The organism is Pseudomonas sp. TE6288, assembly GCF_054062095.1.
This window is the reverse complement of record NZ_JBSSEW010000021.1, coordinates 1-92,087: the sequence shown is the minus strand read 5'-3', so window position 1 is coordinate 92,087 and position 92,087 is coordinate 1. Positions and strand designations below refer to the sequence as shown.

Below are 92,087 nucleotides of genomic sequence, written 5' to 3'. Positions count from 1 at the left end.
CTGCGATCTCTCGTAGCGGGAGGCGAATCATACAGCGTTACAACCTGCTGTCAACTGCCTTTTTCACCGCTGCCGATCAGATGACCGAAGCACTTTCGATACTACCTGAAACACTCAACTTATTGATTAACAAGAGGTTTTGCGTTTCGACTACGTCGGAAGTGGGGCGCATTATAAGGAGATCTGAAAGCCCGTCAACCTTTTATTACAGGAATATGATGCTGGACCGCAGGAAGGCTGCCAGGAGCTCCATTATTCTGAGCCTCGTTTACTGAAACCACACCCGACCTTGCCAATCCACACCCTGCTGCGCACTATATTGCGCACCCTTGCGCGCACAACAACGGACCCCAACATGAATACCCCGCACCGCAGCCTGGCCACCACGCTATTTCCCATCGGCCTGCTGCTGATCGCCATGGCTTCCATCCAGTCCGGAGCCTCGCTGGCCAAGAGCATGTTCCCTATTGTAGGAGCCCAAGGCACCACAGCGCTGCGCCTCATCTTCGCCAGCATCATCATGCTGCTTATATTGAGGCCCTGGCGCGCGCGCCTGGACGCCAGCACCCTGCGCAGCGTGATCATCTACGGCATGGCCCTGGGTGGCATGAACTTCCTCTTCTATATGTCCCTGCGCAGCGTGCCTCTCGGCATCGCCGTGGCACTCGAGTTCACCGGGCCGCTCGCGGTGGCGCTGTGGGCCTCGCGACGAGCGCTGGACTTCCTGTGGATCGCCCTGGCAGTCGCCGGGCTGTTGCTGCTGATCCCCGTAGGCCAGACCGGTGGCGGGCTCGACCCGATCGGCGCCGCTTACGCCGTAGGGGCCGGTGTGTGCTGGGCGCTGTATATCCTCTACGGGCAGAAAGCCGGTGCCGAGAACGGCATCCAGACTGCCGCACTGGGCGTAGTGATCGCTGCCTTGTTCGTCGCCCCCATCGGTATCGCCCATGCCGGCACCGCGCTGCTCACCCCTGCCCTGCTGCCCGTAGCCCTGGGCGTGGCGATCTTGTCCACGGCGCTCCCCTACAGCCTGGAAATGGTGGCCCTGACCCGCATGCCCGCACGCACCTTCGGCACCCTGATGAGCATCGAACCAGCCTTTGGCGCATTGTCCGGGTTGCTGTTCCTGGGCGAGCAGCTCACGCTCTGGCAGTGGCTGGCCATTCTCGCCATCATCACCGCCTCGGTGGGCGCTACCCTTTCCATGAAACGGGAAGTGGCGCCACCCGTGGCCGCCGACTGATTTGAGAAATATTTTCATTTAGCCAACCTGTAGCCTTGTACCGCCCGGCGTGGCTGATTAAGCTGTCACCAGATCATAATCTTGACGCTATCTACTGAGCGGTACATGGACGCCGGGGATCATCAAGGAAGAGGAAACGCGCAAACGTCAGGTCCGTTAATGTAGTCGGGCCGTATAAGGACAGGAATGAAACGTATTTTGCTCATCCTGGGCATCCTGGCCATCGCTGGATGTGCCGCGACAGCCAATACCGAGGTGAAACGAGGGAAGAAAGGCCTGCATATCAATTGCTCGGGACTCTCCTCATCGTGGGAGAAGTGCTACAGCAAGGCCGCCAGTTCCTGTAGCAGCAAGGGCTACAAGGTCATCGCCCGCTCCGGTGACTCCGACGAAGAGCCTGGCGATTACGTTTTCGGCATCAACCCTGCCGGCTACACCAGCCGCAGCATGATCGTGATTTGCAAGTAACAGATGCATGAAGGGCAGCCAAGGGCTGCCCTTTTCACGTTCAGAGGGGCGCGGTCCGCCGCTCCAGCCACGCCAGCGCTTCACCTTCCAGCAAAGGGGCAAGCCGCTCGCGCACCATCTGGTGATAGCTGTTCAACCAGGCAATATCCTCCCTGCCCAGCGCCTCGACCAACAGGCAGCGCGTGTCGATCGGGCACAGGGTCAAGGTTTCGAACTCCAGGAACTCGCCAAACTCACTGGTACCGACCTCGCGATTGACCACCAGGTTCTCGATACGCACCCCCCACTGCCCCGGCCGGTAGGTCCCAGGCTCGATCGAGCTGATCATCCCCGGCTGCATGGCTGTCTGCGGCGTGGCAGCCGCCTGGTAGGCGATCACCTGCGGGCCTTCGTGCACATTCATGAAGTAGCCGACACCGTGGCCGGTGCCATGCCCGTAATCGACCTGGTCAGCCCAGATCGGCGCTCGGGCGATGGCATCGAGCAGAGGCGAGAGGATCCCACGCGGGAACCTGGCCCTGGATAGCGCGATCATGCCCTTGAGCACCCGCGAGCAATCCGCCTTCTGTTCGCGGCTCGGCTCGCCGATCGGCACCATTCGGGTGATATCGGTGGTTCCCCCTAGATACTGCCCACCTGAGTCGATCAACAGCAGGCCATTGCCCTCGATCACGGCATGTGACTGCTCGGTGGCGCGGTAGTGCGGCATGGCGCCATTGCCGTTGTAGGCCGCAATGGTGGAAAAACTCAGCGACACGAAACCCGGACGGCGGGCACGGGCCGCGCTGAGCTGATCGTCGATAGTCAGCTCGGTAATGCGTTGCGTCCCCAAGCTCGTTTCAAGCCAGGCGAAGAACTCGCACAGCGCCGCGCCGTCCTGCTCCATGGCCTGACGGATATGGTCGAGATCCCCTTCACCCTTGCGCGACTTGCTCAAGGTCGTCGGATTGATGCCCTCGACCAGCCGAACCTGCCCATGCAGGTGATCCAGCAACCCACGGGTGACCCGCGCCGGATCCACCAGCAGGCTGGCCGTGGCCGGAATCGCCGACAACGCGTCGCCGACCGCTGCGTAGTCACGGACCTCGATACCATCGGCCGCCAATACGTCGCGCAGGTGCCCATCGACCTTGTCACGCCCGACGAACAGGTACGCCTTGTCCTGGCTGACCAACGCGAAAGAGACGAACACAGGGTTGTAGGAAACGTCGCTGCCACGCAGGTTGAACAGCCAGGCGATATCGTCGAGCGTGGCAATGAAATGCCAGTCGGCGCCTTTTTCCTGCAGGGTGCCCCGCAGCTCGGCAAGCTTTTGCGCACGATTGACGGTCGCATGGGGCGGCAGGTGCTGGTAGACCGGATTGCCCGGCAACAATGGCCGCTCGCTCCAGACCCCGGCCAGCAGATCGATGTCCGTACGCAACTTTGCGCCCCGCGCCTGCAGACGCTCGCTTAACTGGCGGGCTGCGGCCACTGCCATGACCGCACCGTCCACCGCAACGGTACCGTCGACCTCCGCACCCAACCACTCCAACGCGCCTGGCTGGCCGGGCCGCAGCTTCATCAGCTCGATGCCACTGCCGGCCAGCTCCTTGTTCGCTTGTTCCCAATAGCGACTGTCAGCCCAGAGCCCAGCGAAATCCGCCGTGACCACCAACGTGCCCACCGACCCCTCGAAGCCGGACAACCATTGCCGTCCCTGCCAATAGCCAGGCAAGTACTCGGACAAATGCGGGTCGGCCGAAGGCACCAGCAAGGCAGCCACGCCCTCCCGGGCCATGGCCTCGCGCACACGGGCAAGGCGCGCCGGTACGGGTTCGTAAAGAGGGGACTGACTGTTCATGCGCACTCCTGCGGATAGGTGTCGACGGGTCCAAGCCGTTGATAATGAAACAGCTGGCAGGCGCCCGCAATCACCACGACCGTAACAAGGCATGCATTGCCCCAAGTGCCCTGCCGACCGTCGATCCTTCCTCCTGAACTAAACAGCCTACGCGCCTTCACACCCCTTACACACCCTGCGAACGCGAGGTTGGCCATGCCCCACTCCCGCGCACCGAAAACCGCGGTCGTGCTCCTCGACACCCGGGCGCATACGCCGGACCATGAGCAGGCGACGCACCTGAAAATCGCCCAGTACCTGGCACACCTGCTGGGCATCGATCGGGTCGAGTCAGCGCCCGTGCCCAGCGCCGATGCCCGCTGTTACTACGTGCCGAGCGACACCCTGGTCGACCCGACGCGCCAGATGGCACTCGGCATCCATGGCGAAGAGGACCTATTCGGCGGTGCGGTCAGCCATCCACACATGGCCACCAAGGCGATTTCCCATCCACTGCCAGCCGATGCCAGCTTTCCACCCGGCTGGACGGATGCCTTCGCCCAACTGGCCAGCGACGCCCTGCTGCGCGGCTACACGGTGTTCTCCAAGGCAGACGCGCGCCGCGCCGCCGAGCTGCTGCTGCGCGACGGCCCGGTGCGTGTCAAGCCGGTACTGGCTTGTGCAGGCAGAGGCCAGCAGGTGATCAACGATTCCCAGGCCCTGGAACCGCTACTGCAGGCAATGGACGACGAGGCCCTGGGGCTGTGGGGCCTGGTGCTGGAAGAGGACCTGGACGCGGTCGAGACCTTCAGCGTCGGCCAGGTGCGCGTGGCCGGGCTCACCCTCAGTTACCACGGCACCCAGCACTTAACCCGCGACCACGCAGGAACCGAGGTCTACGGCGGCTCCGACCTGGTGGTGGTGCGGGGCGACTACCTGCAACTGCTGCAACTGCCGCTGGACGATCATCTGCGCCTGGCCATCAATCAGGCCATGGCCTACGAACAGGCCGCCGAACGCTACTTCCCTGGCTTCATCGCTTCGCGCCGCAACTACGACATCGCCCGGGGCAACGACCGCCAAGGCCACCTGCGCAGCGGCGTGCTCGAACAGTCGTGGCGCATCGGGGGCGCCAGCCCGGCCGAGGTCCTGGCGTTGACGGCCTTCGCCGAGGATCCGGCCCTGCAGCGGCTATGCGCATCGACCCATGAGGTGTTCGGCCAGGCGCGACTGCCCGCCGACGCCACGCTGTTCTATCAGGGGTATGACAGTGAACTTGGACAACTCAGCAAATATGCACGGATACGCGACCATGACCATCGAGAGTGAAACCGTGGAACTGCAAGTCGAAGGGGAAAGCATTGCCGGCACCCTGGTCAGCCCCGGCAGCCGCATGCCAGGGATTCTCTTCGTCCATGGCTGGGGCGGCAGCCAGCAGCGCGACCTGGCCCGTGCCCGGCAGATCACCGGGCTAGGCTGCGTCTGCATGACCTTCGACCTGCGCGGCCATGAAAAGACCGAAAGCCAGCGCCTGAGCGTCACCCGCGAGCAGAACCTCGCCGACCTGCTGGCCGCCTACGACCGGCTCGCCAGCCACCCTTCGGTGAACCCCGCCGCCATTGCCGTAATCGGCAGTAGCTACGGTGGCTACCTGGCCACCTTGCTTACCCCGCGCCGGCCGGTTAAATGGCTGGCGCTCAGGGTGCCCGCCCTCTACTGGGACGACGAATGGGACGCGCCCAAGCAGGCCCTCGACCGCCAGCGCCTCAACGCCTACCGCCAGCGTAGCCTTGGCCCGGCCGACAACCGCGCCCTGGCAGCCTGCGCCGAGTTTGGCGGCGATGTACTGCTGGTGGAGTCCGAGCAGGACGACTACGTACCTCACAGCACGTTGATGAGTTACCGCTCGGCGTTCGTCAGTGCCCATTCGATGACCCACCGCCTGGTAGACGGCGCCGACCATGCCCTGTCCAGCGAAGAAAGCCAGAAGGCCTACAGCGCGATACTCACGTCCTGGATCGGCGAGATGGTCATTGGTGCCCGCCTGGACCGCTACCCGCACTATGCGCCCTGGTATGCCTGAGTGCAGCCCAACTGGCAGTGCAGGCCACCATCGGCGCCGCGCACAAGGCTGCGCAGGGTCTGGTAGGCGGCGAAATTCACCCCCCGCGCCTGATGCTCGCCCAGCAGGTCGAGGAACGGCTCCTCGATGAAGCTTCCCGCGGCTGCCGCCCACGCCTGGCGCGATTGCCAGCGCAGGAGCTGAAGCACCCGCCGGCCGTCGTCACTAACCTGGATGCTGACGCTCAGCAAGCCGTCGCAGCGTTGCGCCAGGTGCTCGCTGCGCACCACCAGCGCCTCGGCCAGCGCATCCTGGCGCAGCGGTGGCACGTCGTACTCGATCATCTGGGTGAACCACAGGGAATGGGTGTTGGCCGTCATGTTGCTTCTCCTCGTTTCGGGCTCTTGCAGCAGATGGTCGTGGAGGGTAAAACCTCCAGCTAACTCAAGGTCAAGGATTTTGTTGACGATGAAACCCCCTTCCTCCCAGGAACGCCTGCTCAGCGTCGGCCAGCTGGCCGCCCGTAGCGGCGTGGCTGTGACCGCCCTGCACTTCTACGAGACCAAGGGCCTGATCCACAGCACCCGCAACGCCGGCAATCAGCGGCGCTACCCACGGGCCGTGCTGCGCCGAGTGGCGGTAATCAAGATGGCCCAGCGCCTGGGCATCCCCCTGGCCGACATCGCCAACGCCCTGGATACCCTGCCCTGCGACCACACGCCCACCGCCGACGACTGGCAGCGCCTCTCGGCACGCTGGCGCGACGACCTGAGCCGGCGTATCGACGAGCTGGTGATGTTGCGCGACCAGCTCGATGGCTGCATCGGCTGTGGCTGCATGTCGCTGAAAGAGTGCCCGCTGCGCAACCACCATGATCGCCTGGCCGATGAAGGCCCCGGCCCCCACCCACCGAGCCAGGATTGAGGATCAGGCGCTGAAGACCGATGACCGCGTTGGCGTTCGCCTATGCCGATGTCTTCAGCACCCGCTCTACCCCTCAGATCACCACATTACGCACGAAACGCACCGCCTCCTCGCCATCATTGCGATAGGCGTAGCGGCAATCGCTGGGAAAGACGAAGAACTCGCCCTTGCCCAACTGCCGCTCGCCGCCTTCGATGATCAGCGTCAGGCGGCCTTCGGTCACATAGATCTGCTCGCTCCAGCCGGCGGCATCTGCCTCGCTGGCGTAGCACTCGCCAGGGGCGAGGGTCCATTCCCACAGCTCGACCTCGCGCCGGGCCGGGCTGCTGCCCAGCAGCACGGCCCGGCTGGCAGGGTGCACGCCGGCCCAGGCCAACTCGTCGATACGGCTGGGGTCGCGGCGATCGGGCGCCTGGATCAGGGTGCTGAACGCTACCCCAAGCGCTTCGGCGATCAGGTCCAGGGTGGTGAGGCTGACATTCTTCTCGCCGGCCTCGATGGCCACCAACATGCGCCGGCTGACCCCGGAGCGTTCGGCCAGGGCGGCCTGGCTCAGGCCGGCGTCACCGCGCAGGCGGCGAACATTCTGGCTGACATGCTGCAGCACCGAAGCCCGGTGCTCGGAATCTTTGTGCACTATATTGCTCACTGGTAGGGGGTGCGCAGTATACTGCCCACTTTGCGGCGAATTGTGCGCCGCCCCTTCCGAGTGCGCAAGACCATGAGCCAGGCCTCCCCCAGCAAGCCCGCCGTCACCTTCCGCCTGAGCAAGGCCGAACTGGTGCTGGTGTTCATCACCATGCTCTGGGGCGGCACCTTCCTTATCGTGCACAACGTCATGAGCGTCAGTGGCCCGATGTTCTTCGTCGGCCTGCGCTTCGCTGCCGCCGCGCTGTTCGTCGGCCTGGTGTCGGCCCGCTCGCTGGCGGGGTTGACCGCCACCGAACTCAAGGCCGGGGTGCTGATCGGCGTGTCGATCATGCTCGGCTACGGCTTGCAGACCATGGGCCTGCAGACCATCAGCAGCAGCCAGTCGGCATTCATCACCGCGCTCTATGTGCCCTTCGTGCCCTTGCTGCAATGGCTGGTGCTGGGCCGCCGTCCAGGCCTGATGCCGAGCCTGGGCATCGGCCTGGCCTTCGCCGGGCTGATGCTGCTGGCTGGCCCCGACGGCGGCGCGCTGCACTTCAGCGAAGGCGAGCTGGTGACGCTGGTCAGCGCCGTGGCAATCGCCGGCGAGATCATCCTGATCAGCCGCTACGCGGGCAAGGTGGATGTGCGTCGGGTCACCGTGGTGCAGTTGGCCACCGCCTCGGCGCTGTCGTTCCTGATGATCGTGCCGACCCAGGAGCAGCTCCCCGACTTCTCCTGGCTGCTGCTGGCCAGCGCGGTGGGCCTGGGCGCCATGAGCGCGGTGATCCAGGTGGCGATGAACTGGGCGCAGAAGTCGGTCTCGCCGACCCGCGCCACGCTGATCTATGCCGGCGAGCCGGTGTGGGCCGGCATCGTCGGGCGCGTTGCCGGCGAGCGGCTGCCCGGCGTGGCGTTGATCGGCGGGGTGCTGATCGTGCTGGCGGTGGTGGTAAGCGAGCTGAAGATTCGTCGCCAGGATGAGGCAGAGGCATTGCCGGACGATGACGCGCGTCAGCGCGAGACGGGATTGTAGCCCTCCTGCACATCCTCGGGGCTGCAAAGCAGCCCCACGGCTACGCGCTCACCCGCTATGCTTTGTAAAAAACTGTTATAAAAAAACAGCTTGTCACAGCACATTTGTACGATCCTGCAACTGCTTGCGTGTTGGTGATCATCCCCCCGGCACGTATGATCCTTGGCAAACTTCTCAGAACAGAACGCTATGTCATTGATTGTGCTATTGCTTCTGCCCTTCGTGGGCAGTTGCCTGGCGGCTGTCCTGCCGCACAACGCACGCAACGCCGAGTCCATTCTCGCCGGGCTCGTGGCCCTGGTCGGTACCGTCCAGGTGGCGTTGCTGTACCCACAGGTGGCCGATGGCGGGGTGATTCGCGAGGAATTCCTGTGGCTGCCCAGCCTGGGCCTGAACCTGGTCCTGCGCATGGACGGTTTTGCCTGGCTGTTCAGCCTGCTGGTGCTGGGCATCGGCAGCCTGGTGGCGTTGTACGCGCGCTACTACATGTCGCCGCAGGACCCGGTGCCGCGATTCTTCGCCTTCTTCCTGGCATTCATGGGCGCCATGCTCGGCCTGGTGATTTCCGGCAACCTGCTCCAGCTGGTGTTCTTCTGGGAGCTGACCAGCTTGTTCTCGTTCCTGCTGATCGGCTACTGGCACCACCGCGCCGACGCCCGCCGCGGCGCCTACATGGCATTGATGGTGACGGGGGCCGGCGGTTTGTGCCTGCTGGTCGGGGCCTTGCTGCTCGGCCATGTGGTCGGCAGCTATGACCTGGACAAGGTCCTGGCTGCCGGCGACATCATCCGCCAGCATGCGCTGTACCCGGTGCTGCTGCCCCTCATCCTGATCGGCGCCCTGACCAAGAGCGCGCAATTCCCCTTCCAGTTCTGGCTGCCCCATGCCATGGCGGCGCCCACTCCCGTATCGGCTTACCTGCACTCGGCGACCATGGTCAAGGCCGGGGTGTTTCTGCTCGCCCGCCTGTGGCCGGTGTTGTCGGGCAGCGAGGAGTGGTTCTGGATCGTCGGCGGCGCCGGTGCCGCCACCCTGCTGCTCGGCGCCTTCGCGGCGATGTTCCAGAACGACCTCAAAGGCCTGCTGGCCTACTCGACCATCAGCCACCTGGGCCTGATCACCCTGCTGCTGGGCCTGAACAGTCCGCTGGCCGCCGTCGCCGCGGTGTTCCATATTCTCAACCACGCCACCTTCAAGGCCTCGCTGTTCATGGCCGCGGGGATCATCGACCACGAAAGCGGCACCCGCGACATCCGCCGCCTCAGCGGGCTGTTCCGCCTGATACCGTTCACCGCCACCCTGGCCATGGTCGCCAGCGCCTCGATGGCCGGGGTGCCGCTGATGAACGGCTTCCTGTCCAAGGAGATGTTCTTCGCCGAGACCGTGTTCATCACCTCGACCGCCTGGGTCGAGGCCGCCCTGCCAGTGATCGCCACCCTCGCCGGGACCTTCAGCGTGGCCTATGCGCTGCGCTTCACCGTCGACGTGTTCTTCGGGCCCGCGGCCGACGATCTGCCACACACGCCCCACGAGCCTCCCCGCTGGATGCGCGCACCGGTCGAACTACTGGTGCTCACGTGCCTGGTGGTCGGTATCTTCCCGGCCCAATCGGTCGGCCCGCTGCTGGCCGCCGCCGCCCTGCCGGTGGTGGGCGGCACCCTGCCGGAGTACAGCCTGGCCATCTGGCATGGCTGGAACGCGCCGTTGATCATGAGCCTGATCGCCATGAGCGGCGGCATCATCCTCTATCTGCTGCTGCGCAAGCAGCTGCAGCGCGGTCGCTTCCCCCACCCGCCGCTGATCGAGCGCTTCAATGGCAAGCGCCTGTTCGAGCATGGCCTGGTGCGGTTGATGCTGCTGGCCCGGCACATCGAGCGCCTGTTGACTACCCGCCGCCTGCAGACGCAGTTGTTCATGCTGGTGCTGGCGGCCTTCATCGCCGGCCTGACACCACTGCTGTACAGCGGCCTGAGCTGGGGCGACCGACCGAAGATCCCCGGCTCCGGGGTGTTCGTCGCGCTGTGGCTGATCGCCATCGCCTGCGCCATCGGCGCCGCCTACCAGGCCAAATACCACCGTCTCGCGGCGCTGATCATGGTCGGCGTCTGCGGCCTGATGACCTGCATCACCTTCGTCTGGTTCTCCGCGCCCGACCTGGCCCTGACCCAGCTGGCGGTCGAAGTGGTGACAACCGTGCTGATCCTCCTCGGCCTGCGCTGGCTGCCCCGGCGTATCGAAGGTGTCTCGCCGCTGCCCGGCAGCCAGGACCGCGCCCGTCTGCGCCGCTTGCGCGACCTGCTGCTGGCGGTGCTGGTCGGCGGCGGCATGGCCTTGCTGTCCTACGCCATGCTCACCCGCCCGACGCCCAACGACATTTCCTCGTTCTTCCTTAGCCGCGCCCTGCCAGAGGGCGGGGGCACCAACGTGGTCAATGTGATGCTGGTAGACTTCCGTGGCTTCGATACCCTCGGTGAAGTCACCGTGCTGGTGGCCGTGGCGCTGACCGTGTTCGCCCTGCTGCGCCGTTTCCGCCCGCCCAAGGAGAGCATGCAGTTGCCGGCTCAGCAGCGGCAGCTGGCACCGGACGTGGTCACCGACCTGGTCAACCCGCGCCACGCCACCGACACCGCGTTGGGCTTCATGATGGTGCCGGCCGCTCTGGTGCGCCTGCTGCTGCCGATCGCCCTGCTGGTGTCAATGTACCTGTTCATGCGTGGCCACAATCAGCCCGGCGGCGGTTTCGTCGCGGGCCTGGTGATGTCGGTGGCATTCATCCTGCAGTACATGGTCGCCGGTACCCAATGGGTCGAGGCGCAGATGAGCCTGCGCCCGCTGCGCTGGATGGGCACCGGCCTGCTCTGCGCCACCCTTACCGGCGCCGGCGCGATGCTGCTCGGCTACCCGTTCCTCACCACCCACACCGCCCACCTGCACCTGCCGCTGCTGGGTGACGTGCATGTGGCCAGCGCGCTGTTCTTCGACATCGGCGTGTATACCGTGGTGGTCGGCTCGACCCTGCTGATCCTCACCGCGCTGGCCCACCAGTCGGTGCGTGCCTACCGCCCCGCCAAGTCCAGCCAAGCAGGAGCCGCCTGATGGAAGAAGTCATAGCAGTCGCCATCGGTGTCCTCGCCGCCTCGGGGGTCTGGCTGATCCTGCGCCCGCGTACCTACCAGGTGATCATGGGCCTGTGCCTGCTGTCCTACGGCGTCAACCTGTTCATCTTCAGCATGGGCAGCCTGTTCATCGGCAAGGAGCCTATCATCAAGGACGGCGTGCCCCACGATTTGCTGCACTACACCGACCCGCTGCCCCAGGCGCTGGTGCTGACGGCCATTGTCATCAGCTTCGCCATGACCGCGTTGTTCCTGGTGGTGCTGCTGGCTTCACGCGGCCTGACCGGCACCGACCACGTCGATGGCCGGGAGCGTGACGAATGAGCGGGATGAACCAACTGATCATTGCGCCGATCCTGCTGCCGCTGCTCACCGCGGCGCTGATGCTGCTGATTGGTGAGAAGCACCGCTGGCTGAAGGCGCGCCTGAACCTGTTGTCCACCGCCCTCGGCCTGGGCATCGCCGTGACCCTGCTGATGTGGGTGCGCACCCAAGGCCAGGCCGAGTCCATCGGCGTCTACCTGCCAGGTAACTGGCCGGCGCCGTTCGGCATCGCCCTGGTGCTCGACCACCTGTCGGCGCTGCTGCTGACGCTGACAGGTATAATCGGCCTGAGCGCCCTGCTGTTCGCCCGGGCCCGCTGGGACGGTGCCGGTGCCAGCTTCCACGCGCTGTTCCAGATCCAGCTGATGGGTCTGTACGGCGCCTTCCTCACGGCCGACCTGTTCAACCTGTTCGTGTTCTTCGAGGTGCTGCTGGCGGCCTCGTACGGCCTGCTGCTGCATGGCTCGGGGCGGGCACGGGTCAAGGCCGGGCTGCACTACATCGCCATCAACCTGTTCGCCTCGTCGCTGTTTCTGGTGGGCGCGGCCATGCTCTACGGCGTGACCGGCACCCTGAACATGGCCGACCTGGCATTGAAAGTGCCGCTGGTGCCGGAAGCCGATCGCGGCCTGCTGCATGCCGGCGCGGCGATCCTGGCGGTCGCCTTCCTGGCCAAGGCCGGGGTCTGGCCGTTGAACTTCTGGCTGGTACCGGCGTATTCGTCGGCCAGTGCGCCGGTAGCCGCGCTGTTCGCGATCATGACCAAGGTCGGGTTGTACGCCATCCTGCGCCTGTGGATGCTGCTGTTCTCCGGCCAGGCCGGCGCCTCGGCGTTCTTCGGCGGGGACTGGCTGGTGTATGGCGGCCTGGCGACCCTTGCCGTGGCGGCCGTGTCGATCCTCGCCGCGCAGCGCCTGGAGCGCCTGGCAGCGCTGAGCATCCTGGTGTCCGCCGGCACACTGCTGGCCGCCGTCGGTTTCGGCCAGCCGATCCTGACCGGCGCCGCGCTGTTCTACCTGGCCAGCTCCACCCTGGCCCTGTGCGCGCTGTTCCTGCTGGCCGAGCTGGTGGAGCGTTCGCGCTCGGCCAACGAGGCGCCGCTGGAGGATGAAGAAGGCGCAATGCCCTCGCCTCTGGAGTCCCTGCACCCGCCCAAGGGCATCAACCTGGACGACGAGCAGCAGGTGGTGATCGGCCAGATCATTCCCTGGACCATGGCCTTCCTGGGCCTTGCCTTCATCGCCTGCGCCCTGCTGATCATCGGCATGCCTCCCCTATCGGGCTTCATCGGCAAGCTCAACCTGATCAGCGCGCTGTTCAACCCGCAAGGCATGGGCGTCAGCCCGGAGCAGCCGCTGGGCGTCGCGGGCTGGACCCTGGTCACCCTGTTGGTGCTGTCCGGCATGGCCTCGCTGATCGCCTTCGGCCGGGTGGGCATCCAGCGCTTCTGGAAGCCTGAGGAACGCCCCTCGCCGGTGCTGCGTCGCTATGAATGCGTGCCTATCGTCATTCTCCTGGGCCTGTGCATCTTCCTCAGCCTCAAGGCTGAGCCGCTGCTGCGCTACACCCAGGACACCGCCGCGAGCCTGAGCACGCCGGAGGCCTACGTCAAGGCGGTGATGGCCACCCGGCCACTGCCTGGCCCGACCACCCTTAGCGTGGAGGCGCAGCCATGAGCCGACTGTTTCCCGCACCACTGCTGTCCGTCGCACTGTTGGCACTGTGGCTGCTGCTCAACCTCTCGGTCAGCCCGGGCAACCTGCTGCTAGGTGCCGCGCTGGGGATCCTCGCACCTATCCTGATGGCGCCGTTGCGCCCGCAGCACGCCCATGTGCGCCGCCCTTGGGCAATCGCCAAGCTGGTTGGCCGAGTGGGCCTCGACGTGATCCATTCCAACCTGTTGGTGGCTCGTGGCGTGCTGCGCGTCGGCAGCACGCCGCCTCGCTCGGCATTCGTGCATATTCCGCTGGACCTGCGCGACGCCCACGGTCTGGCGGCACTGTCGATGATAACCACCGTGGTGCCGGGAACCATCTGGTCGGAACTGGCCCTGGATCGCAGCGTACTGTTGTTGCACGTGTTCGATCTTGAAGAGGAAGCGGCCTTCATCGAGCACTTCAAGCACACCTATGAACGTCCGCTGATGGAGATCTTCGAATGAGCGGCCTGCTTGCCTATGCCGTCCTCACCAGCCTGTTCATCTTCGCCATTGCCATGGCCCTGGCACTGATCCGGGTGTTCCGCGGCCCGTCCGCCCAGGACCGCGTACTGGCACTGGACTACCTGTACATCCTGGGCATGCTGATGATGCTGGTGTTGGGCATTCGCTACGCCAGTGACACCTACTTCGAGGGCGCGCTGCTGATCGCCCTGTTCGGCTTCGTCGGCTCGTTCGCCCTGGCCAAGTTCCTGCTGCGTGGCGAGGTGATCGAATGAACGAAGCTATCGAACTGCCGTTCTGGCTGGAACTGCTGGTGTCCACGCTGCTGCTGCTGGGCAGCCTGTTCGCCCTGATCGGCGCCATCGGGCTGGTCCGTCTGCAGGACTTTTTCCAGCGCATGCACCCGCCCGCGCTGGCCTCGACCATCGGCGCATGGTGCGTGGCGTTGGCCTCGATGCTGTACTTCTCGGTGCTCAAGCAGAGCCCGGTGCTGCATGCGTGGCTGATCCCGATCCTGCTGTCGATCACCGTGCCGGTGACCACGCTGCTGTTGGCCAGGGCCGCGCTGTTTCGCAAACGCACCTCGGGTGAAAACGTACCTGAGGAAGTCAGCAGCGGGCGCGATCGCGGCAACTGAGCCTCATGCCTGGCTCAAGCGCTGCAACTCGCGGCGTACCATGGCGGCAAAAGGCGGCGGGCTCATCCGATAGAGCTCGCCGGCGACCCAGGCCAGCCAGCCGCCGTGCAGCGCCTCTCGGCGCGCAAGCAGGCGCTCGGCCTCCTCCACCGCACGGGCCTGGTGCAGGCGGTGAAAGTCGGCCCGCGAGCCCGCGGTGGGCTCGTCGATCATTCGCTGGCCTTGAAGGTGGTCAACTCGCCCTTGCGCCATTTGGCGACCTTGCCGGTCACCGCCTTGAGCAGTTTGCCCAGGCCTTCCTGCACCTGTTGCTGGGCAGCGAACACCAGCATCACGCCATGCCCGTCGCGGAACACGATACCGTCGCCTTCCGGTACCGAGACGAAGGCGTAGTCGCCCTGGCCATAGACGTTCAGCTTGATCTCGCGAAAGCGCAATTCCAGCTTGCCGCCTTCGCGGCTGGGCAAGACCGCGGCGCGGAAGTGGTCACCCACCTTCAATTCGAGGCGCTGCTTGTCGTCGACCACCATGGCTTCTTCGGTGTCGATTTCGGCCATGTACAGGCCTTCCGGGTTTTGCTCGGTGACATAGATGAAACGCCCGTGGAACAGCTTGACCAGCTGTGCGCGCAAGTCGCCCAGGGCGAACAACGCATGGGTATCCAGTGTACTGACTGCCAATGAAGGGCTCCTCACATCGATTGCAACGGCCACGCCACGGACACAAGTTGCGTCAGGTGACAGGCACTTTTTAGTCAAGGTCCGCAGGACCGTGGAAACAAGCGACAAAGCGTCCACGCGCAACGGCGCAAGGGCAACCAGGAAGCAGTTCACCCAGCCACCGCCCGGCGATGCGAAGTAAGCTTCGGCTCGATTCCGCAAAGGGAAACGTAATGTCCGACAGCACAAATGCCGGAAAGGATGCGACAAGCAGCACCAGTTCTTTCGCCAGAAAGGAATGCTGGCCTTCAGTCGCGCATTACAGGAGAGCGAATATGCACGAAAACACTGAAACCCGTCGAGAGGCACGTAACATTTCCGGCCATGATATGCCTCGCTATATCGTCATTCCCGCCGGTGTCGCCTTCTACCACATCGCCGAACGCGATACGGGCCGGGTCAGGGGTTTTCGCCAGTGCCACGAGCAGGCTTGCGCACTGGCCCGACAATTCGAGCGCTGAACGCCTCAGGCCGCGTTGCAGCTGTCCAGCAGGGCCAGCCAGGCATCCCGGCATTCCAAGGCTTCGGCGCGGCTGGCGAATGCTGTGCCGCGACGCTCGCCATCGACCAGTACCACCCAACACACACGGTTGCCCAGGGCCTGCATTGAGCGCGGCACGCCAGTCCCGATCATGACGGCGACATCGACTTGGCTATTCATCATTCCCTCCGGAATTTAATTAGCAACCTAACGATACGCGCATGATACGGCCTGCCCTGCCTGGGAAAAAGCGCCGCCAGGTACAGCTGTATTGCAATTCGGGCAACAAATCCGCTCAATCCAATTGCGCGGACCTGGCCTTCGACACGGGCTGCCAGTCCCCTAATCTGTGCAAGCTGCACACCGGTTTGTTCACCCCGGTACCCAGCTCATCGGCCACCGCGAAGCGACGTCCGTGCTCGCCGGCACGTGGCGCCTCGATGGCGACAGCCATGCTTGATGCAAGGCAAGAAAACACGAAGGCCCCAGGGATCGCTCCGCGGGGCCTTGCACAAGGCGTTGGATCAGATCTGCCGCTGGTGGCGGTCGAGCTGTTCGTGACGCTCCTGGGCTTCGATGCAGTACTTGGTGGTCGGGCTGATCAGCAGGCGCTTCAGGCCGATCGGCTCGCCGCTGTCGTCGCACCAGCCGAAGCTTTCGTCGGTGATGCGGTCCAGCGCCATCTCCAGTTGCGGCAGCAGACGCTGGTCGCGGTCGATGGCATTGACCAACCAGGTGCGTTCTTCCTCGACCGACGCCACGTCAGCGGGATCCGACGGGGTATCCAGGCTTTCGATGGCGGTGCGGCTGAGTTCGATGCGCTCGTGCGTTTCGACTTTCATCGCTTGCAGCAGCTTGGTGAAGAACGCGAGCTGTTCGGCATTCATGTAGTCATCGGCCGACATGGCCAGCAACTGTTCCTTGGTCATCGATTTCTCTATGAAAAAATGTGCATTTGGGCGATTCGGGTGCTGCCTGCGATGCTTCGCCGGCAGCGGAATTCTTCAAGCGCCAACCGGCACTCTTTTACAGGGGGCGGCAGTCTAAGGCGCCAAGCGACGGTGGGCAACAGAAATGACGGCGAATTGGCCGAATCAGCAAGGAATCCGCCAACTGGCTACTTACATTTCTGACGTTGCGCGCCTCATAAAGCATGGGCCGACGATATGTCGGCCCCACCATTTGGCCGGCCAAACCCTGGCAAGCGCTCTTCTTGATGCCTGACGTTTTGCCTTGCCGGCCCATGGCCAGCCACGGAGAACTCGGCACGAGCCCCCAGAAGCAATCCGGGCGATACCCAAGTATCACCTGGGCGTGGTGTATCTACCGTCTCATCAGGCTTCAGAACACCGGAGTCTCACACAATGAACCTGCAGCAACAACTTCTCGAATTCAGCGATCTGGATTGCGCCGTCGCCAAGCGATTCCAAGGCCGCCCCATGCTGGGTGATATCGCCAGCACCATGCTTAGTGAGCAATGGCAACAACGTCGGATTGGCTTGTCCCACGACCCCCTGACGCTGCACTTGATCAGCCGCCGCCCTGGCGGTTCGGGTGCCTGGATTCGCCCGCTGGCGTTCGCGCTGACCGAACGATTCTGTGGGCGCGCCACCCTCAACTTGACGCAGGGCGAAGACTTCATCAGCAGCCATGCCGTGGACAACCCAACGTGGGCCTTGGACATCGACTTGCATGCCGTCGAGCTGCTGATCAACGAATGCGGCCCCCTGTTGCTTGAGCGCTACCGTGAAGAGCTGGTGGAGTTTTGGGGTAATTTCGATAGCGGCGGACAAACACCGTGGCAATGGTATGCCGACCACCTGCAGAAACAGTTTGAGAAGACTGTTGCTTGCAATATCCAAGACAACAGACTGAGCGCTCTGGAGGCCGCCAACGTAAACCAGCTACTCTCAAAAACGGCGCGTCCCGCGCCTACTATGGCGGGGACTTCGGTCGCACTCTTGAGCACCGACTTCTCCTCCATCAGCAAGATCGATGTTGACCTGGGCAGCGCCCTGCTCATCGAGCGCACCAGCACAACGGGCTCAAGTACCCTGCTGTATACGCTGGTCGGCAAATTGCTGGTGTTCCCTTCTCGCCCGACCATGCTGGCGATATTCAACAGACTCTGGCCTGACAATGACACGACAGCCCCACACAAGGTGCACATTGTGCCGCTGGCAGAGGCCCCCTTCGAGGCCCAGGCACTGGAACTGCTCCAACAGCAGCTGCGCGTCGCCGACGTGGTTTCCCGTAAGTACCATGGGGAGGCGTACGCACTGCCATTGAGCCAGGATCTCGATCGATTGACATCCCTGGTCGACCTGTGCGATCGCAAGGAGCGCGCTCAACGCCTGACCCTGAGCCAACATCTACCGGCATGGTTAAGGGACGCCAAGGTGGATGACCAGGTGCACTACGCGCAGATGCTGGTCGATGTGGCCCAGGCCTACCATGATGCCGATGGCGAGTTCTGGCTCGATGGTGTCGACACCGCACAGGCCTTTGCGAACCGCCAGCTGGCCCAGCGCTTTACCACCGACCATCCCGGTAGCGCACTGCTGCCCGAAGATGTGCGGATCATCAACCATCAGGTGACCGCGGCGGCGGCGGCTGGACAAGATGCCCTGTTTGCCTCGGGCGACACGCAAATAGTGGAGTTCAGCTTTGCCGAACTGGCAATCGGTAATCTCGGCCTGCTCAAACCCGGCCGTGTGGAACTGGCGTCGAAGACCACGGCCCCCTTGCCCGAATGGATGAATGAAAACTATCTGCGCACCCTCGTCACCGAGCTGGACATCGCCAGCGCATACCCGCGAATGTTGCGCGGCAAACTGCTGGACGACGTCGAACAGCAGCGAACCCGCCAGAAGCTGCTTGGCGATCAGCTACGCAAACAGTTGCCGGCCCTGGCACTGGAGCAGCATCTGCGCGGGATGGGTATCAGCGAAGTCTGCGTCAAAGGTGTGGCACAGATTTTCAACGCAACCGTCAGTGGTGGCGAGAATCATTGGGTGATGCGTCCACTGGGGCTGCTCAAGCAGGTCGACGCCTCTGCTGATCATCCTCTCAATGCCTGGATCATCGAGTTGGCGACACCGGATGCAAGTCCATGTCTGCTCTATCGCCCACTGCACCAGCAGCCGTTGCTGCAGTATGACGACCGCCTGGCGCTGTTTGTCGCCATGTGTACCCCTGGCGCACTGCAGGATGACATCCTGCAACGCCTGCCGGAAGCAGACCGCAAGGTCTACGCGCACGGCGGCTTCCTCGAACCTCACGTGTTCTACCCCCTGGACGACACCTTCGCGGTGCCCTTCGGTACGCCCCCACCGGCCACCCTGAGCCTCGAAGCCGCCGTCGACGATATTGGCAAAGCTATTTACCTGGCGAGCGTCCAGGAGTCTATTCAGCGGTTCCAGGCACACGCCAGCACTAGCGCCGAAACGCGCTGGAACAGCTGGAAGGAACTGGGCTGGCTGTTGTTCAATACGCTGCTACCCCTGGCTGGCAGCACACTGGGCAAGGTCGGTTGGCTCGTGCAGATGGAAGTCGCCTTGGTTCAGGCCGTCGAGTCAGTCAGTAATCGTGACCCCGAAGGCCATCGCATCGCCATGGTCAACTTGCTGCTCAACGTTGCGTTGCTACTGCTGTCCCACACCTCCTGGCAATTGAAACTGGAAGAAGGCCAGGAAGGTCCCTTGGCCCGAGAGGTACCCGACACCACATCGGCGATTCTGATTAAACCCGCACACATTGTCACCGCACCATCCGTCGATGCCGCGGACTTCAACTGGGCAAGCCCCGCCCCCACTCTGGATGCTCAGCGGCGCTCGGAACTGGAGGCCTTGCACGCCGATGTCAGCGTACAGTCCCTTGGTACGCCGATTCCATCCGGGCATCTGGCAGGCCTGTACCTGGCGCAGGATGAATGCTGGGTGCACCTGCAAGGCAAGGTGTACAAAGTCCTGCTCGACGAGTCGGGTGAAGAGCCACGCATCGTCAGCAATACCGCCGAACCGCAACTGGGGCCTTGGCTGATGCGTGACGAAGCTGGCCGCTGGCAGCTTGACTTGCGCCTGCGCCTGCGTGGCGGCATGCGCTCAGGATCGCGCATAGCCCGCCTGCGTGAGGCGAACCGCCAGGCGCTGGCCGATCTCGACCAGCAGCTCGACCGCGACCTGGCACAAGGCCTGGCGCAGCTGAAACTCATGCGGGCCGATGCGGCAAAGTTCGCTGACAGCACCTCCGACGCAGCTCTACGGGATCACCTCAAGTCCTGCCAGGACGCATCCTTGTTCTGGGAAGCCCACCTGGAGCGCCTGAACAGCCGCAACGCCCTGTCACCACGCAACGGCTTCAAGGTGGAGCGCGCCAACGCCCTGACCCAACGCGCACTTAGCGAACAGATGGTCAACCTGACCCTCAAACGCCTGTGCACGCCTCGCCGCAATCAGCTTGCCCAATTCCTCAGCAGTTACAAAGGCAGCATGACCCCCTCTGACCTGGCCATCTACAGCCGACGTCTCGCCGAGCTGTCCCCGTTGTTCGACCAGATGGTGGTCAATGCAGACGCCATGAGCGAGATCCACATGGAGCTCAAGAAACTGACCAACCGCGGTCAGGACAGCATCCAGAAGATGTTTGAAACGCTCAAGCAGACCTGGACCAGCCCAAACGCCCCGTTCACCTGCCGCTACCTGCGCCTGGAAAACCACTTCAACCAGCTATTCACTCGCCACCCGATCGACGACAGCAACCCGACCGGCAGTGCCTTCTGGCTAAGCCTGGCCAATGACAATGTGGGACGCGCGATCAGCCAGCACAGGCAGTTGGCGGCGCTGGACCAACCGAACGCCGAACTGGCCACGCGTCTGCTCAAGGGCATCGACGAATGGCTGAACGATGCCAAACGACAGCTGGCCAACTTCAAGGAACGCTCGCAGGACAACGACGCCCCCGCGTTACTCGAACAAATCGAGAAGGACGTGGCCTACCTACAGGAAAAAGTCCGTGTCGAGCTAGCCGAATACCCCGACTACCCTCCCTCCATCACTGTTGCGCAACTGCGCAAGCACATACCCGGCCTGATCGAGACTGAAGACCACGGGCTGATGCTCGGCGTCCCCCGCGAAGACGATGACACAATTATCGATGTCGCCGGCCCCGATCCGGACAGTCCTCCCGTCGCCTATCGCAGGGAGAACGAAGCCGGTATCGAGATCGCTTCCGCCAGTTTACCGCCCCCCCCCTCCAAGGCAGGACTGAAAAGCCTGCTCAAGGAAAGTGGCAAACTGATGACCCGTGCACGCGCCGAGCTGGAGCAAGTTCAACGCGCAAAATCCTCCAGATATCTACCCAACGAAATATATGACTTGCTGATATCGCAGAAGAAACGGCTGATGGAGCAGTCGAATGCCATCGAAAAGCACTTGACCGATGACAACCAGACCGACGAGGCCGCCGCGGACCAGGACGCGGCACGTATCACCAAGGCGCTGAACGACTTGAGCCTGACTCTGGAGCGCCAGGCGGACGAACTACGAACCCAGGCGGCATTACGGCAGAACCCCGAGATGGTGTGGGTGCAGCATCTGATCGACAACGGCAAAGTGACCGTCCATGCACTTGGCACGCGCAAGCTGCTGGCCAAAGTAAAGGGGCGTGCGGCCGATTATCTTGACGAGTATGTGATCCGCTACCAACAGCAGCCGCAGTGGTACGCCCACTTCCATTACGCGGCGCTCGACACCGACAAGTCCCAGTTCCTCGCTGGCCACCTGAAAACCGCCGCGCAACGCCAACTGGCAGGGAGTACCGCGATCGACCCGACTACCGGCAACCCGATAGCGATCCACCGTGGGTCCATCTCCAGCGCCGCAGCGGCCAAGTACTTCTTCTCGCTATGAGTCGGCAAGGCCGCTGCAGCTCAAGGACCCGCGCTCAACGGTCGTTGAACTGCGCTTCGCGCTTCGCGATAAAGGCGGCCATGCCTTCCTTCTGATCCTCAGTGGCGAAGGCGGCGTGGAACACCCGGCGCTCGAAGCGCACGCCCTCACTCAGGGTGACTTCGAACGCCCGGTTGACGCTCTCCTTGACCATCATGCTCACCGGGATCGACTTGGCCGCAATAGCCGCTGCCACTTTCAACGCCTCCTCCACCAACTCGGCCTGCGGCACGATGCGCGCCACCAGACCGGCGCGCTCTGCTTCCTCGGCGCCCATCAGGCGCCCGGTCAGGCACAGCTCCATGGCCTTGGCCTTGCCCACCGCGCGGGTCAGGCGCTGGGTACCGCCCATGCCCGGCAACACGCCCAAGTTGATTTCCGGCTGGCCAAACTTGGCATTGTCGGCGGCGAGGATGAAGTCGCACATCATCGCCAGCTCGCAGCCGCCACCCAGGGCGAAGCCCGATACCGCGGCAATGATGGGTTTGCGCCGGTTGGCGATGCGGTCGGCGTCGCTGAACAGGTCGTCGACGTAGATCTGCGGGTATTGCAGCTCGGCCATTTCCTTGATGTCGGCGCCTGCGGCGAAGGCCTTGGCGGAGCCGGTGAGCACCACGCAGCCGATGTTCGGGTCACGCTCGAGCTGGTCCAGGGCCTGGTTGATCTCGCCGACGATCTGCGCGTTCAGCGCGTTGAGCGCCTGCGGGCGGTTGAGGGTGATCAGGCCGACCTTGCCGTGGATGTCCAACAGGATGGTTTCGAATGCCATGCAGTCTGCTCCTTCAAAGATTGCGCGCAATGACCATGCGCTGAATGTCGCTGGTGCCTTCGTAGATCTGGCAGACCCGCACGTCGCGGTAGATGCGCTCCAGCGGGAAGTCGCTCAGATAGCCATAACCGCCAAGCGTCTGCAAGGCATCCGAACAGACCTTTTCGGCCATTTCCGAGGCGAAAAGCTTGGCCATCGAGGCCTCCACCAGCGCCGGGCGCCCGGCGTCGCGCAGGGCCGCGGCGTGCAGCACCATCTGCCGGGCCACGGCGATCCTAGTCGCCATGTCGGCCAGACGGAAAGCCACCGCCTGGTGCTCGATCAATGGCTTGCCGAAAGTTTGCCGCTCATTGGCGTAGTCGCGGGCCACCTCGAAGGCGGCGCGGGCCATGCCCACCGACTGCGAGGCAATACCGATCCGCCCGCCCTCGAGGTTGGCCAGGGCGATCTTGTAACCCTGCCCTTCCTCGCCCAGGCGATTGGCCACCGGTACCCGCACGTTGTCAAAGACGATCTGGCAGGTGTCGGAGGCGTGCTGGCCGAGCTTGTCCTCGACCCGCGCCACCTGGTAACCCGGTGCATCGGTGGGCACGATGAAGGCCGTGATACCGCGTTTGCCGGCATCCGGGTCGGTGACGGCGAAGACAATCACCACCCCGGCATTCTGTCCGGAGGTGATGAACTGCTTGCTGCCATTGAGTACGTAATGGTCGCCGTCCAGGCGAGCGCGGGTCTTCAGGCTGCTGGCATCAGAGCCGGCCTGGGGCTCGGTCAGGGCGAACGCGCCGAGCATCGCGCCGCTGGCCAGCGGCGCCAGGAACTGCTGCTTCTGCGCCTCGTTGCCGAACTTTAGGATCGGCACGCAACCCACCGAATTGTGCACGCTCATGATGGTGGAGCAGGCGCCGTCACCGGCGGCGATTTCTTCCAGGGCCATGGCGTAGGCCACGTAGCCCGTGTCGCTGCCGCCGTACTGCTCTGGCACCAGCATGCCAAACAGCCCCATGCCGGCCATCTCCTCGATGGCCTCCCTGGGGAAGCGGTGATCCTTGTCCCATTGCTCGGCAAACGGCCTCAGGCGCTCCTGAGCGAAGTCACGTACCGCGTCGGCGATCTGTTGTTGCTCGTCAGTTACCAGCATGATTCACCTCAGTACAGGCATTCGACGGCCATGGCCGTCGCTTCGCCACCGCCGATGCAGATGGCCGCCACGCCACGGCGCAGGTTGTTCTGGCGCAGCGCCGACAGCAGGGTCACGAGAATGCGCGCGCCCGAGGCGCCGATCGGGTGGCCCAGGGCACAGGCGCCGCCGTGGATGTTCACTTTCTCATGGGGCAGGTCGAGATGCTTCATGGCTGCCAGGGTGACCACGGCGAAGGCCTCGTTGATCTCGAACAGGTCCACCTCGGCCAGTGTCCAGCCGGTGCGCTTGAGCAGCTTTTCGATGGCGCCGATGGGCGCGGTGGGGAACAGCGCCGGGGTGTCGGCGAAGGCCGCGTGGCCATGGATCAGCGCCAACGGCTTGAGGCCACGCTTCTCGGCCTCGGAACGGCGCATCAGCACCAGCGCCGCGGCACCGTCGGAAATGGAGCTGGAGTTGGCGGCGGTGACGGTGCCGCCTTCGCGGAAGGCCGGCTTGAGCTGAGGGATCTTGTCCAGGCGCGCCTTGGGCGGCTGCTCGTCATCCTTGATTACGCGCTTGTCCTTGCCCTCGGTGACTTCCACCGGGACGATCTCGGCAGCGAAACGGCCGCTCGTGATCGCATCCTGCGCACGGGTCAGCGAGGCGATGGCGAAGGCATCCTGGGCTTCGCGGCTGAAATCGCCTTTCTGCGCGCAGTCTTCGGCGAACGTCCCCATCAGCCGCCCTTTGTCGTAGGCGTCCTCGAGGCCGTCCATGAACATGTGGTCGATGATCTTGCCGTGGCCCATGCGGTAGCCGCCACGGGCCTTGTCCAGCAGGTATGGAGCGTTGGTCATGCTCTCCATACCACCCGCGACGATCACTTCGGCGCTGCCGGCCAGCAGTTGGTCGTGGGCCAGGATCGCCGCCTGCATGCCCGAGCCGCACATCTTGTTCAGCGTGGTGCAGGTGGTGTGCTTGCCCAGCCCGGCGCCGAGGGCCGCCTGGCGCGCCGGGGCCTGGCCCTGCCCGGCCGGCAGCACGCAGCCGAACAGCACCTCCTGGACGCTGCCGGCATCGATACCGGCGCGTTCGACAGCCGCGCGGATCGCCGCTGCGCCCAGTTGTGGTGCGGTGAGGCTCTTGAGATCGCCCTGCAGGCCCCCCATGGGCGTGCGCACGGCGCTAACGATGACAATTGGGTCGTTGACGAGGGTCATGTTCAATGCTCCTTACTTGGCAGCCATGCGCAGGGCGCCGTCAAGGCGGATTACCTCGCCGTTGAGCATGCTGTTCTCGATGATGTGGCGGGCCAGAGCTGCGTACTCCTGTGGGCGGCCCAGGCGCGGCGGGAACGGTACGCCGGCGGCCAGGGAGTCGCGAACCTCCTGGGTCATGCCGGCCATCATTGGCGTCTCGAAGATGCCAGGGGCGATGGTCATCACCCGGATCCCGAAACGCGCCAGCTCACGGGCCGCAGGGAGCGTGAGGCTGGCAATCGCGCCTTTGGATGCCGCATAGGCAGCCTGGCCAATCTGCCCGTCATAAGCGGCGATGGAGGCGGTGTTGATGATCACGCCGCGCTCCCCTCCTTCGTCAGGCTGGCCCTCGGCCATGGCTGCCGCTGCAAGGCGCAGCAAGTTGAAACTGCCGATCAGGTTGACGTTGATGACCTTGGTGAAGCTGGCCAGGCCATGCGGGCCCTGCTTGCCCAGCACCTTCTCGGCGCCGACGATACCGGCACAGTTGATCAGGCCATGAATACTGCCGAATGCACTGACAGCAGCGTCGACCGCCGCCTTTGCGGCCTGCTCGTCACTGATATCGGCAACCGCGAAACCGGCGCTGTCACCCAGTTCACGTGCCTTGGCTTCGACGGCCGCGGCATTGAGGTCGACCAGCATGACCTTGGCGCCCGCCTCGACCAGCATCTGCGCGGTGGCGGCGCCCAGCCCGGAGGCCGCGCCGCTGACGATGAAATGTTTGTGGTTGATCTGCATGTGTGGTTCCTCAGGCGCTGGCGCGTGTGGCCAGCTGCGCTTGTTGTTTGGCGATTTCCTGATTGCGCAGGATGAAACGTTGCAGCTTGCCGCTCGGCGTCTTGGGCAGCTCGCTGACGAATTCGATTTCACGCGGATAGGCGTGGGCATACAGTCGCTGGCGCACGTGCTGGCGCAAGGCATCTTCCAGCTCGGCCGTGCCTGTCACACCTTGGGCCAGGACGACGAAGGCCTTGATCAGCTCGGTGCGTTCCGGGTCGGGCTTGCCGATGACTGCCGCTTCGATCACCGTGGGGTGCTCGATCAGCGCGCTTTCCACATCAAAAGGACCGACTCGGTAACCGGAGGTGGTGATCACATCGTCGCTGCGGCCGACAAAGCTGATGCTGCCGTCGGCGTTGAGCTCGACGGTATCGCCGCTGAGGTAATACTTGCCGACGAACGATTTGGTAGGTACATCGCGATAACCGCCGAACCAGCACAAGGGTGATTGCTCACGGTCCACGGCCAGAATCCCAGGTTGTCCGACCGACAGCTCCGCGCCCTGCTCATCGAGCACGACGATACGGTGGCCTGGAATGGCGAAACCGGCAGACCCCAGGTGTACCGGGTGCTTCAAGCCATGGTGGTTACACAGCACCATCCCCAGTTCGGTCTGGCCATAGTGATCGTGGATGGTCACTCCCAGTTCGTCGGCAAACCAGCGTATGACCTCTGGATTGAGCGGCTCGCCAGCACTGCTGACAACCCGCAGGCGGCCCTGGATTGGCGCGGAAAACGCTCGGCCCGCAGCGATCAGCAGTCGATAAGCCGTTGGCGAACCGGCCAGGTTGTTGATGCCCAGTTTGTTGATGATGTGCGCGCAGCTCTCGACGCTGAACGGGCCATCGTAGAAGGTCGTGGCATGGCCCAGCGACAAGGGGCCGGTAACTGCGTAATAGAGGCCATACGCCCAACCCGGATCGGCCAGGTTCCAGAAGTTGTCTTCCGGGCGCAGGTCGATGGCATCACGCATGTAGCCCTGGAAGGCGACGATGGCGCGCAGCGGCACCTCCAGGGGTTTGGCCGGGCCGGTGGTACCCGAGGTGAACATCAGCAGGAAAGGGTCGTCACCCGTGCGCATGACAGGTTCACAGTCGCCCGCGACGCTTTCGAGGCTGGCATGGAAATCCAGTTCGCCAGCGCGTGCCTTAACGGTGATGATCTTCGGGCAATCACTCACACTATCGAGCTTGGCACGGTTCTGCTGGTCGGTCACCACCACGCGTGCTGCGGACTGCTCCAGGCGATGTTCGATGGCCTTCGGCCCGAAGGCAGTGAACAACGGCTGGTAGACCGCACCCAGGCGCCAGGTGGCGAGGATGGTCACCAGCAACTCGGGGATGCGTGGCATCAAGCCGGCGACACGGTCGCCCGCGCCCACCCCCTGGGCTTTCAGCACGTTGGCAAAGCGGGCCACCCAGGGCGCCAACTCGTCGAAGGTGTACCGCTTGCTGTCGCCATCCCGGCCTTCCCACAGCAGCGCCGGCTTGCCGCTGCCGACATGGCGGTCACAGCATTCGACGCAGGCATTGAGGGCCGTCAGTTGCCCGTGCAGTGCTGCGCGGGCAGCCTGGGCATGGTCAAACGAACGGGCGGCATCGGCGTAATCACGCATCGTCAGACTCCTGGTTGTTAGTTATTGTTGGAGTGCACCATTGGTCTGACGATGTTGTCGCTAGAGGCCCTGACGAGCAATGGCCAAAGCTGTCAATCTGGATGACCGGTTTGGTCGCCAGGTGGCAGGACTGAATCCGCGTCGGGCCTCAGCAAAGGTGTTGTCAAGAAGATGACCAGACGGTTTTTCAGGTAATCAAGCTTTTCGGCCACCTCAGCGGTTTGCTCCAGATACTGCTGGCTGGTCATCTCGGACTGCCGGTCATATAGCTGGTCCAGACTGTCCTGGGATTGCTCGAGGATGGGCGCGAACGCTTCCGCCTGTTGCGTTTCCAGCCATTGGCTCCAGAATTTCTGCTGGCTCAAGAAAGCGGCTTTTGCTTCGACGGTGGCCGCATCCCTTACAAAGACCCGTGCGGCCGCCAGGTCCGCCTCGCTGACGTTGGCTATCGCGCCAAACAACATCGAGTGCGGCTGGCTTGGCAGCTTCATCTCTTCGGCCAACGCCAAGCGAAAATAAAGGCTGACCTCGACGGCATCAAGATGCGGAGTGCTCAGCGTCTTCTCAGCGATGTACCTGCCGATATGTTCCTTCAGCAGCGTGAGGCGGAACAAACCCTGCCCCAGGTCGAGCAGTGCCTGTTGCTGCTCGGCCACTGCTGTCGAGCGCTTTGCGTTGTTCACCAATGCGAGCAGATGCAGCTCGCTGAAGCGATCGGCGACATCATCTGCACAGGTAACGTTGCCAACCGCATGGGCGTGGACGTCGTCTGCCAGCGCCGTGTCAGTATCCATGGCGTCAAGCAGCGTCCACACTCGAGCATCCAGCACACGGTGGTAGGCCTGATTGCGATAGTCGCTGCTTTGCTGCAGCCGGCGCAGGATCGTTTCCAGTTCGCGGCTTCTTGGGTCAGCGAACAATCGATCCCAGGTCGCCCCACGCGCTTGCGCCTGCTCTCCGACCACCCAGACTGCCCTGGCAGCCAGCAGCTCAGGGGCGGGTTGTGGGGCTGGCGGATGGACAGGTGCAGGGCGCGCATACAGGCGCTCCAGTTGCACCTGATCAATGGCGTTTCGACCCAGTAGAATCGAAGTACGATAGTTATACGGCATTGCCTGGATGGTGGCGGGTACGTTGACCAGGTTATTGGAACTCAGGTCGATCCAGCGCAGCAGTTGACACCGTTCCAACCCTGCAGGCCATTGCGTCAATCCGCACAGCCTCAGGCTCAAGCGCCTCAGGCCTGAAGCCCAATCGCCCAGGTACAGACTGCGAATCGACGGATTGAAACTGAGGTCCAGCTCCCGCAGGCGAGTCAGTGAACTCAGCGCCTCGGATACGCGCTCGCCGTTGCGAATACCGTTGTACGAAAGGTCCAGTCTTTCAAGAAATCGCAGGTACCGAATGCCGACCGGCAATGCTTCCAGACGGTTGCGCGCCATGCTCAGACGGCGAACATGCCCGAAGCAACTGAAGAAGGCATCTGGAACCATCTGCAGGGGCGTATTGACCATTGCCAGGGAGGTGACGTGATGGAAGTCGATCGCGTCCTCCAGTAGAGGCAGGCTGCTCACACGATGGCCGCTCAGGTCCAGAACAAAGCCGCGCACGGCATTTTCATGGACATCGACCGGTAATTGCCGGCGCCAGGCTTGTAGCAACCTTCGGCCAAGCATGCGACGCGCTGCCCGTTCTCCTCCTGACCCAGCAGAAATCCATGTTTCCAGGTAATGGTCGAGCATATGGTAGTTCTGCTCTTCCAGAATCAGCGCGGCGTAGGGGTTGGCAGCGTCCAGAATGCGAAACAGATGCTCATCGATCTGCCTGGGCGTATCACCCTGATAGAGCCTGACCAATCGCCGCCGAACCCGCCACCCAGGCCCCCGCACTTGAGATACGCTGCCGCCCAGCGAATACCCTACACGGCCGTCTCCCAAGCGCTGCCCCGGATTGAACCAGCCCTGCTGTTCCCGCCAGGCCAGTTGTTTCACCAGCTTCTGCCGACCTATGGGCAGCAGATTGACGACCTGTCGCCGTAGCTCGCCAGCCGGGTGCTCGCTGCCTAGGCCAAGGGCGGCTTTCTGCTCTGCTGTCAGTACTGTGACTAGGGCCTGGAAGAGGTCATCAGGGGCGCAGCTCTGCTCTGGCAACTCAAGGCCTTGAGCGTCATACAGCACGAACGCGCCCGCATGCCGCACCAGGGTTATCTGATCGGCTTCCGGAGCCTGCACGTTGATAACTGCCAGCCGGCGCCCCTCCGCAGAACCGAGGCGCAACTCCACGCGCCGCGAGAAAGACCAATGGCCAAGCCTCGACAACAATCCCAGCGCCAACTCATCACCGACATCACTGTAGGCGTTGCGCAGCATCACGCCCTGCACGGCTTGATTCAGCCTGGCAAGCTGAAGCAGGGAGCGCGCTCTGGTGGCGACAGGCAACGGCAGGCGCTGCAGCAACTCGACCTCTTCTCGCTCGTCGCCGCTGACCTGACAGGCCAATTCGATGGCGTAATCGGTGGGCAGGCCTGGGAAATCCCGTCGGAGTACTTGAACAACAGGATCAGAACCTGGCTCGACGGCTGTCAGGTAATCGAACAGGCCATGACGTAGCTCGATCTGTTGGTCGAGGATAGCTCCAGGTCGTTCGGCGGCCGTCAGCCCAGCTAAACCGGGGTGCTTCTCGCACCATTCAAGCAGCGCTGGGTCATCGTGCACAGACTCACCGCAGGCCAGCGACTCGAAGAAACGCTCGATCTTTTCATCGGCCTCGAAACGGCGCAGCGTATCGCGCAGGTTGGCCGGCAAAGGGCGGTTCTCCACCAGAATCCCTCGCAGTTCATCCACATCGCTGCAAGCCGCCTGCAGGACCTGCTTGGCGCGTTGCGGGTCGAGCGGACGTTGCTGTGGCCAGAGACGGCCAAGCATCTGCCGTGCATCCTTCCAGTCCATGGGCGAGTCGTCAGGTAGCAGCCACAGGCGCTCAGCGTTGTGCTGCAACACCGGCCCGTAAGCCTGTGGCCGATCCGGATGGAGCAACCGCCAGGCCCCGTTCTCACTCGGCTGATGAACCTCGTAATAATGCTCCTCAACCCTCAGCCAACGGCGGCTGCCTTGGAAATACAAGCCATCTGCGCCCAGGGTCGCGTCATCCGGCAACTCGCGCGCGTAGATACTCAGGTCGCCGTTCCACAGCCCTTGGCTGTCATCGTCCAACGCAACCACTTCCAGGCCCTCGACCAGCGCCCTGTCGACCAAACGGCCCACAGCGGCGCCTGCAACCAGACCAACAGACGTGGCGGCAACAACCTGCGCCACGTTCAGTGCATGCTGCAATGCTTCGTGATCATGCCCTTTGGCCCAATTTGTAACGCCCTCGAACACCTGGGCGCAAACATCCTTCAGCAACGCCCCCAACAGCACGGCCCCTACCACCGGAATGAAGAACCCGGCCAGCCCGATCAGCTCCCAGCCAAGCGACTTCCAATCCTCCAGGCGTTTACGGCTGGCCTCGGCATCAGCGTCTGCGGTAGGTACAAGCAGCGCTTTGGCATCCGCGCGCACGCGCTCGACCTGCTCATCCACCCAGCGTGTGAAGACTGTGCCATGACCGGTCATGCCATCTAGCTGCAGGTCAGGCGCTGCATCCATCAAGCGCAACTGCAACTGCCGGAAGAACGCGCTGCGTGCATCCAGCGCGATCAATTGCAGGAGTTCGCGCAGATAACCCTGGCGCCGTAGGTGAGAGACCATTTCAACTTGCAAGTCCTGCGTGGAGCTGTGCCAGCGCAGTGGATTGTCGGCATCGCCAGGCATGTAGGTCACGACACCTGCATTATCGCCATCGACAGTTTTCAACTGGATGATCAATGCCTCATGGACCAGCACCCCCAGCATGGACATCAGCCCTGGATACGCCGTGAGCCTGGGCTCGGTACTCGTGCCGTTCGGGCTTTCAGCGTAGTGCTCCAGTGCGGCGCTCACATCGCTGTCGATCTTGCCCTTGAGAAATGCGACATGCACGGCCAGCTTGAAGCCCGCAAGCTTGTCCGCGACCAGCAGCGCCTTGTTCTGGGTGAGATGTTGATCAAGCAGTGCCTGGTACTGCTTTCCCGCATCCAGTTGGCGGCACGTTTCGATCAATTGCGCCGTGTTGCCAATGACCTGATCATCGCCAACCTGAACAACCAAGCCACTGCCGCTCAGAGGGGTGGCACTATCGGCAAAATTCTGCGCCAGGCGCGACAGCGCTGGCTGAACTTCAAAAGAATCTTCGAAATGGGGAACCGAATGCCCCACCTCTTCACGCATCTTTCTTCGCCACTGCAAACTGGTCAGTGTTTGCCCATTCGGCAGCATGCCTGCCAGGGCTTCGGAGAATCTGCTCTCGGCGAACACATGCAGCGGTACGACTGCGTTGGTCGCGCTGGCCACGGCTATCTGGCTGGCTCTATGGCTGGCGATCAATACCCGCAACGTGTAGATGTTGGCTGCAGAGGTACCTGAGATCCATCGAGGGAGCGATTGGGTGAAAGCGGCAGCAGCCGTTTGCATATCCTTGGCAGAGACGCCGTTGCGGGTACTGGGTACAGTCGGAAATGTTCGCATGAAGAGCCCTCTGTGCTGATGAGAGGGCACAATCTTTCACTCATTGCGGCGAAGCTTCAGAGGGAAGCGAAACAGCTGCCACGGCGATTCGGGAGCTGCGGTCGCTCAGCAGTGAGCATCGCGCGCCTGGACCAGCGCACGGTAATGGCCGGGGTTGCAGCCGAACCATTTGCGAAAGGCCTTGTAAAACGAACTGCTGTCGGCAAACCCCAAACGCTCGGCGATGTCCGCCATGGCGGGTTCAGCCTCGCTGAGCCAGGCAATCGCCAATTCACGTCGCACGCTGTCTTTGAGGCCTTGGTAGGTCTGCCCCTCCTCGGCCAGGCGCCGACGCAGGGTGGAAGGCGACAGACACAGCTGCCGCGCCAGGGCGTCGGCGTCAGGCCACTGATTGGGGTGTCGATGCAACAGGTCGTTGCGTATACGCCGCCCCAGGCTGGCAGGATCGCGATACTTGACCAGAATGTTGCCGGGCGCTTCGGCCAGGAAGCGTTGCAGTTCCTGCGGCGTACGCTTGAGTGGCAGGTCAAGGCTGTCGGCGGCAATGATCATCCGCGTACGCGGCCGGTCGAATTGCAAGCTTTCCGAGAACATGACCCGGTAGTCATCGCAGAATGAAGGCTCGCCGCAGCGCAGGTCGATGGCCAGGATCGGGATGCGCCGGCCGGCCAACCAGCAGGCGACGCCGTGCACGATCATCCAGAAGGTGAAATAGGTGAAGGCTCGGCGGGACGCTTCGCGGGGTTCGTTGATGACGATTTCGGCGAGGCTCTGCTGGCGTATCAGGGTGGGATGCAGGTCCTCGAGCATCAACGAGAGAAAACCCAGCGCGACGTCCAGCCCCTCACCGAGGGTCGGCTGAGCCATGGCTGCGCGGGTCATGAAGGCCAGGCTACCGACGGGCAGGCCACGTGGGTCCATGGCAAAGAATTCATCGTTGCAGCGCCGCGCCAGCAGCCGCCAAAGCTGCGCGTAGGCATCGGCACTCACCCGCGCCTCTGGCAGCTCAAGCTGCGCCGGGTCGATACCGGCACGCCGCAGTACACCGACATCGGGTTGCCCTGCCGGGCAGGTCTGCAACAGGGCTTCGCGCACCAGCTGCATGGAAATGGTGTCCTTCTCGCTCATCGACAATCCAGTCTGCGCTGTGGTGGCCATCTTAAGCCGCCATGGAGAAAACGTCAGCCGCCAATCACTGGCCGGCGGCCAGGCCCAGGAATGCCTGGATCAGGCGCAGCTCGCGGCGGCGCTCCAGGCAACCGACCATGTGCTGGTTGACCAACCCCTGGCCGGCCAGGGGGCGGGCCACCACCCGGGGGTCATGAGCCACCTCGGTGGAGGACACCACGCCGATGCCCAGCTCCGCCGCCACCGCCTCGGTGACCGCCTCGCGGCTGTCCAGCTCCAGCAACACCCGGGGTTGCACGCCTGCGTCGGCACAGGCCTTGTCGAAGGTGCGCCGAGTGGTCGAGCTTGGCTCGCGCAGCACCATGATCTGCCTGTCCAGCACGGCCAGGGGCAAGTCGCCGTCGCTGCTCGCCCAGGCGTGCCCCACCGGCAGCAACGCGCACAGTTGCGACTCGCACAGGCCCTGCAGGTGCAGGCCCTTGCGTGGCTCGATCTCCGTCAGCACGGCCACGTCGGCATGCTCCGACAGCAGCGCGGCCAAGGTTTCCTGGGCGTTGCCCAGGCGCAGGTTGACGGTGATACCGGGGTAGCGCTCGCGCAATTGCGCCAGCATCGGCATCACCCGGTGCGGCCCGTCCGCCGCCACCTCGAGGCGCCCGGTGAGCAACTGCCGGTTGGCCTCGAGCATGGCCTGGGCCTCTTCGGCCAGGCCGAACATGGCCCGGGTGATGGCCGCCAGGCGCGTGCCCTCCTCGGTCAGCTCGACCCGCCGTGCGGTTCGCCGCAGCAACGTGATCTGGTAATGCTCCTCCAGCGCCTTTACATGCCCGGTCACCGCCGGCTGGCTGATGAACAGGCGCTCGGCGGCACGGGTGAAGCTGCCCTCGCGGGCGACGGCATCGAAGGCACGGAGCTGGAACAGGTTCATATCTATCGGCCTGACTTATGGCTGGCATATCTACAAACAATTTGATTGATGACACGGTGAATTGCAACCTAGCCCCACTAGCTTCCAGCCCACCGCAAGTGAGGAACCACGGAATGAGCAACGCCCCGATCCTGCTGACCCCCGGTCCACTGACAACCTCGATCCGCACCCGCCAGGCCATGCTCGTGGACTGGGGCTCGTGGGACCGCGACTTCAACCAACTGACCGCCAGCGTGTGCGAGCAGCTGCTGGCCATCCTCGACGGCAGCGCCAGCCATCACTGCGTGCCCCTGCAAGGCAGCGGCACCTTCGCGGTCGAGGCCGCCATCGGCACCCTGGTACCCCGGGACGGCAAGGTACTGGTGCTGATCAACGGCGCCTACGGCCAACGCCTGGCCAAGATCTGCAAGGTACTGGGCCGCGCGTACAGCACCTTCGAGACCGCCGAAGACCAGCCAACCACCGCCGCGGACGTCGACCGCCTGCTGGCCGCCGACCCCGCCGTGACCCACGTGGCACTGATCCACTGCGAGACCAGCACCGGCATCCTCAACCCGCTGCCAGAGATCGCCCAGGTGATCAAGCGTCATGGCAAACGCCTGATCATCGACGCGATGAGTTCGTTCGGCGCACTGCCAATCGACGCCCGCAAGATTCCCTTCGAAGCGCTGATCGCCGCCTCCGGCAAGTGCCTGGAAGGCGTACCCGGCATGGGCTTCGTCTTCGCTGAAAAAACCGCCCTGGCCGCCGCCGAAGGCAATGCCCACTCCCTGGCCATGGACCTGCAAGACCAGCACGCCTACATGACCAAGACCGGCCAGTGGCGCTTTACCCCGCCGACCCACGTGGTCGCCGCCCTGCACGAAGCGCTGCAGCAATACAACGAAGAGGGTGGCCTGCCCGCCCGCCACCAGCGCTACGCCGACAACTGCCAGACCCTGCTCGACGGCATGGCAAAAATCGGCCTGCAGAGTTTCCTGCCCGCCGAAATCCAGGCACCGATCATCGTCACCTTCCACGCGCCGAAAGACCCGCGTTACCAGTTCAAGGATTTCTACGAGCGCGTCAAGGCCAAGGGCTTCATCCTCTACCCCGGCAAGCTGACCCAGGTCGAGACCTTCCGCGTCGGCTGCATCGGCGTGGTCGGTGCCGAGGGCATGCTGGCCGCCGTGAACGCCGTGGCCGAAGTGCTGCGGGAAATGGAAGTACTGGACATCTGACCCTCTGCCCACCCAATTCAAGGAAAACGCGCACATGAACTACAGCAACCCCACCCAGCTGCAAGCCGCCATCCTCGACTGGGCCGGCACCGTGGTCGATTTCGGCTCGTTCGCTCCGACGCAGATCTTCGTCGAAGCCTTCGCCGAGTTCGACGTACAGGTCTCCATCGAAGAGGCCCGTGGCCCGATGGGCATGGGCAAGTGGGACCACATCCGCACCCTGTGCGACGTGCCGGAGATCGCTGAGCGCTACCGCAAGGTGTTCGGCCGCACGCCGACCGATGACGATGTGACCGCCATCTACGAGCGCTTCATGCCGCTGCAGATTGAGAAGATCGCCGTGCATTCGGCGCTGATCCCCGGCGCCCTGGATACCCTGACCGGGCTGCGCAAGGACGGCCTGAAAATCGGCTCATGCTCGGGCTACCCGAAGGTGGTGATGGACAAGGTGGTCGAGCTGGCAGCGCAGAACGGCTATGTGGCCGATCACGTGGTGGCCACCGACGAGACACCGAACGGTCGCCCGTGGCCCGCCCAGGCGCTGGCCAACGTGATTGCCCTGGGCATCGACGATGTGGCCGCCTGCGTGAAGGTCGACGACACCGTACCGGGGATTCTCGAAGGCCGCCGCGCCGGGATGTGGACCGTGGCACTGGTGTGTTCGGGCAATGCCCTGGGGCTGACCTGGGAAGGTTACCAGGCCCTGAGCGCGGAAAAGCTGGAGAGCGAGCGCAAGCGCATTCACGCGATGTTTGCAGGGTCGCGCCCGCACTACCTGATCGACACCATCAACGAGCTGCCTGAGGTAATCGCCGATATCAACCGGCGGTTGGCCACGGGGGAGATGCCGCAGGCTTGCTGATCGTCCGCGTGATGGCCATCGCCGGCAAGCCGGCTCCCACAGGAGCCGGCTTGCCGGCGATGAGGCATCTTCAGACCGCCCGGTTAAGCTTCACCCACGAGGCAAACTTGTCGATGAACCCCTGCAGGAACGGCCGGGTCTTGTCGCTCAACTTGCCACTGTCATCGAACAACGTTGCCGCCCCACCGAGGTAAGCCTCGGGCATCTGCATGCACGGCATATCGAGGAACACCAGCGACTGGCGCACCGCATGATTGGCACCAAACCCGCCGATCGCCCCCGGCGACACGCTGGCCACCGCCGCCGGCTTGCCAGCCCACACGCTCTGCCCATAGGGACGCGATCCTACATCAATGGCATTTTTCAACCCCCCCGGCACCGAACGGTTGTATTCCGGCGTGACGAACAGCACCGCGTCGCTGCGGCGGATCTCGTCGCGGAAATGTTTCCACGCCTCAGGGGCGCCCTCGGCCTCGACATCTTCGTTGTACAACGGCAGGTCGCCGATCTCGACGATTCGCAGGGCAAGGCTGGACGGCGCCAGCTCAGACAGCGCGCGGGCCACCTTGCGGTTGTAGGAGTCCTTGCGCAAGCTGCCGACGACGACCGCTACCGAATAGACCTGGCTCATGGCGTTTTGCAACCTCTGCTCTGGGAATGGGACCAGTTAGTTATAGATGACCGTTCCTCGGCTTCGCGGTTTTTTTCCATTCGGCTGAAAACTTCCCGGGCGATTCACTGGTCTATGCCTACAGACATTTCCTACACGATTCAGAGGTTTCCACCTAAATGGCAGCAGTAATGGTCGGCCAGTTCCACGCCCGCGACGCCGAAGGCCGTATCTACCCGGTCCACGAGTTCCAGGAGTCAACCCTCCAGGCCGACGGCAGCACCCTCGGCGCGCCGGTTACCAGCTATCGCCTGGCTATCGGCGACCGCGTCAATCACCTGGGCGACGACCGTTTCGAGCTGGCCCAGACCGGCGTCGAGATCATTCGCATTCCTTGACGCAGTCCACCGTATACAGCTGCCCTTCCCGCTGCAGGCCGTGCACGTCGGCGACGAAGCCTGGGAAACCCTGGTCGAAGGCCCGGGCGCAGTCCAGGTAGACCAGGATCGATCGGGTCGCCTCGGTGAAGCGCTCGCCCGGCATGATCAACGGGATTCCCGGGGGATAGGGCACCAGCATCACCGCCGCGACCCGGCCCAGCAGATGCTCGATAGGCACCGCCTCCACCTCCCCGCGCACCATCCGGTCATAGGCCCCGGCCGGAGTCATCGCCACCTCGGGCAAACGGGTGAACAGCTGCTTGAGCTGCCTGGATGTGGCATTGCCACGGTAGAAACCGTGCAGTTGCTGGCACAGGTCGCGCAGCCCCAGCCCCTGGTAGCGTGACGGCTGCTCCACCATCACGCTGGGCAGGCAGTCGGCCAGGGCGGTATTGGCGTCGTAGTGGCGCTTGAATTCCAGCAGCTCGGTGAGCAGCGTGCTCCACTTGCCCTTGGTGATCCCCATCGAGAACAGCACCAGGAAGCTGTACAGGCCGGTCTTTTCCACCACCAGCCCGCGCTCCCAGAGAAACTTGCCCACCACTGCCGCGGGAATTCCATGGCCCTCCGCTGCGCCAGCGGCGCCCGGCATCACCAGGGTGACCTTGAGCGGGTCGAGCAAGACATAGTCGTCGCCCAACCCGCCAAAGCCATGCCACTCCGCCCCCGGTTGCAGCAGCCAATCCGCCGCCTGCAGCTCACCGGCCTGCACCGTCGGCGGCTGCCAGATGCTGAACCACCAGTCATCGGCGGCGAGGTGCTCGCGCAGGTTGGCCAGCGCCCGGCGAAAGCTCAGGGCCTCGTCGAACATCTCCTGCAGCAGCGAACGCCCCGCCGGGCCTTCCATCATCGCCGAGGCCACGTCCAGCGAAGCGAGAATGCTGTATTGCGGCGAGGTGGAGATATGCATCATGAACGCTTCGTTGAAACGGTCACGGTCCAACTGGCGGCTGGCACCGTCCTGCACATGGATCATCGAGGCCTGGCTGAAGGCCGCCAGCAGCTTGTGGGTAGAATGGGTGCTGAATAGCAGCGGCCCATCGTCGGCACGCGGCGTGCCCATGGCGAAACGGCCGGCGAAGAATTCATGGAAGGCAGCGTAGGCGAACCAGGCCTCGTCGAAGTGCAGCACCTCGACGCTGGCACCCAGGGCCTGCTTGATCATCCCGGCGTGGTAGCACAAGCCGTCGTAGGTAGAGTTGGTGACCACGGCCAGCTTGATCTTCGCAGGCTTTCCCTGGGCCAGCGGGTGGGCCTGGATCTTTGCCTGGATCGACACCTGGCTGAACTCATCAAGAGGTATGGGTCCGATGATGCCCAGCTCGTTGCGTTCCGGGCACAGGTAGATAGGAATGGCGCCAGTCATGATGATCGCGTGCACCACCGACTTGTGGCAGTTGCGGTCCACGAGCACCAAGTCACCGCGCCCGACCATGGCGTGCCAGACGATCTTGTTGGCGGTGGAGGTGCCATTGATGACGAAGAAGGTATGGTCGGCGCCGAAGTTGCGTGCCGCCCGCGCCTCGGCGGCGGCCAGCGGGCCAGTGTGGTCGAGCAGCGAGCCCAGTTCCGGCACCGAGACCGACAGGTCCGAGCGCAGGGTGTTTTCACCGAAGAACTGATGGAAGGCCTGCCCCACCGGGCTCTTGCGGTAAGCCACGCCACCGCCGTGGCCCGGTGTGTGCCAGGAGTAATTGGATTGTGCGGTGTGCTGCACCAGGGCCTTGAAGAAAGGCGGCAGCAGGCCGTCGAGGTAGTTATGCGCGGCCCGCGCCACCTGGCGGGCGAGAAACGGCACGGTGTCTTCGAACAGATAGAGAATGCCGCGCAGCTGGTTCAGTTCACCCATGGCCTCGGCCGGGGCATTCTCCAGGGTGACCTGCTCGCCCAGGGCGAAGATCGGCAGGTTGGGCGCCCTCAGCCGCGCCAGGCGGATCAGCTCGGCCATGTTGTGCAGCAGCCGGCTGTTGTCGCCGACGCCCTCGGCGGCGATCAGCATGCAGGCCAGGCCATGATGAGTGGCAGCCACCAGCCGCGCTTCGGCCTGGTCGGCGGCGGCGAGGATGGCAAAGCCGTCACGCACCAGTTCATCGGCAATGCCGCGCACCCGCTCGCCAGCGACGCTGTCGGCCTTGATGGCCCGGTGGACGATGAGGATCGGGAACTGCAGGTCCTTGTACATCGGGCGGCTACCTCTGCGGGTAATTTCCCTCAGGGTAGTCGAGTGTGATGCTGTCATCGCCAGGCCGGCTCTCACAAGGTGCAACGCAGAATGCGGTCCCTGTGGGAGCTGGCTGGCCAGCGATGGGGCCGGGCCGGCCTTCGAGTCAGCTGGCCGCTGGCTCGGTCAATGCCTGCCACATCGACGGCCCACCCGCCGACTTGGCGATGGCCGCCAGCCGCTCGGCATGGGCCTCGAGCTCTTCCTCGTTGGCCATGATCACCCGCCCCGGCGCACGCCCGACGATACGGCGGATTTCACTGCCGGTGCCGCCCTGCCCATCCTCGTCGCCCGCCCCTTCGCCCGCGAGCGACAAGCTGGTCTGGCCACCGGTCATCGCCAGGTAGACGTCTGCCAGCAGTTCCGAGTCGAGCAGTGCGCCGTGCAGCTCACGGCCGGAGTTGTCGATGCCGTAGCGTTTGCACAGGGCATCGAGGCTGTTGCGCTGCCCCGGGTGGCGCGAGCGCGCCATCATCAGGGTGTCGAGGATCGGGCAATGCTGCGAGATATCGGCACGATCCTGCTGGCCGATCAGGGCGAACTCGTTGTTGATGAAGCCGACGTCGAACGCCGCGTTGTGGATGACCAGGGTGGCGCCCTGGATGAACTCGAAGAACTCCTCGGCCACATCGCCGAAACGCGGTTTGCCGACCAGGAAAGCATCGGTGATGCCGTGGACGTTTATCGCGCCCTCGTCACTCTCGCGGTCGGGCTGCAGGTAGACATGGAAGTGCCGCCCGGTCAAGCGCCGGCCCACGACCTCGACGCAACCGATCTCGATGATGCGGTGGCCTTCGGCCACCGGCATGCCGGTGGTCTCGGTGTCGAGGATGACGAACCGTTTGTCTTGCTGCTGCTCCACGCGGGGACTCCAACTGGCGGTGCTTGAATTCGGGGTGGGAGTATAACGAAATCGGGGCCGCTTTGCGGCCCATCGCGGCTGAAGCCGCTCCTACAGAAAGCGCGTGGATCGGGGTAGGAGCGGCTTCAGCCGCGATGGGCTGCACAGCAGCCCCAATCGGATCAACGCTGAGCGCGAACCTCATCAACCCCACGATTGGCCAGCTGGTCGGCGCGCTCGTTGCCCGGATGGCCGATATGCCCACGGACCCACTTCCAGGTCACCTTGTGCCGGTTGACCTGCTCATCGAGCTGCACCCACAGGTCGGCGTTCTTCACCGGCTCCTTGGCCGCGGTCTTCCAACCGCGCTTCTTCCAGTTGACCATCCACTCGTTGATGCCCTTCATGACGTACTGCGAGTCGGTGGTCAGCAGCACCTCGCACTCGCGCTTGAGCGCCTTGAGGCCCTCGATCGCCGCCATCAGCTCCATGCGGTTGTTGGTGGTCTCGCGCTCGCCGCCCCACAATTCCTTCTCGACGCCCTTGTAGACAATCAGCACACCCCAGCCGCCCGGGCCAGGGTTGCCCTTGCAGGCACCATCGGTGTAGATCTCGACGCTATCGCTCATGTACCACTCATGTTCAGTGCTTTTCGGATTCGGGATGGGTGGCGCTGCGGTTGACCTTGGCCAGCGGCAGCGGCAGCAGCTTGCCCATCGGCTCGCGGCGCTCCAGACGCAACGGCCGCAGGCCCACCACCATCTTGCGCGCCACCAGCAGGTAGACACCGCCGCCGGCAGTTTGCCAGCCCCCGGCCACGCGCTCCCAGCCAGCCAGGCGCTGTTGCCAGGCCGGCGAGGCAAGCGGCGGACGATAACACCCGAAGCGGCGTTTCTCCAGCGCGAAGCCCAGCAGGTTGAGCCAGTCGCCAACCCGCGACGGCGAGATGCAACGGGCCTTGCGCAAGGCCCCGTGGCTGAAGAAATGACGCACGCCCCAACTGCTCCAGGGGTTGATCCCGATGATCAGCAGGTGCCCCCCCGGGCGCACGGAACTGGCGGCCTCACGCAGCAGCCCGTGGGGAGACAGGCTGAAGTCCAGGCCATGCTGCAGCACCACCACATCGGCGGCGTGCTCCGACAACGGCCAGGCCTGCTCTTCGCAGACGATCTCCACCCCCGGCAGCGGCGCGCCCAGGCGCACGTTGCGCTGCACCTGCGGGGCATTGGGCGGGGGTTCTGCACAGGGGCCGTAGTGCACAAGGTAGCCACCGAAGAAGCGCCGCAGCTCTTCTTCGAGCAACTTTTCCTCTTCCTTGAGCATCAACTGCCCAAGAGGCCCATCGAACCAGTCGCGGGCCAGGCGGATCAGCTCGACCCAGTCGGGGTCGGCCTGGGCGAAGGCTTGGTCGGTCATTGCGTTCTCCCTCGAAGGTTCTCCGCTCGCGCCATCGCGGCTAAGATGCCCTCAATGTCCAGGCTTGGCGATACGGATCCGCACATGATACAGATCGATGCCCTACCCGCTTTCAACGACAACTACATCTGGTTGTTACAGGATACTGCCAATCGCCGCTGCGCAGTGGTCGACCCCGGTGACGCCGGGCCGGTGCGCGCATGGCTGGAGCAGCACCCGGACTGGGCATTGCAGGCGATCCTCGTCACCCACCACCACCATGACCACGTCGGCGGCGTCGAAGCCTTGAAACAGGCCACCGGCGCCCAGGTGTACGGCCCGGCCAGCGAAGCGATCCCGGGCCGCGATATCGCCCTGGAAGACGGCGCACGCATCGAGGTGCTGGGCCTGACCTTCGAGGTCCTGGCCATGCCCGGCCACACCCTGGGGCACATCGCCTATTACACTGCGCAATCGCCCACACCGCTACTGTTCAGTGGCGATACCCTGTTCGCCGCCGGCTGCGGCCGCTTGTTCGAAGGCACGCCCGAGCAGATGCACCATTCGCTGCAACGCCTGGCCGCCCTGCCCGCCGCGACCGAAGTGTACTGCGCCCACGAATACACCCTGAGCAACCTGCGATTCGCCCGTGCCGTGGAACCCGACAATGAACACGTTCGCCAACGGTTCGATGACGTTACCCGGTTGCGCGCCGACAATCGCATCACCTTGCCCTCCAACATTGGCCTGGAGCGCCTGACCAACCCGTTTTTGCGCACCGCTGAAACATTCGTTAAACAAAAAGCAGACGAATGGAAGGGACATTCCAACCCCAGCCAAGCCACTGTTTTTGCTGCCTTGAGGTCTTGGAAGGACGTGTTCTGATAACCCCAAGATATATCGCATCATAGGCCCGATGGTTGACCCGGCGGGGAGCGGTTTCTAGAATCGCCCAACTTTTTCGCCCGGATAACCGTCCCAGCCGATGTCTTCCCGTAGCCGCAGAACCTCTCATTCGGTCGCCCTGACGCGACTGGCCCAGATCAGTGCACTGGCGCTGGCCGCCACCCTGGTCGGCTGCCAGAGCACCCGTCAGCTCGACGAAGCCGACAGCGTTCGCGCGCACAACTACCAGGCGCGGATCAAGCACAAACCGGCGCCGCTGGTGGTCAAGCCCAAGGAGCAGGCACCGCCGCAGGACGTCTGGGAGCGCATGCGCCAGGGCTTCGCCCTGCAGGACGGCATGGACGTCAACCCGCGCATCGAACAGCAGCGCCTGTGGTTCGCCAGCAACCCGTCGTTCCTCGAGAACGCCGGCGAGCGCGGCAGCCTCTACCTGCACTACATCGTCGAGCGCCTCGAAGAACGCGACATGCCGCTGGAACTGGCCCTGCTGCCGGCCATCGAGAGCGCCTACAACCCGATGGCCTACTCCCGGGCGCATGCCGCCGGCATGTGGCAGTTCATCCCGTCCACGGGGCGCCACTTCAACCTGCGCCAGACCAACTTCTACGATGGCCGTCGCGACGTCACCGCCTCGACCAACGCCGCGCTGGATTACCTGAACCGCCTGCACGACATGTTCAACGGCGACTGGCTGCTGGCCCTGGCGGCCTACAACGCCGGTGAAGGCACCGTCAGCCGCGCCATCGAGCGCAACGAGCGCCTGGGCCTGCCGACCGACTACTGGAACCTGCCGCTGCCGCAGGAAACCCGCGACTACGTGCCCAAGCTGCTGGCCCTGTCGCAGGTGGTCAACACCCCGGCCGCCTACGGGGTCAACCTGAACCCCATTGCCAACGAGCCGTACTTCGAAGCCGTCGCCATCAACGACCGCCTCGACCTGTCCCGCGTGGCCGCCCTCGCCGACATCGACGAAGACGAACTGATCCAGCTCAACCCTGCCTTCAAGAAGCGCATGACCGTGGACGGCCCCCAACAACTGCTGGTGCCGACCGCCAAGGCGCAACTGCTCAGCGACCGCATGTCCAACCTCAAGCCCGAGGAACTGGTCAGCCTGCAACCGAACAAGGCCGTGTTCCAGGCCGCCCTGGCCGAGGCCAAGGCACCCGCGGCGCGCAGCTACCGGGTCAAGCGTGGCGACAACCTGGGCAGCATCGCCAAGGCCAACCGGGTGTCGGTCAAGCAATTGCAAAGCTGGAACCGCATCCGTGGCAACAACCTCAAGGTCGGCCAGGTCCTGGCCCTGCGTGGCGGCAGCGCGCCGAGCGCGGCAGCCAACCGCGTGGCCGACTCCAAGCAACGCTCCACCCAGTACAAGGTGCGCAAGGGCGACTCGTACTACCTGGTGGCCAAGCGTTTCAACGTCGAGATGAAGCACCTCAAGCGCTGGAACCCACGTACCGGGCATGCGCTCAAGCCAGGCCAGACCCTGACCGTCTACCTCGCGCGCTGATACCTCGATAGCGGGGCCAGCCCCCCTCCCACGCCAGTCACGATCAGCGTGGGAGCGGGCTGGCCCCACGATGCTTTGAAGGCTGAAGTAAAGCCCCGCGCCCTACCCTTTTTCCATTCCAGACAAGCTGTTACTGTACCCCGAACCAAGCCCAACGCCCTCTGGATCGGATGCCGACTTGATACGTCCCCTCCTGCTGTCACTCAGCCTGGCCTTGAGCTTCCCCGCCGTCGCGATGGTGAGCGAAAGCCACGGATACGCGCAGTTCGGCACGCTCAAGTACCCGGCCAGCTTTACCCACTTTGACTGGGTCAACCCGCAAGCCCCCAAAGGCGGCACGTTGCGGGCCATGGCCTTCGGCACCTTCGACACGCTCAACCCTTACACCTTCAAGGGCTCGAGCCCGGTCACCACGCCCAACTTCCTGCAGTACGGCATCAGCGAGCTGAACGAGCCGCTGATGGTCGGCACCGGCATGTACGACCCGTCCGGCGACGAACCCACCTCCAGCTACGGCCTGATCGCCCGCTCGGTCGAGTACAGCGAGGACCGCAGCTGGGTGGTGTTCAACCTGCGCCCCGAGGCGCGCTTCCATGATGGTGTGCCGATCACCGCGCAGGACGTGGCGTTTTCCTACCGCACGCTGCTCAAGGACGGCCACCCGATCTACCGCACCAACCTGCAGGAAGTGGCCCGGGTCGATATCCTCAACCCCCTGCGCATCCGCTTCGTGTTCAAGCGCGCCGGCAACCCGCTGCTGATCCTGCGCCTGGGCGAGATGCCAGTGCTGCCCAAGCACTACTGGGCCAAGCGCGACTTCAAGGCCACCACCTTCGAACCACCACTGGGTAGCGGCCCGTACCGCATCACCGAGGTGCAGCCGGGCCGGCGCCTGGTGTTCGAACGGGTGAAGAACTACTGGGGCAAGGACCTGGCGGTTAACCGCGGCAAGTACAACTTCAAGCGCGTCGAATACGAGTTCTACCGCGACGCCACCGTGGCCTTCGAAGCGTTCAAGGCCGGTGAATTCGACATCTACATCGAGCACCAGGCGAAGAACTGGGCCAACGGCTACAACTTCCCCGCCGTACGCCGTGGCGAGGTGATCAAGGCGCAGATTCCGCACAAGATCCCCACGCAAACCCAAGGCCTGTTCATGAACAGTCGCCGCGCCGCGTTCAGCGACCCACGGGTGCGCCAGGCGCTAGGCCTGATGCTCGACTTCGAGTGGACCAACCGCGCCCTGTTCAGCAGCGCCTACCGCCGCTCGACCAGCTATTACCCGAACAGCGACTTCACCGCCAGCGGCCTGCCCACCGGCAAGGAATGGCTGCTGCTCAAGCCATTCCGCGACCAGTTGCCGGACAAGCTGTTCACCGAGCCCTACCAGGTCAGCCACACCGACGGCAGCGGCATCAGCCGCCCCGCCCTGCGCCAGGCCCTGGCCCTGTTCGCCCAGGCCGGCTGGAAGCTCAACGGCCAGCGCCTGGTCGACAGCAAAGGCCAACCGTTCAGGCTGGAGCTGCTGCTGGTGAACCCCAACCTCGAACGCATCCTGCAACCTTATGTCGAAAATCTGGCCAGCATCGGCATCGATGCGCGCTTGCGCACCGTGGACCGCGCCCAGTACAAACAACGGCTCGACCAGTTCGATTTCGACATGATCCTGATGACCCTGAACCAGACCCTGAGCCCGGGCCTCGAGCAGTGGCTGTATTTCCACTCAAGCCAGGCCGCCACCAAGGGCAGCAAGAACTATGCTGGCGTGAAGGACCCGGTGGTCGACCACCTGCTCGACACCTTGCTCGCCGCCCGCAGCCGCGATGACCAGATTGCCGCCGCGCGCGCCCTGGACCGCGTGCTCTCATGGCAGTACTACATGATACCCAACTGGTACCTCGACAATCACCGCCTGGCCTACCGCAACCGGTTCGCCTTCGTCACCACGCCGCCCTACACCCTCGGGCTGAACAGCTGGTGGATCAAGAAGCCTTCGGAGAAAGCCAAATGACGCCGACCCTGCGCCGCCTGGCCGCCAGCCTGCTGCTGGCCTGCCTCACGCTCCCGGCCGTGGCCGCCCCGCAACACGCCCTGACCCTGTACGACGAGGCACCGAAATACCCGGCCAACTTCAAGCACTTCGAGTACGTCAACCCCGACGCACCGAAGGGCGGCACCTTTCGCCAGTCCAGCTTCGGCGGCTTCGACAGCCTCAACCCGTTCATCAACAAGGGCGTGCCCGCCGACAACGTCGGCGCCATCTACGACACCCTGATGCGCCAGAGCCTGGACGAACCCTTCACCGAGTACGGCCTGGTGGCCGGCAAGATCGAAAAGGCCCCCGACAACAGCTGGGTGCGCTTCTACCTGCGCCCCGAGGCACGCTTCCACGACGGCCACCCGATGCGCGCCGAGGACGTGGTATTCACCTTCAACGCCCTGATCAAGGACGGCGCGCCGCTGTACCGCCAGTACTACGCCGACGTCGCAGAAGTAGTCGCCCAAACCCCGCTCACGGTGCTGTTCAAGTTCAAGCACAACAACAACCGCGAGCTGCCGCTGATCCTCGGCCAGCTGCCGGTGCTGCCCAAGCACTGGTACCAAGGCCGCGACTTCGACCGCGGCAACCTGGAGATCCCGCTCGGCAGCGGCCCGTACAAGGTCGCCGAGGTGAAGGCCGGCCGCTCGATCCGCTACGAGCGGGTCAAGGACTACTGGGCCAAGGACCTGCCGATCAACCGCGGCTTCTACAATTTCGATGTGATGACCTTCGACTCCTACCGCGACAACACCGTCGCCCTCGAAGCCCTCAAGGCCGGCCAGTTCGACTACGGCCTGGAGGTGAGCGCGAAGAACTGGGCCACCGCCTACGACGTGCCCGCCGTGCGCGACGGCCGGCTGATCAAGGAAGAGCTGCCCAACGGCAACCCCGTCGGCATGCAGGGCTTCATCTTCAACCTGCGCAAGCCGATGTTCCAGGACATCCGCGTGCGCCACGCCATCAGCCTGCTGCTGGACTTCGAATGGACCAACAAGCAGCTGTTCAACGGCGCCTACACCCGCACCGGCAGCTACTTCGAGAACTCCGAAATGGCCGCCAGCGGCCTGCCCAGCCCCGCCGAGCTGAAGATCCTCGAGCCGCTGCGCGGCAAGGTGCCGGACGAGGTGTTCAACGGCGCCTTCCACAACCCGGTCACCGACGGCAGCGGCATGATCCGCGACCAGCAGCGCCAGGCCTACAAGCTGCTGCAGGAGGCCGGCTGGAAGGTCGTCGACGACAAGATGGTCGATAAAGACGGCAAGCCGATGACCATCGAGTTCCTCCTGGCCCAGACCCAGTTCGAGCGCGTGCTGCTGCCGTTCAAGCGCAACCTCGCGGACCTTGGCATCAACCTCGAGATCCGCCGCGTGGACGTGTCGCAGTACATCACCCGCCTGCGCTCGCGTGACTACGACATGATCGTCGGCGGCTTCGCACAATCCAACTCGCCCGGCAACGAGCAGCGCGAATACTGGAACAGCGCCGCCGCCGACAACCCCGGCAGCCGCAACTTCATCGGCCTGCGCGACCCTGCCATCGACCAGCTGGTGGAGCAGTTGATCAACGCCGACTCCCGGCAGAGCCTGATCGAGCACTGCCGCGCCCTGGACCGTGTACTGCAATGGGGTTACTACGTGATCCCCAACTGGCACATCAAGACCTGGCGCGTGGCCTACTGGAACCATATCGGCCACCCCGCCGTATCACCCAAGTACGACATCGGTATCGACACCTGGTGGATCAAGCCCGACGTCACGCCCGCGGTAAGCGAAGCCACCGTTCCGGATGAGGCCAACTGACATGCTGGCTTATATCCTGCGGCGCCTGCTGCTGATCATCCCCACCCTGTTCGGCATCCTCATCATCAACTTCATCATCGTCCAGGCCGCCCCCGGCGGCCCGGTGGAACAGATGATCGCCAAGCTCGAAGGCTTCGAAGGCGCCACCAGCCGCATCGCCGGCGGCGGCGCCGAAGTCTCGGTGGCCGGCTCCAACTACCGTGGCGCGCAAGGCCTGGACCCGGCCCTGATCGCCGAGATCGAGCGCATGTACGGCTTCGACAAATCCGCGCCCGAGCGGCTGTGGATCATGGTCAAGAACTACGCCCAGCTGGATTTTGGCAACAGCTTCTTCCGCGACGCCAAGGTCATCGACCTGATCGCCGAGAAGATGCCCGTGTCCATCTCGCTGGGGCTATGGAGCACACTGATCATGTACCTGGTGTCGATCCCGCTGGGGATTGCCAAGGCGGTGCGCCACGGTAGCCACTTCGACGTGTGGACCAGCTCGGCGATCATCGTCGGCTACGCCATCCCCGCGTTCCTGTTCGCCATCCTGCTGATCGTGCTGTTCGCCGGCGGCAGCTACTTCGACTGGTTCCCGTTGCGCGGGCTCACCTCCAACAACTTCGACGAGCTCAGCACCACCGGCAAGGTGCTCGACTACTTCTGGCACCTGGTGCTGCCCATCACCGCCCTGGTGATCGGCAACTTCGCCACCATGACCCTGTTGACCAAGAACAGCTTCCTCGACGAGATCAACAAGCAGTACGTGGTCACCGCCAAGGCCAAGGGCCTGAGCCGCACCCGCGTGCTCTACGGCCATGTGTTCCGCAACGCCATGCTGCTGGTGATCGCCGGCTTCCCCTCGGCGTTCATCGGCATCTTCTTCACAGGGTCCCTGCTGATCGAGGTGATCTTCAGCCTCGACGGCCTGGGCCTGATGAGTTTCGAAGCGGCGATCAACCGCGACTACCCGGTGGTGTTCGGCACCTTGTTCATCTTCACCCTGCTCGGTCTGGTGGTGAAGCTGATTGGCGACCTCACCTACACCCTGGTCGATCCGCGCATCGACTTCGCCAGCCGGGAGCACTGACATGGCCCTCTCTCCCCTCAATCGCCGGCGCTTCGAGCGCTTCAAGGCCAACCGCCGCGGCTGGTGGTCGCTGTGGATCTTCCTGGTGCTGTTCGTGCTCAGCCTGGGCGCCGAGTTCATCGCCAACGACAAGCCCATCGCCGTGCGCTACGACGGCGAATGGTACTTCCCGGCCTTCAAGCGCTACCCGGAGACCACCTTCGGCGGCGAGTTCCCGCTGGAGGCCAACTACAAGAGCCCGTACATCCGCGAGTTGCTGGCCAAGAAAGACGCCTTCGTGCTGTGGGCGCCGATCCCCTACAGCTACCAGAGCATCAACTACGACCTGAAAGTGCCCGCCCCCGCGCCGCCCTCCACCGACAACCTGCTGGGCACCGACGACCAGGGCCGCGATGTGCTGGCCCGGGTGATCTACGGCTTCCGCATCTCGGTGCTGTTCGCCCTGACGCTGACCATCGCCAGCTCGATCATCGGCGTGATCGCCGGCGCCCTGCAGGGCTTCTACGGCGGCTGGGTGGACCTGGCCGGCCAGCGCTTTTTGGAGATCTGGTCCGGCCTGCCGGTGCTGTACCTGCTGATCATCCTCGCCAGTTTCGTGCAGCCCAACTTCTGGTGGTTGCTGGGCATCATGCTGCTGTTCTCGTGGATGAGCCTGGTGGACGTGGTGCGCGCCGAGTTCCTGCGCGGGCGCAACCTGGAATACGTGCGCGCCGCCCGCGCCCTGGGCATGCGCAACGGCGCGATCATGTACCGGCATATCCTGCCCAATGCGATGATCTCGACCATGACCTTCATGCCGTTCATCCTCACCGGCGCCATCGGCACCCTCACCGCCCTGGACTTCCTCGGCTTCGGCCTGCCTGCCGGCTCCCCCTCGCTGGGCGAGCTGGTGGCCCAGGGCAAGTCCAACCTGCAAGCCCCGTGGCTGGGCATCAGCGCCTTTGCCGTGCTGGCGGTGATGCTGAGCCTGCTGGTATTCATCGGCGAATCTGCCCGCGACGCCTTCGACCCGAGGAAATGACATGAGCCAAGACACCCTGATCGAAGTCCGCGACCTGGCGGTGGAGTTCGTCACTGGCGAGCAGGTCAACCGCGTGGTCGACGGCATCAGCTTCGACATCCGCAAGGGCGAGACCCTCGCCCTGGTCGGCGAAAGCGGCTCGGGCAAGTCGGTGACCGCCCACTCGATCCTGCGCCTGCTGCCCTACCCCCTGGCGCGGCATCCTTCTGGCACCATCCATTACGAAGGCAAGGACCTGCTGCACCTGGGCGAGAAGCCCATGCAGCGCATTCGCGGCAATCGCATCGCGATGATCTTCCAGGAGCCGATGACCTCGCTGAATCCGCTGCACAGCATCGAGAAGCAGATCAACGAGATCCTCTTGCTGCACAAGGGCCTCACCGGCAAGGCCGCCACGGCGCGCACCCTGGAGCTGCTGGAGCTGGTCGGCATTCCCGAGCCGCAGAAGCGCCTGAAAGCCCTGCCCCACGAGCTGTCCGGTGGCCAGCGCCAGCGGGTGATGATCGCCATGGCCCTGGCCAACGAGCCCGAACTGCTGATTGCCGACGAGCCCACCACGGCGCTCGACGTGACCGTGCAGTTGAAGATCCTCGACCTGCTCAAGTCGTTGCAGGCGCGCCTCGGCATGGCCCTGCTGCTGATCAGCCACGACCTCAATCTGGTACGCCGCATCGCCCACCGCGTGTGCGTGATGCAGTGCGGCAAGATCGTCGAGCAGGCCGATTGCGCCACGCTGTTCAGCAAGCCGCAGCATCCGTATACGCAGATGCTGATCAACGCCGAGCCCAGTGGCGCGCCCGCAGCGAACGCCGAAGGCGCGCCGTTGCTGGAGGTGAAGGACCTGAAGGTGTGGTTCCCGATCAAGAAGGGGCTGCTGCGCCGCACCGTGGACCATGTGAAGGCCGTGGACGGGGTGAACTTCAGCCTGCCCCAAGGGCAGACGCTGGGGATCGTTGGCGAGAGTGGGTCGGGCAAGTCCACCTTGGGGCTGGCCATCTTGCGGTTGATTTCCAGCCAGGGTGGGATTCGCTTTCATGGGCAGAATCTGGAAGGGCTGAACCAGAAGGAAGTGCGGCCGCTGCGGCGGGAAATGCAGGTGGTGTTCCAGGACCCCTTCGGCAGCCTGAGCCCGCGCATGTGCGTGGCGGATATCGTTGGCGAGGGGTTACGGATTCACAAGATCGGCACGCCGGCCGAGCAGGAAGCGGCGATTATTGCGGCGTTGGAGGAAGTGGGGTTGGATCCGCGGACGCGGCATCGGTATCCCCATGAGTTTTCCGGCGGGCAGCGGCAGCGGATTGCGATTGCGCGGGCGCTGGTGTTGAAGCCAGCGCTGATTCTGCTGGATGAGCCGACCTCGGCGCTGGATCGGACGGTGCAGCGGCAGGTGGTTGAGCTGCTGCGGAATTTGCAGGTTAAGTACAACCTGACTTATCTGTTTATCAGCCATGACCTGGCGGTGGTGAAGGCGTTGAGTCATCAGTTGATGGTGATCAAGCATGGGCAGGTGGTGGAACAGGGGGATGCGGGGGTTATATTTCATGAGCCGCAGCATGGGTATACGAGGCAGTTGTTGGAGGCGGCGTTCTTGGAGGGGAATATCACTGGCTAGCATTTATCGACTAGAAAGCAGAAAAACTTCAAAAAATCCGTACAACAAACCATCTACGGGAGAGTTGATGCCCTTTATGTGGAGCGTTCAAAACCTGTAACAGCAATGCCTTGCTCACCTCATTAAGTAGTTCACGGTTCAAACAAGGAGTCATTCAGCATGCGATACAGCAGCAATGAAGAGATGGAGCGATTTGTCGCATTCAACAAGGAGCTGGAAAAACTCGCAGAAAGCGAGCCATTAAAAGAAGTCACTCGAAACTCCCCACAACCACTACAGGTAATCAGCCACCATCTGATTTTTGAGTACCTAATCGAGAGCTGGATAAACTTCAAGATCAACAATGGGAAACCCGTTTTCTCCGGAATAAGCAAAATAGGATTTCACAATAAACTCTATATCGCCAAAAACATTGGCTTACCCATCGAGATATTCCAAGCGCTTGACCTAATAAACAAGGAGCGTAATGAGTTCGCACACCAAATCTTCAAGAGAACTCTAAAGTCAAATAAAATCCAAGAAATCTCAAAGCTCTCTGACAACATCAAACCAACAGAACAAACCGTCAACCAGCTTGGCACCTATATTGACGGAAAGATAAAATATGCAAGCGAAATCAAATGTGAGAACACACTATTGAACCTTGCTTTAACCGCAACCCATGACAAAGTCAGGAATTTTGTGTTCACTGACATCTACCATGACACTTCTCACCCTGCGCCTTGACCGCCGTCACATAAGCGATCTACAGACCAACAGCCTCTGAAACTCACCATCGTGAGTAAAATCCGACTTAACCGCTTTCCTGTAGTCCATTTCCCAAATATCCTGCTACCGCCTTTTTTCCGTTGCGGTCGCCCTGGTGGGACTCTAGTCTCGGCCTATCGTTGCACATCAACGATACAGCTTTGACAGGCTGTGACGGCAAATTGCATGCAGCTCAACCTTTATGGCAGCTGTACGTGCGGGCACGCTTGCGTGCGCCGGAACTTTGCAATTTCCGCCGGTCTGTCAACCCACGTACAGCTGCCACCCTACTGTTTGACAGCAGGCAGGTGGCGGCACCACCAAAGGGAAATTGTTATGTTAAAGATCGTCCCCGATCCACCCCACAACCACCACTCCCTCGAAGACACCATCATCCAGGCCACGGAGTACGCCCTGTGCGCGCAGACCGTGGCGCATCAGGCTGTTCTGCTGCATCCCAAGTCGCCCGTGTCGATTCTAGTCATGGCCGCGATGCATGAAATGGAGGCGCTGCGGGTGCTGCTCGAATCGGCGTTGATTCAGGTGCAGATGCCGCAGGTGGAGCCTCGGACACTGCACTAGGCCGTTAGCCAGGGGTTGCCTGGGCTGGCCTCATCGCCGGCAAGCCGGCTCCCACAGGGGATCGGCGTGGCCGCGCGGCAGATGCTGTGTAGCTGATAGCGGATCTAACTGCGAGAGCTCGCCCAGGCACCGATCATTTCAGGGAGAGTGAGCCATGAGCACAGACGACACCACGCCCCACACCACCGTGGGCAAGACCCGGTTCTACCAGGGTGAAAAGCATACCGACCCGCTGTTCTGCATCGAACCCGGCATCCCTTGCCAGCACGCACGGGAACAGGCTTCGGAGTTGATGGGCTGCGTGTGCGACCTGACCATCACCGGGATCATGGAGGAGAAGCCTCAGCTGATCTGGGCATCGTATTACCTAAGCGCGCTGGCCAAGGCGCTGATGGATGATGCGGAGCTGGGGATGAAGCACTGAGGTCACAGGTGCATAGGGCCGCTTTGCGGCCCTTTCATGATACAAGGCCGCTCGACACGGATTAGGCTTTGGGGACATCAGTTCGGAATACATCCATGGAATGTCATATCCGCCGCGCTCAACGCGATGACGCACAAGCCATCAGCCGCATCGTGATCGCGGCACTGCGCGAATCCAACTCGCGGGATTACCCGACAGAGGTGATCGCCCAGGTAGAACAAAGTTTTTCACCTACGGCGGTCAGTGCCTTGCTCGATAGCCGGTTGATGTTCGTGGCGGTCAAGCAGAACGATCTGCTGGGGACGGCAAGTCTCGATGGTGATGTCGTCAGAACAGTGTTTGTCGCGCCGATCCATCATGGGGCAGGTATTGGCAGGCAACTGATAAGAGCTATCCACACAGCGGCGATCAAGGCCGGCGTCACAGCATTGCGCGTTCCTTCGTCCATCACGGCCCAAGGCTTCTACACGCGGCTGGGGTATCGGAAACTTCGTGATGAATTCCATGGTGCAGAACACACCATTGTCATGGAAAAGTCCACGCTGACCATTTCGGAAGCGGCACACGCGCTCAACGTTTCTCGCGAGTATCTGGCGAAGCAGCTCGATGAGCGGGCAATCCCTCATACCTGCACCGAAGGTGAGCAGTGTATCGCGTTCCCCGACCTGATTGCCTACAAGGTCAGGCACGACAAGATCAGCCGTGCCGCGATGGACGAACGGGCCTACTCCAGGGAGCTGACGCTGCATTTGCACCCTGAAAGAGGCCGGGACGATTGAGATCACGTGTACAAACAACAGCCTGACGCACTTTTCGAGCCGTGGCTAATATGAGCGGCGACTTCGCCTCCATCCCTCTGCTGACACCCTGTTATTTTTGCCAGTTTCCTCCAGCGCTTGGAAATATTAGCTTTAGGGTCTGAACGCAAAGCCCAGCCTGGAGCCGATGATGAGAACAACCTACCTGTCAATGTGTGACCATCAGCAATCGATCCTGAGGGGTGATGTTTCTCCGCGAAGTTATGCACCCTACGGAACCTCTCTCTCCATTAGCGGGCCGCGACTGGCGTATTGTGGGCAACATCACGAACCGCAGACAGGCGGCTACGTTTTGGGTAACGGGCATCGCCACTACAGCCCTGGCCTGCTGCGGTTCACCACCCCCGATACCTTGAGCCCGTTCGAAACGGGTGGTATCAACCCTTATGCCTATTGCAATGGCGACCCCATCAACTTCGTCGATCGGAGTGGTCAGGAAAGGAAACCTACTGTGCGAATTAGCTATACAGGCGGCAATGGCGTTTTCCACCCAAATGAAAGCTTCGTGGACAATGGCGCGAGCAAGCAGAGCAGAGAACAGGCACGTACGGCTCAGAAGGGTGTGGCCAGCCGCCTGTATGTCGCCACCGAGGTGGGAATGAGTGCCAAAAACATCAGCTACGCCAGAAAGATGCAAAAAAGTGGCGATGCTACACGTCAGGAAATTGGCGCCGGTTACTTTGCCGGGCTCATCAATGCATTGAGTGCCACATAGGAAACTACCAAGGTCTTGAGTGGGACCGATTTGTATGACGTCAGCGGTGCCGTCAAACCTCTTGATTTCCCTAGCATACCGCTTGTGGTATTCGACCTAACACTCAAGACTCTATCGTTCGGATCAAGCTTTTATGCAGCTCGCAAGCGGGTCGAGTACAACAATAGAACGCAAGCAACAACCTCGCCGGACTTAGAGATGGGAGCAAACCTTCCGCTGGCGAGTCATGGTACTCGAGCAGACTCGAACTGACGCACCCTCTTGAACGGGTCAGAAACTCACCCGTTTCTTCATGCCGAGACACGAAGCTCGCCCAGCCAGTTGGCGTCAGCCCTTGCCCAGCAAGGCCTGACGCTCCCGCCAGATCTCCTGCACGAACGGATCCGTCACCCCATACAACCCATGCCCGCGACGGATGATCAGATTGGCCGCCAGCAGGTCGTTGGCCACGGGCTGCACTTCCTCCACCCGCACTTCACGCCCAACGACCTTCGAGTACTGCGCCGCCGCCTCGGCGGAGAACACCCCGCGGGTCTCGCCGTCCACCGAGGCAATGCGGGCGAAGATGGCCTGGGCCAGCACGCCCAGCTCCTCGACCTTCATCAGCTCCAGGTCCGCCGCCGCCGAACGCAGTGTGGCGGCGATCACCGGCAGCACCACATCCGCTCCAGAAGCCAGGCTGGGCGAATGAATCAACTGGCGCAGGGCGCGGATGAACTCTTCGGGGCGGCTGCCCAGCGTCTGGAACGCCTCGGTCGCCACCGCCAGCGAAGGCAGGTTGTCGAGGCCATCGGCTGCGAGCCGTTCAAGCCAGAACGCCACATAGTCCTCGCCCAGTACCGGATAGGCCACATTGGTGGCGCCGGCGAAGGCCTGGTTGCGCCGGGCGGTCAGCTCGTTGACCATCGCCCGGTGCGAGCCGGTGCCGATGAACAGGAAATGCCCAGCAGGGGCTGGCCGTGGGTTGATCGCGTCTCGCGCGGCCTTCAGCGCCAGCATCATCTGCTGCCCGTCTTCGGTGGTGATGGCGTGCTGCACTTCGTCGACGATCAGCACCACATTGGCCTTGGCCTGGTCGACCACCTCGCCCAGGGCCTGGGCCAAGGTCACGCCGCCCGCCTCGCCCAGGGTGTCGAGGTTGAAGCCGAACTTGAACCCGGCCAGCTCCACCTCGGCGCCGCGCAGGGCCCTGAGCCGCTGCATGAACGACGAGGCCGGCGTCTGCAGCTCGCGCAGGGCCTTGCGCACGGCGGCGAGCACCAGTTGCACCGGGCTGGTCTGGGTGTCGCTCCATAGGTCGACGTAGATCACCAGCGCCCCCTTGGCTTCCAGCGCCGGGATCAGGTCGTTCCTGAGGAAGGTGGTCTTGCCGGTGCGCCGCAGGCCAGACAGGAACAACCCGGAACGCAAGCCGATATCCAGCGCGGACGGCTCGAGCAGTTGCCGGGCCATGTCGGCCGCCAGTTCAGGTCGCAGGAAGATGTCAGCCATGGGTTTATCCGCAATTATTCCATGGCAATAATTATTGGCCTGGAATAATTCAATGTAAAGCCACGGCTGAGTACATCCGTATGACGAGCACCGTGGCCAAGCCGATCAGGCACAGCACGCCCACGCCATAGCTCAGCGTCCGCCAGGGCTGGAGCCGCGCCAGGTAGGTCACCGTATGCAGCACCCGCGCCACGGTGAACACGCCACTCAGCCACGCGGTACTGGCTGCAGGCGCCTCGAGCGCAACCGCAAGCCCGGCCAAGGCTATGAACATCGGAATATTCTCCAGGTCATTGCGCCAGGCCTGCGCGGCACGCGTGACCTGCGGCAGTTCCGCGGGACAAGCCGAGCGTCTGAACACCGCCGCATCCTCGCTGTTGGTGAAGGCCAGGTAACGCAGGCGGAAGTAACCCTGGTAGCAGGAAATCGCCAGCATCTTGATGAACAACACCACCACGCAGCAGGCATAGATCGACAGGGCGACACTCATTGCCCGTGCCTCGACATGCCACCCTTGACCGCGATGTACAGCAGCGGCCCCATGCAGACGAACACCAGCGTCAGCAGCAGATAGGGCATGACGCCAAGCAACGAACCGCCGCGCTTGCGCTGGTCGCTGACCATCCAGACGCAGCCCAGCCCGGCCATCACGTACAGGTCGATAACCACCTGCGCGGTGTCCGGCCGGGACATCATCTCCAGGCCAAAGGCAATCAGTGATTGCTCCGCAATCATCATGGTCCAGCCGGTGTACAGGGCAAACAGCAGCAACAGCGGCAGCGCGATCCATTCAGCTCTCATGGTCGAATTCCATACCTGTCGATCTGGCGGGCGAAGTTGGCCTCACGCTAGTGATACAGTCGCCTGCGCCGCAATGACCTCACAGGTCATGGACGCTTCAGCCAAGGACAGCCAGAGTCGCAGCATGAGCCCTCTTCCCTTCCACACCCCGCACCCGCCCACTGCCACCGACGCGGGCGCTCATCTGCGCCGCCTGCGGCGCCAGGCCGGGCTCAGCCAGCTCGACCTGGCGTTGCTCGCCGGTGTTTCGCAACGCCACCTGAGCTGCGTGGAAACCGGCCGTGCCAAGGCCAGCCCCGGCACCTTGCATGCCCTACTCAGCGCGCTGCAGGTGCCGCTCGATCAGTGCAACGAAGTGTTCCTCGCGGCGGGCTATGCACCGCGCTACATGGCCTCTGCAGCGGGCGCCCCGGCCATGAAGATGGTGCACGACGCCGTGGAGCACATCCTGCAAGCCAACAACCCCGCCCCGGCCATCGTCATCGCCAGCAACTGGGACATCACGGCGGCCAATGCCAGTGCCGGGCTGTTGTTCGCAATGGCGGGGGTAGCGACCAGCAGCACCTCGGGCCTCAACCTGCTGGACACCCTGCTGCGCCCGGGCGGGCTGGGGGATCGTCTGGTCAATGCAGACGAGATACGGGCGATCGCCTGGCAGCGGGCGGCCAGGGAGTCGGTGAGCAACCCTGACCTGGCGAGGCTGCTGCAAGGCTTGCCCATGCCACCCGCGTTGGCGGCGGATACGCCTATTTCTCCAGTGGTGTTGACCCGGGTGCGCACTGCCGAGGGTGAAATGCGCTTTCTGTCGACCTTCACCACCTTCGGCATGCCGCAGGACATCACGGTGGCGTCGCTGCGTATCGAGCACCTGGTGCCCGCCGACAGCGAAACATGGCAAGCCATGACGGCGGCGTATCAACGAGTGATCCGCAACGCCGAAATTTGAGTGACAATCGCGGCGTCAGGACTCGATGAACCTCAATGCCAACCTTCTCGACAAGCAAGTGCTGGCGACCAGGCCGATACGCATGGAATCAAGCCTGTGCCGCCTGCCCCGCCATCGCCCCGCCCTCCAGAACCATGCCCTCGCGCATCCGCTGCGCATCCCGGCTGAAACACCTCGAAGCCGCCAGCAGGAACACCATCGTCAACATCAGCGCCACGGGGATCAAGTACATCGCATCATGCAGCCCCTGTGCCTTGAACGCCTCGCTCATCAGGCCCTCACCCGCCGCCGTCATGGCCGCCACGGCGAAGTGGTCGGACAGCCCGCCGACCACCACCGGCCCTAGCCCGCCGCCCAGCAGGTACAGCCCGGCGAAGAACAGGGCCATGGCCGTGGCCCGCAAGCGCGGTTGCACCACGTCCTGGATGGCGGTGTACACGCAGGTGTAGAAGTTGTACGAGAACAGCCAGCCAATACCAAAGACCGCCACGAACACCCCCAGCTCGATGCGCCCGGCATGCAGCGCCCAGGCGGTGCACAGGCTGGCTACCAGCATGCTCAACGCGGCAAACACCAGGCGGCCATTGGCGAAGCGCTGGTGCACCTTGTCGGCCACCCAGCCGCCGAGGGTCAGGCCCACCAGGCCGCTGAGGCCAACGATCAGCCCGGTGGCCACTGCGGCGTCGTGCAGCGTTAGCGCAAAGTAACGCTGCAGCATCGGCACCATGAACGAGTTGCAGGCATAGGTGGCGAAGTTGAAGGTCAGCCCCGCCAACACCAGCCAGGCGAAGGTGGGCACGCTGAGCACCCGGCGCAGCGGGCGGTCGAGCGGGGTCTGGGCGATAGCCACAGTCTCCGCCGCACCGCGCGCGGGTTCGCGGATCATGAAGATGAACAGCGCCAACAGCACGCCAGGCACGGCGGCAATGAAGAACGGCGCCCGCCAGCTGCCGAAGGCCTCGACCATCGCGCCGATGCTGAAAAACGCCAGCAACAGGCCCAACGGCAGGCCAAGCATGAAGATGCCCATCGCCCTTGCCCGCCGCCCGGCGGGGAACAGGTCGCCGATCAGCGAGTTGGCGGCGGGCGCGTAGCTGGCCTCGCCGATGCCCACGCCCATGCGCACCAGCAGGAAGCTCCAGAAGCTGCCGACCATGCCGTTGACCGCCGTCAGCCCGCTCCAGGCCAGCAGGCCCCAGCCCATGAGCTTGCTGCGTGAACCGGTGTCGGCGATACGTGCCAGGGGCAGGCCGGCGATGGCGTAGACCAGGGTGAAGGCGGTGCCGATGATGCCGATCTGGAAGTCGCTCAGGTGCCACTCCAGGCGGATCGGCTCGATGACGATGGCGGGGATGGTGCGGTCGAAGAAGTTGAACAGGTTGGCCAGGAACAGCAGGAACAGGATGCGCCAGGCGTTGGACGCTTGGGGGGCAGTGGGCATAGTCGGGTCCCTCGTTATTGTTGTTCGGGGCGTCCAGCACGCCTTGTGCAATCTAGTGAGGGATCCAGTAAGCGTCTGCCAACATTGATCGCGTTTATAGCGGTTGATGAGTTTTATCAGGGAGGCCACCCGGTGCTCTCAGGCCTGCACGAACTTCATCACAGCCGGGGTTCTGGAGTGCTAACGTAGGCGGCCATGTCGCCGACCTCGGCGTGCAGCGTCGTGGCCACCCTCGATACCCCATTCTGAAATTGGTAGTTCCCATGCCCGTTGCTGATTCAGCACTGATCATCTGGTCGGTCGCGGCCCTGGCCACCGCCCTGGTCATCGTTCGCCCCGGTCGCGTGCCGGAATACGTCTGGGCGCTGGGCGCCGCGGTGCTGCTGACGACCTGCGGGCTGATCCCTTGGCGCATGGCATTGTCGGCCGTGGCCAAAGGTGGCGATGTCTACATGTTCCTGGTCGGCATGATGGTGCTGGCCGAACTGGCGCGCCAGGAGGGATTGTTCGACTGGCTGGCCAGGTACGCGGTGCAGCACGCCAAGGGTTCCGGCCAGCGCCTGTTCGACCTGGTGTTCCTGGTCGGTACCCTGGTCACGGTGTTCCTGTCCAACGACGCCACCGCCGTGGTGCTGACGCCGGCCGTATACGCGGCATGCAAGGCGGCCAAGGCCGAGCCGCTGCCCTACCTGTTCATCTGCGCCTTCATCGCCAATGCCGCCAGCTTCGTGCTGCCCATCTCCAACCCGGCCAACCTGGTGGTCTTCGGCAGCCAGATGCCGCCGCTGCTGGAGTGGCTGCGCCAGTTCAGCCTGCCGTCGCTGGCGGCCATCGCCGCGACCTACCTGATGCTGCGCCTGACCATGCGCAAGCGCATCCGCCAGCCGCTGGCCGTGGCCATCGAGCTGCGCCCCTTGTCGGCCGGCGCCCGGCTTTGCGCGCTGGGCCTGATGTTCACCGGCGCCCTGCTGTTGACGGTATCGGCACTGGACGTGCCGCTGGGGCTGCCGACCTTTTGCGCAGGCATGGCCACGGTCGGGCTGATCCACCTGCGCCAGCGGCGCAGCCCGGCGCCGTTGCTGCGCCATGTGGCCTGGGGCGTGCTGCCGCTGGTCGCGGGCCTGTTCGTGCTGGTGGAGGCGGTGGCCCATACCGGCGTGATTGATCGGCTCGCGCATATGCTGGCGACCCTGGCGCAGCAGTCGCCGGGCACGGCGAGCTGGGCTGCGGGCGTGATCTCCGCGGTGGCCGGCAACCTGATGAACAACCTGCCCACCGGCCTGATCGCCGGCTCCATCGGCCAGCTGGTCGAGCTGCCCCGGCAGACCACCGCCGCCTTGCTTATCGGCGTCGACCTGGGCCCGAACCTGTCAATCACCGGCTCCCTGGCCACGCTGCTGTGGCTGGTGGCGATCCGACGCGAGGGCGAGCATGTCGGCGCGCTGAGCTTCCTGCGCCTGGGCGTGCTGGTAATGCCCCCGGCACTGGTGGCGGCACTGTTGCTGCTGGCGGTCTGAGCCCGGCCTTCAGAACACCACCGAACGCCGCTGCTCGGCCGTCGCCACCACCCTGCCGCGCTTGAGCACCATCAGCCGCGCAGGCAGGTCGAGGATCACATCGCTGACACGGTGGGTGTCCATCAGCACCAGGTCCGCGTCGTTGCCCACCGCCAGGCCATGGTGCTGCAACCCCAGGGCCTTGGCAGGGTTGCTGGTGAGCATCGGCAGCACCGTGGCCTGGTCGTCCGCCCCGCCCAGGTGGCAGGCGGGGATGGCCAGTTGCGCGATGTGCAGCAGGTCGCCGGTGCCGTAGGGGGTGAAGGCATTGCGGATGTTGTTGGTGGCCAGGCACACGTTCACCCCGCCATCGCGCAACGCCCGCACCGGCGTCAAGGTGCGGCGCACATTGTGGCTGTCGCCGCGGGCGCCCAGGTGCAGGTCGGTGGCAGGCAGGCACATCACGCTGATGCCGGCTTCGCGCAGCAGCGCGATGATGCGCGCCTGGCGCGCTGGCTCCACGGCCGCCAGGCTGGTCAGGTGGCCGACGCTGACGCGCCCTTGGTAGCCCGCGGCGAGGGTCCGGCGGGCGACGTACTCGATGGTCATGTGCTCGGCGTCGTCGGCGAAGTCCTGGTGCAGGTCGATGTCCTTGCCGTAGCGCTGGGCCAGGTCGAAGACGAAATCGATGTGCTCCAGGGGCGATACGTCGTTGTAGGGAATGCCGCCGACCACATCGGCGCCCCTCTCCATGGCCTCGACCATCATCTCTTTCATGCCGGGCAGTTTCAGGATGCCTTCCTGGGGAAACGCCACCACCTGGATATCGATAACATCACGCAAGGTTTCGCGCAGCTCCAGGACCACGTCCAGGCCGGTAAAACCCTGGGCCGGATCGAACTCGGCGTGGGCGCGCACATGGGTGGTGCCGGCCTGCACCAGGGCGCGCAACACCTGCACAGAACGCTCGCGAATATCGTCGCGGGTCAGGGTGGGCTTGAGCGCGGCGGTGACGGCGATCGCTTCCTTCAAGGTGCCGGAGCGGTTGGCCTTGCGCTGCATGACATTGGCTTTTTCCAGGTGCAGGTGGGCTTCGACGAAGCCGGGGACCAGGACATTGCCGTTGCCCTGGATTTCCTGGTTTGCCGTTGCCGTGATCGTCTGGGCGATATCAGTGATCTTGCCATTGCGCACGGCCACATCCATCAAGGGTTTTGCATCGTCGATGCGGACATTTCTGAAGATCAGGTCCATGCCGTCACTCCTGATAGGGGATCATTAGCGAGCGTGGAAATGGCCCGGCCGTCTTGCTGCGGTCGGGCCACTCCCCTAAGGGCGAATCAGAACGGTTTGGTCGGCAGGTACTTGCCATCCAGGGTGATCACCGCGCGGGAACCACCTTCCGGGTCGTCAACCTTCTTCACGTCGAGCTTGAAGTTGATGGCGCTGATGATGCCGTCGCCGAACTTCTCGTGGACCAGTGCCTTGAGGGTGGTGCCGTACACCTGCAGCATCTCGTAGAAGCGGTAGATGGTCGGGTCGGTCGGCACGCCGCCTTGGATGCTGCCGCGCAGTGGCACGGTCTGCAGCAGGGCAATGCCATCGGCGTCCAGGCCGAGCTTGTCACCCACCACCTGGGCAGCGCTGGCCGGCAGCGGGTGCTGGCCCAGCAGCGCGGCAGTGACGAAGGCTTCGGACAGCCCGGTGCCGTCGGTGATCTGGGCGAACGACAGGTCCTTGCGGGCCTTGGCCAGGAGGATGACTTCGCTCAGGGCAAGGCGGGCGTTCTGGCTGATTTGCGACTGGATCATGGTGTATCTCCTTGGGTTTGAAAGAGGTTCAGGCAACGTGCCTGGAGGGGTGGGAAACGGCGTTGACGTCAGGGTTCTGCGCCAGGGTCACGAACTGGCCGGTGCGCCCATCGAAGGCATCGATGCGGCCGCTTTCGATGTCGTAGATCCAGCCATGCAGGCGCACGCGGCCCTCTTCCAGGGCCAGGCGCACCGAGGGGTGGGTCTGGATGTTGGCCAGCTGGGCGATCACGTTCTCGCGCACCATGGCCTCGACCTTGGCTTGCGGGCTGTGATGCTGGCGCGCCTCGTTGACCACCCGGGCGGAGTCGGCATAGCGCAGCCATCCGGCCACGGCGGGCATGTGGTCCAGGCACTTGCAGGTGGCGATGGCGGTCATGGCGCCGCAGTCGGAGTGGCCGCAGATGACGATGTCGGCCACTTGCAGCGCGGCGACGGCGTACTCGACCGAGGCCGATACGCCGCCAGGCTCAGGGCCGTAGGACGGCACGATGTTGCCGGCGTTGCGGATGACGAACAGGTCACCCGGCTCGCGCTGGGTGACCAGCTCGGGCACCAGGCGGCTGTCGGAGCAGGAGATGAACAGCGCCCGTGGGCTTTGCTGGGTGGCCAGGTCCTTGAACAGCTTGACCCGCTCGGGGAAGGCGTCGCGCTGGAACTTCAGAAAACCGTCGATGATGTCTTTCATGGCTGCTTGCCTCAATGTCGCGGTGTGTTGAGGCAAAGGTTACGCAGCGCATTACATAAGATAAAAGTCTCATTTATGATGAAGCTCATCAGATTATCTTATGGAAACAGTCATGCTTGCCCGGCACCTCCAGTACTTTCTCGCAGTGGCGCAACACCACAGTTTCACCCGCGCCGCAGCGGCGCTGCATGTCTCCCAGCCGGCGCTGTCACAACAGGTCAGGCAACTGGAGGAAAGCCTTGGCGCGCAGTTGTTCGACCGTTCCGGGCGCAGCACGCGGCTGACCGATGCCGGGGATGTCTACCTGCGCTATGCCAAGCGGGCGGAACAGGAACTGCTGGAGGCCAGGCGCGCCATCCATGACGTGGGCGACCTGAGCCGAGGATCGCTGCGGGTGGCGGTAACGCCGACCTTCACCAGCTACCTGATCGGCCCGCTGGTCGAGGCCTTCCATGCGCGTTACCCCAACATCACCCTGAACCTGCGCGAAATCGCCCAAGAGCGCATGGAGGAGCTGTTGCAGGCCGATGAGCTGGATGTCGGCATCGCCTTCGATGAGGTCCACAGCCAGGACATCGACAGCCGCCCGCTGCTGGTGGAAACCCTGGCGCTGGTGGTCGGTCGCGCACATCCGCTGGCCACTGCCCGCAGCATTGGCCCGCAGGCGCTCAACGACGAGTCGCTGATATTGCTCAGCGCCGAGTTCGCCACGCGCGAGCAGATCGAGCGCTATTTCCGCCAGCACGGTATACGCCCACGGGTGCGGATGGAGGCCAACGCGATTGGCGCGGTGATCGAAGTGATACGCCGCACGACACTGTCGACCTTGCTGCCCGCCAAGCTCGCCCTGGCCCATGATGACCTGACCGCCATTGCCCTGGACCCTCTGCGCCTGCAGCGCACCGCAGTCTTGATGCAGCGCAGGGGCGCCTATCAGAGCGCGGCAGCGCGGGCTTTCATCGAAGTGGCAACGTCAGTGGCGGCACGCCTGGAAATCGGCGACAGCGCAGCCGGTATTCAGCTCAGCTGAGCGATCAACACCGCATTGGTGTAGATCAGGCTGCCATCGCTGGCCCGATGCCCGACCAGGTGGAACTGGCCACGCTCGTCGTCGCTCAGGTAGACGCGCAGGCGGCAGTCCGACAACGGGCCGTAGCCCTCGGGCAACACCAGGTTCAGGCTGTCCATGTCGACATCCACCATCGCCTCGGGCTCGTGGCTCTGTTGCAGGCGCTCCTCGGCCTGCTCCAACTTGCGGTGGTTCACACCCTGGATGTCGAAGTGGATATCGCCCACCGGGGTGGACCTGCGATCACCCTCAGCTTTGAACCAGCCTTCGATCGTCAGCGTACTCATGGCGATTCCTCATGCTGTGGAGCATTTTCGATCACTGCTGATGGGGTTGACCTTGGCGTGGCTGAGAACGTTCCAATCGGTCGCCCGACCGCTCAGGCGCCTTGCGCCAAGGCCGCCTCCATTGCCCTGGCCTGCACCCGCAGCGCCTGGCAGAACGGCTCCAGCACCACTGACGCCGGCCGCAGCTCTGGCCGGATCAGCATCACCTGGTACGGCACCGACAGGCTCAGGCGGCGGATCGCCAGCCCAGCCTGCCCCGCTTCCAGCCCGCTCAGCGGGTTGATGATCGCCACCCCCAGCCCCTGGCGGACCATGGCGCACACCGAGGCGGCGCTGGTGGTCTCGATGATCGTGCGCCGGTTCACGCCGGCCTCGCGGAAATGCCGGTCGAGTTGCTGGCGGTAGCTGTCCAGACTGGCAAGGTTGATGAAATCGACCTCATGGAAGTCCTGCAACTGGAGTACCGGCTTGGCCAGCAAGGGGTGCTGCGCGGGCAACACACAGACCATGTCGGCGTTGAACAACAGCTCGCCGACCGCACCCCGCGGCACTTGCGCGGTTTCGGTCAGGCCGAGGTCGTGCTGCTGGGCGACCAGCGACTCCTCCAACAACGGCGACTCCTGGGCGGTGATGCTCAGGCTGACCCCAGGATGATGCTGGTGAAACGCCTTGCAGGCCTTCGGCAGCAGGGTTTGCGAGAACAACGGCAGGCAGGTGACGGCCAGCCGGCCCTGCTCGAAATTGCGGATGGCCTGGGCGAAGCGGTCGATGCGCTCGAGGCCGACGAAGGCACGCTCGACTTCCTCGATCAGCAGCAAGGCCTGGGCACTGGGCACCAGGCGCCCGCCTTCGCGCTCGAACAAACTCAGGCCGGTGACCTGCTCCATGCGCGCCAGCTCGCGGCTGACCGTGGGCTGTGAGGTGAACAGCAGGCGCGCGGCGCCAGTGACACTGCCGGCGGCCATGATGGCGCGGAAAACTTCGATATGACGAATGGAAAGTCGCATGGCTGCAACAAGACCTGTGCGTAACCAGAAACCTGGAGGGGTTGCTACATATCAGATATGAATTACCTTCAGAACAATAGCTATTTTTCTGAATCACTAAAACTGCCTCACCATCGGCGTATCCAAAACAAGGAACGCCACCATGACCACCACCCTCCTGGCCGATGCCGTCCGCCAGCACGGCTCGCCGCTGTGGGCCTACGACGCCCAGACCATCCATCAACGCATCGACCAGCTCAAGCAGCACTTCGACACCGTGCGCTTCGCGCAGAAGGCCAACCCCAACCTGCACGTGCTGCGTCTGATCCGCGAACGCGGCCTGGTGCTCGACGCGGTCTCCCTGGGAGAAATGGAACGCGCCTTCGCCGCTGGCGCATCGGTGGGCGGCGAGCCGGCCGGCGTGGTGCTGACCTGCGACGTGCTGGACCAACCAACCCTGGCGCGGGTCGTGGAGACTGGCATCGAGGTCAACGCCGGCTCCATCGACATGCTCCGCCAGCTCGGCGAGCGCTCCCCCGGCCACCGGGTGTGGCTGCGCATCAACCCCGGCTTCGGTCATGGCCACAGCCGCAAGACCAACACCGGCGGCGAGAACAGCAAGCACGGCATCTGGCATGAGCAATTGCCCGAGGCCCTGGCCTGCGTGAAGCAGCACGGCCTGCACCTGGTGGGCGTGCACATGCACATCGGCTCGGGGGTGGACTACGCACATCTGGAACAGGTGGCCGGAGCCATGGTCGGGCTGATCGGCCGCCTGGGCATGGATATCGAGGCCTTCTCCATCGGTGGCGGGCTGTCCACCCCCTACCGCGACGGCGACCAACCGGTGGACCTCCAGCGCTACGCCCACACCTGGGCGGTGGCCCGCTCGGAAATCGAGGCGATGCTCGGCCACTCCGTACGCATGGAGATCGAGCCGGGGCGCTTCCTGGTGGCCGAGTCCGGCTACCTGGTGGCCGAGGTGCGCGCGGTCAAGCAGATGGGCGAGCGCCACTACATCCTGGTCGACGCCGGTTTCAACGACCTGATGCGCCCGGCGATGTACGGTGCTTATCACCGCATGAGCCTGTTCGATGCCGTGGGGCGCCCAGTCAATCGCCCCCTGCAACCGACCGTGGTGGCCGGGCCGCTGTGCGAGTCCGGTGATGTGTTCACCCAGAACGACGAGGAGTTGACGCCCCAGGACCTGCCCCAGGCCAAGGTGGGCGATCTGCTGGTGATTCACGACGCCGGGGCCTATGGCGCATCGATGTCGTCGAACTACAACAGCCGACCGTTGCTGCCGGAGTTTCTGCTCGAGCAAGGCAGGCTGCGGATGATCCGTCGACGGCAGAGCGTGCAGGAACTGCTGGCCCTGGAGTTATCCGTGTAACGCGATGGGTTTGTGGGAGCGAGCCCGCTCCCACGACGACGGGCGTCAAGCCGGCGTCACCAGACGGTACCCCACGCCCGGTTCGGTAATGATGAACCTGGGCGCCGTGGGGTCATCCCCCAGTTTCTGCCGCAGATGCCCCACCACGATGCGCAGGTAGTGGGTATCGTCGACATGGGTCGGCCCCCAGATATCCTTGAGCAGTTGCTGCTGGGTGATTACCCGCCCGGGGTGCCCGGCCAGTTGCGCCAGCAACGCGTATTCCTTGCGCGTAAGCGCCACCTCGACGCCCTCCAGGGTCACCTTGCGATAGGCAAAATCCACCACCAATGGCCCAAAGCTCGCCGCCGACGTGGCTGCCCCCACCTGGGGTGCCTGGCGCAGCAAGGCCCGCACCCGGGCAAGGAATTCCTGGATACCGAACGGCTTGGTCACGTAGTCGTTGGCCCCGCCGTCGAGGGCATCGACCTTCTGCACTTCGCTGGCACGCACCGACAGCACCATCACCGGCACCGTGCTCCATTCACGCAGCTCGCGCAGCACCTGCTGGCCGTCCATGTCCGGCAGACCGAGGTCGAGTACCACCAGGTCGGGCTTGTTCAAGGCGGCCTGGGCCAGGCCGTCGCTGCCGGTGCCGGCCTCGATCACCTTGTAGCCCTGGGACGCCAGGCTGATGCGCAGGAACTTGCGGATTTGCGGCTCGTCGTCGATCACCAGCAGGGTGGCGGCTTGGCTCATGGGGCTTCACTTTCAGTATCGGGTTGGGTCGGCAGCGGCAAGCATAGAGTGATGCGGGTGCCGTGACCATCGATGCCGTCGTCGACCAGGATCCGCCCGCCATGGGCACCGATCATGCCCTGGCAGATCGCCAGGCCCAGGCCGGTGCCCTGCCCGCCCCGATCGCCGCGGGCAGCGGTGTAGAACATGTCGAAGATCTTTTCGCGCTCGTCCTGGGGGATGCCGGGGCCCTCGTCGGCGATCGCGAGGCACAGCTGTTCGTCCTGCACCGAGACCTGCAGTTGCAGCCGGCCGTTGGCCGGGGAAAAGCGCGCGGCGTTTTCCAGCACGTTGATCAGCGCCTGCTCGATCAACGCCGCGTGCACGAACAGCAGCGGCAGTTCGGGCGGGACTTCGGTGTGCACGCGCAGGGGGGCCAGTACCACGCGCAGGCGGTTGAGGGCGCTGCCGACGATATCGGCCGGGGCAACCCAGTCGCGGGCCAGCTTGAGCGTGCCATGGCCCAGGCGGGTCATGTCCAGCAGGTTCTGGATGTAGCGGTCCAGACGCTCGGCTTCGTTTCGGGTGCCTTCGAGCAGTTCGCGGCGGTCATCCGGGGGGATGGCGTCGCCCAGCGCCAGCAGGCTGTCGATACTGCCGCGCATCGACGTCAGCGGCGTGCGCAGGTCGTGGGACACCGAGGCGAGCAAGGCGCTGCGCAGTTGCTCTGTTTCGCCGTGCAGGCGCGCGGCTTCCAGTTGCTCGCCCAGGCGGGCACGGGCCAGGGCCTGGGCCAGGGGTTGCGCCAGGGCCATCAACAGCCGACGGCGCTGGTCGCTCAAGGGCTCGCCGTCGCGTGGGCGTATGCCGAGCAGTGCCAGGGGCTGTTCCTCCACGGCCAGCGGCCACCACCACCAGCGGCCGTGGGGCAATGTGTCACTGCCGAAGCCCGCGGCCTGGCCATGTTGCCAGGCCCATTCGGCGGCGGCGCGTTCATTGTCGGTGAAGGCGGGAGCGCCACCGCTGGCCACCTGCAGCAGGCCCTCGGCGCTGCGTTCGAGCAGACACACCTGCACGCCCTGCCAGCCATCCATATGCTGGCCGGCAGCGCTGAACACCGCTTGGCGGTCGGTGGCAACGGTCAGGCGGCGCGACAGGTCGAGCAGCTGGTTGGTCTGCGCCTGGGTTTCGCGCAAGGCCTGCAGTTGGCGACGCTGGCGAGCGGCGAGGTTGCCGGTGAGCGCGGCCATCAGCAGGAAGAACACCAGGGTCAGCACGTCCTCTTCGCGCTGGATGGCGAAGGAGAAGTTCGGCGGGATGAACAGGAAATCGTAGGTGAGGAACGACAGCGCCGCGCACGCCAGGGCCGGCCCCAGGCTGCTGCGCACTGCCACCAGCAGCACGGCGGCGAGGAACACCAGGGAAATGTTGGGCAGCGCCAACACGCTCGACACCGCCCAGGACAAGCCCGCCGCCAGCGCGGTGGCGAGTAGCGCGAGCAGGTAGTGGCGCCACACCCATACGCGCTTTACCGCCGTACGCGCCGCTGGCGGCTGGGCGTCGCGGTCGAGCACGTTGATCTCCAGGCCGTGGCTCTCACGCAGCAGGCGGGCCGCCACACCGGCGCCGAACAGGCGCCGACGCAACAGATCACGGGACTGGCCCACCAGCACCAGGCTGGCGCGGCGCTCGGCGGCGTGCTGGATCAACGTGCGCGCCACTTCGCCGGCGCGCAGCAGCACCACTTCGCCGCCGAGGCGCTCGGCCAGTTGCTGGGCAGCCTGCAAGCGATGGCGGGCCGTCTCGTCACGCAGGCGGCCGTTGTCGACGTGGACCACGCTCCATGGCAGATGGCGACGCTGGGCGACGCGACAGGCATGGCGCACCAGGCGTTCGGCCTGCTCGTCGCCATCGATGCCCACCAGCAGCCGGCCGCGCAGGGCCGGGGCTTCCTGACCGCGCTGGCGATAGCCGCTGGCCAGGTCCGCGTCCACCTGGGCGGCGGCGGTCTGCATGGCCAGTTCGCGCAGGGCGGTGAGGTTGGTCTGGGAGAAATAGGCCTCGATGGCCGCCCGTGCCTGTTCGGGTACGTAAACCTTGCCCTCGCGCAGGCGCTCGAGCAGTTCACGCGGCGGCAGGTCGATCAGCACCAGTTCGAAGGCTTCCTGCAACACCCAGTCGGGCAGCGTCTCGCGCACCTGCACGCCGGTGATGTCGCGGACCTTGTCGTTGAGGCTTTCCAGGTGCTGGACGTTGACCGTGGTGTACACGTCGATGCCGGCGGCGAGCAGATCCTGCACGTCTTGCCAGCGTTTGGCGTGGCGGCTACCAGGGGCGTTGGTGTGGGCCAGTTCGTCGACCAGCACCAGCGGCGGCGTGGCCTTGAGCAGGCCGTCGAGATCCATTTCCTCGAGCATCACGCCACGGTATTCGCTGCGCAGCAGGGGTTGCTGGGTCAGGCCGCCGAGCAAGGCCTCGGTCTCGGCCCGGCCGTGGGTCTCGACCACCCCGGCCACCACGCGCACGCCCTGGCGTTGCTGGGCGTGGGCGGCCTGCAGCATGGAGAAAGTCTTGCCGACCCCGGGCGCGGCGCCGAGAAATACCTTGAGCCTGCCCCGGCCTTCCCGGGGCAGGCCCGCCAACAGCGCGTCGGCGCGGGCGGAGTCACTCATGTTTCATCCTTTGGTTGTTCAAGGATCAGCTGTTCGCCGGCAAGCCGGCTCCTACAGACACATGCCAGGACGGCACAAATCCCGTAGGAGCCGGCTTGCCGGCGAACAAATCCCACCGTCAGCGCGCGGCTAGCGGCGCCAACCGCTCAAGCGCCTGGTTCAATGCCAGCACATTCACCACCGGTGGCCCGATCAGTGGACGCAGGGTGGCGTCATTCACCAGCACTTGCAAGCGCTCCTCAGAGACCTGCCGCGCCGCCGCCACGCGCGGCAGCTGGTAGGCGATCGCCTCGGGCGGCAGGTGCGGGTCCAGCCCGCTGCCCGAGGTGGTCAGCAGCGCCTGGGGCACCGGCCCCTGCTGCGCCTGGTACTGCGCAGCGGCATCGGTCTTGACCCGCTCGACCAGCGCCGGGTTGCTCGGCGCCAGGTTGCTGGCGCCGCTGGCCACGGTGGCATAGGCCCCCGCCGAAGGCCGCGACTGGAACCAAGCGTCACCCTTGAATTCCTGGGCGATCAACGCCGAACCGCGCACCTCGCCCCGATCATCGCGCAACAGGCTACCGTTGGCCTGCTCAGGGAAGGCGACCTGGGCGATGCCGGTCACCGCCAGGGGATACAGCGCGCCGGTGACCACGGTCATCAGCAGGATCAGGCTCAGGGCCGGGCGTACATAAGCGGTCATGTCAGTCTCCTCAGACCAGGTGCAACGCAGTGAGCAGCATGTCGATCAGCTTGATCCCGGCGAACGGCACGACAATGCCGCCCAGGCCGTAGATCAGCAGGTTGCGCCGCAGCAAATGGGCGGCGCTGGCGGCCTGCACCCGCACCCCGCGCAGGGCCAGGGGGATCAGCACGATGATGATCAGCGCGTTGAACACAATGGCCGAGAGGATCGCGCTTTGCGGGCTGGCCAGGTGCATCAGGTTGAGCACGCCCAACTGTGGGTAGATGGCGGCGAACAGCGCCGGCAGGATGGCGAAGTACTTGGCCACGTCGTTGGCAATGGAGAAGGTGGTCAACGCGCCACGGGTGACCAGCAGCTCCTTGCCCACCTGTACCACGTCCAGCAGCTTGGTCGGGTCGCTGTCCAGGTCGACCATGTTGGCGGCCTCGCGGGCCGCCTGGGTGCCATCGTTCATGGCCATGCCCACGTCGGCCTGGGCCAGGGCTGGGGCGTCGTTGGCACCGTCACCGCACATGGCCACCAGGCGGCCGTCGTTCTGCTCCTGGCGGATCCGCGCCAGCTTCTTCTCCGGGGTGGCTTCGGCGAGCACGTCGTCCACACCCGCCTCGGCAGCAATGGCGGCAGCGGTCAGCGGGTTGTCGCCGGTGACCATCACGGTGCGGATACCGAGCTTGCGCAGTTCGGCGAAACGCTCGCGGATACCGGGCTTGACCACGTCCTTGAGGTGGATTACGCCGAGCAGGTGCTTGTCGACGCACACCAGCAGCGGGGTGCCGCCGCTCTGGGCGATGCGCTCCACTTCACGGGCCAGCGCCGTGGGCAGCTCCAGGCGTTGCAGGCCGCAGAAGGCCAGTACCGCGTCGACGGCGCCCTTGCGGTAGCGGCGCTGCTGGAAGTCGATACCCGACAGGCGCGTCTCGGCGCTGAAGGCGATGGCTTCGTACTGGTTGCTCGCCGGTTCCGCGAAGTCGTGCAACTGGCGCAGGTACTCGACGATCGACTTGCCTTCGGCAGTGTCATCGGCCAGCGAGGCGAGCAAGGCGCCCTCCCCCAGCTCCTTGGCGGTCACGCCGGAGGCTGCGTGCAGTGCGCTGCAGCGACGGTTGCCGAAGGTGATGGTGCCGGTCTTGTCGAGCATCAGCGTGTGCACGTCGCCTGCCGCTTCAACGGCGCGGCCGGAGCGGGCGATCACGTTCAGGCGCACCAGGCGGTCCATGCCGGCGATGCCGATGGCCGACAACAAGCCGCCGATGGTGGTGGGGATCAGCGTCACCAGCAGCGCGGCGAGGAAGATCAGCGGCAACTCGCCACCGGCGAAACGGGCGAACGGCTGCAGGGTCACCACCACGATCAGGAAAATCAGGGTCAGGCCGATCAGCAGGATGTCGAGGGCGATCTCGTTGGGGGTCTTCTGCCGCTTGGCGCCTTCGACCAGGGCGATCATGCGGTCCAGGGTCGACTCGCCGGGGTTGCTGGTGATGCGGATCAGCAGCCAGTCTGAGACCAGGCGGGTGTTGCCGGTAACGGCCGAACGATCGCCGCCGGACTCGCGGATCACTGGCGCGGACTCGCCGGTGATGGCCGCCTCGTTGACCGCGGCGATGCCTTCGAGCACCTCGCCGTCGCCGGGGATCAGCTCACCGGCCACCACGCGCACCACGTCGTCCTTGCGCAACTGGGTGGCGGCGACGGTCTCGAACGTACCGTCACTCTTGCGGCGCTTGGCGGCCAGCCCCTGGCTGCCAGCCTTGAGGCTGTCGGCGCGGGCCTTGCCACGGCCTTCGGCAAGGGCTTCGGCGAAGTTGGCGAACAGCACGGTGAACCATAGCCATACGGTGATCTGCACGGCCACTGAAGTGCTCACGCCACTTTCAGGGGCGAAGCAAAGCACGGTGGTCAGCATGGCAGTGAGGGCCACCACCAGCATCACCGGGGCGCGTTTGAGCTGGCGCGGGTCGAGCTTGACGAAGGCCTGCACCAGCGCCGGGCGCCACAGGGCGGCGAAACGGGTCTGGTCCTTGGCGCTATGACGCGCCTTCACTTCGGGAATGGGCATGTTCATGGTGTGTTCCTCAGAAACCCAGGCTCAGGTGTTCGGCAATCGGCCCCAGGGCCAGGGTCGGCAGGAAGGTCAGGCCACCGACCAGCAGGATGGTCACCAGCAGCAGCGTGGTGAACAACGGGCCGTGGGTGGGGAAGCTGTTCAGGCCTTGCGGCGTGCTCTTCTTGGCGGCCAGGCTGCCGGCCAGGGCCAGCACCGGCAGGATGTAGCCGAAGCGGCCGATTAGCATGGCCAGGCCGATCATCACGTTGTGGAACGGGGTGTTGGCGCCGAAGCCGGCGAAGGCCGAGCCATTGTTGGCGGTACCCGAGGTGTAGGCGTACAACAGTTGGCTGAAGCCGTGGGCCCCGGGGTTGGTCACCGCGCCGGCAGGCCCTGGCAGGCTGGCGGCGATGGCGCCGAGCACCAGCACGCCCACCGGCATCACCAGCAGGGTCGCCACCAACAGCTGTACTTCACGGGCCTGCAGCTTCTTGCCCAGGTATTCCGGGGTGCGGCCGATCATCAGGCCGGCCAGGAACACGGCGATCAGCACGAACAGCAGCATGCCGTAGAGGCCCGCGCCGACGCCGCCGAAGATCACCTCGCCAAGCATCATGTTGACCATCGCCACCATGCCGGTCAGTGGGTTGAGGCTGTCGTGCATGGCGTTGACCGAACCGTTGGAGGCCGAGGTGGTGGTCACCGTCCACAGTACGGAGCCGGTAGTGCCGAAACGGCTCTCCTTGCCTTCGAGTGGCGCGCTCTGCTGCACCTGGGCGCTTTCCAGGGCCGGGTTGGGCTGGTGCTCCGACCACAGCGCGGTGCTGCCGCCGATCAGGAACAGCGCGAGCATGCAGGCGATGATCGCGCGGCTCTGGCGCAGGTCCTTCACGTAGTGGCCAAAGGTGAATACCAGAGCCACCGGGATCAGGATGATCGAAGCCACTTCGAACAGGTTGCTCCAGGCCGTGGGGTTCTCGAACGGGTGCGCCGAGTTGACGCCGAAGAAACCACCACCGTTGGTGCCCAACTGCTTGATGGCGATCTGGCTGGCGGCCGGGCCCAGCGGGATGGTCTGGTCAACGCCTTGCAGGGTCACGGCGTGGACGTAGTCGGCGAAGGTCTGTGGCACGCCCTGCCACACCAGCAGCAGCGCCAGCACCAGGCAAAGCGGCAGCAGGCCGTAGAGGGTGGCGCGGGTCAGGTCGACCCAGAAGTTGCCCAGGGTGCTGGCCGAACGGCGGGCGATGCCCCGGCACAGGGCAACCAGCACGGCAAGGCCCGTGGCGGCGCTGACGAAGTTCTGCACGGTAAGGCCGATCATCTGGCTCAGGTAGCTGACCGAGGCTTCACCGCTGTAGGCCTGCCAGTTGGTGTTGGTCATGAAGCTGACCGCGGTGTTGAACGCCAGCGACCATTCCTGGCCCGGCAAGTGCTGCGGGTTGAGCGGCAGGCTGCCCTGCAGTTGCAGGACGCCGAACACCATCAAAAAACCGGCCAGGTTGAAGGCCAGCAGGGCCAGGGTGTACTGCTTCCAGCTCTGCTCCTGGTCGGCGCGCACGCCGGCCACACGGTAACAGCCCCGCTCCACCGGGCCCAGGAGCGGCGACAGCCAGGTACGCTGGCCCTCCATGACCTTGAAGTAGAAGCGCCCAAGCCAGGGTGCCGGCAGCAGCACGATGGCGAAGAACGCCAGCAGCAGCAGGTAATCGTAACTGTGCATGGTCGCCCCTTAGCCGCGATCGGCGCGCAGCAGCGCCACCAGCAGGTAAACCGCCAACGCCACCGCCAGAAGCAGTGACAGCCCGTCGAGCATGTACATGTGCAATCTCCCCTAGTTGCGGCGTGAAGGCCGCTTTGGGGAAATTGTCCGAGGGAGGGGCGTAAAGGGGCGAGATGGGGGGTCGGGTCAGGACATAAAGAAAGCGTAAAGATCGCTGATGTATCGCGGGGCAAGCCCGCGATGGAGATCAACGCTGCGGCGTGTGCTGCGCGGTATTGCGGCTCCAGTCCAGCAGCAGGCTGTACCCCACCGCCAGCAAGGTCGGCCCGATGAACAGCCCGATGAAGCCGAACGCGATCAGGCCGCCGAACACCCCGAGCAGCACGATGACCAGCGGCAGGTTACCGCCGCGGCTGATCAGGTATGGCTTGAGCACGTTGTCCACGCCACTGATGATGAAGGTGCCCCAGATGCCCAGGAACACCGCCATGCCGTAGTCGCCCTTCCAGACCAGCCAGGCGGTGGCCGGTATCCATGCCAGTGGTGGGCCCATGGGAATCAGGCTGAGCATGAAAGTCACCAGGCCCAGCACAATGGCCCCCGGCACGCCGGCGATCAGGAAGCCGATCAGCGCCAGCAGGGCCTGAGCCGCCGCAGTACCGATCACACCATTGACCACCCGCTGCACGGTGCCGGCGACCAGGTCGACGTAGTACTCGGCGCGCTCGCCCACCAGCCGTTGCAGCAGGCGGTGCACGAACGCCGCCAGGCGTGGCCCGTCGCGGTAGAAGAAGAACACGAACACCAGGCTCAGGGTCAGCTCGAGCACCCCACCGCCGATCTGCGCGCTGCGGGCCAGCAACCAGTTGCCGACCTGGCCAAGGTACGGCTTGGCCGAGGCCAGCAAGGCCGCCCCTTGCTGGTCGAAGGACTCCCACCAGCCAACCAGGCGCTCGCCCACGAATGGGATACCGGCCACCCAGGCGGGCGCGTCCGGCAGGCCATCGACCTGCACATCGCGAATGAACGCGGTGGCATCACGCACATGGTCGGCCAGGTTGAAACCCAGCCACACCAGCGGCATGGCCACCAGCAGGATCCACACCGTGGTCAGCAGACTCGCGGCAAGGGTTTCCCGGCCGCCCAGCACGCGGGTCAACAGGCGCATCAGCGGCCAGCTGGCGAAGGCCAGGATGGCGCCCCACAGCAGCGCCGAGATGAACGGCGCCATCACCCACAGCGCGGCGCCCAGCAAGGTGAGCAGCAGGATCTGGATCAACAGGCGGTCATTGTTGGCCATGGTGGCCCTCACTCAACGGATCAGTTCCAGGTGCAGGCCTTCGGTCGGAGCATCGCCCACCTCCAGCCGGGCGCTGCGCACGCCGGCCTTGACCAGTTGCTCGCGCCAGGCTTCGGCGCCCTTGCCACTGAGGCTGGCGCGCAGGGTGCTGTCGAGGTTCAGGCTGCGGGCCAGCAGCGTCGCCCAGGCGGCCTGGGGCTCGGCCAGGTCAGGGTAGTCGAGCTTGCCGGTGTCGCGCAGTTCGCGCAGCACCGTGGCGGCGGTGGGCAGCAGCTCGCCCAGCGGGTTGCCGGCGACGAACTCCTCGACATGCAGGTAGGCGCGGCGGTTGCCGCGCGTCACGCTGTACAGCGCCACCAGGGTGTCGGCTTCTTCGGCGGAGCGGCGCAACAGGATGAATGCCTGCTGTTCGTCACCACCATTGAGGCGGGCGTTGGCGAACACGTCGTTGGCCCACAGGCTGGCCTCGCCGCAATCGCGGCCCTGGCACCAGAACAACGGGTAGCCACCGTCCTGCTGCAACGCCTCACGGGCACTGGTGAAGGCTTCGCGGGCGCTGCGCTCAACCGGCAGCTCGTAGGTCACGGAACTCACCTGGCCGCGACTTTCGACTTTGTCCTCGACCCGTAGCCGGCCGCTGATCTTGCGCAGCGGACCCATGGGGTAGACACGCTCCTGCTCCACTGCCGGGCGTTGGTCGACCACCTTGGCGTCGGGTGGTACCGGCAGGCTGCCGGCCCAGAGCAAGGGGCTGGCGATGGCGAGGCAGGCGGCGACGGCGCCGCGAACGAAAACAGGTGCGCTCATCGACCGCCCTCGCAGGTGGCGGGGCAAGGTGCGTGGATGTCTGGCATGTACATGGTTGTCTCCCTTTCAACCCGCCAAGCCTCGACACTTGTCCGGTGCAAGTCAAGGAATGCCAAAGAAGCGATTGAAACAGTCTGCGACAAGGGCCGCGCCCTCGGCGTCGTTCAGGTGCAGATGGTGCCCGCCCGGCAAGGTCACCTGCTCGAAGGGTAGCTGCTCCAGCAGTTCCGTGTGGCGCGCCAGCATGCCGTCGGCGGCCACCACCAGGCAGGCCGGGCAGGCGATACGCTTGACGAAGGCCATGGCCTGGTCGTGGTTCAGCCGGATGGGCGAAGGCAAGGTGAGGCGACTGTCGCTGCGCCAGCTGTAGCCGCCTGGCACCGGCATCAGGCCGCGCTGGGCCAGCAGCTCGGCGGCTTCGCGGCTGACCGCGACCATGCCCTTCATGCGCGCTTCGACGCCCTCCTCCAGGGTCGCGTACACCGACTTGCGCTTGCCCTCCAGGCGCATTTGAGCCTGCAAGGCCAGCCCCAGGCGCTCGGCGGCGTCCTGTTCGCTGAGCGTCGGCGGGATCACCCCGTCGATCAATGCCAGATGGCTGACTCGTTCGGGCAAGGCCCCGGCTAGTTGCACCGAAATAATCGCGCCCAGCGAATGGCCGAGCAGGCCAAAGCGCGCCCAGCCGAGCTGTTCGGCAACCCGCAACACGTCATGGGCATAGTCGGCCAGGGCGTAGCCGGCACCGACCGGTCGATGCCCGGAATAGCCGTGCCCGGCCAGGTCCAGGGCGACGATGCGCAGCCCCTGCAGCTGCGGCGCCAGGCGCGCGAAGCTGTTGGCGTTGTCCAGCCAGCCATGCAGGGCGATCACCGGCAGGCCATCGGCCGGGCCGAACAGGTGCGCGGCCAGTTCGATATGGCCCAGCGTCAGGCGGATCTCCTCGACCTGGGCGCTCATGCCTGGCTCCAGCGCTCGAACAGGCCCTTGATCAGGCTGGCGGTGTCGGTGGGCCGCTCCAGCGGGAACATGTGCCCGCCCGGCAGGCTGTGGTACTCGCCCATGGCCATGGTGCGCACGGCCAGGGCGTGGTGCTTGCGAATCACCCGGCTCTGGGCGCCACGCACCATCGCCAAGGGCACCTGCAACTGGCGAGGCCTGGCTGGGCTGACATGCGGAATGCTGCGGTAGATGCTGATTTCGGTGGCCGGGTCGAAGCGCAGGCGCAGACCGTCCTCGTCCTGCGCCAGGCCATGCTCCAGGTAGGCTTCCAGGCACTCCGGGTCGAAGTGGCGGAACAGGGTCTTACCGGTAAAGTAACGGCGGGCACTGTCGCGGTCGGGAAAGGCCTCGCGCCGGCCCAGGGTACGCCCGGCCGGAGTGATGCGGTCGATGAAACCCAGACGCTTGGCGGCCTGGATCAGCCATTCGTCGGCGCGGGTCAGCACCGGCGAATCGAGCATCACCACTCCGCGGTAGAACTCCGGCCGACGCAGCGCCGCATGCAGGTGCAGCACGCCGCCCAGGGAGTGGCCGACGCCCCAGACCGGCGCATCCTGCTGCTCAAGGTGATGCAGCAGCTCGTCCACCAGGTTCTGCCAGTTGTCGTTGACCGGAAAGCGCGGATCGTGGGCGTGCTGTTCCAGGTGATGCACCTGGTAGTCCGGCGCCAGCGCGGCAAACAGCTTGCCGTAGGTGGCCGAAGGGAAGCCGTTGGCGTGGGCGAAGAAGATCTGCTGCGACATGGCCGCCTGCTCTGCACGGGGATGGATGGCCCATTGTCGGCAAGCGATCGGCTGGCGGCAACGTCCTGAACGGTCATCGCCAGTGACGATCAGGTCATCGCGACTAGAAGCTGGCCATCGAACGGTGCAGGCAGGCACGCATATAGGCCAGTTGCCACTCGAGGGCTTCGCGGGCCAGCTGGCGGTCCTGCTGAGTTTCCACCAGCCGGCGCAGCGCCAGGCAACTGGATTGCAGCAGGTGCGCCATGCGGATGCCGGACTGGCGCAGTTGCTCGAGCTCGTACTGGCCTTCGAAGCGGCGCAGCAGCTGGTCAAGCTTGGCATCGGCACAGTCGCGCAACAGGCAGTACTCGGCGAAGTCCAGCGCAGCGGGGCTGTCCAGCTTGTCGATCACGCTCTGGGGATTGACGGAGCGCACCAGCTCCAGGCGTTGCCTGCTCATCCATGATTCCTTGCGCGGCGTTGCGATCATGCACGCCGCCACGCTAAGGCCCGCACCACCCGAACGGCAACTGGCATAAATGCCAGTTGCCAGGTGTCAGCCGGCGTGGTTGAGGCTGCGCAGGGTCATCAGGCCGGCCAGTGGCCAGTCGCCCTCCAGCTCGGCCAGGCTGGCCGTGCTCAACGGTGCAGGTTGCTGGCCATGGCCGTGCTCAAGCTGACCAACCAGGTTGCCCACCAGGGGTTGGTGGCTGACCAGCAGGACATGCTCGAGCCCCAGGCGCTCGATCTCGCCGATCACCTGCTGCACGTCGCTCTCTGGCGTCAGCCACGGCACGGTACGCACCGGCTCAGAAAAACCGAGGGCGCCGTGCACCAGGGCGGCGGTCTGCTGGGCACGCACGTAGGGGCTGGCGATGATTGCCTGCAACGGCTGGCCCAACAGGTGCGCAGCGCTGCGCAGCACCTGCTCGCGACCGTGGGCGGTCAGGCGCCGCTCGGCGTCGCTGTTGGCCCTTGGCTCGGCCTCGCCGTGACGCAGCACCCAGAGCTTCACAGCTTGGGCTCCTCGTCACGCACCGGGTGTGGCGCCGGGGCGACGGCGTGGGGCGCTTCGCCTTCCGGGGTGCGCGGGGTCGGCCAGTCGGCGAACGGCCAGGGTTTCTGGTCGCTATGGAAAGTGCCGAAACGGCCGATCTGTGCCAGGTACTGGCTCAGGCTGTCACCGAAGTTCATCAGGCTGGCGCTGGGCGCGCCGTAGATCAGGCGGTAGATCAGTTGCACCAGCACCAGGCCGCCAAGCAGCAGCTCGGCCAGTTGCCAGGCCACCAGGAACACCAGCATCCACAGCACGCGCAGGATGATCGACTCGCGCTGGGCGCGCTCCGGGGTATCGTTCATACGTTTCTCCCTCAGTTGAAACCGCTGGTGGAAATGAAATCGACATCGGTCTTGGGCTCGGCGCGCATCAGGTGCTCGATCACCTGGTTGAGCGTGCGGCCTTCGAACAGGATCGCGTGCAGCCCCGCCACCAGCGGCATGTACACGCCCACTTCCTGGGCCTTGGCCTTGAGCACCTTGAGGGTGTTGACGCCTTCGGCCACCTCGCCCAGGCGGCTGACCGCCTGCTCGAGGCTCAGGCCCTGGCCAAGCGCATGGCCAACCTGGTAGTTGCGGCTCTTGGGCGAGGAACAGGTGACGATCAGGTCGCCAACCCCGGCCAGGCCGAGGAAGGTCATGGGGTTGGCGCCCTGGCTCACGGCGAAGCGGGTCATCTCGGCCAGGGCCCGGGTAATCAGCATGCTCTTGGTGTTCTCGCCCATCCCCAGGGCCACGGCCATGCCGGCGATGATGGCGTAGACGTTCTTCAACGCGCCGCCCAGCTCGACGCCGAAGCGATCGCTGCTGGCGTAGACACGGAACGTGCGGCCATGCAGCACCGCCTGCACCTGCTGGCACAGCACTTCGTCCTCGCTGGCGACCACGGTGGCGGTCAACGCATGCTCGGCGATCTCGCGGGCCAGGTTGGGGCCTGACAGCACGCCGATGCGTGCCTGGGGAGCGATCTCTTCGAGGATCTGGCTCATCAGCTTGAAGGTGTTCGCCTCGATGCCCTTGGTCAGGCTGACCAGGCCCTTGCCGCGCAGCAGCTCGGCGTGGGGTGCCAGCACGCTGCGCAAGGCGCTGGAGGGCAAGGCGACGAAGATCAGCGCGCTGCCCAGCAGGGTGGCGAGCAGGTCGTTGACCGGTTCGACGCCATCATGCAGGCGGATGCCCTTGAGGTAACGCGGATTCTCGCGGTCGACACGCATTGCCTCGGCTTGCGCCGGGTCGCGCATCCACTGCCGTACCGGATGGCCGTTCTGTGCCAAGAGGTTCGCCACGGCGGTGCCGAAGCTGCCGCCTCCAAGAACTGCAACAGGTTGCTGTTCAGTCATATCCAATCCGTTAACCAATAAAGTAAGTGGCGACGTGCGCATTATACGGCGCGCATGCGCCAGAGCCAGTGGCAGTACCCGCCCATTCGCAGGGCGGGCCTGTCATGGTGTCGCGGTCACTGGCAAAAGCCGCACGGTCGGTTAACATGCCTGATTGATCTCTGAAACAAGGCCGTTTCGTGTTCCCTGGCACGCCCCCGTACCCTCGCCTGCTGTTGCTGACTGCCCTGCTGGGCGGCCCGGCCGTGGCCGATGACCTGTTCATCGACAACCAGGACCTGCCGCAGGTTCTGACCGCCACGCGCCTGAAACAATCCCCGGCGGCGGTTCCGGGCAGCATGACCGTGCTCGACAACGAGCTGATCCGTGCCAGCGGTGCCCGCGACATCCCCGAGCTGCTGCGCCTGGTGCCGGGCATGATGATCGGCTACGGCGCCGGCAACCAGCCGACGGTCAACTACCATGGCAGCAACGTCAGCGACGCCCGGCGCATGCAGGTGCTGATCGATGGCCGCTCGGTGTACCGCGCCGGCCTGGCCACGGTGGACTGGAGCGACATCCCCGTGGCCATCGAGGATATCGAGCGCATCGAGGTGTTCCGCGGCCCGAACACCGTCAGCTACGGCGCCAACGCACTGATGGCGGTGGTCAACATCCTCACCCGCAACCCGGCCGACAGCCATGGCACGCGGGTCAAGCTGACCCGCGGCCAGGATGGCATCAACGACTACTACGCCAGCCAAGGCTTCGGCTGGGACACCGGTGACCTGCGCCTGTCGCTCTCCGGCCAGCAGGACGACGGCTTCGACCAGGACCAGTTCGGCCGCGACTACCGCGACAGCCGCCGGCTAAACCGCATCAACATCAGTGCCAGCCACACCCTGGCGCCGAACCAGACGCTGGAATGGCAACTGGCGGCCAAGGAAGGCAGCAACCAGCGGCCTTATACCTACCAGCCAGTGTTCGGCAATTACCGGGCCGGCGACAACGCCGACGTCAACGCCAAGGACTACGCAGGCTCGGTGCGCTGGAACCTCGACCTCAACCCCGAGCACAGCCTGTACGTGCAGGGTTCGGCGCAGCGCTTCGACCGCCAGCAGGTATGGCGCGCCTGCGATGCGGCAATTGCCTTCAGCCCCGAGCTGACACGCCTGTGGCAGCTCGACCCGAACTTCGCCGAGAAGGTCGCGCGCAACCTGTACACCGGCAACCTGCCCAGCACCAGCGACCCCGTGCTCGGTTCGCTGACGGGCCAGGTGCAGAACCAATGGGCCAGCGGTGGCAGCAACACGATCTGCGGCGACGTCGACCAGAGCACCCGTGAAACCCGCTATGACCTGGAAATCCAGGACACCCTGAGCCTCACCGACAGCCTGCGCCTGGTCAGCGGCATGAACTACCGCTACGACCGCGCCGATTCGCAGACCTACTTCAACGGCAGCATCGACGACCAGACCTGGCGCCTGTTCGGCCAGCTCGAATGGCGCGCCGACGAGCACTGGATCGTCCAGGGCGGCGCGATGTACGAACATTCGCAATTGTCGGGCAATTCGCTCACCCCGCGCGTGGCGGTGAACTACCTGATCACCCCTCGCCACGGCCTGCGCGCGGTGTATTCCGAGGCCATTCGCTCGCCGGACATGTTCGAGAACAACGTCAACTGGAGCTACACAGTCAAGGGCCTCTCGCCCAACCTGTACGGCTTGCAGAACGGCGAGTATTTCGTCAAGACCAGCGGCCCCGGCAACCTCGACCAGGAGCGCATGCGTTCACGAGAGCTCGGCTACAACGGCGCCTTCAGCGACATCGACCTGAATGTCGACGTGAAACTGTTCTACGACGAAATCACCGGCATGATCAGCGAGCCGTTGAAGAACAACCAGTTCATCGCCAGCAATGCCAACAAAGCCCGTTTCAGCGGCAGCGAGGCGCAGTTCGACTGGCGCGCCACCCAGCGCGACCGCCTGCGCCTGACCTATGCCTATGTCGACGCCTGGGCCAGCAACTCGGCCGATCGCCGCCTGAGTGCCCGCAACAGCGGCTCGGCCGGCTGGCTGCGCGATTGGGGCGAGGGCTGGTCCAGCGCCCTCTTCTATTACGGCGACGATGCCCTCAACCGGTACCGCTACGAGCGGGTCGACCTGCGCGTGGCCAAGCGCTTCAAGATCCAGGGCAGCAATCTGGAACTGGCCGCGCTGTGGCAGCAGCGCCTGGATGACGAACCGGTCACTCTCGAACAGAACCGTTATGACAGCCGCCACCGCCTGAGTGTCAGCGCGGAGCTGGAATTCTGATGCTGCGCGTGCTGCGCCTGCTGCTGCTGTGCCTGTGGCCCTTGGGATCACTGTCGGCCAGCGAGATCCTGCTGGTGGGCGGCGAAGACCAGCCCGGCATCCGCGGCTTCGTCGCAGCCCTGGAAAAGCGCAGGCCCCATGACCAGGTGCGGTTCCAGACCGTCGAGCAGCTGCCTGCCCCGGGCAAGCTCAAGGCCGACACCCGCCTGGTGCTGCTCGACATCCCGGCCTTGGAGTGGCGACTGACGGAGGCAACCGGGCCATTGGCACTGGCGCTGCGCATCAGCCGGGTCCAGGCCGAGCAACGCCTGGGGGTGTCGCGCCCCGCCTACCTCACCCTACTGTGGAGCGACCCGCCCCTGGCCCGGCAACTGCGCCTGGCCCGCTACCTGCTGCCGCAGGCGCGGCGCATCGGCGTGCTGTATGGCGAACACAGCCGCTTCCTGCTCGACGAGCTGCGCCAGGCAGCCCGCCCGCTGGGCCTGGAGATCGTCGCCCAGGACTGGCCCGACGTGCGCGACAGCCGCCCCTTGCAGCAGTTGCTGAACAACAGTGATGTGCTGCTGGGGCTGGACGACCCCGAGCTGTACAACTCCAAGTCGGCCAAGAACGTGCTGCTCAGCAGCTATGGCCGGCAGATGGCGCTGATCGGCCCGAACGTCGGCTTCGTCCGCGCCGGCGCCCTGGCCAGCACCTACAGCGACCAGGACGATTGGCTGGCGGTGCTCGAGCAGTTGCTCGACCAGCCACCGGCCCGCTGGCCGCGCAGCCTCTACCCCACGCACTTTGGTGTCAGCGGCAACCAGCAAGTGGCCCGCGCCCTGGGCCTGGAAGCGATCGACCCGGAAGCCGCCGCCCTGGCCCTTGCCGAAGGAACCCCCACCCCATGAGCAAGCGCCTGAGCTGGGACATCCACACCCGCACTCAGATCATCAGCCTGGGCCCCGCGCTGTTGCTGACCCTGCTGCTGATCAGTTTCTTCACCTTCGTACGCATCCAGGACTTGCGCCAGGAGCTCAACCACACCGGGCAGCTGATCGCCAACCAGCTGGCGCCGGCGTCCGAGTACGGGGTGATCTCGGGCAACAACGAAGTGCTCGAAAGCCTGATGCGCGCCACCTTGAGCATTCCCCACGTGCGTTTCCTCGAGGTGCAGGACAGCCGCAACCATATCCTGGTGTACGTCGAGCAGCCCGATGAAAGCCTCAGCCGCGCCCAGCGGGTCGAGGTGTTCCAGGCGCCGATCCGCCTGCAGCAGATCCGCCTGGACAACGACTTCCTGCAAGGCAAGAGCCCGCCGCCAAACATCGGCGACGACTACCTGGGGCGGGTGATCGTCGGCATGTCCGACGATGCCTTCAGCCAGCGCCAACAGGAGATCGTGATCAAGGCCGCAATCCTCGCACTGTTCGCCCTGCTGTTCACTTTCCTGCTCGCCCGGCGCCTGGCCACCAGCCTGTCCAGGCCGATCAGCGAAATGGGCCATGCGGTCCGCGCCATCCAGCAAGGCGACTTCAACGCGCCCCTGCCGGTAGTCGACGACAGCGAACTGGGCCACCTGGCCCGGCACATCAACAACCTGGCCAGCGCCCTGGACCAGGCCGCTCATGAACAACAACAGGCCATGGGCCAACTGATCCAGGCTCGCGAAGAGGCCGAGCAGGCCAACCGCGCCAAGTCGGACTTCCTGGCGATGATGAGCCACGAGCTGCGCACACCCATGAACGGTGTGCTGGGCATGCTGCAGTTGCTCGAGACCACCGAACTGACCGGCGAGCAGGCCGAATACACCGCGGTGGCCAGCGAATCCACCGGGCACCTGCTCAAGGTGATCAACGACATCCTCGATTTCTCGCGGATCGAGCGCACCACCCTCGAACTGGAGCTCATCGATTTCAACCTCGGCGAGCTCATCACCAGCAGCGTGCAGTCGTTCCAGCACACCGCCCAGCAGCGCAACCTCGACCTGCGCCTGCAACTGCCCCCCGGCATGCACCAACTGCAGGTGGTGGGCGACCCGACGCGGATCCGCCAGATCCTGCTCAACCTGGTGGGCAACGCCCTGAAATTCACCGAGCGTGGCGAAGTGGCGATCGAGGCGCGCTGGCAAGTGCTCGACCGCCAGCTGATCTGGCTGACCTGCACCGTGCGCGACACCGGCATCGGCATCGACAGCAACCGCCTGGAGATGATGTTCGTGGCCTTCCAGCAAGCCGACAACACCATCTCCCGCCGCTACGGCGGTACCGGCCTGGGCCTGTCGATCGCCCGCACCCTGGCGGAACGCATGGGTGGCCAGCTGCGCGGCGAGAGCCGCGAAGGCCTGGGCTCGACCTTCACCCTGGAAATGCCACTGGCACTGGCCAGCACACCCAGCGTCCTGCCCGGTGCCGCCACACAAGACCAGGCGACGGCTGAGGGCGGCGGGCGGATCCTGCTGGTGGAGGACAATCCGGTCAACCAGAGCGTCATCGAGGCCATGCTGCGCAGCCTGGGCTTCGAGGTCAGCCTGGCCATGGACGGCGCCCAGGCGATCGATCTGGTCGACCAGCAACGCTTCGCCGCGGTGCTGATGGATTGCCGCCTGCCCCAGGTGGACGGATACGAGGCTACCCGTCGCATCCGCCTGCTGCCCCACGGCGAAGGACTGCCAATCATCGCCCTGACCGCCAGCGCGCTGCAGGGCGACCGCGAACGCTGCCTGGCCGCCGGAATGAACGATTACCTGAGCAAGCCGTTCAAACGTACCGATCTACAGCGCATCCTGCGCCGCTGGTTGCCCGGTCAGGCAGTTGCGACTGGCGATAAATGCTAAAGTGCGGCAGTCTTAAAGACTGGACAGGACCGCCCCAGGGCCGGAAAATAACATTTCAGTGCACACCTGTACTTCTTTTGCCAGGTGCGCTGTGACTTTCACCACAACGCAATAGTCTACCTGTAGGCTGCCGCCTCGAATGCAACGCGCTTCGGGCCGGCCGGGAAGATTCGTCCCCTGCCGCAGGGGGTTATTGAGGAGCTCGCATGACCAAACAACACGCCTTTACTCGGGAAGACCTGCTGCGCTGCAGTCGCGGTGAGCTGTTCGGCCCCGGTAATGCGCAACTGCCCGCCCCGAACATGCTGATGGTCGATCGCATCACCCATATCAGCGAGGAAGGCGGCAAGTTCGGCAAAGGTGAATTGGTCGCCGAGCTGGATATCAATCCGGACCTGTGGTTCTTCGCCTGCCACTTCGAAGGCGACCCGGTGATGCCAGGCTGCCTGGGCCTCGATGCCATGTGGCAACTGGTCGGCTTCTTCCTCGGTTGGCAGGGCCTGCCAGGCCGTGGCCGTGCGCTGGGTTCGGGCGAAGTGAAATTCTTCGGCCAGGTACTACCCACCGCCAAGAAAGTCACCTACAACATTCACATCAAGCGCGTCCTCAAGGGCAAGCTGAACATGGCCATCGCCGATGGCTCGGTCAGCGTCGACGGGCGCGAGATCTACACCGCCGAAGGCCTGCGGGTCGGCGTGTTCACCTCCACTGACAATTTCTAAGGGTTATTCGCATGCGCCGCGTCGTTATCACTGGTCTGGGCATCGTATCGTGCCTGGGCAATGACAAAGAGACCGTCACCGAAAACCTGCGCAACAGCCGTCCGGGTATCCGTTACAACCCGGAATACAAGGAAATGGGGCTGCGTAGCCAGGTTTCCGGCTCCATCGACCTGAACCTCGAAGAGCTGATCGACCGCAAGGTCTATCGCTTCGTCGGCCACGCCGCCGCCTATGCGTACCTCGCCATGCAGGACGCGATCAAGGACGCCGGCCTGACCGAAGAGCAGGTTTCCAGCCCGCGCACCGGCCTGGTTGCCGGCTCCGGCGGCGCTTCCACCCTGAACCAGATGGAAGCCCTGGACACCCTGCGCGAAAAAGGCGTCAAGCGCGTCGGTCCCTACCGTGTCACCCGCACCATGGGCAGCACCGTGTCGGCGTGCCTGGCCACCCCGTTCAAGATCAAGGGCATCAACTACTCGATCTCGTCGGCCTGCGCCACCTCCGCACACTGCATCGGCACCGCCATGGAGCAGATCCAGTGGGGCAAGCAGGACATCGTCTTCGCCGGCGGCGGTGAAGAAGAGCACTGGAGCCAGTCGTTCCTGTTCGATGCCATGGGCGCCCTGTCGACCAAGCGTAACGAAACCCCCGAGCTGGCCTCGCGCGCCTACGACGCTGACCGTGACGGTTTCGTCATCGCCGGCGGCGGCGGCATGGTCGTGGTCGAGGAGCTGGAACATGCCCTGGCCCGTGGCGCCAAGATCTACGCCGAGATCGTCGGCTACGGCGCGACTTCCGACGGCTACGACATGGTCGCCCCAAGCGGCGAAGGCGCGATCCGCTGCATGCAGCAGGCGCTGTCCACCGTCGACACCCCGATCGACTACCTGAACACCCACGGCACCTCCACCCCGGTCGGCGACGTCGCCGAGATGAAAGGCGTGCGTGAAGTGTTCGGCGACAAGGCACCGAAGATCAGCTCGACCAAGAGCCTGTCGGGCCACTCGCTGGGCGCCGCGGGCGTGCACGAGGCGATCTACTGCCTGCTGATGATGGAGAACAACTTCATCGCCGGCTCGGCCAACATCGACGAGTTGGACCCGGAGGTCGCCGACCTGCCGGTACTGCGCAAGACCGAAGAGAACGCCAAGATCGACACGGTCATGAGCAACAGCTTCGGCTTCGGTGGCACCAACGCTACCCTGGTGCTCAAGCGCTGGACTGGCAAGTGATCGGCTGACACGCCGAACGAGAACGCCCGGACCTTGGTCCGGGCGTTTTTGTTTGTGCCCCCGTGATGGTCCTTACACCGAAAACCGCTGCACCAGGGTATTGAGGTCCACCGCCAGCCGCGACAGCGCCTGGCTCGCGGCCGACGTCTCCTCGGCCCCGGCCGAGGACTGGTGCGCCAAGTCGCGGATGGTGGTGAGGTTGCGGTCCACCTCGCGCGCCACCTGGGCCTGCTGCTCCGACGCACTGGCGATCACCAGGTTGCGTTCGTTGATCTGACCGATGGCTGCGGCGATCGCCTCCAACGCCTGACCGGCAGCATGGGCGCCGTCCAGGGTCGAACGGGCCTGGGCGTCGCTGTGCTGCATGCCCTGCACGGCCCGTTCGGCGCCGCTGCGGATGGCCACGATCATCTGTTCGATCTCCTGGGTCGAACTCTGCGTACGGTGAGCCAGCGCCCGCACCTCGTCGGCGACCACGGCGAACCCGCGTCCGGCTTCGCCGGCCCGCGCCGCCTCGATGGCCGCGTTGAGCGCCAGCAGGTTGGTTTGCTCGGCGATCGAACCGATCACATCCAGCACCTTGCTGATGTCGTGCACCTGCTGGGCCAGTTGCCCGACCTCCTCGGCGTTGCCCGCCACGCCACTGGCCAATGCCTCGATGGCGGTGACCGTGGCCTGCACCTGCTCGCGCCCACGGCGGGCGATCTGGTCTGACTCACGCGAAGCCTCGGAGGTAGCCACCGCGTTGCTCGCCACCTCCTCCACCGCCGCCGTCATCTGATTGACCGCCGTGGCGGCCTGCTCGATTTCCATGCTCTGCTGCTGCAAACCACGGGTGGCATCCTCAGTGACCGCGCTCAGCTCCTCGGAGGCCGACGCCAGCTGGCTGGCCGAGTCGGAGATCCGGCCGATGGTCTCGCGCAAACTCAGCTGCATGCTCTTGAGGGCCGCCAGCAGGCGCGCTGGCTCATCATCACCCTGCACGGTGATCTGCGGGGTCAGGTCGCCCGTAGCGACCGTCTCGGCGACCTTCAGCGACTGGCCGAGCGGTCGCACGATGCTACGGGTCAACGCCAGGGCGAGCACCACGGTGAGGCTCAGGGCGATCACCAACAACACGCCGACCCATACCTTCGCACCGTTGTACACGGCCTCGGCCAGGTCGGTGGCTGAGTTGGCCTGATGGTTGTTCAGCTCGATCAGCTCGTTGAGGGTCGTCGTCATCTGGTCGGCCAACTGGTTCATCTCGCCGTTGACCAGCGCCGCCGCTGCCTGGACATGCCCATCGGTGGCCAGTTGCACCACCTGCCCCTGCAAGGTCATGTATTGACGCTCAAGGCCCTGGTAGCGGTCGAACAACGTGCGCTCCTCAGGAAGCACGATCAAGGCATCGTAGTGACTCTGAGCCTTGCTCAGGCCACCTTTGACCTCGTCGATGCGGGCACGGTTCTGCTGCTGGGCGACCGGGTCAGTGTTGACCAGCAGGCGCAAGGTCAAGGCGCGGATGCGTAGCATGTCCTGAGTCATGCGGCCCACCGAGATCACGCTCGGCAACCAGTTGTTGTCCACCTGCTCGGACTGCTGGCGCATGTTGGTCATCTGTTGCAGCGCGAAGCCGCCCAGCGCCACTACCAGCAGCGCCATGATGCCAAAGCCAAGGCCGGCGCGCGGCGCGATATTCAAGCGTCTCAGGCTCATTTCCAGGATCCCTCCCAAGCGTGATATTCCGTTGCTTAAAAAAGGTATCGGGCCGCCTGGAAATTGCGTAAGACGAAAAGGCGATATCAAATCGCTATCTGCGCATGAAACTCGTTATTTCGCGCTTTTTGGCAGCAAATCGACAAAATTCCTGCGGCTCACCCGCTCTGCCACCGCTTCTGGCAACGCATCGAGGAATGGATCGAAAGCGTGCATCTGTTCGCCGATGCTGCCGAAGCGCCCCACCACATCGGAACCGAGCATGAAGCGCTCGGGAAAGCGTTGGACCAACTCGACCCAGGCCTTGCGTGGCACGCCCTTCTCATCCAGCAGGTAGGGCTCGAGCACGCTCCAGGACAGGTCCACGTATAGGTTGGGATAATCCTCTAGCAATCGTGTGAGCACCGGCAGGAGAAAGTCCATGCGTTCCTGGTGTCGGTGGATCTCCATGCTGCTGCCAGCATGAGCCCAGATGAAGCGGGTATGCGGATGGTTGCGCAACGGTTCTTCGATTTCCGCCAGGTACAGCGGGTTGCGCTCGCGCTTGGAGGTGATGTTCGAATGCAGCAACACAGGCAGGTCGCGCTCGGCCGCGAGGTGGTAGATACGGGTCATGGCCTCGTTGTTGGCCCGCGGCGTATCGCCGCTGGTCAGGGCGGTGAGATCGTCATGACGGGTGAACACCTCGCCGATGCCCTGCCACAGCCCCGGATAAAGCTCGAGCATGCGCTCGATATGGTTGACCGCATTCTTGTCCACCGGGTTGAAGCCGGTAAGGAACGGATGAAAGCGCCTGCGCTGCTCGGCAGGCAGTTTCTCCAGCGCGGCGGCGACGTACAGGTCGGTGGCGCTGTACCAGTAGGCATCGGCATCGTCGCCTGCGTAGTAGCGCGGACGCTTGGGCTCGTCCTCGTGCCATTTCTTCGCCACCGGAATGCCGGAGATCATCGACTGTTCCACCCCGGCCTCGTCCATGGCCTTGAGCAAAGCCGGCATGCCCTCGGTTTCCTGGAAGAAATCCACGTAGTGCAGATGGGCGTCGCTGTAGCGGTAGTCGCGGGCTTGCGCAGTGTCGAACAGGCTTGCGCTCAACAGCAGGCAGGCCAATGTGCGGGCAATCATCTCAGGCTCCTTTGCCGGTACCACAAGAGTAGACCGGGCAGCGCGCGCGACGGTTCAGCCACGGACGGCAAAACGCTATGCTTGCAGGCATCCCTCAAGGAGTGTCGCCATGAGCAGCCCCCTGGTCATCCGCCCACGCGCCGAATCGGTCGAGGGCCAGCCGATCCTGCGTCCGCTGCCCTCGGCGCAGTGCCGCAGCGTAGGGCCTTTCGTGTTCTTCGACCATATGTTGGAAACCGACTATGCACCGGGTCATGGCATGGACATTCGCCAGCACCCGCATATTGGCCTTTCCACCCTCACCTACCTGTTCGAGGGTGAAATCCAGCACAAGGACAGCCTCGGCTCGGACCAGCGCGTGCGCCCGGGAGACGTCAGCTGGATGACCGCCGGAGCGGGCGTGGCGCATGTCGAGCGCACGCCGGCCGAGGTGTTCGAGCGCGGCTCGCGACTGCATGGGCTGCAGGCCTGGCTGGCCTCGCCGAAGTCCGATGAGCAGGGCCCGGCAAGCTACAGCCATCACCCGGCCGACAGCCTGCCGGCCAGTGACAGCCTCGGCGTGCGGATCCGCATGATCGCCGGCACAGGTTTCTGCCTGGCCTCACCGGTACCGGTGCTCTCCCCCACGCTCTACGCTCATGTGCACATGCAGGCGGCCACCACCCTGATCGTGCCGACGGAACACGCACAGCGCGCACTGTATCTGCTCGAAGGCGAGTTGATGCTAGATGACGAGGAAGTCGAGCCATGCAGCCTGATCGTGCTGCCCGAGGGCGAAGAGGTGGTGTTGCATGCCGAAGAAACGAGCCAGCTGGTGCTGATCGGCGGCGCGCCGCTGGATGGGCCGCGGCGGATGAACTGGAACTTCGTGGCCAGTGACCCGGGATTGATAGAACAAGCCCGGGCGCGCTGGGCGGCCGGGGATTGGCCAGTGGTGCCGGGAGAAAGCGAACGGATCGAATTGCCGCGTTAACGGGGGGCGCTTCGCGCCCCATCGCCGGCAAGCCGGCTCCCCCACCCGGTTTGAGTTGTTCTGTTGTGGGGCCGGTGGCGGCGCGTGGGGCGCCCCGCCGCCGCCCCACACGCGCCCACCAGACAAACAAAACAA

The 92,087-nt window shown here is 64.4% G+C and carries 83 protein-coding genes and 2 pseudogenes; 39 read left to right on the top strand and 46 right to left on the bottom strand.

Annotation, left to right across the window (positions count from 1 at the left end; translation table 11 throughout):
- The first annotated feature begins 355 nt into the window (after positions 1-355).
- Together rhtA and ACVWY1_RS21300 are read left to right on the top strand one after the other, a co-directional pair.
- Entirely contained in the window at positions 356-1,243 is an 888-nt protein-coding gene (gene rhtA, locus ACVWY1_RS21305) for a threonine/homoserine exporter RhtA (RefSeq protein ID WP_277505027.1), read from the top strand.
- A gap of 186 nt (positions 1,244-1,429) precedes the next feature.
- A complete protein-coding gene (locus ACVWY1_RS21300; protein WP_198755581.1) occupies positions 1,430-1,711 on the top strand; it encodes a hypothetical protein in 282 nt (93 codons plus the stop codon).
- Positions 1,712-1,751: 40 nt separating this feature from the next.
- Here the strand turns inward: ACVWY1_RS21300 and ACVWY1_RS21295 are convergent, their stop codons facing one another.
- Entirely contained in the window at positions 1,752-3,554 is a 1,803-nt protein-coding gene (locus ACVWY1_RS21295; RefSeq protein WP_457378718.1) for an aminopeptidase P family protein, read from the bottom strand.
- A 195-nt stretch (positions 3,555-3,749) separates the two neighbouring features.
- Here ACVWY1_RS21295 and ACVWY1_RS21290 point away from each other — a divergent pair, with 195 nt between their 5' ends.
- Both ACVWY1_RS21290 and ACVWY1_RS21285 read left to right on the top strand, forming a co-directional pair.
- Complete coding sequence (locus tag ACVWY1_RS21290) at positions 3,750-4,862, top strand: DUF3182 family protein (protein WP_431197009.1); 1,113 nt, start codon at positions 3,750-3,752, stop codon at positions 4,860-4,862.
- On the top strand, positions 4,846-5,616 hold the full coding sequence (locus ACVWY1_RS21285) for an alpha/beta hydrolase family protein (RefSeq protein WP_198755579.1): 771 nt from the start codon (positions 4,846-4,848) through the stop codon (positions 5,614-5,616). The genes ACVWY1_RS21290 and ACVWY1_RS21285 overlap by 17 nt, the downstream gene beginning before the upstream one ends.
- Here ACVWY1_RS21285 and ACVWY1_RS21280 read toward each other — a convergent pair.
- Entirely contained in the window at positions 5,595-5,975 is a 381-nt protein-coding gene (locus tag ACVWY1_RS21280; protein WP_277505030.1) for an antibiotic biosynthesis monooxygenase, read from the bottom strand. The genes ACVWY1_RS21285 and ACVWY1_RS21280 overlap by 22 nt on opposite strands.
- A gap of 88 nt (positions 5,976-6,063) precedes the next feature.
- On the opposite strand from ACVWY1_RS21280, the gene soxR reads away from it, so the two are divergent.
- On the top strand, positions 6,064-6,519 hold the full coding sequence (gene soxR, locus ACVWY1_RS21275) for a redox-sensitive transcriptional activator SoxR (protein WP_110703565.1): 456 nt from the start codon (positions 6,064-6,066) through the stop codon (positions 6,517-6,519).
- 73 nt (positions 6,520-6,592) lie between these two features.
- Here the strand turns inward: soxR and ACVWY1_RS21270 are convergent, their stop codons facing one another.
- Positions 6,593-7,156 (bottom strand): helix-turn-helix domain-containing protein, encoded by a 564-nt coding sequence (locus ACVWY1_RS21270; protein WP_139669831.1) that lies wholly within the window; start codon positions 7,154-7,156, stop codon positions 6,593-6,595.
- Between the two features lie 84 nt (positions 7,157-7,240).
- Between ACVWY1_RS21270 and ACVWY1_RS21265 the strand changes: the two genes are divergently transcribed.
- From ACVWY1_RS21265 to ACVWY1_RS21235, 7 genes are all read left to right on the top strand, one after another.
- On the top strand, positions 7,241-8,185 hold the full coding sequence (locus ACVWY1_RS21265; RefSeq protein WP_457378717.1) for a DMT family transporter: 945 nt from the start codon (positions 7,241-7,243) through the stop codon (positions 8,183-8,185).
- A gap of 189 nt (positions 8,186-8,374) precedes the next feature.
- Entirely contained in the window at positions 8,375-11,281 is a 2,907-nt protein-coding gene (locus ACVWY1_RS21260; RefSeq protein ID WP_277505033.1) for a monovalent cation/H+ antiporter subunit A, read from the top strand.
- Entirely contained in the window at positions 11,281-11,625 is a 345-nt protein-coding gene (locus tag ACVWY1_RS21255) for a Na+/H+ antiporter subunit C (protein WP_023632557.1), read from the top strand. Before ACVWY1_RS21260 ends, ACVWY1_RS21255 begins: the two co-directional genes overlap by 1 nt.
- Entirely contained in the window at positions 11,622-13,301 is a 1,680-nt protein-coding gene (locus ACVWY1_RS21250) for a monovalent cation/H+ antiporter subunit D (protein WP_457378716.1), read from the top strand. The genes ACVWY1_RS21255 and ACVWY1_RS21250 overlap by 4 nt, the downstream gene beginning before the upstream one ends.
- Positions 13,298-13,786 (top strand): Na+/H+ antiporter subunit E, encoded by a 489-nt coding sequence (locus ACVWY1_RS21245; protein WP_139669823.1) that lies wholly within the window; start codon positions 13,298-13,300, stop codon positions 13,784-13,786. The genes ACVWY1_RS21250 and ACVWY1_RS21245 overlap by 4 nt, the downstream gene beginning before the upstream one ends.
- Positions 13,783-14,061, top strand: coding sequence for a K+/H+ antiporter subunit F (locus tag ACVWY1_RS21240; protein WP_258600296.1), 279 nt, complete (start codon positions 13,783-13,785; stop codon positions 14,059-14,061). Before ACVWY1_RS21245 ends, ACVWY1_RS21240 begins: the two co-directional genes overlap by 4 nt.
- Positions 14,058-14,423, top strand: coding sequence for a Na+/H+ antiporter subunit G (locus ACVWY1_RS21235; RefSeq protein WP_139669821.1), 366 nt, complete (start codon positions 14,058-14,060; stop codon positions 14,421-14,423). Before ACVWY1_RS21240 ends, ACVWY1_RS21235 begins: the two co-directional genes overlap by 4 nt.
- Positions 14,424-14,426: 3 nt before the next feature.
- On the opposite strand, the gene ACVWY1_RS21230 is transcribed toward ACVWY1_RS21235, so the two are convergent.
- Both ACVWY1_RS21230 and ACVWY1_RS21225 read right to left on the bottom strand, forming a co-directional pair.
- A complete protein-coding gene (locus ACVWY1_RS21230; protein ID WP_102683675.1) occupies positions 14,427-14,636 on the bottom strand; it encodes a hypothetical protein in 210 nt (69 codons plus the stop codon).
- Positions 14,633-15,103 carry a hypothetical protein gene (locus ACVWY1_RS21225; RefSeq protein WP_102683676.1) on the bottom strand — a complete coding sequence of 157 codons (471 nt, stop codon included), beginning with the start codon at positions 15,101-15,103 and terminating at the stop codon, positions 14,633-14,635. Before ACVWY1_RS21225 ends, ACVWY1_RS21230 begins: the two co-directional genes overlap by 4 nt.
- A gap of 314 nt (positions 15,104-15,417) precedes the next feature.
- Between ACVWY1_RS21225 and ACVWY1_RS21220 the strand changes: the two genes are divergently transcribed.
- A complete protein-coding gene (locus ACVWY1_RS21220; protein WP_110703556.1) occupies positions 15,418-15,603 on the top strand; it encodes a hypothetical protein in 186 nt (61 codons plus the stop codon).
- Positions 15,604-15,608: 5 nt separating this feature from the next.
- Here the strand turns inward: ACVWY1_RS21220 and ACVWY1_RS21215 are convergent, their stop codons facing one another.
- Both ACVWY1_RS21215 and ACVWY1_RS21210 read right to left on the bottom strand, forming a co-directional pair.
- Positions 15,609-15,803 (bottom strand): hypothetical protein, encoded by a 195-nt coding sequence (locus ACVWY1_RS21215; protein WP_102683678.1) that lies wholly within the window; start codon positions 15,801-15,803, stop codon positions 15,609-15,611.
- A gap of 344 nt (positions 15,804-16,147) precedes the next feature.
- Entirely contained in the window at positions 16,148-16,552 is a 405-nt protein-coding gene (locus tag ACVWY1_RS21210; RefSeq protein WP_277505038.1) for a TraR/DksA family transcriptional regulator, read from the bottom strand.
- 435 nt (positions 16,553-16,987) lie between these two features.
- Here ACVWY1_RS21210 and ACVWY1_RS21205 point away from each other — a divergent pair, with 435 nt between their 5' ends.
- The gene (locus ACVWY1_RS21205) at positions 16,988-21,532 is read left to right on the top strand and encodes a hypothetical protein (RefSeq protein ID WP_277505039.1); all 4,545 of its coding nucleotides are present in this window, start codon (positions 16,988-16,990) and stop codon (positions 21,530-21,532) included.
- Positions 21,533-21,566: 34 nt separating this feature from the next.
- On the opposite strand, the gene ACVWY1_RS21200 is transcribed toward ACVWY1_RS21205, so the two are convergent.
- The 8 genes from ACVWY1_RS21200 to ACVWY1_RS21165 form a co-directional block, all read right to left on the bottom strand.
- Positions 21,567-22,340 carry an enoyl-CoA hydratase gene (locus ACVWY1_RS21200; protein WP_277505040.1) on the bottom strand — a complete coding sequence of 258 codons (774 nt, stop codon included), beginning with the start codon at positions 22,338-22,340 and terminating at the stop codon, positions 21,567-21,569.
- A gap of 13 nt (positions 22,341-22,353) precedes the next feature.
- Complete coding sequence (locus ACVWY1_RS21195) at positions 22,354-23,481, bottom strand: acyl-CoA dehydrogenase (RefSeq protein WP_198755574.1); 1,128 nt, start codon at positions 23,479-23,481, stop codon at positions 22,354-22,356.
- An 8-nt stretch (positions 23,482-23,489) separates the two neighbouring features.
- Positions 23,490-24,683, bottom strand: coding sequence for an acetyl-CoA C-acyltransferase (locus ACVWY1_RS21190; protein WP_139669813.1), 1,194 nt, complete (start codon positions 24,681-24,683; stop codon positions 23,490-23,492).
- Between the two features lie 12 nt (positions 24,684-24,695).
- Positions 24,696-25,463 (bottom strand): SDR family NAD(P)-dependent oxidoreductase, encoded by a 768-nt coding sequence (locus tag ACVWY1_RS21185; protein ID WP_139669811.1) that lies wholly within the window; start codon positions 25,461-25,463, stop codon positions 24,696-24,698.
- A 10-nt stretch (positions 25,464-25,473) separates the two neighbouring features.
- Positions 25,474-27,120: an AMP-binding protein gene (locus ACVWY1_RS21180; protein WP_198755572.1), complete on the bottom strand. Its 1,647-nt coding sequence runs from the start codon at positions 27,118-27,120 to the stop codon at positions 25,474-25,476.
- Between the two features lie 92 nt (positions 27,121-27,212).
- The gene (locus tag ACVWY1_RS21175) at positions 27,213-31,724 is read right to left on the bottom strand and encodes an NEL-type E3 ubiquitin ligase domain-containing protein (protein WP_277505043.1); all 4,512 of its coding nucleotides are present in this window, start codon (positions 31,722-31,724) and stop codon (positions 27,213-27,215) included.
- A gap of 105 nt (positions 31,725-31,829) precedes the next feature.
- Positions 31,830-32,852 (bottom strand): AraC family transcriptional regulator, encoded by a 1,023-nt coding sequence (locus tag ACVWY1_RS21170; RefSeq protein WP_258600285.1) that lies wholly within the window; start codon positions 32,850-32,852, stop codon positions 31,830-31,832.
- Positions 32,853-32,916: 64 nt separating this feature from the next.
- The gene (locus tag ACVWY1_RS21165; RefSeq protein WP_258600284.1) at positions 32,917-33,780 is read right to left on the bottom strand and encodes a LysR substrate-binding domain-containing protein; all 864 of its coding nucleotides are present in this window, start codon (positions 33,778-33,780) and stop codon (positions 32,917-32,919) included.
- Between the two features lie 113 nt (positions 33,781-33,893).
- Between ACVWY1_RS21165 and ACVWY1_RS21160 the strand changes: the two genes are divergently transcribed.
- Positions 33,894-35,000: a 2-aminoethylphosphonate--pyruvate transaminase gene (locus ACVWY1_RS21160; RefSeq protein WP_277505044.1), complete on the top strand. Its 1,107-nt coding sequence runs from the start codon at positions 33,894-33,896 to the stop codon at positions 34,998-35,000.
- Between the two features lie 34 nt (positions 35,001-35,034).
- Positions 35,035-35,862, top strand: coding sequence for a phosphonoacetaldehyde hydrolase (phnX, locus tag ACVWY1_RS21155; protein ID WP_457378715.1), 828 nt, complete (start codon positions 35,035-35,037; stop codon positions 35,860-35,862).
- A 70-nt stretch (positions 35,863-35,932) separates the two neighbouring features.
- On the opposite strand, the gene ACVWY1_RS21150 is transcribed toward phnX, so the two are convergent.
- The gene (locus ACVWY1_RS21150) at positions 35,933-36,493 is read right to left on the bottom strand and encodes an NADPH-dependent FMN reductase (protein WP_110703527.1); all 561 of its coding nucleotides are present in this window, start codon (positions 36,491-36,493) and stop codon (positions 35,933-35,935) included.
- Positions 36,494-36,651: 158 nt separating this feature from the next.
- On the opposite strand from ACVWY1_RS21150, the gene ACVWY1_RS21145 reads away from it, so the two are divergent.
- Positions 36,652-36,870 carry a hypothetical protein gene (locus ACVWY1_RS21145; protein ID WP_028690532.1) on the top strand — a complete coding sequence of 73 codons (219 nt, stop codon included), beginning with the start codon at positions 36,652-36,654 and terminating at the stop codon, positions 36,868-36,870.
- On the opposite strand, the gene ACVWY1_RS21140 is transcribed toward ACVWY1_RS21145, so the two are convergent.
- The 4 genes from ACVWY1_RS21140 to ACVWY1_RS21125 form a co-directional block, all read right to left on the bottom strand.
- A complete protein-coding gene (locus tag ACVWY1_RS21140; protein WP_457378714.1) occupies positions 36,854-39,094 on the bottom strand; it encodes an Orn/Lys/Arg family decarboxylase in 2,241 nt (746 codons plus the stop codon). The genes ACVWY1_RS21145 and ACVWY1_RS21140 overlap by 17 nt on opposite strands.
- 145 nt (positions 39,095-39,239) lie before the next feature.
- Entirely contained in the window at positions 39,240-39,995 is a 756-nt protein-coding gene (gene dnaQ / locus ACVWY1_RS21135) for a DNA polymerase III subunit epsilon (protein WP_139669793.1), read from the bottom strand.
- Positions 39,996-40,156: 161 nt separating this feature from the next.
- On the bottom strand, positions 40,157-40,603 hold the full coding sequence (gene rnhA, locus ACVWY1_RS21130) for a ribonuclease HI (RefSeq protein ID WP_023629443.1): 447 nt from the start codon (positions 40,601-40,603) through the stop codon (positions 40,157-40,159).
- A gap of 13 nt (positions 40,604-40,616) precedes the next feature.
- Complete coding sequence (locus ACVWY1_RS21125) at positions 40,617-41,390, bottom strand: methyltransferase domain-containing protein (RefSeq protein WP_038706475.1); 774 nt, start codon at positions 41,388-41,390, stop codon at positions 40,617-40,619.
- A gap of 84 nt (positions 41,391-41,474) precedes the next feature.
- Between ACVWY1_RS21125 and gloB the strand changes: the two genes are divergently transcribed.
- The 12 genes and pseudogenes from gloB (at position 41,475) to ACVWY1_RS21065 (ending at position 54,619) form a co-directional block, all read left to right on the top strand.
- Complete coding sequence (gene gloB / locus ACVWY1_RS21120) at positions 41,475-42,254, top strand: hydroxyacylglutathione hydrolase (protein WP_277505048.1); 780 nt, start codon at positions 41,475-41,477, stop codon at positions 42,252-42,254.
- A 100-nt stretch (positions 42,255-42,354) separates the two neighbouring features.
- Positions 42,355-43,785 (top strand): transglycosylase SLT domain-containing protein, encoded by a 1,431-nt coding sequence (locus ACVWY1_RS21115; protein WP_457378713.1) that lies wholly within the window; start codon positions 42,355-42,357, stop codon positions 43,783-43,785.
- A gap of 178 nt (positions 43,786-43,963) precedes the next feature.
- Positions 43,964-45,796 carry an extracellular solute-binding protein gene (locus ACVWY1_RS21110; protein WP_457378712.1) on the top strand — a complete coding sequence of 611 codons (1,833 nt, stop codon included), beginning with the start codon at positions 43,964-43,966 and terminating at the stop codon, positions 45,794-45,796.
- Positions 45,793-47,625: an extracellular solute-binding protein gene (locus tag ACVWY1_RS21105; protein WP_277505050.1), complete on the top strand. Its 1,833-nt coding sequence runs from the start codon at positions 45,793-45,795 to the stop codon at positions 47,623-47,625. Before ACVWY1_RS21110 ends, ACVWY1_RS21105 begins: the two co-directional genes overlap by 4 nt.
- Position 47,626: 1 nt before the next feature.
- Positions 47,627-48,700, top strand: coding sequence for a microcin C ABC transporter permease YejB (locus ACVWY1_RS21100; protein WP_046854817.1), 1,074 nt, complete (start codon positions 47,627-47,629; stop codon positions 48,698-48,700).
- A 1-nt stretch (position 48,701) separates the two neighbouring features.
- Positions 48,702-49,721: an ABC transporter permease gene (locus ACVWY1_RS21095; RefSeq protein ID WP_102683696.1), complete on the top strand. Its 1,020-nt coding sequence runs from the start codon at positions 48,702-48,704 to the stop codon at positions 49,719-49,721.
- 1 nt (position 49,722) lies between these two features.
- Positions 49,723-51,333: an ABC transporter ATP-binding protein gene (locus tag ACVWY1_RS21090; protein WP_457378711.1), complete on the top strand. Its 1,611-nt coding sequence runs from the start codon at positions 49,723-49,725 to the stop codon at positions 51,331-51,333.
- 159 nt (positions 51,334-51,492) lie between these two features.
- Complete coding sequence (locus tag ACVWY1_RS21085) at positions 51,493-52,059, top strand: hypothetical protein (protein ID WP_457378710.1); 567 nt, start codon at positions 51,493-51,495, stop codon at positions 52,057-52,059.
- A gap of 357 nt (positions 52,060-52,416) precedes the next feature.
- The gene (locus ACVWY1_RS21080) at positions 52,417-52,662 is read left to right on the top strand and encodes a hypothetical protein (protein WP_011534689.1); all 246 of its coding nucleotides are present in this window, start codon (positions 52,417-52,419) and stop codon (positions 52,660-52,662) included.
- A 154-nt stretch (positions 52,663-52,816) separates the two neighbouring features.
- Positions 52,817-53,086: a DUF3077 domain-containing protein gene (locus tag ACVWY1_RS21075; RefSeq protein WP_430944369.1), complete on the top strand. Its 270-nt coding sequence runs from the start codon at positions 52,817-52,819 to the stop codon at positions 53,084-53,086.
- Positions 53,087-53,181: 95 nt separating this feature from the next.
- Positions 53,182-53,622: pseudogene (locus ACVWY1_RS21070) on the top strand (GNAT family N-acetyltransferase); the annotation flags it as partial.
- A gap of 412 nt (positions 53,623-54,034) precedes the next feature.
- Positions 54,035-54,619: an RHS repeat-associated core domain-containing protein gene (locus tag ACVWY1_RS21065; protein ID WP_457378709.1), complete on the top strand. Its 585-nt coding sequence runs from the start codon at positions 54,035-54,037 to the stop codon at positions 54,617-54,619.
- Between the two features lie 327 nt (positions 54,620-54,946).
- Here ACVWY1_RS21065 and ACVWY1_RS21060 read toward each other — a convergent pair whose 3' ends face one another.
- The 3 genes from ACVWY1_RS21060 to ACVWY1_RS21050 are packed head-to-tail and all read right to left on the bottom strand — an operon-like array spanning position 54,947 to position 56,911.
- Positions 54,947-56,110, bottom strand: coding sequence for an AAA family ATPase (locus ACVWY1_RS21060; RefSeq protein WP_457378708.1), 1,164 nt, complete (start codon positions 56,108-56,110; stop codon positions 54,947-54,949).
- Between the two features lie 49 nt (positions 56,111-56,159).
- Positions 56,160-56,600 (bottom strand): MAPEG family protein, encoded by a 441-nt coding sequence (locus tag ACVWY1_RS21055; protein ID WP_277505061.1) that lies wholly within the window; start codon positions 56,598-56,600, stop codon positions 56,160-56,162.
- Positions 56,597-56,911, bottom strand: coding sequence for a DUF2834 domain-containing protein (locus tag ACVWY1_RS21050; RefSeq protein WP_277505063.1), 315 nt, complete (start codon positions 56,909-56,911; stop codon positions 56,597-56,599). Before ACVWY1_RS21050 ends, ACVWY1_RS21055 begins: the two co-directional genes overlap by 4 nt.
- Positions 56,912-57,035: 124 nt before the next feature.
- Between ACVWY1_RS21050 and ACVWY1_RS21045 the strand changes: the two genes are divergently transcribed.
- Positions 57,036-57,857, top strand: a complete 822-nt coding sequence (locus ACVWY1_RS21045; RefSeq protein WP_277505064.1) for a helix-turn-helix domain-containing protein — start codon at positions 57,036-57,038, stop codon at positions 57,855-57,857.
- A gap of 88 nt (positions 57,858-57,945) precedes the next feature.
- Here the strand turns inward: ACVWY1_RS21045 and ACVWY1_RS21040 are convergent, their stop codons facing one another.
- Positions 57,946-59,298 carry a spinster family MFS transporter gene (locus ACVWY1_RS21040; protein ID WP_457378707.1) on the bottom strand — a complete coding sequence of 451 codons (1,353 nt, stop codon included), beginning with the start codon at positions 59,296-59,298 and terminating at the stop codon, positions 57,946-57,948.
- Between the two features lie 263 nt (positions 59,299-59,561).
- On the opposite strand from ACVWY1_RS21040, the gene ACVWY1_RS21035 reads away from it, so the two are divergent.
- Positions 59,562-60,815 carry an arsenic transporter gene (locus tag ACVWY1_RS21035; RefSeq protein WP_457378706.1) on the top strand — a complete coding sequence of 418 codons (1,254 nt, stop codon included), beginning with the start codon at positions 59,562-59,564 and terminating at the stop codon, positions 60,813-60,815.
- Positions 60,816-60,824: 9 nt separating this feature from the next.
- On the opposite strand, the gene ACVWY1_RS21030 is transcribed toward ACVWY1_RS21035, so the two are convergent.
- From ACVWY1_RS21030 to ACVWY1_RS21020, 3 genes are all read right to left on the bottom strand, one after another.
- The gene (locus ACVWY1_RS21030; protein ID WP_457378705.1) at positions 60,825-62,048 is read right to left on the bottom strand and encodes an amidohydrolase family protein; all 1,224 of its coding nucleotides are present in this window, start codon (positions 62,046-62,048) and stop codon (positions 60,825-60,827) included.
- A gap of 86 nt (positions 62,049-62,134) precedes the next feature.
- Positions 62,135-62,605, bottom strand: coding sequence for a cyanase (cynS, locus tag ACVWY1_RS21025; protein ID WP_038706489.1), 471 nt, complete (start codon positions 62,603-62,605; stop codon positions 62,135-62,137).
- A gap of 28 nt (positions 62,606-62,633) precedes the next feature.
- A complete protein-coding gene (locus ACVWY1_RS21020) occupies positions 62,634-63,293 on the bottom strand; it encodes a carbonic anhydrase (RefSeq protein WP_110703495.1) in 660 nt (219 codons plus the stop codon).
- Between the two features lie 112 nt (positions 63,294-63,405).
- Here ACVWY1_RS21020 and cynR point away from each other — a divergent pair, with 112 nt between their 5' ends.
- The gene (cynR, locus tag ACVWY1_RS21015; RefSeq protein ID WP_457378704.1) at positions 63,406-64,323 is read left to right on the top strand and encodes a transcriptional regulator CynR; all 918 of its coding nucleotides are present in this window, start codon (positions 63,406-63,408) and stop codon (positions 64,321-64,323) included.
- Here cynR and ACVWY1_RS21010 read toward each other — a convergent pair.
- Together ACVWY1_RS21010 and ACVWY1_RS21005 are read right to left on the bottom strand one after the other, a co-directional pair.
- Positions 64,311-64,649 (bottom strand): hypothetical protein, encoded by a 339-nt coding sequence (locus tag ACVWY1_RS21010; protein WP_102683713.1) that lies wholly within the window; start codon positions 64,647-64,649, stop codon positions 64,311-64,313. The two genes, cynR and ACVWY1_RS21010, sit on opposite strands and share 13 nt — an antisense overlap.
- A gap of 92 nt (positions 64,650-64,741) precedes the next feature.
- A complete protein-coding gene (locus ACVWY1_RS21005) occupies positions 64,742-65,656 on the bottom strand; it encodes a LysR family transcriptional regulator (RefSeq protein WP_198755283.1) in 915 nt (304 codons plus the stop codon).
- Positions 65,657-65,798: 142 nt separating this feature from the next.
- On the opposite strand from ACVWY1_RS21005, the gene lysA reads away from it, so the two are divergent.
- Positions 65,799-67,028 carry a diaminopimelate decarboxylase gene (gene lysA / locus ACVWY1_RS21000; RefSeq protein ID WP_457378703.1) on the top strand — a complete coding sequence of 410 codons (1,230 nt, stop codon included), beginning with the start codon at positions 65,799-65,801 and terminating at the stop codon, positions 67,026-67,028.
- Positions 67,029-67,073: 45 nt separating this feature from the next.
- Here lysA and ACVWY1_RS20995 read toward each other — a convergent pair whose 3' ends face one another.
- The 14 genes from ACVWY1_RS20995 to ACVWY1_RS20930 form a co-directional block, all read right to left on the bottom strand.
- Complete coding sequence (locus ACVWY1_RS20995; protein ID WP_102683716.1) at positions 67,074-67,766, bottom strand: response regulator; 693 nt, start codon at positions 67,764-67,766, stop codon at positions 67,074-67,076.
- On the bottom strand, positions 67,763-70,417 hold the full coding sequence (locus ACVWY1_RS20990; RefSeq protein ID WP_457378702.1) for a DUF4118 domain-containing protein: 2,655 nt from the start codon (positions 70,415-70,417) through the stop codon (positions 67,763-67,765). Before ACVWY1_RS20990 ends, ACVWY1_RS20995 begins: the two co-directional genes overlap by 4 nt.
- 118 nt (positions 70,418-70,535) lie before the next feature.
- Positions 70,536-71,099 (bottom strand): potassium-transporting ATPase subunit KdpC, encoded by a 564-nt coding sequence (gene kdpC / locus ACVWY1_RS20985; RefSeq protein ID WP_102683718.1) that lies wholly within the window; start codon positions 71,097-71,099, stop codon positions 70,536-70,538.
- Between the two features lie 10 nt (positions 71,100-71,109).
- A complete protein-coding gene (gene kdpB / locus ACVWY1_RS20980) occupies positions 71,110-73,164 on the bottom strand; it encodes a potassium-transporting ATPase subunit KdpB (protein ID WP_214500378.1) in 2,055 nt (684 codons plus the stop codon).
- 10 nt (positions 73,165-73,174) lie between these two features.
- Positions 73,175-74,869: a potassium-transporting ATPase subunit KdpA gene (kdpA, locus tag ACVWY1_RS20975; protein WP_457378701.1), complete on the bottom strand. Its 1,695-nt coding sequence runs from the start codon at positions 74,867-74,869 to the stop codon at positions 73,175-73,177.
- A gap of 9 nt (positions 74,870-74,878) precedes the next feature.
- Positions 74,879-74,968, bottom strand: a complete 90-nt coding sequence (kdpF, locus tag ACVWY1_RS20970; protein WP_011534724.1) for a K(+)-transporting ATPase subunit F — start codon at positions 74,966-74,968, stop codon at positions 74,879-74,881.
- A gap of 148 nt (positions 74,969-75,116) precedes the next feature.
- On the bottom strand, positions 75,117-76,169 hold the full coding sequence (locus tag ACVWY1_RS20965; RefSeq protein ID WP_110704424.1) for an AI-2E family transporter: 1,053 nt from the start codon (positions 76,167-76,169) through the stop codon (positions 75,117-75,119).
- A gap of 12 nt (positions 76,170-76,181) precedes the next feature.
- A complete protein-coding gene (locus ACVWY1_RS20960; protein WP_102684724.1) occupies positions 76,182-76,976 on the bottom strand; it encodes a DUF4892 domain-containing protein in 795 nt (264 codons plus the stop codon).
- Positions 76,977-77,078: 102 nt separating this feature from the next.
- Positions 77,079-77,933 carry an alpha/beta hydrolase gene (locus tag ACVWY1_RS20955; RefSeq protein ID WP_277505077.1) on the bottom strand — a complete coding sequence of 285 codons (855 nt, stop codon included), beginning with the start codon at positions 77,931-77,933 and terminating at the stop codon, positions 77,079-77,081.
- Positions 77,930-78,718: an alpha/beta fold hydrolase gene (locus ACVWY1_RS20950; protein ID WP_277505078.1), complete on the bottom strand. Its 789-nt coding sequence runs from the start codon at positions 78,716-78,718 to the stop codon at positions 77,930-77,932. The genes ACVWY1_RS20955 and ACVWY1_RS20950 overlap by 4 nt, the downstream gene beginning before the upstream one ends.
- A 103-nt stretch (positions 78,719-78,821) precedes the next feature.
- Entirely contained in the window at positions 78,822-79,160 is a 339-nt protein-coding gene (locus tag ACVWY1_RS20945; protein ID WP_258701438.1) for a hypothetical protein, read from the bottom strand.
- Positions 79,161-79,256: 96 nt separating this feature from the next.
- Positions 79,257-79,715, bottom strand: coding sequence for a phosphohistidine phosphatase SixA (gene sixA, locus ACVWY1_RS20940; protein WP_198755273.1), 459 nt, complete (start codon positions 79,713-79,715; stop codon positions 79,257-79,259).
- Positions 79,712-80,059, bottom strand: a complete 348-nt coding sequence (locus ACVWY1_RS20935) for a DUF4389 domain-containing protein (RefSeq protein WP_038706498.1) — start codon at positions 80,057-80,059, stop codon at positions 79,712-79,714. Before ACVWY1_RS20935 ends, sixA begins: the two co-directional genes overlap by 4 nt.
- An 11-nt stretch (positions 80,060-80,070) precedes the next feature.
- Positions 80,071-81,096, bottom strand: a complete 1,026-nt coding sequence (locus ACVWY1_RS20930) for an NAD(P)H-dependent glycerol-3-phosphate dehydrogenase (RefSeq protein ID WP_277505079.1) — start codon at positions 81,094-81,096, stop codon at positions 80,071-80,073.
- A 179-nt stretch (positions 81,097-81,275) separates the two neighbouring features.
- Between ACVWY1_RS20930 and ACVWY1_RS20925 the strand changes: the two genes are divergently transcribed.
- From ACVWY1_RS20925 to fabB, 5 genes are all read left to right on the top strand, one after another.
- On the top strand, positions 81,276-83,390 hold the full coding sequence (locus tag ACVWY1_RS20925) for a TonB-dependent receptor plug domain-containing protein (RefSeq protein WP_277505080.1): 2,115 nt from the start codon (positions 81,276-81,278) through the stop codon (positions 83,388-83,390).
- Positions 83,390-84,280 (top strand): ABC transporter substrate-binding protein, encoded by an 891-nt coding sequence (locus ACVWY1_RS20920; RefSeq protein ID WP_198755271.1) that lies wholly within the window; start codon positions 83,390-83,392, stop codon positions 84,278-84,280. The genes ACVWY1_RS20925 and ACVWY1_RS20920 overlap by 1 nt, the downstream gene beginning before the upstream one ends.
- Positions 84,277-86,205: a response regulator gene (locus tag ACVWY1_RS20915; protein WP_277505081.1), complete on the top strand. Its 1,929-nt coding sequence runs from the start codon at positions 84,277-84,279 to the stop codon at positions 86,203-86,205. The genes ACVWY1_RS20920 and ACVWY1_RS20915 overlap by 4 nt, the downstream gene beginning before the upstream one ends.
- A 206-nt stretch (positions 86,206-86,411) precedes the next feature.
- The gene (gene fabA / locus ACVWY1_RS20910; RefSeq protein WP_102684717.1) at positions 86,412-86,927 is read left to right on the top strand and encodes a 3-hydroxyacyl-[acyl-carrier-protein] dehydratase FabA; all 516 of its coding nucleotides are present in this window, start codon (positions 86,412-86,414) and stop codon (positions 86,925-86,927) included.
- 11 nt (positions 86,928-86,938) lie between these two features.
- Positions 86,939-88,159, top strand: a complete 1,221-nt coding sequence (gene fabB, locus ACVWY1_RS20905) for a beta-ketoacyl-ACP synthase I (RefSeq protein WP_139669737.1) — start codon at positions 86,939-86,941, stop codon at positions 88,157-88,159.
- A gap of 72 nt (positions 88,160-88,231) precedes the next feature.
- On the opposite strand, the gene ACVWY1_RS20900 is transcribed toward fabB, so the two are convergent.
- The 3 genes and pseudogenes from ACVWY1_RS20900 to ACVWY1_RS20890 form a co-directional block, all read right to left on the bottom strand.
- Entirely contained in the window at positions 88,232-88,972 is a 741-nt protein-coding gene (locus ACVWY1_RS20900; protein WP_442964301.1) for a methyl-accepting chemotaxis protein, read from the bottom strand.
- 114 nt (positions 88,973-89,086) lie between these two features.
- Positions 89,087-89,857, bottom strand: a pseudogene (locus ACVWY1_RS20895) (MCP four helix bundle domain-containing protein); the annotation flags it as partial.
- Positions 89,858-89,971: 114 nt separating this feature from the next.
- Positions 89,972-90,979 (bottom strand): amidohydrolase family protein, encoded by a 1,008-nt coding sequence (locus ACVWY1_RS20890; RefSeq protein WP_457378700.1) that lies wholly within the window; start codon positions 90,977-90,979, stop codon positions 89,972-89,974.
- A gap of 109 nt (positions 90,980-91,088) precedes the next feature.
- On the opposite strand from ACVWY1_RS20890, the gene ACVWY1_RS20885 reads away from it, so the two are divergent.
- Complete coding sequence (locus tag ACVWY1_RS20885; RefSeq protein ID WP_277505083.1) at positions 91,089-91,952, top strand: pirin family protein; 864 nt, start codon at positions 91,089-91,091, stop codon at positions 91,950-91,952.
- Positions 91,953-92,087: the final 135 nt, after the last annotated feature.

Coding starts and splice junctions, on each gene's coding strand:
- rhtA (WP_277505027.1), top strand. CDS start 356: ATGAATACCCCGCACCGCAGCCTGGCCACCACGCTATTTCCCATCGGC.
- ACVWY1_RS21300 (WP_198755581.1), top strand. CDS start 1,430: ATGAAACGTATTTTGCTCATCCTGGGCATCCTGGCCATCGCTGGATGT.
- ACVWY1_RS21295 (WP_457378718.1), bottom strand. CDS start 3,554: ATGAACAGTCAGTCCCCTCTTTACGAACCCGTACCGGCGCGCCTTGCC.
- ACVWY1_RS21290 (WP_431197009.1), top strand. CDS start 3,750: ATGCCCCACTCCCGCGCACCGAAAACCGCGGTCGTGCTCCTCGACACC.
- ACVWY1_RS21285 (WP_198755579.1), top strand. CDS start 4,846: ATGACCATCGAGAGTGAAACCGTGGAACTGCAAGTCGAAGGGGAAAGC.
- ACVWY1_RS21280 (WP_277505030.1), bottom strand. CDS start 5,975: ATGACGGCCAACACCCATTCCCTGTGGTTCACCCAGATGATCGAGTAC.
- soxR (WP_110703565.1), top strand. CDS start 6,064: ATGAAACCCCCTTCCTCCCAGGAACGCCTGCTCAGCGTCGGCCAGCTG.
- ACVWY1_RS21265 (WP_457378717.1), top strand. CDS start 7,241: ATGAGCCAGGCCTCCCCCAGCAAGCCCGCCGTCACCTTCCGCCTGAGC.
- ACVWY1_RS21260 (WP_277505033.1), top strand. CDS start 8,375: ATGTCATTGATTGTGCTATTGCTTCTGCCCTTCGTGGGCAGTTGCCTG.
- ACVWY1_RS21255 (WP_023632557.1), top strand. CDS start 11,281: ATGGAAGAAGTCATAGCAGTCGCCATCGGTGTCCTCGCCGCCTCGGGG.
- ACVWY1_RS21250 (WP_457378716.1), top strand. CDS start 11,622: ATGAGCGGGATGAACCAACTGATCATTGCGCCGATCCTGCTGCCGCTG.
- ACVWY1_RS21245 (WP_139669823.1), top strand. CDS start 13,298: ATGAGCCGACTGTTTCCCGCACCACTGCTGTCCGTCGCACTGTTGGCA.
- ACVWY1_RS21240 (WP_258600296.1), top strand. CDS start 13,783: ATGAGCGGCCTGCTTGCCTATGCCGTCCTCACCAGCCTGTTCATCTTC.
- ACVWY1_RS21235 (WP_139669821.1), top strand. CDS start 14,058: ATGAACGAAGCTATCGAACTGCCGTTCTGGCTGGAACTGCTGGTGTCC.
- ACVWY1_RS21230 (WP_102683675.1), bottom strand. CDS start 14,636: ATGATCGACGAGCCCACCGCGGGCTCGCGGGCCGACTTTCACCGCCTG.
- ACVWY1_RS21220 (WP_110703556.1), top strand. CDS start 15,418: ATGCACGAAAACACTGAAACCCGTCGAGAGGCACGTAACATTTCCGGC.
- ACVWY1_RS21215 (WP_102683678.1), bottom strand. CDS start 15,803: ATGAATAGCCAAGTCGATGTCGCCGTCATGATCGGGACTGGCGTGCCG.
- ACVWY1_RS21210 (WP_277505038.1), bottom strand. CDS start 16,552: ATGACCAAGGAACAGTTGCTGGCCATGTCGGCCGATGACTACATGAAT.
- ACVWY1_RS21205 (WP_277505039.1), top strand. CDS start 16,988: ATGAACCTGCAGCAACAACTTCTCGAATTCAGCGATCTGGATTGCGCC.
- ACVWY1_RS21200 (WP_277505040.1), bottom strand. CDS start 22,340: ATGGCATTCGAAACCATCCTGTTGGACATCCACGGCAAGGTCGGCCTG.
- ACVWY1_RS21195 (WP_198755574.1), bottom strand. CDS start 23,481: ATGCTGGTAACTGACGAGCAACAACAGATCGCCGACGCGGTACGTGAC.
- ACVWY1_RS21190 (WP_139669813.1), bottom strand. CDS start 24,683: ATGACCCTCGTCAACGACCCAATTGTCATCGTTAGCGCCGTGCGCACG.
- ACVWY1_RS21185 (WP_139669811.1), bottom strand. CDS start 25,463: ATGCAGATCAACCACAAACATTTCATCGTCAGCGGCGCGGCCTCCGGG.
- ACVWY1_RS21180 (WP_198755572.1), bottom strand. CDS start 27,120: ATGCGTGATTACGCCGATGCCGCCCGTTCGTTTGACCATGCCCAGGCT.
- ACVWY1_RS21175 (WP_277505043.1), bottom strand. CDS start 31,724: ATGCGAACATTTCCGACTGTACCCAGTACCCGCAACGGCGTCTCTGCC.
- ACVWY1_RS21170 (WP_258600285.1), bottom strand. CDS start 32,852: ATGAGCGAGAAGGACACCATTTCCATGCAGCTGGTGCGCGAAGCCCTG.
- ACVWY1_RS21165 (WP_258600284.1), bottom strand. CDS start 33,780: ATGAACCTGTTCCAGCTCCGTGCCTTCGATGCCGTCGCCCGCGAGGGC.
- ACVWY1_RS21160 (WP_277505044.1), top strand. CDS start 33,894: ATGAGCAACGCCCCGATCCTGCTGACCCCCGGTCCACTGACAACCTCG.
- phnX (WP_457378715.1), top strand. CDS start 35,035: ATGAACTACAGCAACCCCACCCAGCTGCAAGCCGCCATCCTCGACTGG.
- ACVWY1_RS21150 (WP_110703527.1), bottom strand. CDS start 36,493: ATGAGCCAGGTCTATTCGGTAGCGGTCGTCGTCGGCAGCTTGCGCAAG.
- ACVWY1_RS21145 (WP_028690532.1), top strand. CDS start 36,652: ATGGCAGCAGTAATGGTCGGCCAGTTCCACGCCCGCGACGCCGAAGGC.
- ACVWY1_RS21140 (WP_457378714.1), bottom strand. CDS start 39,094: ATGTACAAGGACCTGCAGTTCCCGATCCTCATCGTCCACCGGGCCATC.
- rnhA (WP_023629443.1), bottom strand. CDS start 40,603: ATGAGCGATAGCGTCGAGATCTACACCGATGGTGCCTGCAAGGGCAAC.
- ACVWY1_RS21125 (WP_038706475.1), bottom strand. CDS start 41,390: ATGACCGACCAAGCCTTCGCCCAGGCCGACCCCGACTGGGTCGAGCTG.
- gloB (WP_277505048.1), top strand. CDS start 41,475: ATGATACAGATCGATGCCCTACCCGCTTTCAACGACAACTACATCTGG.
- ACVWY1_RS21115 (WP_457378713.1), top strand. CDS start 42,355: ATGTCTTCCCGTAGCCGCAGAACCTCTCATTCGGTCGCCCTGACGCGA.
- ACVWY1_RS21105 (WP_277505050.1), top strand. CDS start 45,793: ATGACGCCGACCCTGCGCCGCCTGGCCGCCAGCCTGCTGCTGGCCTGC.
- ACVWY1_RS21100 (WP_046854817.1), top strand. CDS start 47,627: ATGCTGGCTTATATCCTGCGGCGCCTGCTGCTGATCATCCCCACCCTG.
- ACVWY1_RS21095 (WP_102683696.1), top strand. CDS start 48,702: ATGGCCCTCTCTCCCCTCAATCGCCGGCGCTTCGAGCGCTTCAAGGCC.
- ACVWY1_RS21090 (WP_457378711.1), top strand. CDS start 49,723: ATGAGCCAAGACACCCTGATCGAAGTCCGCGACCTGGCGGTGGAGTTC.
- ACVWY1_RS21085 (WP_457378710.1), top strand. CDS start 51,493: ATGCGATACAGCAGCAATGAAGAGATGGAGCGATTTGTCGCATTCAAC.
- ACVWY1_RS21080 (WP_011534689.1), top strand. CDS start 52,417: ATGTTAAAGATCGTCCCCGATCCACCCCACAACCACCACTCCCTCGAA.
- ACVWY1_RS21075 (WP_430944369.1), top strand. CDS start 52,817: ATGAGCACAGACGACACCACGCCCCACACCACCGTGGGCAAGACCCGG.
- ACVWY1_RS21065 (WP_457378709.1), top strand. CDS start 54,035: ATGAGAACAACCTACCTGTCAATGTGTGACCATCAGCAATCGATCCTG.
- ACVWY1_RS21060 (WP_457378708.1), bottom strand. CDS start 56,110: ATGGCTGACATCTTCCTGCGACCTGAACTGGCGGCCGACATGGCCCGG.
- ACVWY1_RS21055 (WP_277505061.1), bottom strand. CDS start 56,600: ATGAGTGTCGCCCTGTCGATCTATGCCTGCTGCGTGGTGGTGTTGTTC.
- ACVWY1_RS21050 (WP_277505063.1), bottom strand. CDS start 56,911: ATGAGAGCTGAATGGATCGCGCTGCCGCTGTTGCTGCTGTTTGCCCTG.
- ACVWY1_RS21045 (WP_277505064.1), top strand. CDS start 57,036: ATGAGCCCTCTTCCCTTCCACACCCCGCACCCGCCCACTGCCACCGAC.
- ACVWY1_RS21040 (WP_457378707.1), bottom strand. CDS start 59,298: ATGCCCACTGCCCCCCAAGCGTCCAACGCCTGGCGCATCCTGTTCCTG.
- ACVWY1_RS21035 (WP_457378706.1), top strand. CDS start 59,562: ATGCCCGTTGCTGATTCAGCACTGATCATCTGGTCGGTCGCGGCCCTG.
- ACVWY1_RS21030 (WP_457378705.1), bottom strand. CDS start 62,048: ATGGACCTGATCTTCAGAAATGTCCGCATCGACGATGCAAAACCCTTG.
- cynS (WP_038706489.1), bottom strand. CDS start 62,605: ATGATCCAGTCGCAAATCAGCCAGAACGCCCGCCTTGCCCTGAGCGAA.
- ACVWY1_RS21020 (WP_110703495.1), bottom strand. CDS start 63,293: ATGAAAGACATCATCGACGGTTTTCTGAAGTTCCAGCGCGACGCCTTC.
- cynR (WP_457378704.1), top strand. CDS start 63,406: ATGCTTGCCCGGCACCTCCAGTACTTTCTCGCAGTGGCGCAACACCAC.
- ACVWY1_RS21010 (WP_102683713.1), bottom strand. CDS start 64,649: ATGAGTACGCTGACGATCGAAGGCTGGTTCAAAGCTGAGGGTGATCGC.
- ACVWY1_RS21005 (WP_198755283.1), bottom strand. CDS start 65,656: ATGCGACTTTCCATTCGTCATATCGAAGTTTTCCGCGCCATCATGGCC.
- lysA (WP_457378703.1), top strand. CDS start 65,799: ATGACCACCACCCTCCTGGCCGATGCCGTCCGCCAGCACGGCTCGCCG.
- ACVWY1_RS20995 (WP_102683716.1), bottom strand. CDS start 67,766: ATGAGCCAAGCCGCCACCCTGCTGGTGATCGACGACGAGCCGCAAATC.
- ACVWY1_RS20990 (WP_457378702.1), bottom strand. CDS start 70,417: ATGAGTGACTCCGCCCGCGCCGACGCGCTGTTGGCGGGCCTGCCCCGG.
- kdpC (WP_102683718.1), bottom strand. CDS start 71,099: ATGACCGCTTATGTACGCCCGGCCCTGAGCCTGATCCTGCTGATGACC.
- kdpB (WP_214500378.1), bottom strand. CDS start 73,164: ATGAACATGCCCATTCCCGAAGTGAAGGCGCGTCATAGCGCCAAGGAC.
- kdpA (WP_457378701.1), bottom strand. CDS start 74,869: ATGCACAGTTACGATTACCTGCTGCTGCTGGCGTTCTTCGCCATCGTG.
- kdpF (WP_011534724.1), bottom strand. CDS start 74,968: ATGTACATGCTCGACGGGCTGTCACTGCTTCTGGCGGTGGCGTTGGCG.
- ACVWY1_RS20965 (WP_110704424.1), bottom strand. CDS start 76,169: ATGGCCAACAATGACCGCCTGTTGATCCAGATCCTGCTGCTCACCTTG.
- ACVWY1_RS20960 (WP_102684724.1), bottom strand. CDS start 76,976: ATGAGCGCACCTGTTTTCGTTCGCGGCGCCGTCGCCGCCTGCCTCGCC.
- ACVWY1_RS20955 (WP_277505077.1), bottom strand. CDS start 77,933: ATGAGCGCCCAGGTCGAGGAGATCCGCCTGACGCTGGGCCATATCGAA.
- ACVWY1_RS20950 (WP_277505078.1), bottom strand. CDS start 78,718: ATGTCGCAGCAGATCTTCTTCGCCCACGCCAACGGCTTCCCTTCGGCC.
- ACVWY1_RS20945 (WP_258701438.1), bottom strand. CDS start 79,160: ATGAGCAGGCAACGCCTGGAGCTGGTGCGCTCCGTCAATCCCCAGAGC.
- ACVWY1_RS20935 (WP_038706498.1), bottom strand. CDS start 80,059: ATGAACGATACCCCGGAGCGCGCCCAGCGCGAGTCGATCATCCTGCGC.
- ACVWY1_RS20930 (WP_277505079.1), bottom strand. CDS start 81,096: ATGACTGAACAGCAACCTGTTGCAGTTCTTGGAGGCGGCAGCTTCGGC.
- ACVWY1_RS20920 (WP_198755271.1), top strand. CDS start 83,390: ATGCTGCGCGTGCTGCGCCTGCTGCTGCTGTGCCTGTGGCCCTTGGGA.
- ACVWY1_RS20915 (WP_277505081.1), top strand. CDS start 84,277: ATGAGCAAGCGCCTGAGCTGGGACATCCACACCCGCACTCAGATCATC.
- fabA (WP_102684717.1), top strand. CDS start 86,412: ATGACCAAACAACACGCCTTTACTCGGGAAGACCTGCTGCGCTGCAGT.
- fabB (WP_139669737.1), top strand. CDS start 86,939: ATGCGCCGCGTCGTTATCACTGGTCTGGGCATCGTATCGTGCCTGGGC.
- ACVWY1_RS20900 (WP_442964301.1), bottom strand. CDS start 88,972: ATGGAAATCGAGCAGGCCGCCACGGCGGTCAATCAGATGACGGCGGCG.
- ACVWY1_RS20890 (WP_457378700.1), bottom strand. CDS start 90,979: ATGATTGCCCGCACATTGGCCTGCCTGCTGTTGAGCGCAAGCCTGTTC.
- ACVWY1_RS20885 (WP_277505083.1), top strand. CDS start 91,089: ATGAGCAGCCCCCTGGTCATCCGCCCACGCGCCGAATCGGTCGAGGGC.